We start from the raw sequence: 105,000 nt of genomic DNA, 5'->3' as shown, positions 1-105,000 counted from the left end.
AATGCGGGATTACAAGAAGGAGACCGCATCCTCGAAGTTGGCGGGGGTCCTTACAGAAGCGTGACGCAACGCATCACACTTCCGGCTAAGCTCCTGGTCGAGCATCAAAATGTACGAAAAGAAGTGCGTGTCGACATCCGGAATTTCTGAAAGTAGGCCTGAGTCAACCGTAGCCCGCGAGGGCATCCGGCTATTACACGATCATCGCGGATGTTGAGTCAGTCGGCTGAAAAGGCCTCCATTTCGATTCCAGTAGCGCTTATCTCTTTAAGCAAGGGTGCCCTAAGGCGCCGTGCCAATTGAAGAAACGAGCGAGTGGACTCTGATGGAGTGCTATCTCACGTCGGTGACAGAGTTCGCCGGAGGCTCCCCTTGAGGTTTATCGCGCATGGCTCGATATTGGGTTCGAAAGCTCTTGCAGCGATGAGAACAGTCTGGAACTTCCTTCAGGCTCAGCGAGCGCTTTGTCATCACTCCCCCCTCTTGTCACGAAGCAAGCGGACATTACTCCATAGACGGCACTAGACCTCGGCGTTGAAAGAGACCCCAGAGCAGTCAGCCCCCATCGCGAAGTCGAAGACTCCGACTTGTCTTGGCAAGGTCTGGCTGAAGTTCCCGCAGGATCGACGAAGCAGCCAAGGCATGACCATTGCGGTTCAAGTGAATATCGTTATCGATGAATAGACGGGCTTGTGACACGTTGGCGAGAAAGGCTGGCGTAAGATCGATTACCTTCACACCTCTGCCCACGGCCCACTCCTCCAAGAGCCGTTGGGGTTTGCCAAAATCATAGCGTTCAGGTGCGCCTCCGAGCATTTTCACATACAGTCGCTGCAGCTCCCGGTCGACTTGTTCTTCGGCCGGTAACAACACCAGGACCCATGGGACTCCCAGCCCATGCAGGAGCACATCGATCTTCTCCAAGATCGCCCGGGTCTCGTTCCACCGTCCGAGAAATGCCTCGGTATCGTACTTGAGATATTGATCTCCCATCCCTTGGATCATACGGAGATATCGCGGGCTCCAGCCGGAGAACGGCGTTGGAGGCTCGCGCGCACCAGTCTGGATTGCCGGTGCCGGAGTCATAAACCCAAGATCGGATTGTCCCCTTGCTTGCCGCATACGCGCCGTTCCCACGATCCACGCGTACTCGAGATCATGAGCAAGATACCAGTGGTCCCAAGACAGATGATCATGAAACCAGTTCCCATTGATATGCGCGCGCCGCCGTTGACCCGCCACGATTAGCTGTGAACCCTGTGCGGGCATGAGGTCGTTTCCGATATAGAAATTGATGAGCACGAGGTCAGGTTGATAGGCCAGGCCGTGCGATTCTAGCAAGGAGAGATAATCCTCGGGCTGGTAGCCGACTAACCCAAGATTAATTACCTCCGCACGCGGGTCAGCGGCTTGAAGCCCGCGTTCAACCAACGAAACAAAAGTTTCGTCATAAGTTACCCCCGATCCCCAGGTGAATGAATCACCAATTGCTACAATTCGCGCAGATTGCGACGTCCGCTCCAGAGTTCGCTCACGATCCCGGAACCCAAGGGAATTGGTCCGCATGGTCGTGGCATCCACTACCTGGTGGGGAATCCCTCCGCCGGGTGTATCGTATGAAACGCTGAATAGCCCGCTCCGGGCCAAGACGGGATCCGCCAGCCGCAGTATGATCTCGGCAAGCACAAAGAAGATCAGCCCATTGATCATTGCCACCCGGACCCAACTATACGCATGGCTCTCAAGGACCATTCCCAGGCTGGCCGGATGCAGACACAACCAGGCTCCCCAACCCACCACCAAACCGAGAATCAGGAAGAACTTATCGACATGGTGGTTGAAATACGGAATCGGATAGTTGACCAGGAGACCTAGGACCGCTGCCCCCCACCATAGCAGAATCGCGAGCGGAGACCATCGTTCGGCGATAGCACGCTGCGAGGATGATGGCAGGAATAGCCGCCACGCATTCATGCCGTGAAACAAAGAGGCGGCCGCACAGAGTGTGCCCATCCACGCGAGCTTAACTGGATCCCAAGTCCCAGGCATCCCGGTTCTGGGAGAAGACGGCATGAGGAACGTGAGGATATCCACGGCGGAAACTAGAAGAAACACCGCGCCGATTAAACAGGCGATCCCTGCGACCATACCCCACCTTCCTCCTTTGATCAGCGCATCGATCGTATCCAAGAGGAACGGTGGGATCAAGCAGCGGGGATTTCAGTGAATGACCGAGACAGGATCCGCCTCACTAACGAAAGCTCAGGCGAGCTAACGGTCGAGCCAGACACTCTCCTCAGCACTTGCCTAAAGCAAGCGTTTTACGTCAGAGCGCTCCTTCAATAAACAAGGCTCTTGATCAGGCGCTGAGGCTCTCGTGACCACAACTGCAGCCGGGACCCGCTCCCAGTGTCGCAGATCCGGGCGCAATGCTCCCTCCAGCACCTGAGGTGCCGTCCGCATCAGCGCTACCCCACCGACCACCGAAAGTTGACAGAGTGAGCCTTTGCCGTTCCCAGCAGCATCGAGCATACACCCTCCGACCATGATTCCTGCCCCGGCAGCGACGGGAATCAGGCTGTACGTCAAACCAACCGGAAGGCGAATCCACGTCTGAATGTTCAGCAACGGATGATAGGCATGGCTGTGACGGATCGCGATCTTGTTAAACCAGCTTTCCGTCGATACCAATACGCCTGTGCTTGACGCACAGGACGCCATGAACGGTTCTGTGGGAGTGATGGAAAAATACCCGCTCGTGGAGTTGCTGAATCGCAGATCCCAGTCGAGCCGGGGAAACCGCCCGACCAGGTACACATGCCATTCCGGAGCGATCTCTTCTCTGTTGTCGATTTGATTGACCCGCTCTTCGGCAAACAGGCGAAGCGGCGGATCCTCCCGCATCGTAAATATTCGAAAGTCTCTCAGGCGGAGCCAGTCCACGCGGGCTTCACCGACATCCCCGAGCTGTTCCCACAGGACCGCAGAAAGCAAAAGGTTGACCGGATCTTCTCCAAAGTTGTAGATCGGCGCGAATAGTTCATGATCCAAGTCTCGCAACTCGACTTTGGCGTCCTCGACTTTGTGCATTCGGACATAACTGCTCGCAAGAAGGATGCTGAGATAGCCCCGCTCATAACTCTCCATTATGTATTCGATAAATGTGCCGTCAGGCACGAATACATTTGCGGTTTCTCGAATGACCGAGAATGTTTTGTGCTGGAATTGTGATCGAGCTTGCGCTCCATACTTCACACGAGGTCGTCGCAGTGCGTCAAGGACGCCTCCGACAATAGGTTGAGCACGGCGATTCGATTCGCATCACCGATTTCCTTCTCGATGTCCGGAGACCGACGGCCGTTTTGCTTGCTCGGTTCGACAGATTGGCAGCCCGTGACAGCGATGATGAGGGACAGGAGGCCTGCAGTCGCGGTAGCGAACTTTCGATTCAAGGAAAGGACGGAATGAGGGATCATGTTTCTGGCCTTGTCGTCGGTCGTCACGCAAGTGACAGCGCAGTGTAGCCAAGCATGCGGAGAGTTTCCAGCAGGGTTTGGTTCGAAGCACTAGGGTATCGGCCTGGTTTGGTTTCGGTCCGCCAAGAGGAGCACCCAGGATTCACCGGGGAAGGGAATATGGCTGAGTCATCTGCCGTCTGAGAAAGTCTCCGGCCTTGCGGACATCCGTTCGAGAAGCTAATGAACTCTCATAGGTCCCGCTCGTCTCTGTGGTGAGAACGAGGCGCCACCGACCTTTGTAGGCCTGCTCCTCTTGCACGTTCATCACTTCGCTGAACGATAGAACCATGTCGCGTTCGGGCAGGATGTAGCGAACCGTCAGTTGGTCGTCTCGAAGGGCGAGCTGAGAAAACCCGCTCAGGGTGCTGAGGTACAGGGCGAAGAAAACTGCCAGGGCTACGAGCGCACCCAGTACGACGAGTGTCGTACTGCATTTCGCTTGCACGTTTAGCCGAATGCCTCGCCGGGGAAATGCTGTCTTGGGCCGATTCGGCCCCTACCGGATTTCCCCTTCGCCCCGCACATTCAAAAAGGTCGCTGCAAACTGCTCGACCATGGCCTTCAGACCGTTGTGGACTGCGTCGGGAATTTGATCCTTGGGCCCGTAGCCGAGAATCGCCCGATTCCACAGGCTTCCCGGCATTCTTGGCATGAGATAGGAGCCGGCATTGCAGTCCATGTGATAGGCGACCATGTATTCTTCGCCGACTGTCCAGACTTCGCACGTGAGAAAACCGAGTTGATTCAGCCGGTCAGTCCCGTCGGCAGGGGGACCACCGGACCCGACGAGTGGAACCCCCGGGAGTTTTTTGAGAAACGTCAATCGCGTCACGTCAGTCAGTTCTGCCTTCTTCAGTCCGATCTTTTCCGCGGTGCCTAGAGTCTGCACCTCGACCGACACAAATTTCTTGATCTGCTTGAATTCGGCATAGGGGACCGGTTCTGGAGTCGCGACCTGTACAGGCGCAGCGAATGCTGTATCGGCGAGTAGAGCCAGCAGCATGGCCGCCGCTCTATTCATCCCGGTCATGCGATGCCACATTGTGGACCTCTCTGAATGTTTGAGGAATGCGATGAATTTGGTGATTGCCTGGTGCAGGTTGCAATCATTTACTCCGTCTGCGTCATGAATCGCACTGCGGACCCCGCTGATAATTTAGTATACGACTCTTCCTGCCCAGGGCAATCCTTTCCGACGAAATGACCTTCAGGTTAGTGCTGAGACGTCGTTCGGGTGCCAGTCATGATAGGAGCGCCTGATTGATCGACCTTCGCTGAGGCATACGAACCGATCGGAATCCACCTGGGCACGATGGAGAGCAGCTGCGTGTTGAGGAAGATCGTGATCAGAGAGGCTGCGAGCGTAGCACTGTACACTTCGTTTCCGACCAGGCCGGCCGACCGGGAAACGCCGACCAAGACAAACGAGAATTCGCCGATCTGAGTGAGCCCTAGCGCGACGAGAAAAGCCGTCCCGATCGAATAGCCGAAGAGTCGGACGACTCCGGTCCAGATCATCAGCTTCCCGAACACGACGAGTCCGATCACCGTGGCCAGCAGCGGCCAATTCTGGAAAATGATCGTCGGGTCGATCAACGTCCCGATTGTCACGAAAAACATCGCCACGAACGCATCCCGAAGCGAGAGTAACCGGGCGAAGGACTGATAGGCATATTCCGATTCGCTAATCAACAGACCGGCTAAAAACGCTCCCAGCGCCACTGACAACCCGATCGCCTGAGTCAGGGCGGCAGTCCCGACCGCCAAGGACAGCACGACCAGCAGAAACAGCTCTTGATTTTGAGTTCGCGCCACGCGCGCCAAGATCGGCGGGACGACCTTGCTCGCAAAATACACCACAGGGGCGAGGAAAATTGCCGACTTTCCAAACGCCACGACGATCTGCAACCAGCCTCCCTGCCCGATCGAACCCAATGTCGGCAGCAGCACTGTCAAGGCCACGACAGCCAGGTCTTCCACCAGCGTAATGCCGACCATGACGGTTCCATGGCGTGACTGTAACTCGCCCCTGTCAAGCAGGAGACGCACGAGCACCATCGTGCTCGCGACCGAGGTCACCGCTCCGATCACGACGGACTCGACGACATTCCAGCCGAGCCATGACCCTACAGCCAAACTCAGGCCCATCGACAAGAGGATCCCCAAGAAGCCGCCTAAAAGTGCGACCCATTTCACACGAAGAAGGTTGCGCAAGGAGAACTCGATCCCGATGGAAAACATCAGGAGAACGACCCCCAGCTCGGCCACTGCTTCAAAACGGTGAAGATTGGAGACGGCCGGACCAGGCGTGAACGGGCTGATAAGGATGCCGCCAAGCACATACCCGACGATGAGCGGCTGTTTAAGCAACCAAGCCGCACTGCCTCCGAGAAGAGCAGCCAATAACACATACGCGAGATCGCGAAAGAATATTGGGTCAGCCGTCATTGTAGACGCGAGTGTCCTTGAGATGTTCGGAACGTTCTGGCCAGCGAGGTCTTAGCTATCAGGCTGGACGATACAGGTCAAGTGAGTCGACAGCGGCTTATCTGCCGACATCGCCCACGAGAAGAGAGGTACCGATTAATGGTGAATGAGGACTCACCGTAGCTAGACGATGATTACAACGCCAATCGTTCAGAGCCAGCTCGGCACGGCTCTGGCCTGAGTTCTCCACCATGAAAGAACGATCGATGGGTCCAGCGGCGGAGTACCCCGTCCGGGCCAAAAGTCAGTCGGTATTCATCACACCAGAATCCTGTCGGCGACCCTCGATGCGTGGGCTGCTCTTCCAGCACTTCGTAGTGCCAGAGTGATCCGCCTGTCGGAAGATATATTTTTTCTCGCGGCACTCCCAGATTGTGCTGCACCTCTTCGCCGGTCGCCCGTCCTTCGGCCACCTTCAAGTAACGGCACTCTTTCGGGATGAACACAGAACAGCCCGTGGCCACACAGAAACCGGCGAGCGCGATCAGGAGTGTGGATTTCACGGCCCATTGCCTCAGCGGGTGCCGCAGCTCTCGCTTCTTGGCGCCATATTACCGCTCTTTTATGGCTGATTCCAAATCAGATCGGGGGACAGGATCCAAAGGAAGGTCACGCGTTCATGGAGTTTGGGGAGAGGAAGCGCTGGACTGGATCTTTTGGACATAGTGAGCAAGTCGCGCACGGTCTTCTTCCCGAGTTTTCAGGAACTGCACGCCAAATTCGTGCTCCCACGACCAGCGGACAATGGAGGATTCGATGGTGACCGGGATTAGGTCGCCGGGTAAGCTCAGCTTGACCTCGAGATTGGTCTCACGAGGCACCTTGACCAACGTCGCAATGCGACAACCGGTGTCAGATAGATCCACGACCGTCCCGTCGCCCTCCACCACGTCCGGTGCGGAGAACGCACTTCGGAACTGAACCTTCAATCGGAGAGTCTGGCGTCGCTCCATAGAACAGGTCTCATATCGCGATCATGTACAGCCACGTTCAGTCGACACGCTGATCGGCTGGCTACCGGAACCCTTGCATCGCAACAGGCATTCCAGAACAACGGTGCAAAGCCGGGTATCGGTGTTGCCAGTATTTTCAAAGATATTTGCGGTGCGAAGGACTATGTCGCCGTACAGGAGTGACTATCGGAGAATCAAAATAGATTCTCATGGAATCCACAACGATACGGGGATTGTTCGTTGGTCGAAGGTTCAACGAAGTACCGGGAGAGGTCGATGGGTCACGGAGGCACGGATGTGTGGCTGAGGATGTATTCAGCTAGCGTAGGATGAGCGAGGCATGGTTGCGTCGCGTATCATCGACCCAACCGAGTCCCGATGATCGCATGGCGGACAGCTGATCCTCCAAGAACCTAACCCCAGGCCTTCCTCCCACGTTTCTTGACGCGTTTCCAGGCAGATCGAAATGTCTCTCGCACATGGTCCCGTCGCTGGTGCGCTCTGGCCATCAACAAACCGGCCACGAACGCGGCTCGCTCACCGGGAAGGCTCGCCACAAACTCCCTCACATATTGCTCGGCGAGCACGGCATCATGGTGGGTTCCCAGCAGATCCTGATACGCCTTCACCACTTTGATGAATCGGCTCGCCGACTTTCCACCGGACGACTCAGCCAATTCGGATACGTAGCGAGCGCGTTTTGCTTTGATCCGCAAGCGGTGGAGATCCGCATTCGAAGGTACGCTTGGCAACTCCCGCATTGCCACAGATAATTTTTTGAACGCACCAGCGGCAATGTCCTCAATCCTGCGATCCGATTCTACAACGACCGGTTCGGACACAGCCTGGTCCAATTTGCTGAGAAATCCAAGGTAGCGGGCGCTCTTCATTTCGCCGACCAGTGCCCGTTGCGCACCGGCCCGTTCCTCTTCGAGATGCGACACGAATCGTTCAAGTGGCTTACGGTCCCGTAGATTGAGGTGCGACGCTTCACTTCGGAAGTATTCCAGTTGGACGTCCAAGTCGCGTGCGAACCCGAACAACTGTCCCAGCCACGAGAGTCCGGACACCAGCGGAGCCTCCCATGTGGAATCCAACTCTCTCCGTACCGAACGAAACACGGCCCGCAACCGCCTTACCGCCACCCGCATTTGGTGCAGATCCTCTGGCTCCCCTCCGAGCCGAGTCCCAGGATCGAACCGTTTTAAGACCTGAACCTGGCGAGAGAGATACGCTCGAAGACATTCGCGAACTGAAGCACGTTCCGGAATTGCGACCGGCTCGCCGTATGAAGCTGAGAGGGCTCGAAACAGCTTTGGTCGCCCGTCGTGCGGTCGCGCCCCTGCTTTGTGAAGTTTCTCGACCAGTCCGTTCCCGATGTGACTGTTCCCCTTCAGCCATTCAATCTCGAGTTCCCGAAAACGTTGGACAATTTGGCCGCCCATCAGGACGGACACGGAGTCGAGAACGACGTCAGCCTCGCCTCCGCCCGCCACTTGCACACGTATCCCTGTTCTCCACGTACGCAATATCGAGATGGGAACCAGTTGCTTGCCTTCCAGGTGAACGACGAGCGCCTCAGAGAACACAAGCGGGACTTCGCGAGCCTCCCCTCGCAACTCAATTTCTCGTCGACGGCCATTGAGGGGTAATTTGAGCTGCCAGACTCCTAAATGACCCTCCAAACGATACCGTAGGGTAATACAGGCGCGGGCCAAGCAGTGATCCGGTGTGTCGTAGTATGTCGACGTGAAAACGCGGCGCGCGAGCGTCCGACCGAGCAAATGCGGCATGGAGAACTTCTCGTCCACCATGAGCTTGGTTTCCCATTCCACCGCCGAGGTGTAGGAAACATTCGCATCCTCCCTGATTTGTGCTGCCTTCATTGACACTCCGCCGGAAAGGACTGAAGCATAAATCGACTGGCTCGACAGATTCAAACGATTTGTGCGCTATTGGGCTGCTGACTAGATGAGGCGCGAGACAACGACCAATACCATCGTAGCCTCTGTTTCCGATGCAGGCTGAGAGACACCTGGATTCAACTGGAGGCGCGGAGCCAGAATCTTTGAGTCCAGACTGATCTTGTCATTCATTGATTCTGAGTAAGTTGCTTATCCAGTTGGCAACAATTTGCTTGAATCATCCCCTGTAGGGGACCTCCTACAGGCACTACTGCCGCTCTGTGTTACGTATTGCCCATGTTCTATCGACGACTTTGGGGATTTCTTCGTAACCCCAGCAATTGCAGTGTCTTTCGAAATAGGCGTTCATGACCTTGGTGCATTTCACCCACCTATGATACGAGGCATTTCGCTTGCTCTCAACAACGAGTGCCTCGCCCAATTAAATAGATGGTCACAGGCATTGCACACGGATCGTCCGCCATTGTGGCGGTCATCCAACTTATCAAGGAGGTTTTCCAATGACTCGCGTTGCAAGTTTGCTCGCCCTCACCGCATTTCTCACGTTTGGTATCGGCACCGCCGTCTCCTTCGCCGGGGACCCGGCTCCCGCGGAACAGAAGGACAAGAAGGACGTGACCGGCCCGAAAGCGGATGACGAGAAGAAGAGCGAGAAGAAGGACATGGGCGGCAAGTAATCGATTGAGGGGAGGCGCAGCCCTCGCTGCGCCTCCTCCACGCGGTGGGCTACGTAGCCGTGCCTTTCTTTTGTATCGGACCGATGCAAGAGGGACCCCTGTGTCCTGAATCCATTCCCCTGTCGAACTGTATGGCCTTTCCTACATCACTCGTTGAATAATGGGACAGGACGAATTGTTCCACTACCGCTGAGACACTAACCTCCTCTCCAACCCTTTGAGAAGAAATCGATTCCTATCATAGGTTCTATCCCGCCTATAGGCATCGAGATTGCTCGCGTCTCCAGAAGGTTCGCTATTCATTTTCTATTTAAGGAGGCTCCTATGCGACGAGGGTTCGAGCATTCAACCGTCCACCGCGCTCCTCTACTAATGGTCGCAATCTATGCGATGGTGACCGTCGGCTGTGTCAGTTCCGAAACTCATACGAAGACCCTGAACGAGTTGGAAGCGGCCAAGAAGCTGTCGGCCCAGCAAGCAGCTGAATTAGAGGCCTTGAAGAAAAAGTCTCAAGCTCAGCAATCTCAGAATGACCAGTTTCAGCAGCAGTTAGCCAGCCTGCAACAGAACTTCGACCAGGAATCGAGCCAACGCAAGGCTGCTGAACAACAGGCTGCTTCGTTGGAGAAGGAACGGGCGGCTCTTGAAGCACGTTCCGGAGATTTACAATCCAAACTTGATAGCCTCGAGCAGGAAAAGGGACGGCTAAACAACGAATTGGGTGCCGTGCAGGGGCAAATCAAGGATCTTGAAGAGAAAATGACCAGTGGAAATGCCTCTGCCCAGGACCAGATCATGAAGCTCCAGAAACATGCCACCGAGCTAGAAGCCAATGCCGCCAGGATCGCTCAAGAACGGGAACAACTCCGTCAGGAGCAATCAGGTCTCGCGGCCAGCCTGGAACAGGAGCGCCAGCGCCTAAAATCCGAAGAAGCTGAAAGGGCGCGCCTCGAGCAGGAACGAAAGGCCAAAGAGGAAGAAATTGCACGCCTGACCCGCACCCAGCAGGAACTGTCTAAATCACTGCAAGACGAAATCGCGAAGGGTAATATCACGATTCAACAGGTGCGGGACCGCCTCACGATCAACATGGTTGACCGCGTCCTCTTCGATTCAGGGAAGGCGGAAGTCAAACCGGCGGGAGTAAAAGTCTTGAAACAGGTCGGTGATGTCTTGAAAACTGTCACGGACAAACAGATTCGTATCGAAGGTCACACCGATAACGTGCCGATCAGCACAAAGTTGCAGGACCGTTTCAAAACAAATTGGGAACTCTCCACGGCTCGGGCCACGACTGTGGTGAGATTTCTCATCGATCAGGGCGGTGTGGATCGTCAATATTTATCGGCTGTTGGCTACGCGGAGACTCGCCCCATCGCCTCGAACGATTCCGAAGAAGGCCGGGCCTCCAACCGGCGGATCGAGATTATCTTATATCCCCGAGACTTAAAAGAGATAGCGGGGCAACTCAAGGCTCAATCGAACTAGGAGGGCGGGGATTGACGGGAAGTCTGGTCGAACCCAGGCTTCCCGTTCTGTAGCATGTCAACGCTTCGTTTGTGCTCCCGCCGTTCTTGTCCTGCGGAATCCGCTCTTCGACCGTTACCCGCAAACATCTCCCGTCAGTTCACCTTTCGTCCGGAGAGCAAATCAGGATGTTCGTCCAAAAGGTTCCTCATGGAGATCAAAATCTCCTCCGGGGTCGTCTTGGGAGACTCCACGGCTGCATAACGTGCCTGTGCAAGGAGCCCAAATTCATCAACTCGTGTCGGCAAAACACCAAGCAGCGTGGCCAGTGATGCGAGATGTTCGCCTTGGCCCCGCGCAATATCTCGCTTCACTGTTTCGTAGTTGTCCGTGGTAAATGCGATCGGCCGATGCTCTGGACGGAGCATGCCGTCTTCGTTATACCAAGACCTCCCCGTCGTGCTGGACGTGAAATCGAATATGTCCTTCGTCGTCCCAGTCGGGGTTGTCGTACAAGCGCTCACGAGGACCGCATAGCACCCGAGCGTGATACCAATTACACGGGTCATCATAGATGGCATAACTCCACCTCCTTGTCAGGCCGCCGTCAGTCTCCACTACAGTATAGCCCCTGGGTATTGTGACCTCAATACTTCAGCAATCGCCGCGAACTTCCAATGGACGCTCATCACACGAAACAACGCGCGTTGAATTCCGCGTAACAGAATAGCTGTTGATCCTTCGCTGCTTCATGTGCTTCCATGGACTCCATCATTGTCATCACATGGAGCTTCATGCGCTGGGAAGGCCAACGAGAAAGCGAGAACGTCGAAGATCGGCGTGGCATGGGCCGGGTTGGAGGCGCCGGTCTCGGCATCAGCGGCATCGTCCTCGTGCTCGCCATCAGTTATTTCACCGGAAACAACCCCCTGACCATCCTCAACATGATTAACGACATGCAGAGCATGAATCCTGCCCCTGAGGACACCCAGACTGCTTCAACCGGTTCACCCAACGACCGACTCGGCACATTCGCCTCTGTCGTCCTGGCAGATACGGAAGAGACCTGGCGCCGACTCCTTCCGACGATCGGACGTTCCTATGAAGATCCCCGGCTGGTGCTCTTCACCGGTGCGGTGCGCTCAGCATGCGGCACAACATCGTCGGCCGTTGGCCCCTTCTATTGTCCGGGAGACCGAAAGGTATATCTGGATCTCTCGTTTTTCGATGAGCTGTCTCATCGACTTGGCGCGCCGGGCGAGTTCGCCCAGGCTTACGTGATCGCTCACGAAGTGGGGCATCATGTGCAAAATCTGCTGGGAATCGCCGACAAGGTGACCCGCCTCCAGCATCAGACCTCCAACCGCGAAGCGAACGCCTTGTCGGTCCGGTTGGAACTCCAGGCCGATTGTTTTGCCGGTGTCTGGGGATACCATGCAAAGCGGGACCGCGATTTGATTGAGCCAGGAGATTTTGAAGCGGGGTTGCACGCCGCCTCGGCGATCGGCGACGACCGGCTTCAACGTCGATCGCAAGGTTACGTCCAGCCGGAGAGTTGGACCCATGGATCGTCCGAACAGCGGACGGCTTGGCTCAAACGAGGTCTCGAACGCGGCGATCCCTCCGCCTGCAACACATTCGAGGATTCGAGGTTATGAGCCAAGACCAGCATCACGCACGAGTCTCAACGACGCTGCTGGACGATGTGTTCGCCAATCCGCCTTGGCAGGCCAAGTCGTTTCTGGCAGCGGGAGCCGCCACGGTTGCCGGCCTTGCAGCCTGGATGAACGACCTCATGTCACCGACTTTGGCACGAGTCGGGGGGAGTTATCTCGGGGGGTTTTTAATCGGCTGGGCCTGTCGACGCGCACTCAAGATTACGGCGTTGATCGCAGCTGTACTCCTAGCCCTCATCGGGCTGTTGAAATCAACAGGATGGATCGATATTAATTGGCCTGTGATCGAACAGAACGTCTCGCAAAGCCTTGCGTGGGTGCATGGAGAAGCGGAAAGTCTTAAGCAACTACTGACCGGCTACCTGCCGTCGGCTGGATCAGGAGCCGCCGGGGTCTTTTTCGGATTTCGCAAGAAGCCGTAAAGAGATACTGCCAGGGTCACGGCTCCTTTGAGAACGCGTCCTCGATCTTTTTTCCGACACGTTCCAGCTCTTCACCGGTCTTCGTGCCAGCCTTCTTGATCGTCTCCACGAATCGTTCCCCCACTCGTTGTTCCTCGAATTGTTTCGCGACCCCGGTCACTGCCTGCTCGATCTTCTTCCCGACATTCTCAGCGGCTTCGCCGAGCCGTTCCGCGACACCATGATCCTCGCGCGCTGACGTCTTTGACGTCTCAGCTGCAGAAGCAGATTCGACACATACCATCATCGCGACGAATATACCGGCCAACATTTTCCATTTCTCGGCCACTGACAACCTCCTGAGTTTCAGTACTTTCACCATACCACGAGGCCCAGCCAGTTTCATCGCATGATGAAACTGACTATACTGTCATGCCAGTACCGCTGAATCGAAAGGACCTGCTCGTGGGATTTTTCGCTCCGTGCAAAGGAAGGCTTTCTCCTTTCCTTGCGATGGTTATGGCGGGGAGTACGATGTTCGCGTCACCGCTGATACAGCCAGCACTTGGTGGATCTTCTTCGCCAGACGTGACAGATATTTTTGAACGGACCAAACGGGCCACAGTCGGGATTTTGGAAGACACCCAGGACCCGAGAACGCCGGAGAAGCCTGGAAAAATTGCCGTCCGCGGAACTGGTGTTCACTTACGCGACGGATATGTGGTGACGGCGCGCCATGCGGTTGAACGGAACAGCCCGTCCGGTCCAACCCTCCCATCAGACGTCCGCCTGATCACCACAGACCTCCACGAATTACCGGCCCAGCTCGTGGGCGAAAGCGCGTATCTTGATGTCGTCGTCTACCGTATCACCGAAAAGACCCGTCCCTTGATGACAGCCACGGTACCCTTCGCAGCGGGCAGCGTCGGACCAGGTACGGAAGTGTTCACGATCGGTTACCCGATGGGCTGGGGCCCCACGATGGCCTTCGGCCGCATCGGCAACGCGAATACGTTCTTGCAAACCGTCGAGACCAGACTGCTACAGGTCGACCTCTCGGCCTGCAGCGGCAATTCAGGCGGTGGACTTTTCAACATGGCGGGCGAGATGGTCGGCGTGATGCATGCGATCATTCAGACCGACAAAGACGAGACGCAGGTCCATTGCAGCCAAATGGCCTTTGCCGTCCCAGGCATACTCGCCCAACGTATCGTCGCAGCTGCGATCGACGGGAAACCGCTCAGCTTTTCCAAACTTGGCGTCCATATGACAGCCGTCAAAGATGGTACCAGATGGCACATCGCCGTGAAGGACGTGGCGGACCCGGCCAAATCCGCCGGCATTCAAAAACACGACATCATCCTCGCCGTCGATGACACGGAGATTCTTGACGCCGCGCACCTGAAAAATTATCTCATCGAACGAACCACACCGGGTCAACGGGTCTCGGTGAAAGTGCGACGCATCGATACAGACTTGACATTCACCGTAGTGCTCGGGGGCGGATGACCTCCGTCCCCGTCTACGCCGGTGCGCCAGGTAGTGCTTGATACCAACCGTGCGCCTTGACGAGCATCATCGGATGACCAAACAGGTGAGATAGGTTGGCGTCCGTCAAGATATCCTGCTTCTTCCCATCGCGCAGAACGATCCCCGCTTGGAGCATCATCACCCGCTCGACCTCCGGCGGAATCTCGTGGATGTGGTGTGTCACCAGCAGGACGGTTTTGTCTTGCCCCATCGACTTTCTGACTAGATCGAGGTACTGAAAGCAGGCGCTGAGATCAAGCCCGCTCGTCGGCTCGTCGAGGACCAACACGGCCGGATCATGCACCAACGCCCGAGCGAGCAAACATCGGCGCTGTTCGCCGGTCGACATGTCGGCGAATCGCCGCTCTTTGAGGTGACCCACGCCGAGTTCGTCCATGATTTCACTGGCACGCGCCAGCTGCGCGTAACCGAATTCCTGATAGCCGTAGATCCCGATGCTGGCATAGTAACCGGAGAGGACCACCTTGAGCCCCAGCACATAGTCCATATAGTGATGCTGCAAATCGTGGGAGACGAATCCCAGCTGTTTTCGCACGTCCCACACATTCCACCGCTCGTTCCCGAACAGCCGGATACGGGTGTTGTCGTTCGGAACCGGATGGATTTCCCCGGCGAGCAATTTTAAAAAAGTCGATTTGCCGGAGCCGTTGGGGCCAAGAATGGCCAGGTGTTCGCCCGACTTGACGGTGAGAGAGAAATCCTGAAGCGCGCAGACATCGCCTCGAAACACCGTGGCGTGTTCAATCTCAATAAAAGGGCTAGGCTTCATCCGGCATGGGGTTAATCTTGGCCGGTCCGGCGACGCTCTTGGCGTGCGAGCTGTTCTGGGGACAGCCCGCAATCTTCGGGGTGGGCGTCTTTACGTCGGCATTTTGGGCACGATGCAGTAAGGCATGGTCCATGAGGACCAACGCCATCATCGCTTCGGCGATGGGAGTGGCTCGAATACCGACACAGGGATCGTGGCGGCCGTTCGTCTCGACGGTGACCGGATTACCTTGTTTATCGATCGATCGGCGTGGGAGACGGACACTCGAGGTCGGCTTGATGCCGATTGTGACGACGACGTTCTGGCCGGTCGAAATGCCACCGAGAATGCCGCCCGCATGGTTGGTGAGAAATCCCTCCGGTGTCAATTCGTCGCCATGTTCCGAGCCGCGTTGAGTCACCGAAGCAAAGCCTGACCCGATTTCCACACCTTTCACGGCGTTGATGCTCATCATCGCCGCCGCGAGGTCTGCATCCAATTTCGCATAGACCGGACCACCGAGGCCGACCGGCACATGTTCCGCGACAGTCGTGATCGCCGCACCGACAGAATCACCGGATTTGCGCAAATCATCCATGAAGGCTTCAAGCTTGGGAACGATATCGGGATCGGCCGCAAAAAAGGGATTTGTACTCACGGCACTCCAGGTCTTGAACGGAATCTCGATCGGCCCAAGCCGGCTCAGGTAGCCGTGTATGATGACGCCGTGCTTTTCCGTGAGCCACTTTCTCGCAATGGCCGCAGCCGCGACACGCACCGCCGTTTCACGGGCGGAGGCCCGTCCCCCACCTCGATGGTCACGGATGCCGTATTTCTGCCAATAGGTATAGTCCGCATGCCCCGGACGAAACGTGTCGACGAGATTACCGTAGTCGCGACCTCGCGCGTCCTCGTTTCGAATGAGCAGAGCAATGGGGGTCCCGGTCGTTTTCCCTTCGAACACACCCGAGAGAATCTCGACGATGTCGGATTCCTGCCGTTGCGTTACGTGTCGCGACGTCCCGGGCTTTCGTCGATCGAGATCCTTTTGAACGTCCTCCGCCGACAGAGCCATGCCGGGCGGGCACCCATCGACCACGCAACCGATCGCAGGCCCGTGGCTTTCACCGAAGGAAGTCACCGTGAAGAGTCGCCCGAAGGTATTGCCGGCCATGATGTGTCAGTTCCGTCCGTTTACTCCACCAAGTCGAGTTTGATGCGAAGTTCCTTGAGCTGATCCGGGCCCACTGAGGACGGCGCGTCGGTGAGCGGACATTGCGCTTTCTGAGTCTTTGGAAACGCGATCACGTCCCGGATGGAATCCGCCCCGCCGAGCAGCATGATGAGCCGGTCGAGGCCAAAGGCAATGCCCCCATGCGGCGGCGCGCCGTAATCCAGAGCTTCGAGTAGAAAACCGAATTTCGCCTGGGCCTGATCTTTCCTCATCCCCAGCAAGTCGAGAATCTTGAGCTGGATCTCGCTTCGGTGATTCCGGATGCTCCCTCCGCCAACTTCGTTACCGTTGAGAACCATGTCGTAGGCCTTGGCACGAGCCTTCAAGGGTTCCGCATCGAGCAACGAGAGGTCCTCATCCATCGGCGCGGCGAAGGGATTGTGCATGAACACGTAACGCTTCTCTTCCTCTGAATAGTCCAGCAGGGGAAATTCTGTCACCCAGACCGGCTTCCAGGCCGTCTTGTCGATCAGGTTCAGTTCCTCACCGAGCAACAATCTGACCCGTCCCATGACATCGTGCACGATCGACGGCTTGTCCGCACCGAACAGGACGAGATCTCCTGGCTTGGCCTCAGGCAGAGCAGCCGCAAAGGCCTTTGCATCGAGGAACTTGGCGATAACCGAGTCGAGCTGGCCGTCTGACGTGATTTTGAGCCACGCCAGCCCCTTGGCTCCGAAGCTCCTCGCAGTCTCCCCCAGTGCATCGATTCGACTCCTCGCGATAGTCCCGCCGCCTTTCACGATCATGGCCTTGACGATGTTGCCCTTCGTGGCGGCTTCCCGAAACACCTTGAACTCACTCGTGGCGCCAAAGGCCGTCACGTCGTAAAGCGGCATCTCAAACCGCAGATCCGGTTTGTCCGAGCCATATCGTCCCATCGCCTCGGCATAGGTCATGCGTGGAAACGGCGTCGGCAGCTGGATGCCGCCAGCCTCGCGGAAGACCGTGACAATCATCCGTTCCATGACACTCATGACCTGGTCACGATCGACAAACGACATCTCAACATCAATTTGCGTGAACTCCGGCTGGCGATCATTCCGTAGATCCTCGTCCCTGAAACAACGGGCGATCTGGTAGTACCGATCAACCCCGCTCACCATCAGAACTTGCTTGAAGAGCTGCGGCGACTGCGGGAGCGCGAAGAACATGCCGGGATAGACTCGGCTGGGCACCAGATAGTCCCGCGCACCCTCCGGTGTGCTTTTCGTCAGGATCGGCGTCTCGATTTCGAGAAACCCCTCATGATTCAAGAAACTCCGGACCGCCTGCGTGACTTCATGCCGCATCGCGAGCAGCCGCTGCATCTTGGGACGGCGCAAATCGAGGTAGCGATACTTGAGACGAACGGCTTCCGTGACGTCGGCATCATCCTCGATGACGAACGGAGGCGTCTTGGCTTCGTTCAAGATCTCAACCGCGTCCACAAAGACTTCGATGTCACCGGTCGGCAGGTTTGGATTCCTCGACTCTGCCGGCCGCGCCATAACTTGCCCGGTGATCGCCACGACACATTCGCTTCTCAGCGCATGGGCGGCGTGATGGACAGAGGCATTCCGTTCCGCGTTGAACACAATTTGCGTGATGCCCGTGCGATCGCGGAGGTCGATGAACATCACCATGCCATGGTCGCGGCGGCGCTGGACCCATCCGTTGAGAACCACGGTTTGGCCGACATGCGTTTTATTCAACTCTCCGCACCGATGTGTTCGGATCTTCATGCCGCTGTCACCTTCTTGGGACGTGTCCATCCTCTTCGCCGCGCAGGCTTCGTGGTCTCTGTCGGGACTCTTCCCTCTTGCACTGACTGTTGCCGCCGCTCGACCAATTCGCGCAACGCATTCGCTTCACGATCCTCTAAGAACCGGAATTCTCCCGGTTCCAAATTGCCCAACACCAGCGGCCCCATCTTCACCCGTATGAGCCGTAAGACCGGATGACCCACCGTATCCAACATGCGTTTGACTTGATGTTTGCGTCCTTCACGGATCGTCAATTCCAGCCAGGAGTTTTGCTCGACCTTCTTTACTTTTTTCACGTGAGCCGGGCTGGTCATGCCATCATCCAGTTGCACTCCTCGCTCCAACGATCGAATCTCATCATCAGTAAGCACGCCCCTGACCTTGATGAGATAGGTCTTCGGCACGTGATACCGGGGATGCAGGAGTGCCTGCGCCAAATCACCGTGGTTGGTCAGCAGCATGAGCCCTTCACTGTCAAAGTCCAACCGACCGACGGGAAATACCCGAACACTCACGCCCCGGAGGTAATCTTTCACCGTCGGTCGACCGCCGGGATCATCCAATGTCGACATGACGTGCTTCGGCTTGTTCAGCATCAGGTAGACGTAGGGCTGCGCCGAGCTCAGGTGTTTGCCGTCCACTTTCACGTGGTCGCGAGCCGGATCGACCTTCGTCCCGAGTTCGGTCACGACCTTGCCATTGACCGTCACTCGACCGGCCGCAATCAACGTCTCTGCTTTTCGTCGCGACGCGATCCCGGTCCCAGCGATCAATTTTTGCAGTCTGACGAACATCGCGTGATGCGTGACACGTGACGCGTGATGCGCAAAAGCGGAATCAACTCTCCGCCTCACACATTACGCATGACGACTCACGTCCTTATTCCCATTCAATGGTGGAAGGCGGCTTCGAACTGATATCGTACACGACCCGGTTCACACCCTTCACTTCATTGATGATTCGGTTCGACATCTTGCCCAGGACCTCGTTCGGAATCTTGGCCCAGTCTGCGGTCATGCCGTCGAGGCTGGTCACCGCGCGAATGGCAACCACGTTTTCATAGGTCCGCTGGTCCCCCATCACGCCGACCGTACGAATCGGCAATAACACGGCAAACGCCTGCCAGATGTCGCGATACAAGCCAGCCGAACGAATTTCTTGGTCCACGATTGTTTCCGCCTCGCGAAGAATCGTGAGCCGTTCCTTCGTAACGGACCCAAGAATACGAATGGCCAGGCCGGGACCGGGGAAGGGCTGACGCCAGATGACGTCGTCGGGAATCCCCAGTTCCTTTCCCAGGACCCGCACCTCGTCCTTGAACAGCTCCCGCAATGGCTCGATCAGCTTTAATTTCATCCGTGCCGGCAGGCCGCCGACGTTGTGATGCGTCTTGATCGTTGCGGACGGGCCTTTAAAACTTACGCTCTCGATTACATCCGGATAGAGTGTCCCTTGAACCAGATACTTGATCCCTTTCAACTTCTTCGATTCTGCGTCAAAGTTCTTGATGAAGAGCCGCCCGATGATCTTCCGCTTTCGCTCCGGATCGATCACATTCTTCAAACCGGCCAGGAACTCGTCCGTTCGGTCGAGCATACGAAGATTTAATTTGAAGTGCGTCGCGAAGGTCTTCTGGACTTGATCGCGCTCCCCTGCTCGCAGCACCCCGTTATCGACGAACACACAGGTCAGCTGGTTGCCGATCGCACGGTGTGTCAACACAGCCGCCACCGAGGAGTCCACGCCGCCGCTCAACGCGCAAATGACCTGGTCGTTCCCGACCTGTTTGCGGATCTCCTCCACGGCGGTCTCGACATAGGACTGCATCGTCCACGACGGCTGGCACCCGCAGATGCCGTACACGAAATTCCGCAGAATCGCGGCGCCTTCCGGCGTATGCGCCACTTCGGGATGAAACTGCAGGCAATAGATTCGGCCTTTCCCATCGTGCCGCCGCATAGCCGCGATCGGAGAATTTCCCGTGTGCGCGATCGAGCGAAACCCTGGCGGCATGCGTTCGATCCGGTCGCCGTGCGACATCCAGACAATGGTCGAGCCGCCCTCGCCGATGCCTTTGAAGAGGTCTGATCGATCATCGATCGTGAGTTCGGCGCGACCGTATTCGCGGTGGGACGCTTTGGCGACTTCCCCGCCGGAGAGGTGCGTCACCAATTGCATCCCGTAGCAGATCCCCAGAATCGGGATACCCTGCGTAAACAGCTCTTTGGTGACCGATGGGGCTTTTTTGTCGTAGACACTCGACGGCCCGCCGGACAGCACGATGCCCTTTGGACGGTAGGCCAGCACGGTCGCAAGCGGGACGGTGCACGGCATGATCTGGGAATAGACGTGCGCCTCGCGGATTCGACGCGCGATGAGCTGGGTGTATTGCGAACCGAAATCCAGGACCAGGATACGATCGTGCCAGAGTTCCATGAAAATAGCTCTCGGCTGTCAGCATTCAGCCATCAGCGAAGCACCAGATCGGGTAATTGCACACTTGCCTGTGACAAGATCTGAATCGAGGAGGGAATGATTTGTGTCTTGCTGAAAGCTGACGGCTGAGAGCTGATAGCTTTCGATCACTCCCAATCCATCCGATAGTTCGGGGCCTCTTTCGTAATGATCACGTCGTGGACGTGACTTTCGCGGAGGCCGGCCACCGTCTGACGGATAAACGTAGCCTTTTGCTGCAGTTCCGGAATTGTTTTGCACCCGCAGTACCCCATTCCGGATTTCACACCGCCGACAAGTTGATAAATCACGGCCGACACGGGTCCCTTGTATGGTACGCGCCCCTCGATCCCTTCCGGCACCAGCTTCTGGGCTTGACGCCCGGCCTGTCCGTAACGATCTCCACCCCCACGCTCCATCGCACCGATCGATCCCATACCGCGATAGACTTTATAGGTTCGGGCTTGATACAGCACGGTCTCGCCCGGTGACTCCTCCGTCCCGGCCAACAAACCACCGAGCATGACCGATGAGGCACCAGCCGCGAGAGCTTTCGTAATGTCCCCTGAAAACTTGATGCCGCCATCGGCGATGATCGGCACACCGCTGCCTTCCAATGCTTTGGCGCAATCCGCAATAGCGGTCAGCTGCGGCATACCAGCTCCCGACACAATGCGGGTTGTGCAGATCGAGCCAGGTCCGACACCGACTTTCACCGCATCGACTCCTGCCTTGAGCAGGTCTCTCGCCGCTTCGGCCGTCGCAATATTTCCAGCAACGAGTTCCAGCTCGGAATAATGCTTCTTGATCATCTTCACCGTGTCCAGCACTGCTTGAGCATGGCCGTGAGCCGTATCGACCACGATCACGTCCACACCAGCTTTCTTGAGTTGGGCCACGCGATCTTCCGTCTCTGGCCCGACCCCGATCGCCGCGCCGATGCGAAGCCGTCCGTGGCCGTCCTTACAGGCCGTGGGATACTTGATGCGCTTTTCGATATCCTTGATCGTGATCAAGCCTTTGAGCTCGAAGTGCTTGTTCACGACGGGCAGTTTCTCGATGCGATGCTCATGCAAAATTTCACGGGCCTTTTCCAAGCTGGTCCCCTCCGGCGCAGTCACGAGCTTGTCCCGCCTCATTACCTGAGACACCTTCAATTCCATACGACTTTCGAACCGCAGATCACGGTTGGTCAGAATGCCGACCAGTTTCTTGTTTTTCGTCACGGGAATGCCGGAGATGCGATACTTGGCCATCAACTGGTGCGCGTCCCGAATCGTTTGCTCAGGGGAAATCGTGACGGGATCCAGAATCATCCCGCTCTCGGACTTTTTCACCTTGTCCACTTCCGCGGCTTGATCGGCCGGTGACAAGACGCGATGGATGATCCCGATCCCGCCTTCGCGGGCCATCGCGATCGCCAGCCGCGAATCCGTGACGGTATCCATGGCGGAACTGACGATCGGAATGTTGATCTGGATATGACGACTGAGGCGTGTGTGCGTATTGACTTCGCTCGGAAGCACCTGCGACTTCGCAGGGACCAGAACGACGTCATCGTACGTTAATCCAGTCCGCGGTTCTTGCTCCAACATAGCGTCCCTTCATCGCCTCCGGATGAGTGACTTAGATCTTTGACGCTCCTTGCGCCTTTTCGATTTCCGCCGCCGCCTCTGCTTCTTCCTGGAGTCGTTCGCCGCCCTCTTCAGCCGGCATAAACTGCTGCACGCGGGTGTTGCCGCTGTCGATGACAAACACATTTCCCTTGGCATCGACGGCAATCCCGTAGGGGAAATTGAACTGCCCGTCGCCGTTCCCGAACCCACCCCACTGGGTGATGAAGTTTCCTTCCTTATCGAACTTTTCAATCCGGTGGTTCCCGGTATCGGTCACGTACACGTCCCCGGCTCCATCGACCGCGATACCCCAGGGAGACCGGAGTTGTCCCGCTTCCTGCGCCAGAACGCTGCTCGCATGGCCCGGCTCCGAGCTGCCGCCCCACTTTGTCAATAGCTGCGGCAAGACGTTCGTGCTGGTGTCAAACTTCTGGATGCGATGATTCCCCATATCCACCACGTAGACGGACCCATCCGATTGATCCACCGCGATCCCGCGTGGGAAGTAAAACTGGCCGTCACCGTTCCCGAAGCTCCCCCACGACATAATGAACTCGCCGGTCATATCGAACTTCTGGACACGGAAGTTGGCGCTATCGACGACGTAGACGTAGCCGCGCACCCGATCGATTGCGATGCCCCAGGGTGAATTGAACTGTCCTTCGCCGTTTCCTCGCGATCCGAATTTCATGAGGTAGCCGCCCAGTCTGCCGTCGAACTTCTGCACGCGGTGATTGTTCGTGTCCACGACCCACACGTCGCCCTTGCCGTCGCAGGCTACGCCGCTCGGATTGTGGAAGTTCGAATTCGCCGAACCGAAGTTGCCCCAGAGAATGATGAAGTTTCCGGCATTGTCGAACTTCTGCACACGATTGTTTCCGTTGTCCACGACGAAGAGAGAACCCTGCTGGTCCACGGAGAGGCCGTAGATGGGAGCCATGAACTCCCCCCCGTGCAGCAACGAAGCCCCACGGCCCGGACGCCCCCACTTGGCCACGCAGACATAACCCGAGGTATTGACCAAAATGGTCGCGCTGGCAGGCGTGGAAACGTTCCCACCAACGTCTTTGAACCAGACATAAATGACTTTCTGCCCGTCTCCCGGCGACAGAATGAAGGGGATGGTTGCTCCGAACTTGAGCGCCGGCGTCACGTCGACCCACCCCGGCGTCCCTGCCATGGGCGTCATCGGCGATTCGGAGATGAAATAGGCCCCAACCCCGGTATCGATGTCGTGGGCGGAAATCGTGACGACGACTTCGGGCGAATTCGTCATAAAGGCGCCGTGATTGATGACCGCATAGGGATTCTGAGGAGCGGTGATGTCGATCAGAACCGGTGTTGCCGTGACTTCCCTCGACAACGCGCTCTCGGTCTCATTCTGGAACACCGCCGACACCGCGTAGAAGTAGGCGGTATCGTTCGTAAGTCCCGTATGCGTATAGGGATTGGTCACTCCCTCGATCTTGGTTGCCGTCTGTTTCGTGATGCCCTGCGATGTGCCGAAGTACAGATTGTATGAAACAGCCCCGGGCACCTCCATCCAGCTCAGGAACGTTTCCGTATCCCCGGCTTTCCCTGCCACGCTGTGCGGCGGAGGAGTTGTACTCAACGCCTGTCCCTTCGGCGCCTCGTCTTTCCCGCGATTCAACTCTTCTTCCGTCGGCACATACTTCAGGACGCGGTTATTGCCACTGTCGACCACGTAGACACAGCCTTCTTTGTCCACGGCCACGCCGTAGGGGAAGTTCAATTGGCCTTCGGTTCTGCCGCGATTTCCCCATGAACAGAGAAATGTTCCATTGCCGTCGAATTTTTGAATGCGGTGGTTTCCGGTATCGACCACATACACATTCCCCAATGCATCGCAGGTCACTCCCCACGGCGACTTGAATTGTCCCGGACCGCTCCCTTCCCGTCCCCATTTCGTCAAGAAGCTGCCTCGGGTGTCGAATTTCTGAATGCGGTTGTTCCCTTCATCCGCCACATAGATATTGCCGACAAAATCGACGGCGATACCGCGGGGGAAAAAGAACGCGCCATCGAAGCTTCCGTCCCGTCCCCACTTCAATAACGGCGTCCCGTCTGCCTTGAACTTTTGGATACGGGCATTGCTCGTATCCGACACATAGAGGTTGCCTTCTTGGTCGGTCGTTAGCCCCCAGGGCACGTCGAATCGGCCCATATCGGCCCCGCGCCAGGCCATGCCGAATTTTCCCCAGGCCTGCAAGACGTTGCCATCGAGATCAAACCGCTGCACCCGATTGTTGCCGCTGTCGGCCACATACAGTACGTCTTCTGACCCGATCGCGAGACCCCGCGGGTAATAAAACGATCCTTCCTGAGACGACGGCTCCGCACCCCAGCGAGCGAGAAACTTCCCGGTCTTATCGAATTTCTGGATGGAATGGTTGTCCGTGTCGGCAACGTAAATGTTGCCGTCTTTGTCCAGGGTGATGCCCGTGGGCGAGCTGAATTCTCCGTCGTCGACTCCTTCCTGACCGATGCACATCGCGAGGAGATACGGTGAAGGAATCGCCATTGCTTCCTGCGATTCCGGACTTTCGCCCTTCGCCGTCACAACCGTCACGACATAGTGGTAGCAGGTCCCGTTGGCCAGATCGTCATGGATGAAGGGTGAACGGGGTCCTTCGATGCAGGTCGCTTTGTCTTTCTTCACGCCGATGGTGGCTTTGAAATCCTCTTCTCCGGCAATCGGGCGTGTGAGCTCGGAAAACTTAATCTGGACTCCTTTGGTCGTTTGGAAATAGACGTTGTAGTACATCGCGTCCGGGACATCGTCCCAGGTGAGTGTGATTCGACTGTTACCGGGTTTTGCCTTCAGGTTCTGCGGCGCCGGTGGGAGTTCTTCTGCCTCGGCAATTGAATCGCCGCCTCCCCATTCATCCTGTACCGCGTCAGCCCGCAAGATGGACCGTCCGAACCGAAACATTTCATCATAATATAGCCATGCTTTGACCATTGGTGGTGCCTCGTGTTGCTAAGACCGCCCAGTGCCAAGAACTGAGCGAGTTTCAACGACTTAGAATCGGATTGAGGAGTCTAACAAAGCACTGGAAAGAGAGTCAACGGGGCCTCACCCCCTCAGACGTATGATGATCGGAATGAAGGTGCCGGAGAGACTGAATCTTAGAACAGGGTGCCTGTGAAGACCGCCCCCACCGCTAGATTTTGTTGGGTCAAGCCTGTTCGACCGGCTCTGTCAGCAACGGGCTGGCCAAGGCAAGAGTCAGATCCGGGGATTCGGATGCCCCGCTCAACATGGAACCGCCCATGTGTCCCGTCTCGTCCTCCATCGGTAAGAATGCCTGCTCGGCGTCGCCGAGCTCCTTGAGTTCACGTAGGGGCGGCAATTGGGAGAGATCCTGCAAACCGAAATGCTCAAGGAAAAACTTCGTGGTGCCATACATGATCGGTCGACCAGGAATTTCCTTGCGGCCGACGATGCGGACCAATTTTCGCTCAAGGAGTGTCCGGAGAACACCGGACGTCTCCACGCCGCGAATCTGCTCGATCTCCGAACGGACGAGGGGCTGCTTGTAGGCAATGATCGCCAGGGATTCGAGAGCAGACCGAGACAACTTCTGCACCGTCTTGGCCTTCTCGAGCTTCTTGATCCACGGCGCATAGTCGGGTTTGGTCATCAAGCGGTAGCCGCCCGCCACTTGCACCAACTGCACCCCGCGGCCGTCCTGTTCAAGCTCCTGCTTCAACTGCGCGAGCGCCTGCTCCACGTCTGCCTTTTTGACCGCTCCCAAGACCGAGACCAAACGAGCCACCGGCACCGGCTCCGATGACACGAACAACACCGCTTCGAGAATAGCCCTGAGTTCTCGCCGGTCGACCTCCTCGCCATGTCCATTACCGTGGGGGACATCCTCGGCCGCAACCGCCTTACCGACGTACGAAATTTCATCCATCGCCTGGGTTACTGTCAGGCTCATGCTCCCCTCCATTCCGCATCATCGAGTTCGGCCGGATCGGGCACGAGCGAAAACGTGCGCGACACCAAAATTGGACCAAAGTTTTCCGCTTGGAATACCCGGGCTGTTCGCAGTCGGATCAGTTCGAGCAGCGCAAGGAACGTCACGATGATGACCATCCGATGACTCGATGATTCAAACAGCGAGCTGAACGTCACAGAGTCCCGCCCCTCCAATGCCTCAAGGATGACGTTCATTCGATCCCGCACGGTCAGGTTATCCGGGATGATCTCCAGCAATTGCGCTCCCGAATTGCGCTCGAAGACTCCCTTGAGCGCATCCATCAGATCGAACAGGCTGACGTCTTCGAGAGGGAGCTCATCCGATTCCGTTTCGACAGGCGGACTCTGTTCGCGGCTGTAGAGCTCTCGCCACAACCGCCCTTGGTCATCCAGCTGACGCGCTGCATCCTTGAATTGCTTGTATTCCAGCAACCGGCGGACCAACTCTTCCCGCGGGTCTGGACCATCCTCTTCATCTTCGGTCGTTTCATCGACCGGCAGCAGCATTTTGGATTTGATCTGCAGCAACGTCGCCGCCATCACCAGAAACTCTCCCGCCACGGTCAAGTTCAGATCCTTCATTGCTTCAAGATATTCCAGGTACTGTTTGGCGATGAGAGCGATCGGGATATCGTAGATATTGATTTCGCTTTTCTTGATGAGATGGAGCAACAGATCGAGCGGACCCTCGAAATTGTCGATCCGAACCTGATAGGGCAGCTCTGCCTGTTCCATTCCGTCGAACTCGTTATCCACAAGCCGCTTTATACCAGCTTTGGTGGGATCAGAGCAAGCCTGAACCTATTACTTGTGGAAGCTACCGACGGCGGCGCTATTTCGACTTGATCAAATATGCGATCAGCAGAGCACTGAAGATCAGGAGGGACAGCGTGATCAAATATTGAATCTTCGGACTCTCCAGCCCCAGCAGGTCTTTCCCCCTGCCGGTACGCTTCGCACCGGAAAATTCCGGACCTCCCTCGAAGAGCACTTTGGCGAAATCGTCTTGTCCGCGAAATTCCGCGTTGGAGAAATCGGCCGTCGATCGAAAGGTCGCCCGCCGAAAAAACGCATCGCCCTCAAAAACCGCAAATGGGAAAAAGGCCTCGCGATCGAAGAGCGACTCCGAAAAATTGGCCATCCCACGGAACCGGCTGCCGGAAAAGCCGGTACCGAGCTTGAAGTACGTCCGTGAAAAATTTGTGTCTCGTTCAAACTCGACCTCAAGGAATTCGGCGAGTCCGCTGAAGCCCGACTGCTGAAACGTGACAGGTTCATGGAACCGCGCCCGATGAAAGCGGGTATGCGGACCGAAGGCCGTCTTCTCTGCGACCACCTCGCTGAGAAAGCGCGCCTGCACAAAATAGCTTTCTCGTAAAAAAATTGCGCCGGACAGAACGACCGGATGCATAAAGACCGACCGCGAAAGGTCCACCGTCTGCTCAAAACGCGTTCCCGAGAAGGTCACCGGAGATCGAAAAACAAGCTGGTCTTGAGTGGATTGATGTCGAACCGCTCCGTGCACGATCGAATTGACGATGGACACGACGCCCTGAATCACGCGTATCTCTTTGCCCTCAATCGCCGCAACTGCCTTGAGATCCTGAGGCACAGGACCGGCTACAAGAGCATCAAGTAACAGGTCCCCGTGAATGACTGCACCGGAGAGATCGACATCTTTACCGCGCTTGAGCGCGTCAATCATCTGGACTGCCTCCACGGCGTGCTTTTCTCGCTCGGCATCCGTGCAATCCGCGCTCAATGAAAGCATTACCGCTGCATCGTTTTGAGTTGATCTGCCCTTGATTTCGCAGGACCCCGCGCGTTCTGCAAATACCCCTCCCCAAACGGCCGCAATCACCATAACAAGACCAATTCGTCGATGGATGAACATACCCCTCCTTCACACGGGATGCCCTAGCCCGCATTTTTCACGAGGGCTTCTACTCTAACCGCCGATACACCACTGCGACAAGCCAGCATGCGACTCTGAGGCATGTTGGTGGGCTCGCCACTCGGTCAGTCGACATACTGTTTCAAGGATGCCTTCCTCCCTCGTGGCTCTGCGCACCCGTCTCGCACCCCATCCCTTCCCCATGCCATGGGGGGGAGGGATGGGAGGGGCCCGTCACGAACCCTCGTGAGTCATGCGGGCTGTTGAAGGCGCGGCAGAAACCGTGGTCAGGCTGGACGTCACGATAAGCTTTGGTAGACTACGTACCTGAGATCAGAATCTTCTTCTGACTTTCCTTCATCTCATGCGAACGGTCGCTATGCGAACCAAGGTTTCGATCATCCTCGCCATGCTCTTAACTCTCGCGTGCAGTACTCCGGCATCACTCTTCGCAGACAATGTCGTCGAGTTGCCGGTCTTGGCCGCGGTCGGAGTCAACAATCTCGGCGCTTTTGAAGTGCTCTTGATGTGGTGGGACAAAAAGCCGGAACCTGACCCGGCCCAGTTGCAGTGGATAGCGGGTCGGATCCGACTCGGCAGTACTCACTTGGGTTCAATGTCCCAGGCTTTCTCCTATGCCATTGAAAGGACCCCGTCCATACAACACAGCGGAACCATCACCGTGGCCGGAGTCGCCTATGCCCCCACCGGCACCGACGGCCCGAGCGCCGGTGCTGCCATGGCCGTCGGCTTCATCGCTGTGTTCAAGGGAGACAAAGTTCAGCGCGGCATTGCTCTCACTGGCACGTTCGAGCCTGGGGGAAAGATTGGGTTCGTTGGAAGCATTCCGGATAAAATGCGTGCCGCCGCACGCGAAGGATATCGCACCATTCTGGTTCCACGCGGACAAATCTATAATGAACGGTGGAACCTGAACGAGTTGGCTCTTCAGTTGAACGTGACCGTGAAAGAAGTCGAGACGATCGACGAAGCCTATCAACTCATGACGGGCCAACGCATTTAGCCTGTGCTCGCCGGTTCCCCGATCCCTCGGACGATCGCGGCATACTCCTCCTCAGTCAGCCGATGCATGCCTAACGCAAGACGACGGGTCAGTTCCGCCTGATCGGGAATCTTCAGCACTGATTGCAGAATCGTCTGGCTCTCCTGCGGTGACGACATCCACCGACGCGTCACGTTCACGCGTACAAAACCGAATCGAGCCTCGGTTTTCAGGTCGTCTTTGAGAAGCTCGTCAAGATCACGGAAGGGCAGGACGGGAGAACGAATCTGAAACTCGGCGCAGAGACCGACCTTGAGCACATAGACGAGTCCGAAGGAATGGGGCTGAAGAAAGGTCTCAAGATTCTCCTTGATTAGTGACGTGCAAAGACCCCAGAGACCGTGAGCAAGTTGTACCTCTGCGCTTTCCTGCGAACTCCGCTCCCGCAAGGCTCCGGCGATGAACAGGAAATGACTCATGGTACTCGTGAAGGAAAGAAGCAACCGGTGGGACAGACGGACTTAATGCGTGCGGTAGTCGTCGGAATCGTCGAGCAGATCTTCGGACTTTTCAAGGTAATCCACATCCTCGTCTTCGTCGTCCAGTGAGAGATCTTCTTCCATCTCGTCGTCCATCTCACCCTCACCCGACATCTCCAATTCTTCCTCGCCCATTTCTTCGTCGAGCTCCTCGTCTTTGGGTTCCAGCGGGAGTGCCGGTTTCGCAATGACTTTCTGCCTGGGAGTTTCCTCCTCGGAAGACGGCACGAACTTTTTAACCGGTGCTCCTGCGGCTTTGGCTTGAAGAGACGGCTTCTTTGCCGCAACTTTCTTTTTCGAAACAGGTTTCCGCTTCGCTTTGGCGGCGGCTTTCTTTGTCCTCTTTTTCTTTACAGCCGCCTTCTTGCCCGCTCGTGCCGAGCGCGACTTCGCTGCCTTCTTTTTCTTTTTGGCCATCGATTGTCTCCCCTCCTGTCGTCCTCGCATACAAGAGGACTATCCGGGGCACCATCTAGCATGAAATTCTAGGTTCATGCAACCAGGGCAGAACCCCTGCGTTATTACTGCGTTTCGTGTACTAGGGTTCGACCCATACCGAAATCATCGCCGGTCGGCTGTCGGCTCCCTTTACGGTGTCCGGGCCTGCCATATCGGTCACTTGGAGTGAGAATTGAAATTGCCGCCGTTGCATCACGGGCGGCGCCATGAAAGTCGCCTTGGCTTCGTTGCTGTTTAACAGCGCGACCTTATTCCCGCGGAGTTGTTTCCATTCATAATGGAGCGGATCGCCGTCGGGATCCCGACTTTGAATCCCGTCAAGAACCACAAGGTGGCCCGACTTGACGGTCAGTTCTGCCGGCACACGCGCCACCGGTTCGTGGTTCGGGCTCGTTTCCGCTTCGACGAGCACCGTAAGCTTGCCTTCCTTCCCACGATTCTTCACCGTCACAACGGCCCTGCCGTTCCCCTTCACCTGGACCATCCCTTCCGGATCAACCGAGACCACCTGTTCATCAGAGGACCAAAACTCACTCTCTGTACCGGGCCCGCTCAGCGGCCTGACTCCGTCGTCCGCGAACTGTCCCACGGCCGGTATCGGAACTCGTTTGCCGATGGTATTCAACCGCCAGGGTTTTTCCACGGCGAATTCGATCACAGTCAAGGCAGCTTTGGGTCGAACGGTCACGAGTACCTCATCAAAATCCTCGTGCCCCCCGAACCGCCCCCTCGTTACTTCCCCGATAGCGAGCAGGCGCATAACCCCTATTCCGTCAGCCGGAACCGGAATCACTCCTGTATACGGTGCGGCGCCCACGGTCTGAGTAAATGCAACTGGAACGGCCTGATGAGAAGCAATTGGTTCTTGATCAGAGCGGTACCAATAGAATTTGACCCCCAGAAGATTGACATCATTCCTCGCCTCGATCGATACGGAAAGAGCCTGACCAGAAGACACGACTGCTCCTGGCTTGGGACTCGAGAGGGTAAAGGCGTTGGCTGGAAGCGCGCTAACGAGCAGGAAGACGCAGACGAGACCAAAAGGCCCCTTCCACCACGACACGCGCATGATGAAACCAAAGATTTTTGTGAGCCAGGCCATAGGGGGCGAGGATCGTATAATCCTCTCATGAGGTCAAGGGGATATCTCCCTCAAAACCTCTCACAAGCTGGCCAATTTTTACGGTTGACTCGCATGGTAGAATGATTACCAATAATGCAACGATTCTCAGAATTCTTGGTCGGGGTTGTGGCTCAAATAACTAAGGGAGTATTGACTAATCCATGAGACAGACCTTCTTCGTGGTAGCGACAATCAGCGCAATTTTAATGGGAGCATGGCCGACGGAGGCCACAGCGCCGTATACTCTCATTACCATTGAGAACGGATCGCCCTACTTCGTGCCGAAGGCCGTGACGGTCTCCAGCCACATGGCGATTCGGTGGGACAATCCCACCCCGACTGAACACACCATTACCCATCAAGGCTGCCTGGAAGACGGAGAGGCTTGCGCATTCGACTCCGGAGTGGTTCTCCCGAACGGCACCTTTACCATTCCCAGTCTCACACCTGGGCGGTATCCCTACATTTGCCGTATCCATCCCATCATGCACGGCGTGATCACTGTGACGGACTCCGCCAACCCCTCTCAGCTCTAGCTCTCGTTTCTCGGTTTGTCTCGTTTATTTCGTTTGCCTGGTTCATTTCGTTCATCGGACCAAAAGCACGACACGAACCAAATAGACCAAACAAACGACACCAGCCAAAATATACCAACACACACCTCCTTGCGGGGAAATGGATCACTCGTGTAGGCTTCGGCGCTCGATCATGTTGGTCCGCCATGAAACCAGCCGTTGCTGTCCATGAACCGCTCGAACTGACCAGAGAGACCCGCGCACTCCTGGCCTGGCACATTCCCGACCTCGTCGCCTTTCAGCACAGCGACGACGAATGGTGGTTTGCGCCTCTCGACGATAACTTGCCAGTGGTCCGACTCAATCGAACCGGCCTAGATATGCTGAAATCGATGAACGGCCACATCTCCGTTGGTGCATTGCTCGAGAAATATGGCGCCCGCATTTGCGGACCGGACGGGCAGACCGGCAAGTGGTACTTGGAACGCTGGGCCCTCCCCACCTATTCTCTCTGCTACTTCGGCGCGGAGCCGCCTGGCGGCCATCGGCACAAGGCCAAGTGGGACGTGCTGCTGCAACAAATCCGGGAAGGCTGGTCCGGCCAGGAAGGATTCGAAGGCGAGGAGCACCTCGAAGAGTTTCACCGCCATGAACTGAGCGACAGTGCACAGGACGACGGACACTTCGATTTGATTGAAACCACCGTCTCACACCTTTTCCGGGAACCAAACGACGCTCTCAACGGACTCACCTATGGTCGGCTTCTCATGCAGCAACTCCGCAAGCTCGGTTGGTTCAACCCCAAACCGAAAATCATACTCGAAGTGGGCGGGGGACTCGGCTATATAGCGCGAGAGATGGCAAAGGAACTATTGCCGTTTGAACGACAGGCCATGAAATATGTGTCGCTCGATATCACACACCCGTTCTTGAAGCTCCAGACCCAGCGGGCAAAAGAAGGCGGGTGGAGCGGGATCGGCACCAGGGCCAATGGAGAGCAGCTGCCGTTCGGCGACAATTCGGTCGATCTCGTGATCGACAACGAAAACATGGCCGATATGACGCCGGTGAAACTCAGCAAAAGTGAACTCCTCTCGGGAACCGGTGCGACCGCACAGCATCAAGAAGCGTTGGACTGGATCAGACGGCTGCGGTTGCCGCTCGAAGCCGATCTTCCAGACGACGTCATCTTCAACTTGGGACCGATTCGTTTCGTTGCAGAACTCTGGCGCGTCCTCAAACCGGGTGGACGGGCTTTCCTGACGGAGTTTGGCATTGAAGAAGGCTGGCCGGCGCCGGTGAAGCTCCCGGGCCATACCGAATACGAGGTGCAGTACAGCCATCTGCGCCAGGCTGTCCGCTGGCTCGGCTTTCAAGAGCGCTATCTCTCACTGCCCCAGTTCTTAGGCATGAAGCCCGACACGAAAGTGCTCTGCACCGGTGCGGCCTATACCATTCAACGATTTTGCCAAGCCATGAACAAGCCCTTCACCGTCCGTGCGTACACCGAAAACGAACTGAAACAAGCACTCGGTGACATGCTGCCCAAGCTGCAAGGCACGCACTACCACGACGTCGCAGACCCAGCCTGGTTCGGACTGATTGACTTCAAAGTGTTGTTACTGGAAAAGCCGGGCGGCCCCCCGAAGCCTACTTATACCGAGAGCAAAGGGTTTCGGTGGTATTCACAGCGGTGAGCGAGGAAGTTGCCAGACGTCAACGTTCAGCAATCAGTCTGTTCATGATTCTGAGATCCTTGCCGCCAGTTCTATCAAGACCCCTTCACGCAACCCCAGGTCGCTGACCAGGCATTCGCACAGTCCAAGCGTCTCCATCACTGTTTGGATAATGATCGCACCGGCAACGATAACCTCTTCGCGGCCTCTTTCGAGACCGGGTAAGCCGACACGGTCAGCTTTTTTCCTACTGAGCAGCGCCTGTTCTAATTCTCGAATGGTATCTAAGTCGAGTGTGTAGTTGTGAATCCTGGCCGGTTCGTAGGCAGGAAGTTTCTGTGCCATGGCCGCGAGGCTGGTGATCGTGCCGGCCGTCCCAACGAACGTCGCACCATGACAATTGCCCATATCGACAATTGCGGCTCTGGTTTCCCGCGCGACCCACTCGCGCGCCTGTCGCACTTCCTCGTCAGTCGGCGGGTCATGACGAATAATTCGATCGCATAGGCGGACGACTCCGATATTGATCGACCGCACGATCGGTTTATGCCCTGGACGATCCAGGATGAACTCTGTGCTGCCGCCGCCGATATCCAGCGCCAACACTTCGGTGACGCCATCGGGCAATCCGGAGCGAATCCCCAGCAATGTTCGTCTGGCTTCTTCTGCACCAGTAATGATCTCAACCTCGAAACCGGCCTCGCGTTTGATGCGATCGAGAAACTCGGCTCGATTGCCCGCATCCCGCACTGCGCTCGTCGCCACCGCGATGCAGCGGTTAACCTGGTAGGTCTCGATCACCTCCCGCCACTCGCGTAAACAAGCGATAACCCGACCCATGGCGGTTTCACTGAGTGTCTTGGCTTGATCAACCCCTTCGCCGAGGCGAAGAATGCGGCGATCTGAGTGCAGTTCCACCAGTCGTCCGCCAACGGGAAGATCGGCGATGAGCAACCGGCAGGTGAGTGTTCCTATGTCGACCCCGGCAAGCCTTATCGGTTTCGCCTCTCTCACTGTGGCATTACAATCCGGCCCGGATGTCGTCCATGTCGGCCTCTAGCTTCTTTCTAGTTTCTTTCAACTCCTGCACCTCTCTGACCAACCGTGCCAGCTCCGTATCTTGCAAAAGTCGCTCGGCCGGCTCCCCTCGTTCTCGCAAGTTTACCGCTCGCTCTCCGACGTCTCGATAGAGGTCTCCAAGCTGCTGATCAAGCTTGCGGACCTCGAGACGGAGTCGCAGTAATTCCGTTTCCTCTAAGGCCCGATTGGCCGCTTGGGCCGTCCCGAGACGGAGCGTCGCCAGTCCCGCTTTGAAATCGTGCTTTAACCGTTGCAGTAATCCCATGTCACCATCTGGCTGAGGGCGAGAGGCGAGGGGCTAGAGATAGGATTATACAGTCCCCCTCGCCCGATTAATTAACTCACCGATCCCAAATCCAACTTCTTTTCCCACTTCCGCACCATGGCCTCGCGCAATCCTTGATGCATGGGCGCCTTCAAGTGCGGATCCTGTCGCAAGAGCGCAAACGCTTCCTGGCGAACCTGTTGGAGCAGGTCGGCGTCGCGGATCAAGTTGGCGACACGAAACTCTGGCATACCCCATTGGCGAAACCCGAAGAATTCGCCGGGCCCGCGAATCCGTAAGTCCTCTTCCGCGATCACAAACCCATCGTTCGACCGGACAAGCGCCTCGAGTCGCTCTCGGGAGGCTGTGGCGGAGTCACCAGCCGATTTGGCCTTGAACGACCTCGATACAGCCCCTGTTGATGCCATGAGAAAACAATAGGATTGATGTCCGCTCCGTCCCACTCGTCCGCGCAATTGATGCAACTGAGCCAAACCGAACCGTTCGGCGTGTTCGATCATCATGACGGAGGCATTGGGCACGTCGACTCCGACTTCCACCACCGTTGTCGCGACTAAAACCTGAATGTCACCTCGCTTGTACGACAGCATCACCCGTTCCTTCTCGTCGGACTTGAGCCGCCCATGCAACAAACCGACGTGGAAGTCGGCAAACTCTTCCTCCTGGAGCCGCCCAGCACCTTGGATTGCTGCTTGGAGGTCTGTTTTTTCCGATTCCTCAACGAGGGGATAGACCACATAGACCTGCCGGCCGTTTCGCAACTCGTCGCGTGCGATCTGATACGCCCGTCGACGCTGCGCCTCGCCGAACAGCCAAGTGCGAACCGGTTTTCGACCAGGCGGCATCGCGTCGATCACCGACACATCGAGATCCCCGTAGACCGTCATGGCCAACGTTCGTGGAATCGGCGTAGCCGTCAGCACGAGCACGTCCGGCCGATATCCCTTGTCAATCAGGGTCTTCCGTTGCAACACCCCGAACCGATGTTGCTCATCAATAACCGCGAGCCCGAGCTTTGCAAATGCGATCCCCTCCTGAATGAGCGCATGAGTCCCGATAATCACATGGGCTTTTCCGGAGGCCACTTGTTCGCGCACGACTTTCCGGGTCGCCGCTCGTCCTCCGCCTGTCACCAGCACCGTGGTCAGGCCGAGCGACTCCAGAAGGCCTTTCATGTTTCGATAATGCTGCTCGGCCAAAATTTCCGTGGGCGCCATCAACGCCGCTTGATAACCGGACCCGCACGCGACCACCATCGCATGCAGAGCCACGACGGTTTTTCCTGATCCGACATCGCCCTGAATCAACCGGTTCATCGGGCGGGTGGACACCATATCCTGTCGAATCTCATCGATCACCCGTTCCTGTGGCGGGGTGAGACGGAATGGCAGTAATCGAACCAGCCTCGCCAAGAGCGACGTGTGAGCGCCGAATCGAACTGTTTTCACTTCTTCTTTCACGACCCGTTGCCGTGAGGCTAAGGCCAGCTGCAGCAGAAACAATTCTTCAACCGCGAGTCTCCGGTGCGCCAGCGTCAGGCCTCGATCCAATTGACCCCCATCCGTCCCGGCTTTCGGGAAATGCACGTCTTCAATCGCATGTTGGATAGGCGGAAGCCGATACCGGGCCCGCAGCGGGACCGGCAGGATTTCTTGAAGACTTCCTGCATGCAGGTCGAGCAACCCTCGGATCAGCACCCGCATCTGCCGCGAAGTCCAACCCTTTGTCTCATGGTAAATCGGTACGATGCAGCCCACATGTAACGGCGATTCGGTATCTTCGCCCAACACTTCGTACTGCGAGACTTCCATGCGGCGGTCGATCCATCCTCGCGCGCCGACGACCACTCGACCGGTCATCATCACACGGGTGCCCACGGGAAGCAGTTGCTCGAGGTACGGTTGATTGAAGAACAGGATCTGGATCGCCCCTGTTTCATCCTCCACCGTCACCTCAAGGATGGAAAGACGCCGATGCCGTGCGCGTTTCGCCTTGCTGTGAACGATTGTTCCACAGATCGACGCCTGCGCCCCGACCGCGAGACGTCCGATCGGCGTGATGACCGACCGATCTTCATATCGCCAGGGCACCGTCCATAGCGCATCCTCAACGGTCGCAATGCCCATGCGGTTTAAGAGCGCTGTTCGTTGCGGACCGACCCCCTTCGCGAATCGAATCGGGACCTTCCACAATTCGTTCGAGACATACCCGCGTCCCGCCGGCGAAGACGCAACCACATCCTGTGGCTCATTCCACGCGTGAGCAGGGTCCTGCGCAGCCGCCCGCAACGTACTCAGAATCGTCGCGGCTTCCCGCAGCCGTCGTTGTTGCTCGATCGGAGAAAGCCGTTGGCGGTCCTCGGCGAATAATTCGCGCAACCTGAGTAAGGCCGTTTCAATTGCCCGTGGGTAAACACGGTCAGAGAGCGCCTGGACCACTTGCGAGGAGACAAACCGATTGAGATTTTTTACGGTGGGGAGATGGGCAAACGCATCCCGGCTGGCAAAGTCGATCGGACGTGAAACACGGTCCAGCCATTGTTGAAAAGGACCGGTGGGTTTGGGCTCGGACGAGCGCCACATGTCGTGCTCGGATCGTATCACAGGCCTCTCCTCCGCTCAACGAGGCCGTCCGCTGAATCCGGTATGCCGGTTTCCTTAGAATTCTTTGTCGAGGATACCTACGGTGCTACACTCAACACGCGGAGGAATGGGCATGTACCGGCGCAATATCTCCCAGACACTGTTCTATGTGGCATGCGTGCTCGGACTCTTTATTGTGTACCATGCCTGGCTGAAGCCCACCTATCTCCCGGCACCGCCTCCCCCACAGCCCGAACAGCTCGCCCCTTCTCGGTCCGAGGCAGTTCCCGAACCACCTCGCGAAACCCCGGTACCCGAGCCCAAACAGACGCGAGTCATCGAACAAACATCGGTGCCCGACACCAAAGGCCATGAATTGCTGGAAGCCATTCGCGATGAGATCGAAAAGGGGAACCTCAAGGAAGCCGAGGGAAAACTCGATGATCTCCCCTCCTGGCTTGTGTCGAACGAAAAGTCTCGTCCCTACATCGCCGTACTCTGGAACAATCTGGGTATCGAGCAGGAAAAATTCGGCGGCACCGCTTCATCGGTGAAGATCTTCAAAAAGGCGGCTTCGCTGGACGCGACAAACCCGACGATCCAGCTCAACCTCGCCCACGCCTACTGGGAACTCCGCGACCCGACGATGACGCCTGAGTATCTGGAAAAACTGATTGCGCTGGCACCCAACGAACCATTCCCACATGTGGCACTCGCGGATGTGCTCCAGGAACAGAATCGGCTGGAGGAAGCCGCGCATCATCTCGATCTTGCCGCCGACAGAGCCGGCAAAGATCCCGGCGTTCAATCCTATCTCAGGACGGTCACGGCCAAAGTCCGTCAGACCGGAAAGCTCGAACAACGGTTGAGGAGCCGGGAGAGCACGCACTTCACCGTGAAATACGATGGAGATGCCGACCAGGATACGTGGACGGCGGTCCTCGAGATTTTGGAAGATGCATATCGCGAGATCGGGCAGAGGCTCAATCACTTCCCCTCGAAACCCATTGTCGTCGTCCTGCATGCAGCAGAGTCGTTCCAAACCGCGACGGGCAGCCCGGCTTGGGCCGACGGACTGTACGATCCGGTGCTCGGCCGCATCCAAGTACCGACCCAAGGAGCCTTGACGGACCAGGCCTGGTTACGGCGGGTCCTGCGACACGAGTTTGTGCACGCCTTGCTCCACGATCAATTCGGGCTCAATGCGACCGCGATACCGACGTGGCTTAACGAAGGACTAGCGATGACGCTTTCAGCAGATCGGTGGGAGGACATCGACCAACTGCGGCGACAAAACTTTACCGCGATTCCCTTAACGATGCTCGAGGGTACCTGGGGTGGACTTCCGCAAGACGCGGCGTCGGTTGCTTATCTCGAAGCGTACTCAGCCGTCCAGTACATGATTGATCGCTACGGCATGCACCGCGTGCACGAACTTCTGTCACACCTGAAAGCGAAACAAGCCCTGCCGGCCGCCATGCAGTCGCAACTGTCGTTGTCCTACGAACAGTTTCAAGCTCGGTGGATGGAGCACTTACACGAGCGGAGTAAGAAAGGTTAGAGTAGAGCGGTTCGCATCATCTCCGCAACCGAGCGCAGCAATCCGTCAAAACGAATTACGTCTTTCCTCGCGCTGTTCCGACCGTTGGCCCAGCCCGGCAGCATTTCGGTTTCGCTATCACGTCCCAGTGACAAATCTCCAGTCTCGTCGGTGGGGACAATAGCATCCTCCCATAACATCTGTCGATTGTGATCGTCGAACATTCGAATTCGGAAATCGAAATTCTTGAACCCTACCATGGGACCTTGCCAGTGATTGGCGGCCGCTTCGGAGACACGCTCGATCCTCGGGACTATTCCGCGTCCAGCCAAGAACTGATCCGCCCAGACGAGCTGTCCCGTTACGGGATCGATGGCCCGCAATAAGAACGACGGCTGGCCACTCGCACGTTCAACGTGGTGTATCCTGCTCATTGAAGTTTGTGGCTGCAGATGGGCCACGACACGATAGGTGGAACCGGATCCATCGTCGGTGACGGAGAGGTTCAATCGTCCCTCCCAGAGAAATTTCCCCGTCGCGGCATCATAGACTCGCAAGGTAAAATCCGAGAGCCCGTCTGTCCCCGAGCCGACTCCTCCGGCAAATATCCGCTCGCGCGGTTGCCCAGACGAGGTTGTCCCTTCTTCTTTGACGTGCAGGTCGTACGACTCGTTCGAGAGAACCTCCCCAGTCAGGGCATCGTACGTTTTTACGGTAATCGTCGAACTATCCGCGTTCTGAAACCCAAACCCGGCCGCGACGACAGGACGCACGGAGGCATGAAATTCAACTTGATCGGCTCCTGAAAGATCTCCACTCCAGGCCACCCCAGGGATGGCTAGCCCGCTCATGAGAAGCCCGCTGATGATCGAATAGTGTGAACGTCTATTTCGTTGATGTTTGGGCTGAGCCTGCGCGCTCCGAACTGGGGAAAGAATCGGCGCTCTCATGGCTTGGATCAGCCCGCAGATCCAACGAATAACTCGCATACAGAACCCTCCCTGTGTCGCCTCCATTCTGAAGTGGGCCAGCTATAAGGGTAAATTCCCCAGTGTAGGAAGATTCCCCCCAAAAGAGGGGGCATATTTGAACGGAATTGATCAAATGGAGCTAAACGCAGACAAGGGAAGGTTCAGCTCAACGTGCGGAATTACCCCGATCAGGGCGTCGTTTTTCAATAGGTTCGCTGGGATCGGTGTAAGGGACTTCGCCAAATAGAGAGTAGCGGTAGCGGGCAACCAGGCGGTAGATGAGATAGGCCACTGGCTTGACCAATGGGACGGAGAGAATGGTCGCAAGAAACCGTCCTCCCTTCAACCCGGGGAGGAGGGGGAGAAAGGCCTCGAGCCCTTCCTGAATAATCCCATCCGGTCGCACCAGAAACGCCACGTCTGGACGCCCTGGACGGTAGGCAGCCCCCAGCGCACGCTTCGCCTCCTCGCTTTGATAAGGAATCAGGCGAACCGCTTTTGCCTCATCCTGTATTCCCAATCGTGCAAGCCCTTCCTTCGCCGTCACACAGAGGCGGCACTGACCGTCGTAAACCAGGACACTATTAGCCGATGTTGAACGACGTTCTTCGGTCATCGCGTACCCTAGAGCCTACACACTCAACCAAGCGCTTGCTGAGGACGGGTGCTCTCAGTATAGTCCCACCATGCCTCACCGGCTCCAGCTTGTGATTGTGCTAGGAGGACTCGGTCTCATCGGACTAGCGATCTTGTTCTTGACGCATGGTCAGGCGGCGAGCAGTCCGACTAAGGTCATCTGGACAGTGTTTCTGATTCTGCTTCCTATCGGTTTAATCGGCCCGGTCTGGATGACCTGGCGCTGGTCGGCGATGGCCTGCGTGGTCTATGGCACGATCGGTTTGGCGCTCGATCTCGCCACGCTGGTGAGTATCGCGACGCATCCGGACGGAGAGATGTCCGCTGTGATACTGAGCAGCCTTAGCGGGCTCGCCAATTTTTTCTTGATCTTGATGGGCGGCCGTTCCTTCTTGCATGTTTCACAGGAACTCTCCCCTCCAGGATCCCGCCCTTCCAATCCTCGAGCCCCTTCTTGATCCGAAGCATCCGAATGGCGGTGAACCCGGCCTGCTTCAGCCAATCGCTGGTCTCCCTGACCGAGTACGTATTGCCTGTTTCGGTAAAAAGTAGCATGGTCACGGCGAAGAGGCTGGCCTCTTCCGGAAACAGCCCTTCGCGGTCGTGCAGAAAGGCATCCTGAATGATCAGCCTCCCGCCTGGATTTAGTGCCGCATGCACCCGTTTGAACAGACCCTGATTTTCTTCCGGTGAATAGATATGTAGGACGTTGGAATACCAGATGACGTCGAATGTCCCCGGGATCTCTTCTTTCATCAGATCGAGAGGAAGATAGGACAGCCGGCGGCCGGCTTTGTGCGTAGCGGCAATTTCCCGGGCGACCTCCAGCGCGTCAGGACGGTCGCAGACCGTGGCTTGGAGATGGGGATTCCTTGAAAGAAATGCCATCGCAAAGGTGCCCGGGCCGCCACCCAAATCCAACAAGGTTCTCACACCACGCAACGAAACCTGCGACGCAATATTGGGAGCTACGTCCAGAGTCCGGTCATGCATCGCCCACGTAAAACGGCGACGGTAGTCCGGCTCTTCCGGCACATCCTGATCCAACGGCGATCCCGTCCGTATGGATTCGACGAGCCTCGCCCAATCGGCCCAATGATTTTTCAAGAGGTCGAGATAGCTCCCGCGGTACGCGGGATGATTCGCGTTCAACACGGTGGCTGCCAACCGGCTATTTCGATACGTTGTCCGCTTCTTGATCAAGAGACCTGCCATCGCCAAATTGCGACAGAGGATGGACAGCCCCCGTTCACTCACTTGCAAACACTTCGCTAGGTCAGGAATCGTCCAGGTCTTGTCGCCGATCTTTGTGAACAACTCAAGTTCAAGTCCGGCAATGATCACCCGTGGCAATCGATAGGCCGCCAATGCGTCTCGGAACTCTTCAAAGTTGCGGATTGGTGTCGTAATGCCGGTCACGAGCCGGCTCCGATCGAGCGGCGGCACCACTGGACAAGCCCTTGCACGTTCGACAGGTTTTGAAAATCGACGGACCGCTGGAACGTCACGGCGACGTACTCGTCATTCATCTCCGTTTCTTCAGCGAACCCGGACTGCAACAGGAGTGGACGGAATTTCGCGACTGCCGGTTGAATAAAGTATTTGGCCTGCTTGGCGATTTCGTCAGTTCCCAGATCTTCCGGCGTTCCATCGGACATCAAGCTCTTCACGTCCTCCATCGAGACGCCGTACTGACAGAGCAGCTGCCCGTCCGGGCGGACTTCCAACAGCCATCCGTCATTCCCCAAATCAAGCGCCAGGGCTCCGCCTGGTTCCAACTCATAGAACTGCGGGACGCTCTTTTTCAGCGCGGCACGTACGTCGGCCCAATCGGTGGAACCAGACGAACTCACGTCGCACTCCGGCGCTGAGGCGCTCCGGATGGTTCACCTGCGAGACGGGCGCGCAAGTCTTCCAAGCGCTTCGTATTTTCTTCCAGTTTCGGCAACTGGTATTTCCGGTCCATCGCGACAACCTGCTCTAACAGATCGGCCGCTTCCCGGAGCCGCCCCATCTCCTCGTGACATTGCGCGAGCACATAGCGGGCACCGCCGACTCGAAGCTCGTCGCGAGTCCGCTCGGCAATGGATTGGCTGGTCTGACAACAGGCAATCGCATCCTCGTATCGTTGCTGCATCAGGAATGTTCGGCCCATCATACGCCAGGCATCGGCAACTCCGCCTTGATTGCCCAATCGCCGCATCAAAACCAACGACTGCTCGTAATACTTCAACGCCTCGTCAAACTGCTTCGTTTCGCGAGCGACCAGGCCCAGATCGGAAAATAGCACGGCCTTACCGGCTTCATCATGCGTCTTGGTCATCAGATCCAGCGCCTCAAGATAGTACGCTCGCGCCCGATCCCACTCGCCGGCATCCGCGCGCAGGTTGCCGAGATTCCCGAGCGTCGTACCGATCCCCTTTTCGTCGCCGAGGATTTTTTGCAACTCTAGCACTTCCTGATAGTAATTCTGAGCCGCTTCACGACGTCCGCTGACGGCGCAGATATTTCCCATATTGCCAAGCGTCGCCGCCAGCGCCCGTCGATCGCCGGTGATGCGATCGCACTCCAGCGCCTTGGCGTAGCATGCATAGGCGTCGGTGTAGTGCCCGCGCCCGAAATGTTCGTTGCCCTGACGATTCAGTTCTTCTGAAAGTCCGTTTCGCAGCGGCATCGCGCCAACCTATTGCAGCGCCCGTTCGACGACCGCTTTTGCATCGGTCATGATGGACGTCCCGTCGCCGACCAGCAAAGTGTCAAAGTTATACTTCAGCAGCCGTCTCAACCCCTCGCGAGCCTTGCCGGCATCGGCGTATTTTTCAGCTGTCAACATTGAGACCGATCCGGCCGGCTTTCCGATCAAGGCATCACCGACGATCAACACACCCTTCCCTTGGGGAATAAAGAGCGCCGATTCACCGGGGGACTTCTGATCTTTGAGATGAACCACCCAGAGACCGCCCGGCAGCAACTCCTGATCTTTATACGTCTTCGTCGGTTTGAGCTCCATTTGCGAGGCATCAGCCTCAGGAACTTGTAATTGGCAATTAAACGTCCCCTGGCACGAACCGGCTTCACGCGCATGGTCTCTGTTCGTCACGATAATATAGTCGACTGGGCCATTGCGACGAACGAACGCTTGATCCTCTCCCACCATGGGCGGAGGATCGATCAGAATCTTGTGTTCACCCACGACGAGAAACAGCCCGTTGAAGTCGAGTTGCTTCTCTTCGGAGAACCAGGACCATTGCCAGAAACCTGGGAGGAGCTGTTTCATATCGGGAGCTGATGGCTTATCGCTGATAGCTTATGGCACAGACAAATTCACAAAGCTGCGATGGCGTCTTTGACCATTTTCGTGACCTTCGTCAGGATGCTGGCTTCATTCGGGAGATCGATGATGTCGTCTTCCGGCACCGTGATGAACTTGCGATTTGGCCCTTTCGTCAGAGAAATCAGAAACATACTGTTCGACGGTGTCACAGGGATGACGACTTGCACCGTCGCATCGATCCCCTTCACCACCTGCAGAAACCTCTGCTTTCCCTCTTCCATCTCATCCATTAGCTTCTTTCCTTTCAATCCTCCAGACCTGCGGGACTCAACTCCTACTGGTGGCAGCCGGATAGTCCTAGCCTGCGCGCGTCGAACGAGCATAGTCTCACCGTGCGCGTTCCGCGAGCAGTGGGACCACCGGCTGACGCAAAAATTACATTTTGTTGCTCCCGCCCGCTAACAACTTCTCGACTTCCGCCACAATCACGTCGGCTCCCGCCAATTCCATGTCCCCCACCCGTTGCCACCGGATCACGCCGTTTTGGTCGATCACATAGACATTCGGAATAAACTTCCCACCGCCATAGAGCTTGTCCGTCGTTTTGCCCGGATCTAACAAATAGGGATAGGTCACTTTGACAGGAAAGGCGGAGAGAAACTCGCCCACGTCTTTTTTTGAATTTCCGTTGGAATTCACCCCGATCACCGTGACCTCTTTGCCCTTCGTCATCTCGAAGACTTTCTGTAAATTCGTGCCTTGCATCATGCAGGGATCGCAGATGTGAAACAAACCCAGCACCACGACCTTGCCTCTAAAGGCGTCGAGTGACACCGATTCACCGGTAATGGCAATCAGAGTAAAGGGGGGCGCCTTCTCGCCAACTTTGAAGAATCCGGCGGCAAACAGCAGATGAGCGGCAAAGATCGGAAACATGAGGACACTGAGGATGACGGTAATGCGTTTCATAGCTGCCTCCTTCATTGGAAAGCGAAAAGCGAATGCTTCATAGCCTATGGCACCAGCGGATTAGCGATCCGCGTTCGCTCAGGCTTCTGCTATAGGCTATACGCCATCAGCTCTTGCTCACTGGCGGTATCCTACCACGCTGATTTTTTCGTGGGCAACGGTAGGTGATCCGAAGACGCACGGTGCTTGACGAAGAACCGGCTCGGTCACTGCTTTTGGTGACGGACTTTCTGAGGGAGTGGAGGATCTAGAACAGAAACAGGGGCGTCGCGACGAGACCCATTGCGGGATGGATTGTGCGTTACGACGCAGACTCGAACAGGCCGAGCTGTAACTCTTCGGCTCGGGTAAAGGAGATGGGATACTTCTCGGTGAAGCAGGCATTGCAATACTGATGAGGCCGACCGGGAGCGGCCTTCAGCATACCGTCGAGGCTAAGGTAGGCGAGACTGTCGGCGGTGACGTATTTTTTAATCTCTTCGATGGAATGACTGGAAGCAATGAGCTCCTTCTTGGTCGGTGTATCGATGCCGTAGAAGCAGGGTGACACGATCGGTGGGGAGCTGATCCGCAGATGGACTTCTTTGGCGCCGGCATCGCGGATCATTTTGACGATCTTGCGGCTCGTCGTCCCTCGGACTAATGAATCGTCGACCACGACGACCCGTTTGCCGCACAGGACCTCCGCCACCGCGTTGAGCTTGACCTTCACACCGAAGTGACGGATCGATTGTTCCGGCTCGATGAACGTGCGCCCGACATAATGATTGCGGATCAAGCCGGTCTCGAACGGAATCCCCGCCCCCTCCGCGTAACCCAACGCTGCCGGAACGCCCGAATCCGGCACCGGAATCACCACATCGGCCGGCACCCAGGACTCCTGCGCCAGCTGCCGACCCAGGGCTTTCCTGGTGGCGTAAACCGCATTCGCTCCGAAGATCTTGCTATCGGGCCTGGCGAAGTAGACATACTCGAACACGCACATTGCCGGCTCAATCTGGGCAAACGGCCGGTAACTCGTCATGCCTTTGTCGTTCAACACCACCAGCTCGCCCGGTTCGATCTCCCGTTCGTAGGTCGCATCGAGCAGGTCGAAGGCACAGGTCTCCGATGCCACGAGCCAGCTGTCGCGGAATCGACCCAGACAAAGGGGACGGAACCCGTGAGGGTCACGCGCCGCAATCAAACCGTCGTCTGTCAATACGACCACAGAGAACGCCCCGCGCACCTGGCTCAATGCATCGATCACACGAGCCAAGAGTGTGTCGGCGCGCGAGTGGGCGATCAGGTGAATAATGACTTCACTGTCAGAGGTCGATTGAAAAATCGCGCCATAGGCTTCCAGCTCGTTGCGCAACACTTGGGCGTTGATCAAATTCCCGTTATGCGCAAGAGCAAGGTTGCCGAAGGCAAAATTGACGATCAGCGGCTGAACATTCTTGAGATCGTGCCCGCCGGCGGTCGAATAACGGTTGTGACCGATGGCCATCGTTCCGGGTAATTTGTCGAGCGAGGCCTTGTTGTAGATTTCGGCGACGAGGCCCATGCCCTTCTGCACATAGAAATGCTCGCCGTCGCCCGAGACGATCCCCGACGCTTCCTGTCCGCGATGTTGCAGCGCATAGAGACCGAGGTAGGTCAGATTCGAGGCTTCAGGATGACCATAGATCCCGAACACCGCACATTCATCGTGGAATTTATCGGGGGTGATCAGTTGCATAATTCTTTTGGCGCGAGGCAAGTGGCACGAGGCCAGGGGAAATCGAATGAAAAACCTTTCCCACCCTCTCGCCTCTAGCCCCTCGCCTCTCGCCTATCAAGAGATCGTTCGATCGAATTCGCCCAACGGTCTCGCAACGTCCGAATCTCAACGTCGATGCGACAGCCGGTCGAACGTTCGTCCCCCTGCACCTCGATCACCAAGCGGTCCCTGCCGACTGTCCCGATCTTGGCTGCCAGAATGCCCGCATCCCACGCCCGGTTGAGCACCTGCTCGGCAACGTCTGCCTTGACCGACAGGACCACGCGGGACTGGCTTTCACCGAACAAGAGCGCATCACGTCGCAAGCCGTCGAGAGATAATCTTATCACAGCCCCCAGTCCATCGCCCGGCTCCGACACGCAACATTCGGCGAGCGTCACGGCCAATCCTCCATCAGAGCAATCATGGGCAGATCGAACGAGTCCCTCACGAATCACTTTCAGTATAAATTGATGGAGCGCATGCTCTGTGTCGGGATTGAGCAACGGAGGAGAACCCTGTTCTCGATGGTGCAGCACTTTCAGGTATGCACTCCCCCCCAGATCTTCTCGTGTCTTGCCCACAAGCAGAATCACATCACCTGTTTGCTTGAACCATTGAGTCACCGTTTGATCAGCCTGCTCGATTAACCCCACCATCCCCAGCATCGGGGTCGGATAGATCGACAGCCCATTCGTTTCATTGTAGAAGCTGACGTTTCCGCTGACGATCGGCACACCGAAATGTTCACAGGCATCTTTCATCCCCTCGATCGCCAAGACAAACTGCCACATGATGTCCGGTCGTTCGGGATTGCCAAAGTTCAGACAATCCGTCAGCCCGATCGGCTCAGCGCCGGAACACACCAGATTCCTCGCCGCTTCAGCCACGGCAAGTCGAGCCCCTTCATAGGGATGCAGGAGGCAATAACGACTGTTGCAATCGACCGTTATCGCGACAGCCTTGTTCGTGCCTTTGATCCGCACGACTGCTGCGTCTGATCCTGGCCGGACCATCGTGTTCGTCCGCACCATGTGGTCGTACTGTTCATAGACCCAGTGCTTGCTCGCAATCGTTGGCGACGCCAGCAACGAGAGGAGGGCCGCAGTGGCATCCTTCACATCCGGAATGGCATCGTAGTTCAACCCTGTCAACATGTCTTGATACGCGGGTGGTGAGTAGGGCCGCTCGTAGCGAGGCCCATCATCGGCGAGCGACTTCGCGGGAATCTCCGCCACAACTTTGCCCTGATCCTTTACCCGGAGCATCCCATCACCGGTCACGCGACCCACCACTGCTACATCGAGATCCCACTTCTTGCAGATTCGGATGCACTCGTCTTCTTTGCCTGCTTTCGCCACCATGAGCATCCGCTCTTGCGACTCGGAGAGCATGAGTTCATAGGGTGTCATGCCAGGCTCGCGACGTGGTACGTGCGTCAGATCCAACTCAATCCCGTTGCCGGCGCGCGAGGCCATTTCGCAGGACGAACTGGTCAGCCCCGCGGCTCCCATGTCCTGAATGCCGACCAGGAGATCATTCGCCATCAGTTCAAGGCAGGCCTCCAACAAGAGCTTCTCCGTAAAGGGATCGCCGACCTGCACGGTCGGCCGTTTCTGTTCGGATTCGTCGTCGAACGAATCGGAGGCCATCGTCGCCCCGTGAATGCCGTCTCGTCCTGTCTTCGAACCGAAATAGATGACCGGATTGCCGACCCCTGCCGCAGTGCCACGGAAAATCTTGTTCTTCTCCGCAACACCGAGACAGAACACGTTCACCAGCGGGTTCAGCGAATAAATATCGTTAAACGCGATCTCGCCACCCACCGTCGGCACACCCATGCAATTGCCATAGCCTGCGATGCCGGCCACAACGCCCTTCATCAAGTGACGATTCTTCGCCGTCTCCAATTCCCCAAAGCGCAACGAATCAAGCAACGCAATCGGCCGCGCACCCATCGTGAAGATATCGCGCAGAATCCCTCCCACTCCCGTCGCGGCTCCCTGATACGGTTCGATGAACGAAGGATGGTTGTGTGATTCCATCTTAAAGACGACGCAGAGCCCGTCGCCGATATCCACTGCACCAGCGTTCTCCCCAGGCCCCTGCACCACCCGCGGTCCTGTCGTCGGCAGCTTTTTCAAATGCACGCGCGAACTTTTATAGGAACAGTGCTCCGACCACATGACGGAGAACATGCCGAGTTCGGTCAAATTGGGCTCGCGCCCCAAAATCTCGACGATCTTTTTGTACTCGTCGTCGGTCAGATTGTGCTGCGCGATGAGGTCTTTGGTAATCACTGGCAGCGTCACGCTCACAAGTCCTTCCTACACATCGCACTGGCAACGTTTGTTCCGAAGAATCACGATTTGCTTCCGGGGTTGATCCACATAAATAGTCTGCTTCGCACTTCCCGTCGCCTGTTTCTTTGCTAGTGGACTACGATACCGATAGCCACGATGACTCATCTCGATAACCAGCGCTTCATGCCGTCCATACAGGGCTTTCAATTTCCCCTTCCACCGCAACGTCTCCGGATGGCGGGCATAGCCCTTCTTGCCGTTCGTGAGCACCGACCAAATCGCGTGCAACTCCCGATGCTCCCCCAACAGATGATTTCGACAGAGCCTCTTCGGTGAGATATCCCAGATACGCATTGGTCGTACGTCAATCTACGCAGCCACTTGACTTTAACCTTCCTCGAAATAGTCCGAGTCAACCCTATGCACCCAATAATTTTCAACCTCCGTAACACCTATCTTGTGGTCAATCATGAGCTGTGCCAGTTGCTCACCATCAACAAGGACGATCTTTTTCTCGATACGCCCAACGTACTCTTTGGCATCTTGAGAAAATTTCGATGTTGTGATGAGGACACCCTTTCGTGCTCTGTGTCCTTCTAAGCTTCCGGCAAACTCTTGGACAGTTGGTCTCCCAACAGTAGCTTCCCATCTTTTGGCTTGAATATAGATAGCATCGAGACCAAGTTTGTCCTCTTTGATGATTCCATCAATCCCGCCGTCTCCAGACCGACCTACAGCCTGCCCAGCATCTTTTCTCGATCCTCCATAACCAATGGCAACCAGCAAGTCCACCACTAGTCGCTCGAAAAACTGAGGAGAGCATGCCCTAACACGGTCAAGAAGCTCTTGCGCCAACGTTCTGCGCAAGCTTTGATAGGCTTCTTCAAGAGTTTCGTATGGCGTGCCCAAAGTGTCTTCTTCCGTGTCTTCATCTCTTTTCGTTGATATTTTCGTTCCTCTTGCGAACTCAAGAAATTCTGGGAACTGTCGAAGGAATTTATTATCTAGTTCAACAGGCTTCTTCTTTAAAACTTCGGCGTCCCTTTCAGAAATTCGGAAAATGCCTCGACTTACCCTGTCAAGAAGTCTGGCCTTACTCAGATAGGTAATAGCCCATGCGACCCTATTTTCAAATTTTCGTGCTGTACCACTAGGGAGGAGTTCCGCACGGTCTTCTTCTGTTAGTTTAAACTCTGTGGCAACAGAGCTGTACATTTCTGCATATGAATGGTTTTTCCCATCACCAGCAATTTTCAGCACCGGCAAGAAGAACTTCTGATACTCAGGAATAGGCATTCACCGAACCTTGTTGTGGTGAGGGCGAGGCCAGAGCGACATTGCCGAGAGCGGTCGGGACCCATCGAGAGTGAGCCAGGAGGGAAAGCTGGAACTGACTGACGCGTCACAGTCTGAAAAGACTGTGGCGGAAGGAATTCCAGAAGGCTTCCACTTGGCGAACTCCCAAAGGGTGACCGTGGAGGCATAGGAGCGGTTGGCCATGCCTCACCCTGCTCCCACCATCTTTGGCTGCTTCGCTTTCTTCAACGCTTCCAACATCGACACAAATATCAATCGCCCATCTTCGTTGCCCAGCATCTCTTCCGCGCAACGTTCCGGGTGCGGCATCATGCCGAGGACGTTGCCCTCCGGATTAATGATCCCCGCGATATTGTCGAGCGAGCCGTTCGGATTCGATTCCGACATTACTTTGCCCTCCGGCGTGCAATAACGCAGCACGATCTGCGCGTTCGCCTGCATCGCTGCCAAGGTCACCGGATCGGTGTAATAATTGCCATCCGCGTGGGCGATCGGGAGCTTCAACACCTGACCGGACTCACAGCTTCCCGTGAACGCCGTGGCCGCATTCTCGACCTTCACATAGACGTCCTTGCAGATAAAGTTCAGCGACTCATTTCGTAACATCGCGCCCGGCAGCAACCCCGCTTCGAGCAGAATCTGAAACCCGTTGCAGATGCCGATCACCATGCCACCGCTTTTCGCAAATTCCTTCACCGCTCCCATCACCGGAGAAAACCGCGCGATCGCTCCGGTGCGGAGGTAGTCCCCATAAGAAAATCCGCCGGGGAGCACAACGGCATCGAGTCCTTTCAACAGGGTTTCTTTGTGCCAGATCATCTCCACGTACTGCCCAAGCACATTCTTGAAGACATGCTCGCAGTCGTGATCGCAATTACTCCCCGGAAAAACCACCACTCCGATATTCATTAAGCCACCCTAGTGACACGTGACGAGTGACGCGTGACAAACATCGGACATTCCGAGGTCGCAATCTTGACCAACCCGTCACCTGTCACCAATCACCTCTCACTGTAGTTCGTAGCGGTATTCTTCGATAATGGTATTCGCAAGCAACTTTTCGCACATCTGCTTCACCTCAACCTCGGCCTTGGCCTTATCCTTTTCGTCCAGATCCAACTCCATATACTTGCCAACCCGGACGTTCGCCGCGTTTTTGAACCCGAGCGAATCGAGCGCGTGCTCGATCGCCTTCCCTTGAGGATCGAGAATTCCTTGCTTCAGTGTCACATGAATCTTCGCCTTCACGATTTACTCCCCTGATCCGATGCCTTGTTCAATCCGTCGACATACTTCCTGATCCAGAAGATTCCCGCCACTGTGACGAGGCCACCGACCGATAGCGCAGCAAAGGCCCATCGCCAGGGCGACTCATCGAGATGATAGGCCATCATGGCCACGACCGCCGCCCATACCAACACCGCCGCCACCAGCCCATAATTCAAAAACGCCCGCAGCATCCTTATCCTTTCCCTCCCCCACCCCCAGTGAGGAAAGGTCGTTGGGTTCTAGATGAGGGATGCGGTGAACGGTTTCAACTGCGCGCGTCGAGCGACCACTGTTTCATCGTGGGGGCTCCGCGAGCACAGAAACCGGCACCGCGTCCCTCACCACTGTCTGTTCTTCATCCACACACTCTTTTTAGTACCTCTTGATATGCCTCCTCTATCTTCCCCAAATCCTTCCTGAACCGATCCTTGTCCATCGACTCCTTCGTCGTCATATCCCAAAACCGGCTGGTGTCCGGAGAAATCTCGTCGGCCAACATCAGCTTGCCGTTGTGCATTCCGAATTCCAACTTGAAATCAACGAGGATCATCTTCCGTTCGCGGAAGAAGGGCTGCAGGAGGCTGTTCACTTTCAACGCCAGGCGCTTGATCTCCGCCATCTGCTCCGGCGTCGCCAATTTCATCAGCCGGACATGATCATCCGCGATAAGCGGATCACCCAACGCATCGTTCTTGTAATACCATTCGACGATCGCCGGTTCGATCGGCTCGCCTTCTTTGAGACCAAGGCGCTTCGCCAAGCTTCCCGCCACGACGTTCCGCACCACGACCTCCACCGGCACGATCGTCACTTTCTTCGTCAGCATTTCCCGGTCGCTGAGCCGTTCAACGAAATGGGTCGGCACACCCGCCTGCTCCACCAGCCGGAACAGGCGTTCCGACACTTTATTATTGATAATGCCTTTCTCGAGGATCGTGCCACGCTTCTGGGCGTTGAAGGCCGTTGCGTCGTCCTTGAAATACTGCACAACTTGGTCAGGTTTGTCGGTGGCAAAGATTTTCTTCGCCTTGCCTTCGTAGAGCATTGTGCCTGCAGTCATCGCCTGTTCTTATCCCCCGTGCGTTACTGCGCCAATATTTCGATCACTTCGTCCAACGATCTCACCGTGCCGATCAACGTCGGATGGCCGAATCGGCGTGTATACTGAAACTCTTTAACTTTCTCCAGCGACAGAATGAGACTGTGAAAATCCTCGAGCTTGGACGTTTCGAAATAGGTGATGAAGTCCAGATCGTCCAGACCGCTTGAATGGTATAATTTTCGCTTCACCGTCTTATGATACGGCAGCGCCGCTTCAGTGTGTTCCTTCATCATCTCGGCCCGCTTGTCCTGATCAAGGCTCCACCATTCCGCACTCTTTCTGATGGGAATGACGATCGCATAGGGTTTGGCACCAGGCTCACTCGCAGCCTTGAGATCGGCTTTCATCTGTTCCGGAAACCCCGGCACGTAGTTGGCCTTCTTGGTCAGACCATTCAAAATCACGGCTGTCTTTAAATGTGATCCGAACAGGCTCGCTTGAAGATCTACGAGAAATTTCTGCGTATCGCGCAGTTCGGTCGCATGGATACGAAACAGTAGGTCGGCGTGATCGGAGAGCCCACGGAGAAGATACAGATCGATGGCCAGCTTCTCCTGATACTGTTCGACCACACCCTTCAGCACCATCAAGTGCGCGATGCGCGTCCGCTGGTCCTCCTTCGTCCAATCTTCATCAAAACTGAAGGCCGCAAAGGTCCCGTAGACTCCCGGTTCGCTCAGGAGCTTATCCCGATCCGCCGCACCGGACACCGTGGCCGGCATCGCCAGCCACACCGCAGCCATGCACAGTGCTGTGCCGTATGCGATCGCCTGCATCATCGTGTCTTCCCCCTTGGTCCGAACACCCGTCGATAAATCTGGTCGATGTGCCGCAGATAGTACTTGGGATTGAAGCAGGCCTTGATCTCGCTCGCCTTCAGATGCTTTGTGATGAACGGGTCCTTGCTCGCCAACGTCTGCAGATCCCCTTCACCGTTCCACGAGGCCATCGCGTTTCGCTGGACGGCTTCGTAGGATTCCGTGCGCTGCGCGCCCTTTTCGATGAGCGCAAGCAGAAGCCGTTGTGAGTAGACCAACCCGCCGGTCAACTCGAGGTTCCGCTTCATGTTCGCAGGATAGACCACGAGGTTCTTGATGACATCGGTAATTCGCGCCAGCATGTAATCCATGAGAATCGTGCTGTCCGGCATGATGACGCGTTCGACCGATGAATGGCTAATGTCGCGCTCATGCCACAACGCCACGTCCTCCATTGCGGCGAGGCTGTTGGCTCGCACGACTCGTGCGAGGCCGCAGAGATTCTCGGAGGCGATCGGATTGCGCTTGTGCGGCATCGCCGACGAACCCTTCTGCCCCTCCGAGAAATACTCCTCCGCTTCCAGAACTTCCGTCCGCTGAAGGTGGCGAATTTCGGTCGCAAACTTCTCGATACTCGCCGCGAGCAGGGCAAGCGCCGTGGCATAGGCGGCATGGCGATCCCGTTGGACCACCTGACTCGAGACGGGATCGGGTTTGAGGCCCAGCTTGGCACAGACATACTCTTCGATGTCTGGCCCCTGGTGCGCGAACGTTCCCATCGCGCCGGACAGCTTTCCCACGGCAATTTCGTCGCGCACGCGTCCCAGCCGTTCCCGATGCCGGCACACTTCCTCATACCAGATGGCCAGCTTGAAGCCGAACGAGATCGGCTCACCATGAATGCCGTGCGAGCGGCCGACCATCACCGTGTTCTTGTAGCGGAGCGCCTGCCGCTGAAGGACCGTCAACAAACCGTCGAGATCCTCCAAGATGATGTCGAGCGCCTCGGTCATTTGGATGGCCAGAGACGTATCCACGATGTCCGACGAGGTCAGCCCCATGTGAAGGAACCGATGCTCCGGTCCGACCGACTCCATGAGGGATTCGAGAAAAGCAATGACGTCGTGCTTCGTGACCTTCTCGATCTCAGCAATCAAATCGACGTCGATCCTGGCCTTTTTCCGAATCTTGGCGGACGTTCCACGCGGTACCTGACCTGCCCGTTCAAACGCGGCGCACGCCTGCAACTCGACCTCCAGCCAAATCTCGTATTTGTGCTTGAGCTCCCAGAGCGCCTTCATCTTGGGACGGGAGTATCGATCGATCATCGCATTCTCCGAATGGAGGCTAGAGGCGTGGGGCTAGTGGCTAGAGACACCCGCGCATAAGCTCTCCGACAGTGCCAAGGCCTATTTTGAAGGATGCAATTCATGGCCCCTTGCCTCTTGCCCCTTGCCTCACGCCTATAGCTTCGGCACGCTTCGCTTCCAGACGCGGATCAGACAACAAAATTTTGTCCAGAATGCCGTTCACAAATTTCGACGCCTCGTCATCACCGAAGCTTTTGGCCAGCTCAATCGCTTCATTCATCGTCACCTTCGCCGGTACCTCTCCCATCCAGAGCAACTCGTACAGGCCCGCTCGCAAGATGTTCCGGTCCACGATCGGCATGCGGCTGACTTTCCAATTCGTGGCATGTTTGCCGATTAACGCATCGAGTTCCTTCTTGTGCTCCAGCACACCCTGCACGATTTTCTGAGTGAACGCCTTGATCTCATCGGTCGTCTTGACGGTTTTCCAAAACTCGTCGAGCCAGACATCCGGCTTACCGTGGATATCGTACTGAAACAAGATTTGGAGTGCGTGTTCGCGGGCTTGATGGCGTGATCCCATAGTTACGTCGTCGATCGACGCCGACCCTGACGCCCTCTGCCATTCGAGGTCACCACCGCCTTCGTCGATCGTGGCTGATCGGCGGTCTTGAGCAGTCTCATGACCGAGGCCATTTCGATCGCCGACTTAGCCGCCTCGCCCCCGCGGTTGAACTTGGCCGGATCGGCCCGCTCGATCGCCTGTGCGACAGTATCCGTGGTGAGCACCCCGAAGATCACGGGCACATCGGCATCCAACGCCGCTTGGCCGATTCCCCGACTCGCTTCCGCGCTGATATAGTCGAAGTGCGGTGTATCACCGCGAATGACGGCGCCCAGACAGATCACCGCATCGAATTGCTGCGATCGCGCCATAGTGCGTGCCACGATTGGAATCTCGAAGGCACCGGGCACCCGGACCACTTCAATGTCCTCGGCCTTCACGCCGTGCTTCGTCAATGCCTCCGCGCAGGACGACAGCAACTTGCTCGTCACAAACTTATTGAACTTGCTTACCACGATGCCGAACCGCAACCCCGTCGCATCGTGACTTCCTTTCCGCAGCTTCATCCTTTTACGTCTTCTCCTTGGGCACGTTCACCACATTAGAAGGGAGCGGCTAGCTTGCCCTTCGATTGCGCGCGTTGAGCGACCACAGCTTCATTGTGGGGGCTCCGCGAGCACGGAAGGGCGGGCTAGCTGCTCCCCCTCCTCATACCTTCTTGAGAATGTGCCCCAGCTTCTTCTTCTTCGTCCGCAAGTACTTCACATTAGCATCCCGCGGCTGAATCTCGATCGGCACGCGCTCGACCACTTTCAAGCCGTACCCCTCGATGCCAACGATCTTGCGGGGGTTGTTCGTAATCAGTTTAATCTGGTGGAGGCCGAGGTTCGCCAGAATCTGCGCCCCCACGCCGTAATCACGTAAGTCGGCTTTGAACCCGAGCTTGATATTCGCTTCAACCGTATCGCTCCCCTGATCTTGCAGCGAGTAGGCCTTGATCTTGTTCAGCAGCCCGATACCGCGTCCTTCCTGGTTGAGGTAGAGCAGGATTCCCCGTCCTTCCTTTTGAATGATCTCCATGGCCGTATGAAGCTGATCGCGACAATCGCAACGCAGCGATCCCAACGCATCGGCCGTGAGGCACCCGGAATGGACGCGCACCAATGTCGGGGCTCCGCTATCGACCCGCCCTTTCACCAGCGCGATGTGCGTGACGTTGTCGATTTCGTTCTCAAAGGCCACCGCGTCGAACTCGCCGAACATGGTCGGCATCCGTGCGCTGGCGACCCGCTTGACGAAGGTCTCGCGGCGCATCCGGTATTCGATCAACGCCTTCACCGTCACCATCTTCAGCTTGTGGACTTTGGCGAATTTCGCCAGCTCCGGCACCCGGGCCATCGTGCCGTCTTCGTTCATAATCTCGCAAATGACCCCGGCAGGGTTGAGGCCGGCCATTCGCGCCAGATCGACCGAGCCTTCCGTTTGTCCCGCGCGTCGCAATACCCCGCCCTGCTGAGCTTTCAATGGGAAAATGTGTCCGGGTCGCGCGAGGTCCGTCGATTTGGATTTCGGATCGATGGCGACATGAATCGTCGTCGCGCGATCGGCCGCGGAAATGCCGGTGGTGATATCCTTTCGCGCATCAATCGAGACGGTGAACGCTGTACCGAACGTCGCGGTGTTCTCAACCGCTTGCTGAGGCAGATGGAGTTCGTCGACTCGCTCCGGCGTGAGCGCGAGGCAGATCAGCCCACGCGCGTACTTGGCCATGAAGTTGATCGAGGGGGGGGTGACCTTCTCGGCGGCAATGACGAGATCCCCTTCATTTTCCCGGTCTTCATCATCCACCAGGATGACGAATTTCCCCTTCTTAATGTCCCGGATCGCGTCTTCGATGCTGTTAAATGGTGCAGGCATAATTTCAATGGCGACTGTTCAAACAGACAATCAATTTATCATTTAATATCGACCATGTAACATTCTTTTTTTGGCCCTAGACTGACAACAGGGAACAGAACGGTCACGAGCCCTCGTCGTTTCTGTCCTCCGTTCGTCGAATGATCAAGGCCACGCTGACAGCGGCAGCCACCGATACAGCCGCAAATAGCCACAGCCCCGTGCGGTAGCTGCCGGACAGATCTTTCAGCACCCCCAGCCAGACAGGGAGGAGAAACCCGCCGAAACCACCGGCTGCGCCGATCACGCCGGAAGCCAGGCCGATTTGTTTCGGAAACCGCTCCGACACCACTTGAAAGACCACACCGTTGCCGAACCCCATCGTGGCAATGGCACCGATCAACAGTGACACTGCCCATCCGACGGAAGGCAGTTCTCCCAAGCTAGCGATGAGCCCGGCGATTGCTGCAAAGACCGGCCCCAGCACGACGATTCCCCCAAACCGGTCTGCAACAAACCCGCCGAACGGACGGATCAGGCTTCCGAGCAATCCGCACAGGGCCGTCACAGAACCGGCCTCCACGAGAGTCAATCCATACTGATCGTGAAGGAAAATGGGGAGCGTACTGCATAACCCGACAAACCCCCCAAACGTGACTGCATAGAGCAGACAGAGCCAATACACGGAAGGCTGCCGCAGCATGGCGGTGACCTCGTACCACCATTGCGGCTGGCGTTCTGTCCGAGCGAACCGCGCATCAGATCGGACAAGAAACCAGAAGAGCAGAAATGTCCCGACGAGCGGAACGATCATCAAGCCGAACACGCCGTGCCAACCGACCAGTTCGGACACGCGCGGCGCGAAGAACATGGCCAGGACGGTGCCACTGTTCGCCGATGCCGCGACTCCCAACGCAAATCCCTGGTGCGCCGGCGGATAAGCCCGGCTCGCGATGGGAAGGGCCACCGCAAAACTGGCTCCGGCCACGCCCAGCAGCAACCCCATCCCGAGGGCCTGCACGAAACTCGTCACGCCCAACCATCCCCACATCACCGCGATGATCACACCACCGAGCAGGCACAATCCCGTTCGCTTGGCCCCGAACCGGTCGCTCGCGAGACCGACACCCACTCTCAAAAAGGCGCCCCCGAGGAGCGGGCAGGCCACGAGCAAACCCTTTTCTGTGGAGTTCAAGCCCAGTTCCTCGGCGATCGAAATTCCCAGGGCTCCGATCAGGAGCCAGGCCATGAAGCTGACCTCGAAATGTAACCAGGCTCCGACCAATGACGGCCAGTGGCCGCTGCGTAACGCCGAGAGAATCGTCTTCATGAAATCATCCGGGATCCTTGATCGCGACCGTTCACGTCCTTCGTGCGAGCCGGCGGAAACTCCACTATAGGAGACAGGCTTTCGCTCCTGCAAGATTGCCTGTCCCGCTCTCCCTTTCAGGGATGGTTTGTCCTCGAACAAGGTTCTGTTATAGTCATCGCGTCATATGGCCAAATCTGACGACGAACTCGACGAAGAAGCGCTCGAGCCGGAGATCCTGGACCCGTCGGACGACGAGGTCGTGGAACTGGCTCCGCTGCCCGCAGGAGCTGAACCAGCCAGGTCCGACGGCCGTGAGAAGTCAGATTCGACCGCCGTGGTGCCGGTTACCGCGCTTCAACAGTACCTCGCCGAAGTCCGCCGGTATCCTTACCTCTCCAAAGAAGAAGAACTACAGCTCTTCCATGAATACCGTACCCACGGCAGCAGGGAAGCAGCCGTGAAATTGATTATGGCCAACTTGCGCGTCTCGGTCGCGATCGCCGCCGAATATCTTCACACCGGCGCCGATCACATGGACTTGATCCAAGAAGGCAACATCGGGCTGATGCAGGCGATCAAGAAGTTCGACTCGTCGAAAAACGTGCGCTTCTATGCCTATGCCGCCTGGTGGTCGCGGGCCTATATCCTGCGCTACCTGCTGAATAACTACCGTCTGGTCAAGATCGGAACGACCCAGGATCAGCGAAAGCTGTTCTACAACCTGAAAAAAGAGAAGGCGAAACTCGAACGGGAAGGATTCGCTCCCGATACGAAACTGCTCGCGGACCGTTTGAACGTACGCGAACGCGACGTCATCGAGATGGATCAGCGACTCGGCAATTGGGAACTGTCCCTGGACCAACCGATCGGCGAAGATCAGGAAGGCACTCTGCTCGACGTGCTCCCGGCTCAGCAAATCGGAGCAGACGAGCAGATCGCCGACCATCAGCTCAAATCGCTCTTTCGAGCCAAGTTGGCGGAATTTATCAAAACGCTCGAGGAACGGGATGAGGACATCCTCCGCAATCGAATCCTCTCGGACACCCCCTTAACCCTCGATGATCTGGGGGCCAAGTACGGCATTACGAAGGAACGCACCCGTCAGTTGGAAGCCAGGATCATCAAGCGGCTTCGTGACTATATCAAAAAGGACGTCAAGGATTTCGACCGCTTACGGATCTAATTCCTGGATATTCCGCCAGCCAGAAATAGGACTAGAATAATGAAATCTCAATGGGTTATGATACCAACTGTTAAGACGATATGGAGCTGGAAAGAAATTCCTGAGTTCCCCCCTTGACTTGGACTGACCTGAGGCTATCTCTATCCCCAAGTTTGCGGACAAGGGCTTCTGCTCGTTCGGGCGTGGGTTATACATGTACACGCCATCGAGTTTGAACCGGTACCAAATCGTCACGATATATATCATATATCTCTAACCCCGTTTATTAATCAGCACGAGGAGGGTGTTGCATATGACTACAGCAGCGAAGGAAAAGAAGAACGTCGCCAAGGGATTTCAGCCCCTGGGGGACCGGGTGTTCGTCACCTACACCGAGGAATTGGAGCGGACCGCGGGCGGCATCTACGTGCCGGATTCTGCGAAAGAGAAGCCGCAACGAGGCATTGTCCAGGCAATCGGCAAAAAGGTCGAGAACGTGAAGGTCGGCGACCAAGTTCTCTTCGACAAGTACTCAGGCAGCAAGCTCCGGATCGAGGATGAGGAATGCTTGATCCTCAAGGAAGAAGATATCCTCGGTGTCTTCACCAGCTAATTGATCACCAACACGACTACTGACTTATAAGGGAGGAATCACATGGCAAAGCAACTACTGTATAGCGAGGCAGCTCGGGCCTCCATTCTCAGGGGGGTCAACCAGCTCGCCGACGCCGTGAAGGCGACCCTCGGTCCCAAGGGCCGGAACGCCATTCTCGATAAGAAGTTCGGCGCCCCGACCATCACCAAGGACGGCGTCACGGTCGCGAAGGAAGTCGAACTCAAGAATCCCTACGAAAACATGGGTGCTCAGCTTGTCCGCGAAGTCGCAAGCAAGACCAGCGACACTGCGGGTGACGGCACCACGACTGCCACGGTGTTGGCTCAGGCCATCTATCGCGAAGGTGCGAAGAACATCACGGCTGGCGCCAATCCGATGGAAATCAAGCGCGGCGTCGATCAGGCGGTGGAAGCGGTTGTGGCCGAGCTGAAGAAGCTCAGCAAGCCCTGCCAGGACAAGAAAGAAATTTCCCAGGTCGGCACCATTTCCGCGAACAACGACAAGACCATCGGCGACCTGATCGCGGAAGCGATGGAGAAGGTCGGCAAGGACGGCGTGATTACGGTCGAAGAAGCCAAGTCGATGACCACGTCCTTGGACGTCGTCGAAGGCATGCAGTTCGATCGTGGGTACATCTCTCCCTATTTCGTCACCAACGCCGAGCGGATGGAATGTTCAGTCGAAGAGCCGCTCATCCTCATCAACGAAAAGAAAGTCAGCAGCATGAAGGATCTCCTCCCGATCCTCGAGCAGGTGGCCAAGATGGGCAAGCCGCTCGTGATCATCGCGGAAGAAGTTGAAGGCGAAGCGCTGGCGACCCTCGTGGTGAACAAGCTCCGCGGCACGCTGAACGTCGCGGCCGTGAAGGCTCCGGGCTTCGGCGATCGCCGGAAGGCCATGTTGGAGGACATCGCCATCCTCACGGGTGGCCAGGTGATTTCTGAAGATCTTGGCATTAAGCTGGAGAACGTGAAGCTCACCGACCTCGGCCGTGCCAAACGTGTGACGATCGATAAGGACAACACCACGATCGTCGAGGGCTACGGCGACCCGAAGAAGATCGAGGGCCGCGTGAAGCAGATCAAGGCCCAGATCGAAGAGACGACCTCGGACTACGATCGCGAGAAGCTGCAGGAGCGGCTTGCCAAGATCGTGGGCGGTGTGGCCGTCATCAACGTCGGCGCCGCGACCGAGACCGAAATGAAGGAAAAGAAAGCCCGTGTCGAAGACGCGCTGCACGCGACGAAAGCAGCTGTCGAAGAGGGCATCGTTCCTGGCGGCGGTGTCGCCTATCTCCGCTGCATCCCTGCGCTGGATTCGGTCAAACTGGTGCCGGAACAACAGGTGGGCGTCAACATCGTTCGACGCGCCTTGGAGGAACCGATTCGCCAGATTGCGGCCAATGCCGGAGCAGAAGGATCGGTGATCGTCGAAAAGGTTCGCGCCGACAAGAATGCCAACTCCGGCTTCAATGCGGCGACGGAAGAGTATGTCGACATGATCAAGGCCGGCATCATCGACCCGACCAAGGTGTCGCGCTGCGCGTTGCAGAACGCGGCCAGCGTCGCGGGCTTGATGCTCACGACCGAAGTCATGATCACTGAAATCCCTGAAGAGAAGAAAGAGCCGGTTGGTGGCCATGGCCACAGCCACGGCATGGAAGGGATGTACTAAGAAGAGAAGAGCTAATAGCGTATAGCTTATGGCTCGGAGCGAAGGGCTCGGTGGCAAACCACCGAGCCCTTCGTGTTTCTGGAGTGATTCGTGCGCTAGAATACATCTAGCTGGAACGCCTGAGGAAGGTTTCCGTGATCGTTGAGGTTGAATCGAACGAGAATTGCGAAATCAGCTTCTTCGCGCGATTCAAAGAAGCCGGCCCCGTCAGACCGGTCCTGCAAGTTCGACTCTATGATCGTAATCCGACCGGCGAGTGGTATTGGGTCACGGGCTGGAACGATAATCCTCAGGCACCTGTCTGTCCGGCGTACGCCCAGCTGGTTGAAGATTCTGGAGCAGGACTGACTCACTTGGTCTATGGAGGAATCTTCGGCCTCCGCTTCAAGCCCCTCGACATGGACGAACCCTGGAGTCTCGAAAGTCCTCGACAATGGGGAGAAGCCTACCTCTCGCTAGCCGACAATCGCGATCTACGCTACGCCGACTAGCTCTCTGCCTCGAATCGAATGACATTGAGTTGTCGCGAGAGGGGTTAAGCGATATCTCATTCTCTTCCGTATCCCATTACGACCACGGCCATCCTCGAACGGTCACAGACCTAGCTATGCAATGCTCGCATGGCTCCCATTTGGAGTGCTCTGCTCAGGAGCTGACGAGCATGCCCCAGATTCCTATCTAAAAATTCGAGAACTGTGTATAAGCAAATTGTGGACTGCACAGTTTAACTTAGAATTAACTAGGACAAATTTCATTAGGGCAGTACACTCGCCTTGGTTGGGTATCTGCTAGAGAGAGGCACCCATGTCGGCACCCTCGATACCCTTTGCCCCGACAGTCAATGTACGGACATTTCGTCCAGCCAGCGTCCGGCGCATTCTTTGTGTGTTTCCTGCCTACACGAAGGCGTTCGGCACCTTCGATCACGCCTTTCCTCTGATGGGTCCCGTCAAGGCCTTCATGCCGCCACAGGGGATCCTCCTTATCGCAGCGCTCATGCCCCGGGAATGGCAAGTCCGATTCGTTGATGAGAACATCCGCCCAGTGATGGAGAGCGAGCTAGACTGGGCCGACGCCGTCCTTGTGTCGGGCATGCACATCCAACGCAGGCAGATTCTTGATCTCGTGCGCCGCGCCCATCGCGAAGGGAAGGTGGTCGCCCTCGGCGGGCCATCAGTCTCCGCGGCGCCCGAGCACTACGCGGAGATCGATCTCCTCCATTGCGGCGAGGTGGGCGACGGGACACTCGAGTTGTTCTGCCGGCTCGACGAGACCGTGGCGCGCCCCGAGCGGCAGATCGTGTACCGTACGGTCGACCGTCTTCCGATGACCGACTTCCCGACACCTGCCTATCACCTGATCGACATCCGCCAGTATCTCCTCGGGTGCGTCCAATATTCCAGCGGCTGCCCCTTCACCTGCGAGTTCTGCGACATTCCCGCGCTCTACGGGAGAAACCCCAGGCTCAAGAGCCCGCACCAGATCTTGGCAGAGCTCGATCAGCTCGCCGATGGCGGGACGCCGTCGATCTACTTTGTAGACGATAACTTCATCGCGAATCCCCGAGCCGCACTGGACCTTCTACCGCACCTCGTCGAGTGGCAGCGGCGCCGCGATTGTTCCGTTCGGCTCTCCTGCGAGCTCACGCTGAACGTCGCCGAGTACCCCGAGATCCTGAAGCTCATGCGCGACGCCTTTATGACGAACGTCTTCTGCGGCATCGAAACGGTGGAGCCAGCCGCTTTGCGTGCCATGAAAAAGACCCAGAACCTCCGCACGCCGATGCTCCAGGCCGTGGACACGATCAATAGTTACGGAATCGAAGTCGCCGCCGGGATCATCCTTGGTCTGGACACCGACACCCCTGAGACACCGGATGCGATCCTGGAGTTTATCGAGGCCTCCCAAATCCCGATCGTGACGCCGAATCTGCTCGTCGCCCTCCCACATACGCCGCTCTACGAGCGGCTCCGCAAGGTGGGCCGCCTGAACTCGGGTGAAGGGCGTGACTCGAACATCGAATACCTGCAGCCTTACGAGGACGTGGCAGCGAGCTGGAAGCGGGTGATCCGCGAGGTGTACGAGCCGCGAAAGATCTATGAGCGATACGCGACCCAGGCGAGGAAGACGTATCCGTACCGTAAGCGGCCGACCCGTCCACTAGAGCAGCTTACCTGGGTCAATGTCCGGCGCGCGCTCGATATCTTCTCGCGCATCGCCCGGCAGGTCGGCATCTCTAGCGATTACCGGGCTGAGTTCTGGAAGATGGCCTGGAGGGAGCTGTGCCGAGGGAACATCGAGTCGGTGTTCCAGATCGCGATGGTCGCACATCACCTGATCACCTTCGGTCGCGAGTGCCTCACCCGCGACGTGCAGGTCTCTGCGTATTCCGCCCGTCGGCGCGAGGAACAGGATCCGGTACTGCTTTCACGTGATCTCCTTTCCCTGTCTCCAACCGGCAGTCGTCAAGCGGCCACGTAAGTCGAGTTACCCACAGAATTGTTCACCATCTCAGGGCAATCTCTACCTATTTTGAGCGGTTCGACAGGAACAGTGTTGAGATCCACCTAATGATTGGACAGGGAGCATTCCTCAGGCGGGCTGATTGACGCCGCTGCGACATATCATTTGGTAGAATAATCAGAAGAAGCGTCGGTCGCAATCTGTGCAAAAGCCTGGCTGGCGCAGATTGAATGCCCCTTGGAAGCGGAGTCACAAACGCGACCAGTTCCCTGCGAAACGGATGGCCAAGCACGAGTAAGACGCTGACCAATAATTAAGCAGGTTGGACCACCTATGACCTGTGCACCTCAGATCGACTCGGAGGGCATTGGGCTTCCGTCGCGCGAGAGGACAGGACTCACGATCCTCGGCCGCCTCTTCCTTTCACTCATATGCGCAACACCGATCCTCTGGGCAAGCAGGGCTATAGCTGAACCAGAACCATCGTCGGCTGTGCAGACCCCCACCGAGGCGATGAGGACTACCACCGGTCAAGCGCTCAAACTATTGCGGGATCGAGAGCTGAAGAAACCAGAGCGCATGGATGAGCTTGTCACGCGGCTCAAGAAGATCGCTGATGCCCGCTTCGACTACGGGGAAATGGCCAAACGGTCACTGGGGATCCAGTTGAACAGATTAGGAGAGAAGGAACAGCAAGAGTTTGTCGACCTGTTCACGGAGTTTTTGACAGCAACCTATGTAGAGAAGATACACACCTACTCTGGAGAAGAGGTGACGTTTCTCAACGAACGGCTCGAAGGAAACTATGCGGAGGTGAAGACCGTGATGATTGGGAAGAAAACGGACACTCCCATGGACTACAGGCTCATGATGAAAGGCGGCGACTGGAAAGCGTACGATGTGGTGGTGGACGGAATCAGCCTCGTCCAGAATTATCGAACGCAGTTCACAGCGATTCTTCGTTCATCATCATACGACCAGTTAGTCGTGACTCTGCGCAATAAGATTGCGCAACATAACGTGAAGACCAGCATTTCAGAAGCGAGCACGTCATCCCACTAGCCAGCTCTCGGATCGGCAAGGCTTGTTCTCCGACACTCTTCCGCCGTCCTGCCTTCGGCGTCACGAGTGAAACCGTCTTGCGCGAACCGATCTATCTACCAAGATGTACCTCACATTTGACTACCAACAGCTCTCGATCAGCACATTAAATCAAGCAATGACTTTTCTCTAGAAGCGTTCTCCCTCCGTAAGTCTCGCAAATGCGTGGTCGCGGAACTTGTCACCGCTTGACCGAGACAATCCGAGATTGTTCCGCATTCCCTCGATCTAGTATCCCCTCCGCCACATCCAGTAGAGCGTTCGCTTTTCCAGAAGAGGAGCGCTGACTGGTGGCCAGCGCGTATGCTCCCCGTAGATCTCCTGACTTAGCCTGAGCCCGCGCGATTGCATTGAGCGCCTGCCCCCTGTCTCCCTCCCCTTTGATACCGGAAAACGTCTGCATTGCCCCGTGGATGTCACCCACTGCGGCCTGAGCGGCCGCGATGTTCGCCAAAACCCTCTCCTTGCCTTTGAAGGACTCCCGGATGAGATCAACAGTTCGCAGGGCCTGCTCAATGGTCTTGGCGGCCCCAACGTAATCCACTACAGAACGCCCCGATTGATCCCGTGCAATGACTCCCAGCGCTGACGCCCTCTCAGGAATGTCAAGCCGGATAGTGGCGACAGCTTGGAAAGTCTGCTCAAGGGTCTTTGTGGCCCCGGTTCGGTCTCCCACCCTCGCCTGCGCTCCCCAGATTGGCGACGCGCCTGCAATTAAAAAGTTCGCCTTCTCAGAACCGGCCTGAATAGTAGCTGCGGTCTGAAGAACCATTTCGACCATCTTGGCAACTCCAGCGTGGTCGCCTGCCCTCGCCTGAGCTGCCCCGGTGGAACAAATGAAGCTGGCCTTCTGCATGTTCGATGGGAAGCTGGCAACCGTCTCTAGCGCCCCCTGCACATTGCCCGTCTTAAGCTGAGCCTGTGCAATAGCCCACAGTACGTTGGGTTTCACGAAATTACTTCGAGCACGGGCCGCCGTTCGCAGGGCCCTCTCGTTGTCGCCAGCCTTCACTTGGATCATCGCGATCGCGCTCAGGGCTCTATCCTTCGCTGGTTCATCCAGAATAGTGTCCGCGGTTTGCACTGCACCGCGATAGTCCCTCGTTTCCGCTTGGGCCTCAGCGATTTCACTCAAGGTATTCCATTTGTCGACAGGCTTCTGGATGTGAGTGGCAGTCCGAAGAACCTGCTCAAAGGTCTTGGTGGCACCTGCGTGGTCCCCTGCACTCCATTGAACCGCTCCGATCATTCTCAACGCGTTGGCCTTCTCGGTTTCACCGCGAATGTGGTCAGCGGTCTGCATCGCCTCGCGCATCTCACCTGCCTTCGCTTGTGCGGCTGCAATTTCCTGCCAAGCGGAATCTCTGACAGTGGCATTTCCAATCTCGGCGGCAATCTGCAGCGCTCCTTTCACATCACCTGCCTCAGCCAGCTGGGTCATCAAGTCGGAATGGAGTACGTAATGATACTTTTGCGCTTCAGGAACCTGCTGAACGGTCGTTAGAGCACCGAGGATGTCTCCTGCCTCTGCTTGTGCGCTTGCGATCTCCTCCAGCGCAGAGGCTCTTCTGGAATCCTTTCGAAGGTGGGTGGCAGCCTGGAGCGCCTGTTCAAGTGTCTGCAGGGCGCCTCTACGATCTCCTGCTTTTATCTGCGCTCGTGCGACAGTCGCCAGGACCGTCGCTTTCCAATCTGTCCCATCTGGGATTTCTACAGCGGCTTGTTCCGCGACATGCACGTGACCCGCCGCTGCTTGAGACTCTACGATTGCCCATAGAGCGTTCGTCTTCGCATGATCGTCTCCGATTCCTGCGGCAATCTGCAACGCTCTGTTCACGTCTCCGAGGACAGCATTAACCTCCTGAAAGGCGTAGCGACTGCACGAATCAGGGCTATCTGCGGCCGTCTGAACTGCCCCCTCCATATCACCTGCTTTCGCTTGTGTTCTTGCGATTCTCCTCAGCAGATTACAACCTTCTGGGGTGCCGGTGGCCGCTTTTCTTGCCTCTTGTAGAACTTTGTGAATCTCCAGATTTCCATCGACACTGCCTTGTAAGGTGCAGGCAAGCCCTGTTGCCACGAAGGTCATCAAGCAAAGAACACCCCACAGCAAATGCGATATCATCTGGTTCTGCAGCGCTTCCTTTTCTAATTTCATGGTGCACCTCTTAAGACATATACCAACGGTGAGCGTGCCGTTCCGTTGCGCACATACTATGACGGGGCATTTCTTATACCAGGCGGGGCGAAACTGAAACATTGAACAAGGCCGAATGGTTAGAGCAAAGTGAGGTGAGGATACACCTGAATCACTTCTGATAACACCAAGTACCTAAACTGATACGTCTCTGCGCTGCAAAGAGGGATTTGGCTGTGCAAAGTGTCTTATAGACGTGAAGCTTGCATCGCCCGCAACATTGCCTTCAGGAGCCTGGCCCGAGCAGGAGTGTGGAATAAGTCCCGAAATGCATCATGGACCAGCTTGGTGTGTCGGGCATGGTCGGCCTGGAATCGTTGAAGGGCTTCTGTGCGATCTTCTTCACCATACCCCATCCGGATCGCACACCGTTCAAGTTCGTCATGTTGATCCGGCAGCGCGTGCGTCTGGAGCTCGTGCACCATCTGAAGTCGATGCTCCACGTCCCGAAGAAAATTGTAGGCGCGCGTTAGTTGGCCCTGTTGCGTCACTGAAAGTATGCCCGCCTTCTGCAGTCGCACCAGCGATCCCAACGTGCTCCGATCCAACAAACCGGGCAAGCGCCGGCCGGCCAAGACCTGAATCGTCTGGACCAGAAACTCGATTTCTCGAATCCCTCCGACGCCCAGCTTGACGTTGCGATGTTCATGCCCGCGGTCCGCCATCTTGGCATCGATCCGTTCTTTAACAGAGCGAACATCCTGCACAATCGCAAGACACCGGTTGATATCGAGCTTGTCGCTCGAAGAAGTCAGCACAAAGGGCCTCACCATTCTGACAAACTGCGTGCCCACATCCAGGGAGCCGGCAACTGGCCAGGCCTTGAGCAACGCCAGCCGTTCCCACACCTGCCCCCGAGCCGAATAGTATTTTCGGTAGTCGTCCAGCGAACGGGTCAGCTGGCCGACTGAGCCTTCAGCGCGCAAGCGAAGATCGACTCGATAGACGTATCCCTCATGGGTTTGTTCAGTCAGTACCTTCGTCAATTGCCGGGCGAGAATCTCGAAATATTCCTCGTTCGATATCCCGGCCCTGGCCTTTGCGCGACCGCCTCCAAGGGAATGGGTTTCCCCCTCATGGGATTCACACACATAGAGTACGTCCACATCGGAACTGTAGTTGAGTTCATGCCCGCCCAGTTTCCCCATGCCGATGACCGCGAAGCCGGTTTCCACCCATCGTCCCTGCCGGTTCTTATGCATCGGAGCTCCGTACTGAGCTCGAAGATCTGCATTCACAACACGGTAGGCGGCATCGATGAGGACCGAGGCCAGATCTGAGAGGGAGGCGGTTGTTTCCGTCACATCGGCCAGACGAAGTAAATCTCGCACGCCGATGCGCAGCATCTCGCGTCGTCGAAACCGTCGCAGCGCGTCTAATTTCAGTTCACTCGCGGTCACATGGGCAAGAGTCTGGTGAATCGTCCGTTCCATCGCCGCTTTGGTCGACGGTTTGGACAACACGTTCTGCTCGGCCAGCCAATAGACGAGCATGGGGTCGCGGATGAGCGTAAAGGCCAGCGCGTCACTGTTGCCGAAAATCGCGCAGACCAGATCCAACATGCGAGGTGAGCTGCGCAAATATTCCAGCACCGCCGATCGACTCATTCCGCTGGCAAGCCATCGTTCCCAATGGTTCAACGCTTGATCCGGATCGGCGGTTCGCCCGATCGATTCGAGCAGCATCGGCAAGATGTCAGCCAGTTGACGCCGGGTAAGTGGGTCTCCGGCCATGGACTGCAGATTGCCATCAGCTTCCTTGGGCGCTCGAATGCCGTAGGGTTTCAGGAGAGCCGCCACTTGGGCGGTCTCCGGTCCCGAGGCCATCAGGAGCGGCGTGGGGTCCGGGAGGATGCGTGGAGGGACAGGAGGAGGCTGCGAACGGCTCCTCTTCGGTTCGGTAATCCGGCGCGCCATGAGCCGTCATTATACTGGCGCATGGATCACCGCACAATGAAGGGACTTCGGGTATACTGCCGTCACTATGACCCGCGAACCCCTCGCCTCCCACGACCTGATCTCACAACTTGGTCCTCTCTGCCAGGACATCGACAACGAGGTCCTGCGTGACTTCGTGTCGCGGATGGACCCCGAGTATTTCACGCAGATGGACCTTAAGACCATCGCGCAACATCTCCACCTCGTCGCCGCGCTGACGCTCGAGCACCCCTGCGAACTGTCGATCAGACCCAGCGAAGGCGGCCGTTTCGAGATCACTGTGGTGGCCTACGACTACTTCTCGGAGTTCGCGACGATCTGCGGACTCCTGTCCACATTCGGTTTGAATATCGAAGAAGGCCGCATCTACACCTTTGCCGAGGCCATCCCCTCAGCCCAGAAGCCGGTATGCACATCCTGGCCGACCAGACGACCACAGGTCAGGCCAGGGCTGCGCCGGAAGAAAATCGTCGACATGTTCGTGGTACGTCCCGCATCGGACCACCCGTTCACGGCATCCGACCAAACCCACTTGCGCAAGGAATTGACCGGCATGATCCGGCTCCTGGACGCCGGCAAGTTCGAAGAGGCCCGCCAGCAAGTGAACCGACGTTTGGTCGAACAACTCGGCAAGCGACGTGCTGCCTTTACCGGCTTGCTCCACACCATCCACATCACCTTTGACAACAGCCACTCGGCAACCGACACCATCATGGACATTCGATCAGACGACACCCCGGCATTCCTCTACGCCTTCGCGAATGCGCTCGCGATGCGCAATATCTACATCACGAAGGCACGATTCGAGATCGACGGCAGCAAGTTGCATGATCGATTCCACGTGCGCAACCGCTACGGCCAGAAGCTGACCGAACAGGCGGAGCAGCAACAGCTCCGTCTGACGGCAGTCCTGATCAAACAATTCACACACGCCCTGACGTGGGCTCCCGACCCGGCAAAGGCGCTCGAATCGTTCGACCAATTCCTCGATGTGCTCGTGGAAAACAATAAAGGGAAGGGGAAGAAAGAGGGTCTGGATGTTCTCAGCGATAAGACGACGTTTCCGTTGCTTGCTCGACTCCTGGGCGCCAGCGATTTTCTGTGGGAGGAATTTTTACGCCGGCAACACGGAAACCTGCTGCCCCTGTTGCAAGGCTACCGCAACGCCCCGCTCATCAAGCCAAAGGCGGCTCTTCGCAAGGAACTCGATCGGCTGGTAGGTTGTGCCAAGACCGACATCGCGCGGAAAGAGACGCTCAATCGGTTTAAGGACCAGGAACTCTTCCGCATCGACATGAAACACATCGTCGAGCCCGCTACCAGCCTGGCCGACTTCTCGCTCGCGCTGACCGAGCTCGCCGAAGTGATCCTGGACCGGAGTTTGAAAGACTGCCAGGCCAAGCTGAACAAGCAGTATGGTGCGCCCCGCCTCATCACCAAGAAGCCCTGTCCCTTTGCGATCCTCGGCATGGGGAAATTTGGCGGCCGGGAACTCGGCTACGCGTCTGATATCGAAGTCCTATTCGTATACGGAGGCGCGGGACGGACAAGCGGCCAACACGGTATCGACAACAGCGAGTACTTTGAACGGCTCATGCAGGAATTGTTGCAGTGGATCGAGGCGAAGCAGGAAGGTATTTTTCACCTCGACGTGCGCTTGAGACCCCACGGCGGTAAAGGGTCTCTCACCAATCCACTCGACGAAATCACCAGCTACTACAGCGACAAGGGATTGGCCGCCCCGTTCGAACGGCAAGCCTTGATCAAGCTTCGTCACGTCGCGGGCGATGTATCACTCGGCAAACAGGTCGAAGCCCATCGCGATCGCTATGTCTATAGCGGAAAGCCTTGGGATCTCCCCATCGCCCTCGATCTTCGCCGGCAGCAGATCAAGCAGCTGGTTGAACCGGGCACCGTCAACGTGAAACAGAGCCCGGGAGGCGTCATCGACATCGAATATGCCGTGCAATACCTCCAAGTGTTGCATGGTCATGAGCATCCGGCGTTGCGCACGCCCAACACCATGCAGGCCCTGGCAGGACTGGTGGACTGTGGGATCGTGAGCCGACAGGATGGAGAGAATCTTCGAAAAGCCTATCTCTTTACTCGCATGCTGATCGACGGCTTGCGGATGGTTCGAGGCAACGCTAAGGATTTGGTTTTACCGCCGGCCGATTCGGATGAGTTCATCTTCCTGGCCCGACGCGTGGGCTACGCCACCGACGATTGGAAAGCCGGAGCAGGGCATCTTCAGACCGACATCGAGCAGCACATGACTGCAACAAAGACTTACTTTAAACGGACTTTCGGATCGTTGTAATGAAGCCACCGTATCTGCTGTTAGGTCGCAGGACCTAACACAAATTCAATTTGCACTTGCCACTTCCCTCTTGAAGGCTTCCTCAATTCAAAAGCAACTCCTAGCCCAATGGTGCTGCCAGCCTTAAGTACCGTCTCCATATAACTTTGCAACTCACTCGGAAAAACGACAAGATCTGTGCCCAATGAGAGCTTTTCTCCTGTAGCCGCAAGATACCTGCGATCAACGATACCACGTCGGTGAACAATCAAGTGACGCCGCTGGAATAACAACCACAGATTTTTCTCGCTCAGAGCGGCGGCTACCTCTTTGTGATTGGGCAAAATCCCCCCGAAGACAGCTTTCATAGACGGAATAGTATCAATCGGGCTGTGTTCCAATAGCAAGCTCCCCATTTTCGATGAGAGATTAAACTGATATTCAGTAAGTATCTCGAAAGGTATGCCGCGAAGCTGAAAAAGCTTCTTAATACTTTCGTTCTGCATCAAGCGACGCACCAGATCCGGCTTTGCATTAAGGAACGATTCAAAAATATCGGAAGCGAAAACTTCAAAAGCGCTCCAAATTTGTACACTGCATTGACGAATTAGCTCACGCGCCGCAAATCTTGCCTCCTCCCTTTCTAGGTCTTGACTCAAGATATGCAGAATGTAATCAACGTTTCGCTTCCGTCCTCTCTTAGAACTCATCTCCCGCTTGAGCTTCTCATTAGCTCTCACATGGGCATTACGGCTACTCTCCATTTGTTCTATGAGCAAATTAAGTTCGAAAGTGCGCCTCCAGAGACTTGCGAAAGCCATTTGACATGGGATTGTTGCAGTAAGAGCAGTTGCCCTAAGGTTCCTCTTGAACGCCTGAACAGGGGTACGGATTTGTTCGGGCAACGACTCGATCAATGCATCTAACGCGGGATAAGAATTCTCTCCGGAGCTAAGAAAACAAAAGTAGTCCTTGGGTTTATGCGTGGTGCTCTTTATTCGTTCAGCCATTCCCCATGACAACGATTAAGATTGTTAAGCTCAACGAATACACATTATAGCCCACTTGAAGAAAGACCTCATCAGGGGCGAACTGTGCTAAGAAACCGTTTAACGGCGTGCAGCGTTGCTTCCTTCGTGTCACGCATCACGCCTCACGGATTACAGGTTTCACGGCGCGCGGGGTCCCGCCGCTAAACAAACTTGCGCTTAAAACCAATCAGAGCATGCCGAGGAATTTACTGATGCTCGCCATTGAGTAACCGCTTCTCAACTCGCGCAATCCCTTCGAATCGAGCTCGCAATCTTCCGAGCATCTCCTCTCCTTCATCCGAAGTACTCACTCCAATTTTGAACGGTCCTTTAGGCAGAGGGTCAGGAAGATGGATAGTTAATATCCCCATGTACGATGCTTCACCTTCCTTGATAACAAACTGCGCTAAATGCGGTGTGAAAGCCGCACCAACCTTTTCACTTGGGATGACCACTCCTCCCAAAGGAAGGGTTAGTACATTTGTCAACCACGGTGCCACCCTTTCACTCGTGGTCCTATCGACTCGAACAGCTAACTGCGAACCACTTATTTTCTCGAATACATAGGTCCCTCTCGGAAGAGCTAGGCAGAGGTCGGATGTCTTGAGCCAAAGGCGAACAACTTCATTGGTCGCCATATTTCTAATTTGAATACCAGTATCAGGAACCTCGTGATAATCCCCTACATCCGTAGCCACTTCTTTTTCTCCCTGCTGCCATCTGATGGCTCCAACCAGAAGTCCATCCTGAACCCCGAGTTTCTCACCTTCTTTGAAACCACTGATGTCCGTGATAGGTGGGTTAGCACAGGCTGTAATTAAGAGCGCCCACAAAACCACCAATCCTGTCATGCTCAATCTCATGGCGTTCCTCCCGTGAGATCCATTCATGCATCACACTCCCAGCGAAGACTGTGCCAGTGACGCTGGTGGTTGTTTACCTATGATTTATTGAGTGAACAATAGATGGCGCGTTAGGGCAAGATCGAAATATGTATCAGAATGGATTCTGTTGACTGGAGAGATTGATTCACCAGCGATTGTTAGTTGACGATCAGGTCTTGCAATCCAACATCAAGAGGTTTCACGGCGCGCGGGGGCTTGAGACTTTCGCACGCTCTTTCCGTTTTGGTGATCGCAGACCGACTTTGCTGACTATCGACTATCTCCGAGCCCCCGCCGGCAGGACTTTTTCAGCGCGTGGTACATCGCCTGGTGAACAGTGAGCATATTCCACTCTCCGGGGTTCGCGTCAATTTCCGCTTTGAGCATGGTGCGGACTTGATCCGAAGACATGCCGGTCACGCAGGCATTGATCCAGCCAAGGTCGATCCCTTGCTTTCCGTAGGCGAAGGCAAGGTCGAGTCCGTCAACGACTCCAACGGCATAGGCCTGTTGTTCCCCTTTGCTTAATCCTCGCCAATCTTTTCCGCTCAAGAAGCTTTTTGGTACCAATATCGGGGCCATCTCTTTCTGAGCATTCCCCTGAGCGGTGCTTAGTAGGATTCCCAGCACCAAAAACCCAAGCCCAATAATATTTCTAAACATACGGCATCCTCCTCTTACATTCATCACGTCTTGTTCGAGGGATGTATCAGAATATCTCGACACAGTTAGGAAGAAAAGGCCGAACGATCCGTATTGTTGCAAATGAGAATTTCGGAAGGTTTATGGAGCAAATCGTGACGGTGGGAATTCCAGCAGACCTGAAGAGACGAGATAGAGGATTCGACACGTGGGAGCCAGAGGCCTCTGAGACCCCCGGCTCCTCGTGTTGATGATACAGCCGTGCCTACTTTGCCTGTACTTCAAGTTTAAATTGCGATGTACCAGCCTCGGTGGAGACCGTGACTGGAACAGAGCCAGGCAGGAGATTCGGTACGGTTGCTTCTAGCATCGTTGGGCTCACGTATGTGAACTCATTTGTGCTCTTGGAGCCAAACGACACGCTATGTAAGCACTTCTTGGTTCCAAAATTCTTACCGCTAATGGTGATCTTCTGACCCGGCTTGGCCTGATTCGGCGTCACCATGGTAATGGTCGGGTGAGAGCGATAATCGCACGTTTCCGCTTTAGCAGCCGTACTGGGGGGGGCCGAGGAGGATTTCGCATCAGCCTTTGACGCCCAGAGAAGGACCCCGATCAGACCAGCTATGACACAAAAGTACGTCACGCTGCGCTGACTATTCATAGGTTCTGTCATCATTTGTCTCCTTCCTATGCAGGGTTGAAACAGCGACAAAAACCACCTTTTTCTACGGGTGGCTTTCCTGCTTAAAGTGTAGCAGAAGTTTCTTAACCCCTAGGAGTGAGAACTTATGAGCAGAACCCAGCGTTTATGCAAACTCATTTTGCGGCGCGCGGCGTTCCAGCACTTGAGATACCAGCGAATCCTTGCCCGTCCCGTTGACACCACTCTCCTCCATCAGTAGCCTGTCCCCAATTTGCGTTCCGACTACACGCAACTTCACGCGCTGATGCAAGAAGGAGTGGCCTAATATGCAGAGACGACCGCGTAAGCCGTCATTGCTGGAACACGTCGCCGGCGTGGAAAAACAGTTTCTGTCCGGAAAGCGAGAGCGCACGGCTGATCTCGAAAGCGCCGTTCGGATCTTCCTCGAGTTTCTGCGAGGCTTCGAGTCTCTAGAAATCGGCCAGCCGTCCGTCACGGTCTTCGGGTCGGCGCGGTTCAAGCCTACCCATCCCTACTATAAAATGGCCCGTGAACTTGGCCGCACCCTAGCGAGAGCCGGCTTTGCGGTCATGACCGGCGGTGGTCCTGGTGTCATGGAGGCGGCGAACCGCGGGGCAAAGGAGGCCGGTGGTCTCAGCATCGGATGCAACATCAAACTTCCTTTCGAACAGAAGCCGAACCCGTATATAGATCGATTTGTGGAATTTGATCATTTCTTTGTCCGCAAGGTCATGCTGGTGAAGTATTCATCCGCTTTCGTCCTGATGCCGGGCGGCTTCGGCACACTGGACGAGATCTTCGAGGCTATGACACTGATGCAGACCGGGAAAATCGAGAAGTTTCCGATTGTTGTGATGGGTTCACGCTTCTGGAAAAACATGCAGGAGTTTGTCAGGAACTCGCTTGTCCAGGAGAAAACCATCAACCTCGATGATCTGGCTTTGTGGTATGCCACCGATTCGCCTAAGGAGGCCGTAACAGTCATTCAAGGAGGCCTGAAAAGACCGATCGCATTCCAGAAGCGGCGGGTGCAGCAACTCGCCAACATGGGACTGACACTGAAGCGGTGACCATCTTGGAATCTGACAAGACGGCCGTTGGCGCCGTTAGCTCGGAGAGCGGAGACATTTTCCGATTCACGACGCGCAGAGGCCCACGGGCTCGAGGAGGATATGGCCATGCTCTCTAGGATAAAACGCGAAGCCTGGCACACCGGCAGCGTCGCTCTCTATTTGTTCGTGTGCTTCGGCATCTTTACAACGCTGAAAAAGCTGTTCCTCGCCACCTATCAGATCGAATACTCCGCCCTCTTGCCGACAGTGATCGGCACTCTTGCCCTCGCGAAGGTCGTTGTACTGCTCGACATGACACCCGTCGCCGCCCGTCTCGACACCAGACATTCGATCTGGGTGGCCACGCTGTATAAGACGCTGTTCTATTGCGTCGTCAGCACCCCCGTGCTGTTCGCGGAAAGGGTGTGGCACTATTACCGAGAGAGCGGCGCGCTCGGTGAAGCTGTCCTCGAGGCGTGGACGCATATGGATCGAAACGTCGTGGCGGCCAAAGTCATCATTGTCGGCCTCGTCTTCGGCTGTTACCACCTCTACCGTGGAATCGACCGGCGTCTCGGAGAAGATACGCTCCGCCGCATGATCCTCAGCCGAGGATGAGACAGGCAATGGCGCTTCAGTTCGAGGCGGACCAGACGGGGAAAAACTCGTTGCCAAGAACCGCTTCGCGACGTGCGGAGATCAGCTGATCGGTTTGTTGCTTGCAATGACGTAGAAGCCGACGGTTATCTCTAGACCGAACGCTGCGACCCGTCCAATACTTCGACTCCGAGCGGTGTCCGTGTTCTGCATAGCTGTGCGATCTGCCGCTGCACGCCGGGGCGGACGTTCGTGAAGGCCAATCCGAATTCTTGAGGACGGCTCCAGCGAACCATCGCACCTTCGATGGTGAACGGGTTGATGGCATCCTCCGGAAAGATGCAACACTCCAACTCGGCTCCCACGGGAACGGCCACAGAACTTTTGACGCGACAGCCTCCAGGTGAAAGGTCTCGCAGCTCTCCGTCACCGGCGACCGTTCGACTCTTCGAGGAAAAATGGCTGCGCAAGCGGACGGCCACGCGGACATGCTTACGTGTTTCTTTCCTGCGAACCCGTGAGGCGGACGGAGCGCAGCGCGCCGGTGTGAGCTCCCGATGGCCATTCTGATAGCCCCCGTCTCGGAAGCTGGGACCCTGTCCTTGGCCCCCTCGAGTGCCTCCCAGCTTGTCCGCATACTGGCTGATCGAGTTCCAGGCCTGACCCAGCAGACCCAGCACATGGGGCGTCACTTGCTGCCCCAGTCTGATCAGGCCCCTGACCGCGGACTGGGACGCTAGCCGATGCTGAGGGAGCGGGCCGCGCCCACCTGAGACCAGATGTTTTATCCGCTGCTCCACGTCCTGCAATCCGGGATCCTCTTTTCTGGTCCAGCCATAGGCTTCCAGTGCTTCCGCATACCGGCCGAGTGACTCCAACGTTTGCCCCAGGAGATACAAAATGTGGGCCTTTTCTTGGGATGAGAACGTGGCCAACGTCAGAGCGCGCCGGAATGCCACGACTGCTGCTTCGCCACGGTCGGCTGACCTCAAGCACAGGGCAATCTGCACATGAGCTTTCCCTATATATCGGGGATCATCAGCCGCCAGTTTGAACTCGTCGATCGCCTCCTTGAACATTTGATTCTGCTTGAGCACGCGACCGCGCTCATAGTGCTCGAATGCGGACTTCGCCTCTGCCATGCGTGTTTCCCCCCTTCGTCACAAACCGGTATTAATGACAAATTTTGACTGATGAGGAGGGAGCAAGAACAACGCCCCGCCATAGATCCATGCTTGATTGACAAATCAATCATTTAGCCGGTTCAGTCGTGGTTCGACCGGATGAAACCGTGCACAAGACTGGTCGGAATGGTACGCGACACCGGAGGTAGCCTGATTGCAGTAAGAGGGCTTCGGCTCAAGTGAAGAAAACGGAGTACCGAATCGTTTTACCGCGTTCGGCGCTGTTATCGTTTCTCTGGCGGGATGACGGTCAGGCGTTCCGCGAATTGGGCGTGATCCTTCGGATTGATCGGCCTGTGTTTCACCGTCGTTCTGGCTGGATAGGCGACCAGAAAGTTGTCACCCTTCCAGTTCTGCGATGGTCTGATGGGCCTTGGAGCGAACCCGCCACCGCAGTTGGGACAGACGTTTCCTAAAATCTTCTCTACACAGGCCGCGCAGAACGTGCATTCGAACGAGCAGATGCGCGCGTCGAGCGAATCGGGCGGCAATGGCACATTGCAATGCTCACAGGTCGGTCTGAGCTCCAGCATGGTAGACCCTCGGTCCGTTCACTTGTTAAGTGAGCACTGATCCGTCGCAGTGTAACACGTGTCGAACGGCGGCGAGTGGCGGCGCAACGCTCTCACGAAGATACATTTCCAGAGCTATTGGAGGAAGATCTCGTAGCATGCGGCAGTGACTCCAGCAGGCGATCGACCCACTTCGACGGCAGCTTTTCCACGGAGTCGTAAATTCTGGATTGCCACCAGGACGAGATCTCGGCGAGGTCCTCTTTCTCGAACCGATGCTCGACGATGTCGAAGGTATCATGACGATACAGCACGATATCGATGGGATATTCGACGCTGGTTGAGCTGGTGCGCGTAGCATCGAAGGCGAGGAAGCCCACCTTCACAGCAAGGTCCATGCTAGAGTGGTACCGCAACACACGATCGAGGAGCGGTTTTCCATAACCGGATTCCCCGATGATGCAGTAGGGTGTGCCCTCACTTACCTCGACCCAGTTCCCTTGCGGGTAAATGAGATAGAGTTTGTGCTCCTGGTCGTTCTCTAACTGTCCGCCGACCAGAGCGTGGAGGTTGAAGGTCAGACTTGCCTTGTCGAGCGCTTCTTTATCCTCTTGCGCGACTCGACGGATCTGTGCGGCGAACACGTTGACCGCCTTAAACAGTTTGTCGAACGTCTGATCGCTTTCGCTAATGGCTTCGTCGAAGTAGGTCACGGCTTTGTCGCGCACGGAGCGTAGGCCCGATGTCATGAGAAACATCGAATGCCGTCCATGCTGATGGATGGAGACCTTCCGTGCCGTGATGCACTCCACCCCGGTCGTGACCCGAGTATCGGCAATGCCGATCAAGCCATCCTCGACTTTCATGCCCAAGCAAAACGTCATTGTGCCTCCCCTGGTAAGATTGTACTGTGAATCGGGCGCGGCGCAAAGAAGGTTTCGAAGATAGCCTCCCCGACACCGTTTAGCTGCTTTTGGAATTGATCCAGAAATTCGTGCAGACCGTCAGCAACGTATTCCTCAACATCGCCGAAGTCCAGCTGTGCGCGCAAACGACCCAGCCGTTTTTCGGCTTGGTTCTGATAGGACCCATGCTCGGAGCCGGAAATGGCATGTAACGAATCCTCGCTCTTGATGAGGCAGTACCGAATGGCTCGCGGAAACGTGGAGTCGAGGATCAAGAACGCGCTCACGTCGTTGGGCGAAATGCGGCCAAAGCGTTTGTAGTACATTTCGAGCGCGCTCGCCGACTTCAAGAGGGCGGACCACTGAATAATGTCGAACGGCGTGCCGACCTCGGCCACGGTCGGGAGCAGCATGAAGTACTTCACGTCAAGAATCCGCGAGGTCTTGTCCGCTCGTTCTAGGAGGCGGCCGAGTCTGGCAAAATGCCAGCCTTCCCCGTGCGACATGGTCGCATCGGTAATTCCCAGAAATAGATGGCTAGCAGCTTTGACCTCCATCAAAAATGTATGGAGATTGTGACTGGCCAGCCCGTGAGAGACGGCGTTTCTGACCATCAAGTGGAAACGGTTCACCTGCTCCCACATGTCGGTGGAAATTATTTCCCGGACCGATCGAGCGTTCTCTCGCGCGGCAATAAGGCAGGACAAGATCGAATTGGGATTGGCGGCATCGGAGGAGAGGAATTGAATCACGTTGTCCTTTGTTGCCTTACCAAACCGGACGCCAAAATTCTCATGATCGCCTGTGGTCGCCACCAACGGTTCCCATTGCTCGGTCGTTCCTCTTGGCAAATCAAGCGTGAGATTGAGATTGACCTCGATGAACCGGGCATAGTTCTCCGCGCGTTCGATATAGCGGTTCAACCAATAGATGGAACTCGCCACGCGGCTCAGCATCGGTGACCAGACCTTGCTCGCTTCACCATCCTGAACTCGGTACCCGTGAGAGCCCTGAGTCTGATGACGTGTTCATGAGAGGACCCACGTATCTTTGTTTCCCCCGCCTTGGGACGAATTCACCACCAGGGAACCTTTCCTCAACGCAACCCGTGTCATGCCTCCCGGTAAGACATACACATCGCGACCATACAGCACATACGGGCGCAGGTCGACATGACGCCCTTCCAAATGATCGTCCACGAGAGTTGGCACTCGCGAAAGCGCAAGGGTGGGTTGGGCGATATAGTTGCGCGGGTCGGCCTCAATGCGCCGGGCATAATCCGCTTGCTCTTGCTTCGAAGCCTGCGGCCCGATCATCATTCCATACCCTCCAGCTTCGTTGGTGGCCTTCACCACCAGTTGGTCCAAATGTTCCAAGACGTAGGTCCGGTCTTGTCTTACTGAACAGAGATAGGTTGGCACATTTTTAAGTATCGCTTCCTCCGCCAGATAGTAATTGATGATCTTTGGAACATAGGCGTAGATCGCCTTGTCGTCCGACACTCCTGTGCCGGGCGCATTGACAAGCGCCACCCGGCCTTTTTGGTAGGCCTCCATAAGACCGGGGACGCCGAGCACGGAATCTCGACGAAACACAAGGGGGTCTAAGTAGTCGTCGTTGATTCGCCTGTAGATGACGTCCACTCGCTGGGATCCTTTCGTGGTTCGCATGTGGACGTACCCATCCATCACCACGAGATCATTGGCTTCAACCAGTTCCACTCCCATCTTTTGCGCGAGCAAAGAATGTTCATAGTACGCCGAGTTGAAGATTCCTGGGGTGAGAATCACAATGGTTGGATCGGGAAGATCTGAAAGATACCGAAGTGTATCGAGGAGATGGTTCGGATAATCATCAACTGGCCGCACGCGGTACGCATGGAAGAGCTCCGGAAACGTCCGCTTCATGACCTGCCGAGCTTCTAACACATAGGCCACACCAGACGGGCACCGCAGGTTGTCCTCAAGAACGTAATACTGGCCATCCTTGATGCGGACGAGATCGATTCCAGCGATGTGACACCAGATGCCTCGCGGGGGTCTGAGGCCCCAGCACGCTTTAAGAAACCCTCTGCTGGAATAGATAAGGTCGCTGGGGATGACTCCATCTTTGACGATCTTTTGTTCTTGGTATACATCGTCAATAAATAAATTTAACGCGCGGAGGCGCTGGCAAAGCCCCGATTCGATGTGCTCCCAATCCGCCGGTTCGACGATCCGAGGCACAATGTCGAAGGGGAAGATCTGCTCATGACCGGCTTCGCTGCCATAGACGCCGAACGTCATCCCTAGGTTGAGGATCACTCGCTCTGCCGCTTGCTGGCGCTTTTTAAGTTCTCCTTCCGGCAGGGATGCAAACTTTCTCAGTAAGAGGGCGCTACCGGGTCGTGGCTGACCGATCCCCTCGTACAGCTCGTCGTAGAAATCTCCCGGGTCATACTGTGAGAATTTCATGGTAGACCACTTGTGACCGGGGCTGTCGATCTCGCCACACATCAATGACGCGCGGGTAAGGACGCGTTTCGGCGCGCCGGGGTTGGGCGGGCGAGAAGAGTGGCTTTTCAATAGCCTGGTAAGGACTACGAGCCCGAACGAGGAGCGGTCACATCTTCATACGCCCGCAACACATCCGAAATGGACAGCACGCCGATGATCGTGCGATCGGCCGTGACGGCAAGGTGGCGGATTCCTTCCTTTTTCATGACCGCGATGGCCTCGGCCAATGGTTCAGTTTCTTCAATTGTGACGACCGGCTTGCTCATGCAGGACACGACGGTCGTCGTGTTGGGATCGAGCCCCTTGGCCACGGCTTTGCGACTGAGGTCGGAATCCGTGACGATCCCGATGTAGCGCGAGCCGTCGTCCACGATCAGCGAACCGACTCGATACTTCTGCAACAACCGCCCGGCTTCTTTGATCGTGGCCGCATAATGGATGCTCCGCACATCGTGGCACATGTAGTCTTCCACAGTCCGTCGCCGTAGGGCTTGGCCGTCCAGCTCAGGTTGTCTACCCGCATGGAGACTGTAGCGCATCTCCAAGTCTGCTACGCACCCCTCGAGAATTTGGCGGCGCTGATGCAGACTTTCCCGCTCGATGTCGTGAGTTCCGCTTTCCTGCGCCTCCTCCGGCACAATCGCGGATTCGCCGGTCTTGGCATAGTAGTAGGCTTCCAATTCATCCGATGCCTGGCCGTAGACCTGGCTAATGAGTTCTTCAGCGGCCTCGTCAAACTCCTCCAGAGTGGTAGCGGGACGTTTTCGTGAGAGGAAGGGTTGAAAGAGGGTCAAATGTTTCCGAAACCGTGCAAGATTCCGTTGCAGGATATCTCGCCGTTGCAGACCGGTCCTGGTACGTCGTGGCATACAGGTCTTCTCTCCTTGGTAAGGAGGGGAGAATAGCGCATCGACCCTCACCCGCTCAAGAGGAGACTACGCTCTCTCGGCAGAGTAGCTTATCTCGCCCTGTCCCGCACGCACCTTCTCAGCGCGCCCACCCTGGGCGCGCCGAAACTCACCTTGCTTAGGTGAGTCCCCTTTCCTGCCGCGATCGACAACGGAACAACTGGGGAGTGTCCTCAACTGCGCGCATCCATCGAGCACCGCCCACTTCCATGGAAAGTCTGACTGTTCATGTGTGCGCGGTGGGCGAGCAAAGAAGGCACTCCCCAGTTGTTCCGTCTTTCTTCTTCAGCCGCCTCCGCGTTTCCCCTGCATCTCCTTCTCATAGAACTGGACCATGTCGGCGATCTCCTCTTTGGTCAGGCCCTTCTCGACCCACCTGTGGCCCTCAGTGCGAAGCATCTCTTCGGCCACCTGCGGTGACAGCTCTCGTACCAACGGCAGGAACTTGGTGTAGAAACTCTTGGCCACCTCGTAGAAGCCCTGCCAGTGCACATAGTCCGGCGCCACCTTGGAAAGTCCGTGTCTGGCCCGCCGCCCCTCGTGGTGCCAGAGTTCATAGAACACCCATTCGATCTTTTCATCGTACGGCGTCGGCGTGATCTTCTTCAGAGCCAGCAGTTTGTCCATCGCCGCTTTCGCCGGCTTGCCGAATTTGTCGTTGTACAAATTAATGCCCTCGTCCATCGAGGTGAAGAACCGGTCCACGATCTGCTCGCTGTGACAGGAAGAGCAGACTTGTCTCATCGCTTTCCGCCGGTCCTCGTAATTCTCCAGCCTGGTTGAGATCACCGGGCGGAGAGTCCAACTGATGCGATCCCCGACGTCGTGGGTGACTTCCTGAGTCGTGGTGGCGCTCATATGGCACGTGGCGCAGGTCGGATAGAGATAATCTTTTCCCGGATGCCATTTCTCCGACGGATCCGCGAGCTTCAATTTTTCCTTATTCGCTTCGTACATCACGCCGTGCTTGCTCTCGTAGTAGGCCTCGATCTGCGGATGATCCGGTCCCATATGACAGCGGCCACAGCTCTCCGGCTGCCGCGCCTGAGCGATCGAAAAACTGTGTCGCGCGTGACACGCCGAACAGGTGCCTTTGGATCCGTCGGGGTTGACCCGGCCAATGCCCGAATTCGGCCATGTGGCAGGGTGCAGCTTGCCGTTTTCCATCATTTTGATGATGCTTCCATGACAGCCCGCGCACCCAGTCGTCACGATTTCCGGCCCTTCCACGACATTGCCGAGGAAATTGTCGAGTGAACCGGTAAACTGGGCCGCCTTCGCGTGATGGGATTTGCCAAACTCCTTGGCCTCTCTGTCATGGCAACGCATGCAATCTTTCGGCGTCACCAGTGTGGAGATCAAGAACCCCTCATGATCATAGGCATCGGCGTCGCCTTTCTCGGCGCGATGGCACTCCACGCACCCGATTCCCTTCGGCGCATGGCGACTGACTTTCCAATCGTTGATGCCACCGACCGCCACATCCTTGGTCGTATGGCAATCGATACACTTCTTGTTCTCAGCCGAAACGAACGGTCTGAGGCCGCCGCCACGGCGCTCTTCGACCTGGACGTAGCCGACTCCGGTCAGAGCCAGAAACAAGATCAAGCACAGGCCACCGATCATGTAGCGGGTGAAGTTTTTCTTCCCGTTACTCGAACGGCTATCGTCGTTGTTGCTGTGCTCTGTAGTGAACTCACCCATCTGGGCCTCCTTACCAAACGGCGAGAGGCGCGAGGCAAGGGGCTAGGGGTTCGGAAACAGCTCTCTTCCCTCTCGCCCCTCGCCCCTAGCCTCTTGTTACATCTTCATATCCAAGTACATAAGGACCACCATCGCCGCGACAGCCACGGCGGCAACGACTGCATTCACCAACTCCATCGGCCATCCTCGTTCAACCAGAGCCCGGTCAACGAACGGGTACACAACGAACAGACCGGCTCCTGCCATCAGACTCCACAGGGCCATCGGTCCAGGCAACAATGAAATCCACATGTATGGAGCGGAGAAATACCAGGGAGGTGAAACATCCGACGCCACCTCCTGCGGATTGGCCGGAGGTCCGAGCACCGGCGGGAAGATCATGACGATGTCGACGATCAGCACCAGCAGCCCGACGGCGATGGCCCCCATCTTCAAGGTGTGCTCGGGATAAAATGGATGGAAGTGGCGGCTTCCTTTTACGTCCGCAAACCCCATCAAGCGCACAACCACGATATGGCCGATGACCAGGCCTCCTAGTAGCACGGGCAAGAGTTTCGTATGGAGATCGTAGAGCCTCAGCAGCGTGACGCCGGACACTTCTTCACCACCCCGTAACAGATACAACAAGGGAGTCCCGACCACGGGAAGCGTACCGATCATGTTGGTGACGACCGTCATGCCCCAATACGAGACGTTATCGAACACGAGCGAATAACCGGTAAACCCCATCGCAAACGTCACGAACAACACGATCGACCCGCTGACCCACTTCAATTCCCCCGGCGCTCGATAGGCGCGCGTGAGAAACACTCTGATCACATGGAAGAGCAAGAACAGAATCATGAGGTCCACGGAGGTCTTGTGCAGCCCCCGCACAAACCATCCGAGATAGACCTCGTTCGTGATCTGATCGACGCTTTCGTACGCCTTCTCCGGCGAGGGCACATAGTAGAACGTCAACAGCAGGCCGGTCGCGACGAGAATCCCGAAGAGCGTGAGCGGAATCGCGCCCAACGTGTAGGGCCACCATTCCAGATGCTCGGGCAGATCCTTCTGGATGTAGTCAATCCAGCTCTTCTCTCCGACGGGCTTTTCGGTCTGTGCTGCTTGAGTTGTCATTTATGCCTTCCTGCCATGCCATGCATTTAGCCTTCAGCTATCGGCCATCAGCACTTTGAGAGAAGCTGACAGCTGAACGCTGACCGCTATGCGCTCTGGATGTTCACGTACAACTGTTCTCCTCGCTTGATAATGTTGAACCGGTCGAGCGGCCGCGGAGGAGGTCCGGAGATGTTCCGGCCTGTCTTGTCAAAGACTCCCTGGTGACAAGGACAGACGAATTGCTCCCGCTCTTTGCTCCAGGAGACGAGACACCCAAGGTCCGTGCAACGCCGGGAGAACGCCACGGTTCCTTCATTCGTTCTCAGCACCAACATCTTGTGGCCTCCGAGATCCACCGGAACGGCTTCACCCATTGGAATCTTGGATTCGGCGCCGATCAACACCGTCTCCGCCTGCCGCTCCCGGCGATTCGGCATCAGAAACTGAAGGAACCGAAATCCGAGCGTCCCCACGCCGAACAGGAGTCCAAACCCCATCACCGCCTGACTGAGAAATTGGCGTCGACCGGCATCATCGTGAACAACGGCCATGGCTTACCCTGTGTATCCTTTCTCTCCGTGTTGATGGAGGTCCAGCCCCATGATCTCGGCCTCTTCATCCACGCGCGGCGACAGGATCAACATGAGCGCTCTGACCAACACCCAGCTCATTATCCCGGCCACCGTCCATGCGACGAGTGCGGCGACCATTTGAATAAAGAATTGATAGGGATAGCCGTAGAATAGTCCGTCGCTTCCACTCGGGTTGACTTGGGTCGACGCAAACAGACCAGTGGCGATCACGCCCCACGTTCCTCCGACGCCGTGCATACCGAAGACATCCAACGAATCGTCGTAGCTCAGAATCAATTTGACGTAATTGACGACCATGTAGCAGAACCCCCCCGCCCCTATCCCGATCACGATCGCTGAAAGGGGGCTCACGTAACCAGCGCCAGGAGAGATCGCCACGAGTCCTGCGACCGCTCCGCTCACCGTTCCTAACGCCGTCGGCTTGTCCCGCTGCAGCCACTCCACCGCCATCCAGGTCAGCGAAGCCGCGACCGCCGACATCTGAATTGCCACAAACGCGCCGGTGGCCGTCGCCATCGACGTCGCGGCATGGGCACCCGTGAACCCGAACCAGCCCACCCACATCAAGGCCGCTCCGCAGAATGAGAAGGGCAGATGGTTTGGCATCATTTCGATTCGTCCATACCCTTTGCGGGGACCGATCACCATCGCCGCCACTAACGCGCTGACGCCGGCACTGATGTGAATCACGGCACCGCCGGCGAAATCGAGTCCTCCCGAATTGGCCAGCCACCCGTTTCCCCAGAACCAATGCGCCAACGGAATGAACACAGCAACGACCCACAGCAGCCCGAAGAGAAGAAAAAATGAAAATCGAACTCGTTCCACGATTCCCCCGGCCACTAATGCCAACGCAATCGCTGCCATCATCCCGTGATACACCAGCCGCAACGGCTCCATACCTGCCTCGCGACCAATCGGGCTGCCTGTCTCTCGGCCGAACGCCAGCGCATCGCCGAAGAGTCCCCATTCAATGGAGACAAGCGCCAGCGCGACGAACGGCAGCGCGATGGTGTTCATGACGTTCTTCTTCCGCACCATGCCGCCGTAGAAAAGGGCAACGCCCGGCACGGTCAGCACCAGCAATGTCGTGGAAATCAATAGCCACAACGTCTGATCGGAGAACTGCGTCATGCGTTCGCCACACTCAGAGACACTTGGTACTCGCTGGGTGCGATCAGCTCAATGGCCACCTCGCGAGACCGGCTGAGATGATCCACCGCCATCAGTACCTGCGCCCAACTCATATCGGGAAGCGTGCACAGGCTTTCGAGCGTCTGTGGCCCATTTTCGCGCAGCACTTCCAGGAGTCGTTGCTCACTCGCGGATCTGTCAGTCCTCTCCAGTGACATTATGTTCATACCTCCTCCTTCTATGAGTAAGCCCGTTCGTTGTGTTGGCTGATATCGAGGCCCATTCGTTCTTCTTCCGGCTGAACGCGCAGCCCGACCGCCCGATCGACAAGCTTGAGAATGACGAACGTCCCGAGAGCGGAGAACACGACGACAACCATGGCCGTCAGAACCTGCGCGCCGAAGAACGCCGCGTTCCCAAACATCAATCCATCCGCACCTCCTGGATTTACCGCTTTGGAGGCCAGGACACCGGTCATGAGAATACCCACCACGCCGGAGACACCGTGAATCCCGACCACATCCAGAGAGTCGTCATAGCCAAACCGCCCCTTCTTCATGATGGCAAGGTAGGAGAGCCCGCCGGCAACCAGCCCGATCAGGAGCGCGGAAAACGGGCTGACATATCCAGCCCCCGGCGTGACCATGGCTAATCCAGCGATGGCACCGCTGGCGATGCCGAGGACGGTAGGCGCGCCACGATGCCACCATTCGACTGCCATCCAGCCCAGCGCCGCCGTGACTGCAGCGGTATGCGTCGCCACAAATGCAACGACGGCGGTCTCATTGGCACCTAGTGCGCTGCCCGCGTTAAATCCGAACCATCCGAACCACAGGAGTCCTGTTCCCAACAGCACCATCGGCAGGTTGTGCGGCGCCATGTAATCCACTCCGTACCCCTGGCGAGATCCCAGGACCAACGCACAGACCAAGGCGCTGATTCCCGAACTGATGTGCACGACCGCACCGCCGGCAAAGTCCAGCGCTCCCAATCCCGCCAGCCAGCCGCCTCCCCACAGCCAATGGGCGATGGGGCAATAGATGAGAAGAGACCAGAGTGCGGAAAAGATCAGTAGCGCGCTGAACTTCATCCGTTCGGCAAAGGCTCCGGTAATCAGGGCAGGAGTGATCGCCGCAAACATCAGTTGAAAGACCATGAAGGCCTGATGCGGGATCGTCGGCCCATAGGTCGCATGGGGAGTCAGCCCGACTCCGCTCAAGCCGACCCAGTCGAGGTTACCGATCAGCCCCCTCACGTCCGGACCGAAGGCCAGACTATAGCCCCCCAATACCCACAGCAGACTGACGAGGCACAAGATCACAAAACTGTGCATGATCGTGCCAAGAACGTTCTTGCTCCGTACCAGCCCACCGTAGAACAACGCTAAACCGGGGACGATCATCGCCAACACCAGTGCGGAAGAAATCAACACCCATGCGGTATCCGCTCCACTCATCGTTAACACCCCCGCTCCCAGCGTGCCCGTCTCCGCCCGGCTCAATTCCGGCGCGATGACTCCCAGACCTGCGGCGAACATCGCCGTTCGTACCCACGTTCCCATCCATGTCCACATGAGCCGCTCCGTTCTCTTGACCGTCATCGCATCAACTCCACAAACAGAAAGGGGCCCACCACTCAAAACGAATGACGGACGCCCTTGTCCGATTTGCATGGTACGGAGGGTACGAGCCGAGGACTTCATCGTCCCAGCTCTTGCCGCCAGCGTGCGTTCAGTGTTGCTCTCTTGTATCGCTTCGGTTTTCGGTCCTCCGAATTAGAACGTTTTGTACTCCAGCCACTTGCCGTTCAGCGTGATCTTGCACCGGGCTTCTCCTTGACTGCCCGTCACTTTTTCCATGTCCAGCGTGAAGTCGATCGCGCTCATGATGCCGTCGCCGAACATTTCGTTTGCCTGCTCGCGCATCGAATCTCCATAGACCCCGATGATTTCCATCAAGCGATACTTGAAGGGATCAGTCGTATTCGGGAAATCGGTGCGGACTGGGAACTTGCTCAACGAGGTGGTCAATTCAGCATCCAGGCCCAACAGATCGCCGACCTTTTTCGCTTCCTCTGCCGGCAGTTTGTGATTCCCCTGCAACACCGCTGCCACGAACGTTGGATTCCTCCCGACAGCTTTAGCGACGTCCGCAATCGTGACTTTTTTGGCGAGTCGCTTCGCCTTGATCGCCTTTCTCACCGCATCCTTCTCCATGATCCTCCTCCTGGTGTCTGTAATGCGCTACAGCACCGTGAGCTGCGCACGAGGTGATTCTTTCTCGAAATTCACTTCCACTGGAGCCACGCTGACAGAGGCCTCTGCCGGCGTGGCCTCATCGCTCGGTTCATGCTTTGCGTGTCGAACCAGGAAATGAATGATGTGATTTCTGATTCGATAGTAATGCGGGTGCTCGATGATGGTCGCACGCGAACGAGGCCGTGGAACCGTCACGTCGACAATTTCCGCGATGCGCGCCTCCGGACCGTTGGTCATGAGCATGATACGGTCGGACAGCAAGATAGCCTCATCCACGTCGTGGGTGACCATGAAGACGGTGTTTCGGGAGGTGTTCCACATTTGGATCAGTTCCTCCTGAATCACCCCTCTGGTCAACGCATCGATTTGGGCGAACGGCTCATCCAACAACAACACTTTCGGCTCGATCGAGAAGGCTCGCGCCAACCCGACCCGTTGCTTCATGCCACCCGAGAGGGCCGTCGGTCGTTTGTTCTCAGCCCCTGTGAGTCCCACCAAGGCAATATATTTATGAACATGCGCAGTCACTTGCTCGCGGTTCCAATCCGGATAGGCCGACCGGACCGCCAATGCGATGTTTTCAAACACCGTCATCCACGGCATGAGCGCGAAGTTCTGAAAGACGACCATGCGGTCCAACCCCGGACCCGATGCTTCCCGTCCGTTGAGTATGACGCCGCCTTCGGACATCGTCTCCAAACCGGCGATGATGTTCAGCAACGTGCTCTTGCCGCAACCGGAATGGCCGATGGTTGTGACGAATTCACCCTTCTCGATCTTGATCGTCACGTCCCTGAAAATGCAGACCTCCCCCTCTCCCGACGGGTTCGGGAAATATTTGGTCGCATGATCGACTTGAAGAAAGGCCATGGATTAATCCTTGGACACAGCTGTCAGCCTTCGGCGCTCAGCTATCAGCTGAAGAGATCCGCGCTGACTGCTGATTGCTGATGGCTTCACCGCTCACTCCTGGTACGTAACCAGACCCGCCAGCTTGTTAAACCCTGAATCCAGGATCACTCCGACGAACCCGACCACCAGGATCGCAAAAATCACCCCCGCGATGTCGAGGTTATTCCATTCGATCCAGCTCAAGTAGCCGACGCCCAGTTCTCCCAGCAGCATCTCGGCCGGCACAACCGCTACGAGTGCGCTTCCGAATGAAATCCGCAGGCCGTTAACGATGGTCGGTGCCGCTCCCGGCAGGATGACTTTGAAAAGCCGCTTAATCCAGGAGAGTTGCAGAATGGCAGCGACATGCAAGTAGTCCTTCCGCAACGAATTGACCCCAAACGCCGTCGTGGCCAGGGTGGGCCAGAGCGCCGCCATGAAGACCACGAGCACCGCCGTCCATTTCGGGTCCTTCACCGTATACAGCAACAAGGGCATCCATGCTAACGGAGAGATCGGCTTGAGAATCTGAATGTACGGATTGACCGCGCGAAACAGGACTTTGTTCAGCCCGAGCAGAATGCCCAGCATGATGGCGACGATCGAGGCCGCGAGAAATCCCGCGGCGAACCGCGAGACCGTATACCCCACCAAATACGCGATCCCATGGTCGTTCGTTCCTTTTTTCTCGAACGCCTCGGCCAGCTCGGTCCTGGCCTTTTCCAGTACCGCCAAGGGACCGGGCACTCCCTTCACTTTTTCCTTTTCCGGATTCCACGTATATCCACCGTCAGACGTTCTGACGATGTCGCCATTGAATTCCATCAGTTGGAGTTGTTCCTCAGACATACCCCGCGCATCAAACGTCGGCCTCATCGTAAAAAAATGCCACCCCAGGACAAACACCGTGAGGAGAAATCCTGAGATCAACCACGGATTGTTTTGTGTTCCGCTCGGCATCAAATGTCCTCTCGTGGGCTGGGCCCGTTACGCCATGCTATGGATGGCAAAACTCTTCACGTAGGCGTCGGCTTGGTCCGGGTCGAACACCTTGCCCATGATCGTGTGTTTCATACTCGTCGATTGATGCGTCGGGTAGCCGAGTTCCTTCGCGATGCGATCGCAATCGGCAGCACGATAGACCTGTTCCGCAACCGCTTTATAGTTCACGTCTCCTTTGAGATGGCCCCAGCGCTTCATTTGGGTCATGATCCAAATCGCCATGGAATGCCAGGGATACGGATCGAAATCGATCCGGTTCGGTTCTTTCTTGATCGCGCCGAGTCCGTCGGCATAGGTACCGGTCAACACCTGTTCCAAAACCGTCACGGGCTGGTTGAGATAATTGGTCGGGGCGATTGCTGCCGCGATTTCCTTCCGGTGCGACGGGTCGGACGCGTAATGAGTCGCGTCCACGATTGCCCGCCACATAGCAAGAAACGTGTTTGGGTATGTCGTCGCGAATTCTTTGGTCACGGTAAAGGCGCAACAGGGATGCCGGTCCCAGATCTCCTTGGACAGTTTGTAGATGAACCCGACGTTTTCGTAGACGGCGCGCTGATTGAACGGATCCGGTCCCAGATACCCGTCCACGTTTCCGGCTTTAAGGTTTGCCACCATTTCGGGCGGCGGCACAACACGAATCTGCACATCCTTGTCAGGATGGACCCCGCCTTCAGCCAGGAAATACCGAAGCAGGTAATTGTGCATGGAGAAATCGAACGGCACGCAAAACCGGAAGCCCTTCATATCCGCCGCCGTCTTGACACCTTTGTGCTTGATGTGCAGCGTAATCGCCTGTCCGTTGATGTTCTCGACCGCGGGCATGTAGATGGGTGTCGGTACTGATCCGGCCCCCAACGTGATCGCCAGCGGCATGGGCGTCAGCATGTGGGCCGCGTCAACTTCCTTGTTCACGGCCCAGTCTCGGATCATTGCCCAGCCCGCGGCCCGTTTCACCGACGCGTTGAGTCCGTGTTTCTTGTAGAACCCCAAAGGCTCCGCCATGATGATGGGAGTCCCGCAGGTGATCGGGATGAAGCCGACCACGACGTCCTTCTTTTCCGGCTTTCCGACCGGATCGGCCGCGAAGGCATTGAGCTTGTCGAGCGGAAGTACCTCTCCGATCAGGGTGACCAACGCAGCTCCGCCAAGCCCTGCCAGCAATTGCCGACGCGTCGGCCCCGCAGCTTGCAACACCGCTGCAACGACGGATTGTTCCATCGTTCGGTCAAAGTACTCCTCGGAGGACGGTATTACAGACTCGTGCGGGTTTACGTTGTCCGTGCTGTTACTGCGCCTATTCGACATGACCGGACTCCCTTCTGTCTCGACGCCTTATCCGACACTGGAACGAATGCGACTAAGCCGCTTCCACGTTCTCGCAAAAAAGAAAACGCCCTCTCCCGCTCAAGCGGGAAAGGACGTCATTGTCCGACACGATGGGATAGCATCTACCCCATCCCTGGAGACATCGCCGTCTCCAGCCTTAGATATGGCGTAATAAAAAAGCGTCCGTCACTCTTTTCAGAATGACGGACGCCATTGTCCGTGCTCGATTTTCACGAGCCTCTCTCGAAGCGTCATTGCCCCGAGTCAGCTCCTGGACGGAACTTGTACCATGGTTCTCCTTGACCCGTCAACCCATCTTTTACAAGAGGACGAGACCTCCTTACACGTCGTAATACAGGAAGAACTCGTATGGATGCGGCCGTAGTCGCATGGTATCAACTTCCTTGCTGCGCTTGTAGCCGATCCAAGCATCGATCAGATCCTCCGAGAAAACCCCGCCCTTCAGGAGGAATTGATGATCCCGCTCTAGATTAGTCAACGCTTCGTCCAAACTGCCCGGCATCGTCCGGATCTTCGCTGCTTCCTTGGGCTCGAGATCGTAGAGATCCTTTTCAGCCGGTTCTCCCGGATTGATCTTGTTCTCAATCCCGTCCAATCCCGCCATCAGCATGGCGGCAAACGAGAGATAAGGGTTGCAGGCAGGATCAGGGAACCGCACTTCGATCCGCTTCGCCTTGGGACTGGGGGAATACATCGGGATCCTGATGCCGGCAGAACGGTTGCGGCTCGAATAGGCCAATAACACCGGCGCTTCGAAGCCAGGTGTCAGGCGTTTATAAGAATTCGTCGATGGATTCGTAAAGGCCGCCAGAGCCGGCGCATGTTTTAAGATTCCGCCGATGTAATGGAGGCAGATCTGCGACACACCCGCATATTCCTTGCCGGCGAACAGCGGTTTGCCTTCCTTCCAAATGCTCTGGTGGGTGTGCATGCCGGACCCGTTGTCCCCGAAGATTGGTTTCGGCATGAACGTCGCGGTTTTCCCGTGACGGCGCGCGACGTTTTTGACGACGTACTTGTACATCATCATCTTGTCGGCCGTCCTGACCAGCGAATCGAACCGAATGTCAATTTCAGCCTGCCCGGCCGTTGCGACCTCGTGGTGATGTTTCTCGATCTCGATTCCGGCCTTCTCCATCTCGAGGATCATCTCGCTCCGGATGTCCTGCTGGGTATCGGTCGGGGGCACGGGGAAGTAGCCCTCCTTGTGGCGGATTTTTCCACCCAGGTTGAACCCTTCCTGCCCTGAGTTCCAGACGCCTTCCTCCGAATCGATGAAGTAATAGCCGCTGTGACTGGTCTGGTCGTAGCGGGCCTGGTCGAAGATGAAGAATTCGGCCTCTGGTCCCCAATAGGAGATGTCCCCGATCTTGGTGCTTTGCAGATGTTTCTCCGCCTTTTGGGCGATGAATCGCGGATCGCGGTCGTAGGTTTCCCTGGAAATGGGGTCGACGACATTGCCGACCAGACTCAACGTCGGCACGGAACAAAAAGGATCGAGGAAGGCTGTGGCGGGGTCCGGCACGACCAGCATGTCGCTGTTGTTGATGGCCTTCCACCCTCGGATGGATGACCCGTCCATTCCCGACCCGTCCTTGAACAGCCCCTCCGTCAATTCATTGACGGGGATGCTGAAATGCTGCCAAGTCCCGATGAGATCGACAAACTTGAGGTCCACAATCTGGACCTTGTTCTTCTTTGCAAACTCCAACACCTCACGAACGTTCATCCCCCTCCTCCTTTCAACCCCTGCCGAGTGAATCCCTTACAGCCCTGATTAGGCCGCCTTGGCCTCAAGAAAATTCTCGATGGCCTTTTCGACACCCGCCCGAATCCGTTCGAGTTGGGCGTGGTCCTCGATCTTTTTCCCCCGCTGATCGGTGACATAGAACACGTCGGCAACCTGATCCAATCTGGTCGAAATGCGCGCCGCATGCACCGACAAGCCCAGTTGGAAGATCGTATTCGTCATAACATATAAGAGCCCTTGGCGATCGTCCGCAAACACGTCAATGATCGTGAACCCGTCGGACGTTTCGTTGTCGATCCGAACCTCCGTGGCTTCGCGCGCTTTCGGCAAGGGGCGCGTCAGCTTCAATCGGGCGCCGCGCCGGATGACGTCGTCGACATGTTCCCAGCCTTTCAACACCGCCGCCACACGTTCACCGACAAGCCGGCGCCGTTCAGCCGGCGGGGGACCGTTGTAATCCGGGTCCGTCACCTGAAACGTATCGATAACGATTCCATCGGCCCTGGTCAGAATCTGCGCGTCGAGAATCTGGAGCCCGTTACCCGCCATCACGCCCGCGATTTTGGAAAAAATCCCCGGCGTCAAATCGTCGTGTGCGATCACGGTATATTCACAGGTGCCGAGCTCTTGATTGAACTCCGACTCGACCACGACTTCGCCCGCATGGAGACGCCGGACGGCCGCCAGGTGCAGTGCGATACGTGCAGCGGACGTGCCGTAGAGGTACCGCTGTGGGAACTGGTGCAATTGCCCTTCGATCCACGCCTGGTCGACACCAGACAGAGCAGCCAGCGCCGGCTGGCGAAGAACGTCAGCGGCAATCTCGGTGAGGCCGGCGGCGATGTCCGCGGCTTCGCGTTCTCCCGACACCTCCGGGATGGTGCGGAGATACAGCTCGATCAGCAGGGATTCCTTCCATTTCGTCAAGACGCCGGGACCCACCGCCGCGATGTCTGCTGCTGTGAGCGCGAGGAGTTTTTTGAGCACTTCCGGTGTCCCCACTTCGCGGGCAAACGGCAGGACAACCTTGACGTCATTCGGGTCTCGTCGAAACGCGGTATGCGCCATCAGCAAGTGCCGATGGACCAAAAAGACCAACGAGCGTGTTTCCTGTTCATCGAACCCGAACCGAGCAGCGGCTTCTTCCGCCAGCCGCTTCCCCACTTCGCTATGGTCTTCCTCCTTCCCCTTCCCCAGGTCATGAAGCAGTACGGCCAGATGCAGAATGTCTTTTCGCTTAATTTCCCGATACACACCGCCTAAGACCGCTTGATCCTGTACCAGCGCTTCGGCTTTTCCGACGGCGAGGAGGCTATGCTCATCGACGGTATACTTGTGATACTGATTGAATTGCATCAGTCCACGAACGGTCCCCATCGCTGGAATAAGTTTCTCGAGCAAGTAGGCCCTGTGCATGGCTTCTAAAGTCTTGGCGGTTCCAGGGCCGGCCAAGATTCTCAGAAACGTCCGGCTGATCTCAGGTGTGCGATAAGCAGTTTCGGACGTCGCTTCGACATGCCGATGAATATCCTCCAACAGAGGCGGATCGATGGTCAGTCGTCGGCACCGGGCGACATCAAAGAGTTTCAATAAGAGGGCCGGACTGTCGAGGACACGCGTTCGTTTCTCATCGATTACCGTCAGCATCCCGCCGCGGACGACGAAATGTTCCTCCACTTTCGGAGCGGGGAGGAAGCGGGCTAACCGTTGACCGAGCGGGACACGTCTGCAACGCTCCAGAAATCGCATGCAGCGCTCGTGCAACCCCATCGTGTGCTGGTAGTACCGCTGCATGAACTGCTCAACCGCCAACAGATGCGGCTGATCGGTGAAACCGAATCGTTCGGCCAACCAGATCTGCTCATCAAAGGACAGAATTTCCTGGGCCATTCCCCCGTGCACGTGGAGCAGCGAGCGAACACGCCAGAGGAATTCCCTCGCCTCGACCAGTGCGAGGTAGTCGGCGCGAGAGAGAATGCCTCGATCCGAGAGCTCCCGAATCGTCGGTGCGTGATAGCGCGCCATCCCCACCCATTGGAGCACGTGGAGATCGCGAAGCCCGCCCTTGCTTTTCTTCACGTTCGGCTCGAGGAGATAGACCGTCTCGCCGAACTTTTCGTACTCGCGTCGACGCTCTTCAAGCTTGAGGTCCAGATAGGTATCCGTTGCCTGCGTCACGACCTTCCGCAGGTAGCGACCGTGAAATTCCTGGAAGAGGTCCGCGCTCCCCGCCAGGAATCGGGCCTCCATCATCGACGTTTTCACCGTCGAGTCCGTACTCGCCAGCTCAATACAATCGCCGATCGTCCGAACGCTGTGGCCCACCTGGCAACCGCCATCCCAAAGTGGACGCAGAACGGCCTGGACGAGCGGTTGGACCCGCAGGCCGACTTCCGGCCGAAACAGGACCATCACATCGATGTCGGAGTACGGCGCCAATTCTCGACGGCCATACCCGCCCAGGGCGACTACACAACACTGTCGTAGCCCGATCGACGCCAGTTCCTCTCCACCCTGGCGAACGGCGGTCCGGTAACAGCCGGTAATGAGATCGTCCATGAGATCGGTCATGGCCGCCATTGTCTCCGCTCCCGAAGCGCCTTCGATCAAGCGAAGACTGATGGCACGGCGTTGTTCCGCCAGGATCGCCGCAAGGCTCCTAGTGTCCCGGTCGAGAGCAGCTGTGGTAGACATGCGGTCGTTCGGCGACATGATCACAACGCAGTTTCTCCCGTCTCTCCAGTTCTAATACGGACAGCTGCATGTAAATCGCGGACGAAGATTTTTCCATCTCCAATACTGCCGGTCTTTGCGGCACGAGTAATGGTTTCCAGGACCCGCGGGACTTGATTATCCTGCACCGCCACCTCGACCTTGACCTTAGGAACGAATTCGATGGTGTATTCCTGCCCGCGATAGGTCTCTTTATGACCTTTTTGCCGGCCGAATCCTTTGACCTCGGTGACCGTCATGCCTTGCACGCCGATTTCGAGCAAGGCGTCCTTCACCTCATCGAGTTTGAACGGCTTAATAATGGCTTCCACTAGTTTCATGTCGTCTCCTCATAGGCTAGAGGCGAGTGGCACGAGGCGAGAGGCAAAGAGACGACACGATCTTTCCGACCCTCTAGCCCCAAGCCTCTCGCCTCACGTCCATCCATTATGAATACGCACGCTCATTATGCTGTGTGAGATCCAGACCTGTGGCTTCTTCTTCCGGCGAGACGCGCAATCCCATCCCACCCTCGACCAGCTTTAGAATCAAGTATGTCCCGACAAAGGCAAAAATAACAGCGGCTGCCACCGCCACGGTCTGAATTCCGAACTGACCGGAATTTCCGAAGAACAGTCCGTCTGATGCGGAAGGATTCACGGCTTTCGAAGCAAAGAGCCCGACCGCCAGGGTCCCGAGAATTCCGCCGACGCCATGGGTTCCCATGACGTCAAGGCTGTCATCATAGCCGATCTTTCCCTTCCAAACAATTGCGGCGTAAGAGCACAGACCGGCTGCAATACCCACAAGCATGGCCGATCCCGGACCGAGATAACCGGCTCCGGCCGTGGAGGTGGCCAGTCCGGCCACCGCTCCACTGGCAATCCCAAGCACCGTCGGCTTTCCCCGGTGTTGCCACTCGACGATCATCCACGCCAGCGCTGCCGACGCCGCTGTCACATGGGTTACCGTCACGGCGCCGATCGCCACGGCATTCGCCCCTCGGGCACTGCCGCCGTTAAACCCGAACCACCCCAACCAAAGCAATCCGGCACCGAGGAGAACGAACGGAAGATTATGCGGCGCCATGTAATCGGTCCGCCACCCGCGACGCTTACCCAGCACCATCGCGCAGGCCAGCGCACTCACACCGGAACTGATGTGCACAACCGTCCCTCCGGCAAAATCGAGCACACCCAACTTACTGAGCCACCCTCCGCCCCACACCCAGTGCGCTAGGGGCACGTAGACGAACAGGGACCACAGGGCGGCAAACAACACAGTCGCTCCGAATTTCATCCGCTCGGCGAATGCTCCGGCGATCAGTACCGGCGTAAAGGCGGCAAAGAGCATTTGAAACAGCATGAAGGCTTCGTGCGGGACTGTCGGTGCGTAAACCGGGTGGGGCATTGCACCGACGCCGGATAGTCCCACCCAATCGAGCCCGCCGATGACGCCGCCACGATCCGGCCCGAACGCCAGACTGTAGCCACAGACCACCCAGAGCACACTGACCACGCAGAGAATGGCGAACGCCTGGACCATCGTCCCGATCACGTTCTTGCTGCGAACCAATCCGCCATAGAAGAACACCATGCCGGGAATAATCATGCCCAGCACCAAAGCCGAGGCCGCCAACATCCAGGCCGTATCGCCGCTGTCGATTCCGCCCGGAGGCAAACGAGGGCTCATTTCTTCGGCAGTGACGATCGGTGCCCAAAGGATCAGATTCATGAGCATTGTGCTGACCCACAGCCAAGATCGATGCAGGCTTGTCATCAGAGCCTCCTCATGATCCGCTCGATTCGATGCCTCGATACGCGTTCGTGATCGGCATGCGTCGATCTTTGCCCAAGCCGCGATGCGTGATCTTGATGCCGACCGGCGCCTGCCTTCGCTTATATTCGCTGCGATCCACCAGCGCGACGACGCGCAGAACCGTGGCTCGCTCGTATCCCATCGCGATGATTTCGTCGACCGACCGATCTTCCTCCACGTATGATTTGAGGATCGGATCGAGCACCGCGTAGGGCGGCAGACTGTCTTCATCTTTCTGATTGAGTCGCAGTTCCGCCGTCGGCGGTCGATCGAGAATGCGCTTGGGAATCACGGCTGTTCTGTCCCGGCGATTGCGGAGTGTGGCCAGTTCATAGACCATCGTCTTGGGCACATCCTTGATGACGGCAAACCCGCCCGCCATATCGCCGTACAGTGTGGCGTACCCGACACTCATCTCGCTCTTGTTGCCGGTGGTCAAGACAAGGTGCCCAAACTTGTTCGAGAGCGCCATCAACAGATTTCCGCGGATGCGCGCTTGGATATTCTCTTCGGTCGTGTCGACTGGTTTTCCGGAAAAGAGGGGAGACAAAGACTGCAGATAGGCCTCGAACGTCGAGGTGATCGGAACAGTCCGGCACTCGATCTTCAATCGACGAACCAGCTCCGCCACATCCTCGCCACTTTCCTGGGACGTATAGGGCGATGGCATGAACAGGCCGACCACGTTCTCCGCCCCGATCGCATCGACCGCAATGACGGATGTAAGCGCGGAGTCGATCCCCCCACTCAATCCGATGACCACGCGTTTGAACCCGTTTTTCCGCACATAATCCCTGACCCCCAGCACGAGCGCCAGATAGACCTCTTCAAGCTCACCCAGGGGCGTCGCGAAAGACGACACTAGACGAGCCGGCTTCGTCTTTGTCGCGGGAAGCTTCACCGTGAGCCGATCGACGACCGCCGCCATTTTTCCGCTGAGGGGTTTTTTGCGTTCGCGCGCCATGAGAGCACGCACCATCGCATCCACATTGAGGTCGGCGACCACCAAATCCTCCTGGAACGCTCTTCCTCTTGCCACCACCTCACCAGCCGGGTCCACGATCACACTGTTCCCGTCGAACACCAGTTCATCTTGTCCACCCACGGTATTGGTGTAGGTCACGATGACCCCGTTCTCCCGGGCCCTGGTGACCAGCATCTGCTCGCGGAATCGGCTCTTCCCGATATGGAACGGCGACGCATTAATGTTGACGATGACGTCGGCTCCCGCCGCGGCCTGTGCACGCGTCGGCCCGTCGGGAAACCAGATGTCTTCACAAATGTTGACGGCGATCGTGACGCCACGAAGACCGACCAGTGAAAGCCTTCGGCCAGGGTGGAAGTAACGGCCTTCGTCGAACACCCCATAGTTCGGCAGGAGCCACTTGCTGTAGGTGGCTACCAGACGCCGTTCGGCTATGATGGCCGCCGCATTGTACAATTCGTGCCGATCGGCTGAAACGACCGACGGTGGTCCAGATTTCTCCCGGGCCATCGCCCCCTGTCCGACATAACCGATGACCGCGACGATTCCGCTACAGTCATGGGCAATCTCATCAAGTGCGCGCCGGTTGTCATCCACGAAACCAGGCTTCAAGAGAAGATCCTCGGGGGGATACCCCGTCACGGCCAGTTCAGGAAACGCCACCAGATCAGCCTTGGCTTTGCGTGCTTCTTTGATCCAGGCCCTGATCAGACGGGAATTCCCGGCGATATCGCCGACCGTCGGATTGATCTGAGCCATGGCGATACGAAACGTGCGCATTTTCGGTCACTCAATTAAGGGTGTTCAAAATGGCTTTCCAACAAGGCCGCAGGAAGCGAAGACCGCGAGGCGTACTTCCTCGGAGTACGTTGAGTGGTCTGAGCCACCGAGAACGCTGTTGGAGGCCATTTTCAACAGCCTGTCAAAAAAAAACGCCCTCAATCCCAAGAGAGGACCGAGGACGCCATTGTCCGTGATAAGTGCTGGTTTAATATGGAGACTCCGTTGTCTCCGGACGCGTGCCAAGAATACCATCGGGGCTCGCGGGGTGTCAAACCTCTTTCCCGAGCCGATTAGTACACCGGTCCCGGTAATCAATACTTCCGCAAGGTCGCAGGAGGTAAGTTCCAGAGAGCCTTGCGCACCGCTCCCCATAGAGCAGTCAACGTCGACGTCAGGTCCGGGGCAGACCTGGAGACCAATTTCACCACCAGACCGGGAACCGCCGGTTGAGATACGCCGCCAAGCACATGATCGGGATATTCCTCAAGAATTGCTGCGAGGGCTGCTTCGAGCGAAGTCCAGACGCTCGACTCGACTTGATCTCCGATTACAAATAGCGATCCAACATAGTCCCACTCCTCTGCTAACCCATGACCGATTAGCTTATCGGCCGGCGCGAGCACATAACGTTCCCTCACCGATGCGCCAGCTGCCGTTCTGATTCGGATATCGTTCTCGAGGCTCTTGAATTTCCATCGTTCTCCGCGGGCGATCCGGCCTGAAGCGATCGCGTCCCACAACAACACAGACGCACCGGCAGCCAACTTCACTTCGATGGTTTGGCGAAAGCGCGAGCCGGCAAAAGGGATAGTATGGTCCGGGAGCCACTCGAGAATGGCACCAGGCCCAAGACGAAGATCAATCTCCTGAACCGACACCTCACCCAACGATCGGTAGATGCGGTTCGCAGAGGGAGCAGAAATGAGGACGTGCGCATCCTCGTCCAGTTCCATGTTGATGGACAGGTGATCACCGCCGACCAGTCCGCCGGAAGGATTGAGCAACAGTGTATACGCTGCCCCCGATTCGTCCAGATAAATCGGTGGGAGGAGATGCCAGGGACTGGTGCAGTGGGAGCGGGCAATGATCGTCTTGTGATTACGCCTGGCGTAGCTAAGCCGCAGCTCTCCGGTGCGTCCGACGGAAGAGATGTGGGCGGCTTCGCCCCCCTTTCTTGTCCGTACCACTGGAAGCGATGAAACAATCAGGACCGTCGCACGCGCTGGGGAATTCGCTGCTCCACCCAGTCCACCACTCGATCCAGCCCCTCCCCGGTCAGCAGATTGGTAAACACGAACGGCAGGTTGCCACGCATGCGCCGGCTGTCCCGTTCCATGACGGACAAGTCGGCCCGCACGTAGGGTGCAAGATCCATTTTGTTGATCACCAGGAGGTCCGATCGCGTGATGCCAGGACCACCCTTGCGGGGAATCTTATCGCCCTCGGCGACGTCGATCACGTAAATCACGTGGTCCACGAGTTCGGGACTGAACGTCGCCGCCAAATTGTCTCCTCCACTTTCAACGAAGATCAACTCTAGATCCGGATGTCTGCGCACTAATTCATCGATGGCTTCCTGGTTGTGCGAGGCGTCCTCTCGGATCGCTGTATGGGGACAGCCGCCTGTCTCCACGCCGAGGATCCGGTCAGGAGGCAAGGCCCCGTGGGTGGTCAAAATCTCAGCATCGATTTTCGTGAAGATGTCATTGGTGACGGCGGCCATGCTGAAGCGATCGCGGAGTTTCCGACATAAGGCTTCTACCAGCGCCGTTTTGCCCGATCCGACCGGGCCTCCGACCCCGATGACCGGGACATGCTTGGCGCGAGCCATGGTCGCGCGGCCGCCACCACTATGATGTTCATCGGCTCGATGCATGAGTCCTCGAAGAGCTTATGGCACAAGTGAAGAGCTGATAGCTTATAGCGTATGGCATATAGCAGAAACAAAACCTAACATCTAATCAGGATTTCGTTCGTGCTATACGCCATCAGCCATCTGCTCCCCTTATGACCGAAACAACCTCCACTCCAATTGGCCATGGCGCATCCCATAGATATCCTGGACCGGCGACCAGGAACTCAATCCAGCCCCGGTTCTGGCTTGTCGGCTGATTCGGCCGATCAGTGGGAGCCAGCCATCAAGCACGCGTTGGCCTTCACGCTGCCCGATCGGAAGCAGTCGCATCGCAGCCGACACGAATCCCACCGCTGTTTGGTACAAGAAGACTGCGACGGTCTCCTCGCTCTTCCAACCAGCGGCGCCGAGTGTCAGCCCTAAGCTCACTGCTAAGTGACCGGGGGTTTGGCCTGCCACCACTTTGGCGAGATACTTCTTCAAGATTGCCTTCCCTTCCGCCTGCTCAGCCGCAATCTTGATGACCTGCCGTCCCATCTGGCGGCTGGCCAAGCGCGTTTCGCGGCCGGTCTTCATGGATTCTAGCTCGAGATCGACCTTCAGTGCCTTCTCAAGATGTCCCGCTAACCCAGCCTCGTTTGCTATTTTCGCCGCGAGAGCCTCGCGCCGGCTCATTCCGCTGTGCAATAGGTCTTCGACATACCGGGATAGCCCAACACTGTCTTTCACCGCGCCAGCTTGTATCGCCGCCTCGAGTCCCGATGAGTAGGCATAGCCGCCGGAGGGGAAGAAACTGTCGATGAAACGAAGGCCCTGTATGAGCGAAATGGTGTTCATATCGTATTCCGGCGAGAGGCAAGGGGTTCAGACAGTATGTCCTCTCGCCCCTAGCCCCATGCCCCCAGCCTAAAATAAAAAATACCGCTGCGCCATCGGGAGCACCGCCGCCGGCTCGCAGGTCAGCCGCACACCGTCCGCCGTGACGACATAGGTTTCGGGATCGACCTCTATCTTGGGCAGATAGTCGTTCAGCTTCAAATCGCGCTTCTTCACACTCCGACAATTCTTCACCGCGGCCACGCGTTTCTGAAGACCGAGCTTCTTGGGAATTTCCCGATCCAATCCGGCCTGCGACAGGAAGGTCATGCTGGTGCTGGACAGAGCCCGCCCGAACGACCCAAACATCGGCCGGCTGATGATCGGTTCCGGCGTCGGGATCGAGGCGTTCGGGTCCCCCATCTGGGCCTGCGCAATGAACCCGCTCTTGAGGACCATTTCAGGTTTGACGCCGAAGAAGGCTGGTTTCCAGATCACAAGATCCGCAATCTTTCCGGTTTCCACGGATCCGACCTCATGGGCAATCCCGTGCGTGATTGCCGGATTGATGGTGTACTTGGCTACGTAGCGTTTGGCCCGAAAATTGTCGTTCTGTGACGAGTCCTTCCCTCCACCAGCCGACAGATGTCCCCGCTGCACTTTCATCTTATGGGCCGTCTGCCAGGTTCGGATGATCACTTCTCCTAGCCGCCCCATCGCCTGTGAGTCGGACGACATCATGCTGATGGCCCCCAAATCATGCAGCACGTCTTCTGCCGCAATGGTTTCGCGCCGGATGCGCGATTCGGCAAACGCCACGTCTTCCGGCACACGCTTGTTCAGATGGTGGCACACGATCAGCATGTCGAGATGCTCGTCCATGGTATTCACGGTGAACGGCATCGTCGGGTTGGTCGAGGACGGCAGCACATTGGGCTGACCGCAGACCTTAATGATATCGGGCGCGTGCCCACCACCGGCACCTTCCGTGTGGAAGGAGTGGATCGTCCGACCCTTGAACGCTTTGATCGTGTCCTCCACGAAACCGGCTTCATTCAAGGTGTCGGTGTGGATGGCAATCTGCACGTCGTAACGTTCCGCGACGCTCAAACAGGTGTCGATCGCAGCCGGTGTCGTGCCCCAGTCTTCGTGAAGCTTCAATCCGATCGCGCCAGCCTCAATCTGCTCGTTCAATCCTTCGGGCTGCGACGAGTTGCCTTTTCCGAGAAAGCCCAGATTGATGGGGATCCCGTCCGATGCTTCCAGCATCCGATAAATGTTCCAGGGCCCCGGCGTGCAGGTCGTGGCATTGGTGCCGGTAGCAGGACCAGTGCCGCCGCCGATC

Annotated in this window: 99 protein-coding genes (1 of these 99 only partly in view); 19 read left to right on the top strand and 80 right to left on the bottom strand. The window is 56.7% G+C overall.

What is annotated here, in order from left to right:
* Positions 1 to 150, top strand: the 3' portion of a protein-coding gene (locus tag VEI50_03235) for a PDZ domain-containing protein (protein HXX74123.1). Its footprint begins 1,086 nt before the window's first position; 150 of the gene's 1,236 nt are visible here — the last part of the coding sequence; its start codon lies off the left edge, out of view; it ends in the stop codon at positions 148 to 150.
* Positions 151 to 555: 405 nt separating this feature from the next.
* Here the strand turns inward: VEI50_03235 and VEI50_03230 are convergent, their stop codons facing one another.
* From VEI50_03230 to VEI50_03190, 9 genes are all read right to left on the bottom strand, one after another.
* Positions 556 to 2,148: an SGNH/GDSL hydrolase family protein gene (locus tag VEI50_03230; protein ID HXX74122.1), complete on the bottom strand. Its 1,593-nt coding sequence runs from the start codon at positions 2,146 to 2,148 to the stop codon at positions 556 to 558.
* Positions 2,149 to 2,307: 159 nt separating this feature from the next.
* On the bottom strand, positions 2,308 to 3,177 hold the full coding sequence (locus VEI50_03225; GenBank protein HXX74121.1) for a hypothetical protein: 870 nt from the start codon (positions 3,175 to 3,177) through the stop codon (positions 2,308 to 2,310).
* 74 nt (positions 3,178 to 3,251) lie between these two features.
* A complete protein-coding gene (locus VEI50_03220) occupies positions 3,252 to 3,503 on the bottom strand; it encodes a hypothetical protein (GenBank protein HXX74120.1) in 252 nt (83 codons plus the stop codon).
* Positions 3,504 to 3,618: 115 nt separating this feature from the next.
* The gene (locus tag VEI50_03215; GenBank protein ID HXX74119.1) at positions 3,619 to 3,963 is read right to left on the bottom strand and encodes a hypothetical protein; all 345 of its coding nucleotides are present in this window, start codon (positions 3,961 to 3,963) and stop codon (positions 3,619 to 3,621) included.
* Positions 3,964 to 4,014: 51 nt separating this feature from the next.
* Entirely contained in the window at positions 4,015 to 4,548 is a 534-nt protein-coding gene (locus tag VEI50_03210; protein ID HXX74118.1) for a hypothetical protein, read from the bottom strand.
* Positions 4,549 to 4,730: 182 nt separating this feature from the next.
* On the bottom strand, positions 4,731 to 5,966 hold the full coding sequence (locus tag VEI50_03205) for a cation:proton antiporter (protein ID HXX74117.1): 1,236 nt from the start codon (positions 5,964 to 5,966) through the stop codon (positions 4,731 to 4,733).
* A 173-nt stretch (positions 5,967 to 6,139) separates the two neighbouring features.
* The gene (locus VEI50_03200; GenBank protein ID HXX74116.1) at positions 6,140 to 6,508 is read right to left on the bottom strand and encodes a hypothetical protein; all 369 of its coding nucleotides are present in this window, start codon (positions 6,506 to 6,508) and stop codon (positions 6,140 to 6,142) included.
* Positions 6,509 to 6,622: 114 nt separating this feature from the next.
* Positions 6,623 to 6,958 (bottom strand): PilZ domain-containing protein, encoded by a 336-nt coding sequence (locus VEI50_03195; protein HXX74115.1) that lies wholly within the window; start codon positions 6,956 to 6,958, stop codon positions 6,623 to 6,625.
* 413 nt (positions 6,959 to 7,371) lie between these two features.
* Positions 7,372 to 8,844, bottom strand: a complete 1,473-nt coding sequence (locus VEI50_03190; protein HXX74114.1) for a CYTH and CHAD domain-containing protein — start codon at positions 8,842 to 8,844, stop codon at positions 7,372 to 7,374.
* Between the two features lie 539 nt (positions 8,845 to 9,383).
* Between VEI50_03190 and VEI50_03185 the strand changes: the two genes are divergently transcribed.
* On the top strand, positions 9,384 to 9,560 hold the full coding sequence (locus VEI50_03185) for a hypothetical protein (protein ID HXX74113.1): 177 nt from the start codon (positions 9,384 to 9,386) through the stop codon (positions 9,558 to 9,560).
* Between the two features lie 324 nt (positions 9,561 to 9,884).
* Complete coding sequence (locus tag VEI50_03180) at positions 9,885 to 11,048, top strand: OmpA family protein (GenBank protein ID HXX74112.1); 1,164 nt, start codon at positions 9,885 to 9,887, stop codon at positions 11,046 to 11,048.
* 134 nt (positions 11,049 to 11,182) lie between these two features.
* On the opposite strand, the gene VEI50_03175 is transcribed toward VEI50_03180, so the two are convergent.
* Positions 11,183 to 11,608 carry a DUF3015 family protein gene (locus tag VEI50_03175; protein HXX74111.1) on the bottom strand — a complete coding sequence of 142 codons (426 nt, stop codon included), beginning with the start codon at positions 11,606 to 11,608 and terminating at the stop codon, positions 11,183 to 11,185.
* Between the two features lie 180 nt (positions 11,609 to 11,788).
* Here VEI50_03175 and VEI50_03170 point away from each other — a divergent pair, with 180 nt between their 5' ends.
* The gene (locus tag VEI50_03170; protein HXX74110.1) at positions 11,789 to 12,685 is read left to right on the top strand and encodes a neutral zinc metallopeptidase; all 897 of its coding nucleotides are present in this window, start codon (positions 11,789 to 11,791) and stop codon (positions 12,683 to 12,685) included.
* Entirely contained in the window at positions 12,682 to 13,125 is a 444-nt protein-coding gene (locus VEI50_03165) for an FUN14 domain-containing protein (protein HXX74109.1), read from the top strand. The genes VEI50_03170 and VEI50_03165 overlap by 4 nt, the downstream gene beginning before the upstream one ends.
* Before the next feature lie 16 nt (positions 13,126 to 13,141).
* Here the strand turns inward: VEI50_03165 and VEI50_03160 are convergent, their stop codons facing one another.
* A complete protein-coding gene (locus VEI50_03160; GenBank protein HXX74108.1) occupies positions 13,142 to 13,453 on the bottom strand; it encodes a hypothetical protein in 312 nt (103 codons plus the stop codon).
* 83 nt (positions 13,454 to 13,536) lie between these two features.
* Here VEI50_03160 and VEI50_03155 point away from each other — a divergent pair, with 83 nt between their 5' ends.
* Positions 13,537 to 14,613 carry a S1C family serine protease gene (locus tag VEI50_03155; GenBank protein ID HXX74107.1) on the top strand — a complete coding sequence of 359 codons (1,077 nt, stop codon included), beginning with the start codon at positions 13,537 to 13,539 and terminating at the stop codon, positions 14,611 to 14,613.
* Positions 14,614 to 14,626: 13 nt separating this feature from the next.
* Here the strand turns inward: VEI50_03155 and VEI50_03150 are convergent, their stop codons facing one another.
* From VEI50_03150 to VEI50_03105, 10 genes are all read right to left on the bottom strand, one after another.
* On the bottom strand, positions 14,627 to 15,424 hold the full coding sequence (locus VEI50_03150) for an ATP-binding cassette domain-containing protein (protein ID HXX74106.1): 798 nt from the start codon (positions 15,422 to 15,424) through the stop codon (positions 14,627 to 14,629).
* Positions 15,414 to 16,577, bottom strand: a complete 1,164-nt coding sequence (gene aroC / locus VEI50_03145) for a chorismate synthase (protein HXX74105.1) — start codon at positions 16,575 to 16,577, stop codon at positions 15,414 to 15,416. Before aroC ends, VEI50_03150 begins: the two co-directional genes overlap by 11 nt.
* A gap of 20 nt (positions 16,578 to 16,597) precedes the next feature.
* The gene (aspS, locus tag VEI50_03140; protein ID HXX74104.1) at positions 16,598 to 18,361 is read right to left on the bottom strand and encodes an aspartate--tRNA ligase; all 1,764 of its coding nucleotides are present in this window, start codon (positions 18,359 to 18,361) and stop codon (positions 16,598 to 16,600) included.
* Positions 18,358 to 19,176 carry a pseudouridine synthase gene (locus tag VEI50_03135; GenBank protein HXX74103.1) on the bottom strand — a complete coding sequence of 273 codons (819 nt, stop codon included), beginning with the start codon at positions 19,174 to 19,176 and terminating at the stop codon, positions 18,358 to 18,360. The genes aspS and VEI50_03135 overlap by 4 nt, the downstream gene beginning before the upstream one ends.
* Before the next feature lie 85 nt (positions 19,177 to 19,261).
* Positions 19,262 to 20,818 (bottom strand): glutamine-hydrolyzing GMP synthase, encoded by a 1,557-nt coding sequence (guaA, locus tag VEI50_03130; protein HXX74102.1) that lies wholly within the window; start codon positions 20,816 to 20,818, stop codon positions 19,262 to 19,264.
* A gap of 146 nt (positions 20,819 to 20,964) precedes the next feature.
* Positions 20,965 to 22,431 carry an IMP dehydrogenase gene (gene guaB, locus VEI50_03125; protein ID HXX74101.1) on the bottom strand — a complete coding sequence of 489 codons (1,467 nt, stop codon included), beginning with the start codon at positions 22,429 to 22,431 and terminating at the stop codon, positions 20,965 to 20,967.
* Between the two features lie 31 nt (positions 22,432 to 22,462).
* Positions 22,463 to 25,435: a 6-bladed beta-propeller gene (locus VEI50_03120; protein ID HXX74100.1), complete on the bottom strand. Its 2,973-nt coding sequence runs from the start codon at positions 25,433 to 25,435 to the stop codon at positions 22,463 to 22,465.
* A 217-nt stretch (positions 25,436 to 25,652) separates the two neighbouring features.
* Positions 25,653 to 26,417, bottom strand: a complete 765-nt coding sequence (gene scpB, locus VEI50_03115; GenBank protein ID HXX74099.1) for an SMC-Scp complex subunit ScpB — start codon at positions 26,415 to 26,417, stop codon at positions 25,653 to 25,655.
* On the bottom strand, positions 26,414 to 27,193 hold the full coding sequence (locus tag VEI50_03110; protein HXX74098.1) for a segregation/condensation protein A: 780 nt from the start codon (positions 27,191 to 27,193) through the stop codon (positions 26,414 to 26,416). The genes scpB and VEI50_03110 overlap by 4 nt, the downstream gene beginning before the upstream one ends.
* Positions 27,194 to 27,290: 97 nt before the next feature.
* Positions 27,291 to 28,352, bottom strand: coding sequence for a pentapeptide repeat-containing protein (locus VEI50_03105; protein ID HXX74097.1), 1,062 nt, complete (start codon positions 28,350 to 28,352; stop codon positions 27,291 to 27,293).
* A gap of 379 nt (positions 28,353 to 28,731) precedes the next feature.
* On the opposite strand from VEI50_03105, the gene VEI50_03100 reads away from it, so the two are divergent.
* Complete coding sequence (locus tag VEI50_03100) at positions 28,732 to 29,376, top strand: S16 family serine protease (GenBank protein HXX74096.1); 645 nt, start codon at positions 28,732 to 28,734, stop codon at positions 29,374 to 29,376.
* Here VEI50_03100 and VEI50_03095 read toward each other — a convergent pair.
* From VEI50_03095 to VEI50_03085, 3 genes are all read right to left on the bottom strand, one after another.
* Positions 29,373 to 29,834: a hypothetical protein gene (locus tag VEI50_03095; GenBank protein ID HXX74095.1), complete on the bottom strand. Its 462-nt coding sequence runs from the start codon at positions 29,832 to 29,834 to the stop codon at positions 29,373 to 29,375. The genes VEI50_03100 and VEI50_03095 overlap by 4 nt on opposite strands.
* A gap of 42 nt (positions 29,835 to 29,876) precedes the next feature.
* Positions 29,877 to 30,311, bottom strand: a complete 435-nt coding sequence (locus VEI50_03090; protein ID HXX74094.1) for a hypothetical protein — start codon at positions 30,309 to 30,311, stop codon at positions 29,877 to 29,879.
* Positions 30,312 to 30,432: 121 nt separating this feature from the next.
* Complete coding sequence (locus VEI50_03085) at positions 30,433 to 31,455, bottom strand: hypothetical protein (protein HXX74093.1); 1,023 nt, start codon at positions 31,453 to 31,455, stop codon at positions 30,433 to 30,435.
* Positions 31,456 to 31,637: 182 nt separating this feature from the next.
* On the opposite strand from VEI50_03085, the gene VEI50_03080 reads away from it, so the two are divergent.
* Positions 31,638 to 32,012, top strand: coding sequence for a cupredoxin domain-containing protein (locus VEI50_03080; GenBank protein HXX74092.1), 375 nt, complete (start codon positions 31,638 to 31,640; stop codon positions 32,010 to 32,012).
* A 185-nt stretch (positions 32,013 to 32,197) separates the two neighbouring features.
* A complete protein-coding gene (locus VEI50_03075) occupies positions 32,198 to 33,688 on the top strand; it encodes a class I SAM-dependent methyltransferase (GenBank protein ID HXX74091.1) in 1,491 nt (496 codons plus the stop codon).
* A 42-nt stretch (positions 33,689 to 33,730) separates the two neighbouring features.
* Here the strand turns inward: VEI50_03075 and VEI50_03070 are convergent, their stop codons facing one another.
* From VEI50_03070 to recG, 3 genes are all read right to left on the bottom strand, one after another.
* Positions 33,731 to 34,681: a Ppx/GppA phosphatase family protein gene (locus VEI50_03070; GenBank protein HXX74090.1), complete on the bottom strand. Its 951-nt coding sequence runs from the start codon at positions 34,679 to 34,681 to the stop codon at positions 33,731 to 33,733.
* Between the two features lie 7 nt (positions 34,682 to 34,688).
* Positions 34,689 to 35,012: a hypothetical protein gene (locus tag VEI50_03065; GenBank protein ID HXX74089.1), complete on the bottom strand. Its 324-nt coding sequence runs from the start codon at positions 35,010 to 35,012 to the stop codon at positions 34,689 to 34,691.
* A 71-nt stretch (positions 35,013 to 35,083) separates the two neighbouring features.
* Complete coding sequence (recG, locus tag VEI50_03060; GenBank protein ID HXX74088.1) at positions 35,084 to 37,636, bottom strand: ATP-dependent DNA helicase RecG; 2,553 nt, start codon at positions 37,634 to 37,636, stop codon at positions 35,084 to 35,086.
* 112 nt (positions 37,637 to 37,748) lie between these two features.
* Between recG and VEI50_03055 the strand changes: the two genes are divergently transcribed.
* Positions 37,749 to 39,176 carry a hypothetical protein gene (locus VEI50_03055; protein ID HXX74087.1) on the top strand — a complete coding sequence of 476 codons (1,428 nt, stop codon included), beginning with the start codon at positions 37,749 to 37,751 and terminating at the stop codon, positions 39,174 to 39,176.
* Here VEI50_03055 and VEI50_03050 read toward each other — a convergent pair.
* The 22 genes from VEI50_03050 to VEI50_02945 form a co-directional block, all read right to left on the bottom strand.
* Complete coding sequence (locus tag VEI50_03050; protein ID HXX74086.1) at positions 39,173 to 40,144, bottom strand: hypothetical protein; 972 nt, start codon at positions 40,142 to 40,144, stop codon at positions 39,173 to 39,175. The two genes, VEI50_03055 and VEI50_03050, sit on opposite strands and share 4 nt — an antisense overlap.
* A 148-nt stretch (positions 40,145 to 40,292) precedes the next feature.
* Positions 40,293 to 40,742 (bottom strand): DUF393 domain-containing protein, encoded by a 450-nt coding sequence (locus VEI50_03045; protein ID HXX74085.1) that lies wholly within the window; start codon positions 40,740 to 40,742, stop codon positions 40,293 to 40,295.
* A gap of 362 nt (positions 40,743 to 41,104) precedes the next feature.
* Positions 41,105 to 42,181 (bottom strand): methyltransferase, encoded by a 1,077-nt coding sequence (locus VEI50_03040; GenBank protein ID HXX74084.1) that lies wholly within the window; start codon positions 42,179 to 42,181, stop codon positions 41,105 to 41,107.
* Entirely contained in the window at positions 42,178 to 42,615 is a 438-nt protein-coding gene (locus VEI50_03035; protein HXX74083.1) for a hypothetical protein, read from the bottom strand. Before VEI50_03035 ends, VEI50_03040 begins: the two co-directional genes overlap by 4 nt.
* A complete protein-coding gene (locus VEI50_03030; GenBank protein HXX74082.1) occupies positions 42,612 to 43,436 on the bottom strand; it encodes a tetratricopeptide repeat protein in 825 nt (274 codons plus the stop codon). Before VEI50_03030 ends, VEI50_03035 begins: the two co-directional genes overlap by 4 nt.
* Before the next feature lie 9 nt (positions 43,437 to 43,445).
* Entirely contained in the window at positions 43,446 to 44,039 is a 594-nt protein-coding gene (locus tag VEI50_03025) for a hypothetical protein (GenBank protein HXX74081.1), read from the bottom strand.
* Positions 44,040 to 44,086: 47 nt separating this feature from the next.
* Positions 44,087 to 44,326, bottom strand: a complete 240-nt coding sequence (locus VEI50_03020) for a hypothetical protein (GenBank protein ID HXX74080.1) — start codon at positions 44,324 to 44,326, stop codon at positions 44,087 to 44,089.
* A gap of 145 nt (positions 44,327 to 44,471) precedes the next feature.
* Positions 44,472 to 45,005 (bottom strand): TlpA disulfide reductase family protein, encoded by a 534-nt coding sequence (locus tag VEI50_03015; GenBank protein ID HXX74079.1) that lies wholly within the window; start codon positions 45,003 to 45,005, stop codon positions 44,472 to 44,474.
* 301 nt (positions 45,006 to 45,306) lie between these two features.
* A complete protein-coding gene (gene purF, locus VEI50_03010) occupies positions 45,307 to 46,725 on the bottom strand; it encodes an amidophosphoribosyltransferase (protein HXX74078.1) in 1,419 nt (472 codons plus the stop codon).
* Between the two features lie 74 nt (positions 46,726 to 46,799).
* Positions 46,800 to 49,064 carry a phosphoribosylformylglycinamidine synthase subunit PurL gene (gene purL, locus VEI50_03005; GenBank protein HXX74077.1) on the bottom strand — a complete coding sequence of 755 codons (2,265 nt, stop codon included), beginning with the start codon at positions 49,062 to 49,064 and terminating at the stop codon, positions 46,800 to 46,802.
* 9 nt (positions 49,065 to 49,073) lie between these two features.
* Positions 49,074 to 49,403, bottom strand: coding sequence for a pyrimidine dimer DNA glycosylase/endonuclease V (locus tag VEI50_03000; GenBank protein ID HXX74076.1), 330 nt, complete (start codon positions 49,401 to 49,403; stop codon positions 49,074 to 49,076).
* Positions 49,404 to 49,436: 33 nt separating this feature from the next.
* The gene (locus VEI50_02995; GenBank protein HXX74075.1) at positions 49,437 to 50,345 is read right to left on the bottom strand and encodes a restriction endonuclease; all 909 of its coding nucleotides are present in this window, start codon (positions 50,343 to 50,345) and stop codon (positions 49,437 to 49,439) included.
* A gap of 207 nt (positions 50,346 to 50,552) precedes the next feature.
* On the bottom strand, positions 50,553 to 51,275 hold the full coding sequence (purQ, locus tag VEI50_02990) for a phosphoribosylformylglycinamidine synthase subunit PurQ (protein HXX74074.1): 723 nt from the start codon (positions 51,273 to 51,275) through the stop codon (positions 50,553 to 50,555).
* Positions 51,276 to 51,374: 99 nt separating this feature from the next.
* Positions 51,375 to 51,614, bottom strand: coding sequence for a phosphoribosylformylglycinamidine synthase subunit PurS (gene purS, locus VEI50_02985; protein HXX74073.1), 240 nt, complete (start codon positions 51,612 to 51,614; stop codon positions 51,375 to 51,377).
* Complete coding sequence (locus tag VEI50_02980) at positions 51,611 to 51,826, bottom strand: hypothetical protein (GenBank protein HXX74072.1); 216 nt, start codon at positions 51,824 to 51,826, stop codon at positions 51,611 to 51,613. The genes purS and VEI50_02980 overlap by 4 nt, the downstream gene beginning before the upstream one ends.
* A 164-nt stretch (positions 51,827 to 51,990) precedes the next feature.
* Complete coding sequence (gene purC, locus VEI50_02975; protein ID HXX74071.1) at positions 51,991 to 52,695, bottom strand: phosphoribosylaminoimidazolesuccinocarboxamide synthase; 705 nt, start codon at positions 52,693 to 52,695, stop codon at positions 51,991 to 51,993.
* 23 nt (positions 52,696 to 52,718) lie between these two features.
* On the bottom strand, positions 52,719 to 53,516 hold the full coding sequence (locus VEI50_02970; GenBank protein HXX74070.1) for a chlorite dismutase family protein: 798 nt from the start codon (positions 53,514 to 53,516) through the stop codon (positions 52,719 to 52,721).
* Positions 53,513 to 54,823 (bottom strand): adenylosuccinate lyase, encoded by a 1,311-nt coding sequence (purB, locus tag VEI50_02965; protein ID HXX74069.1) that lies wholly within the window; start codon positions 54,821 to 54,823, stop codon positions 53,513 to 53,515. Before purB ends, VEI50_02970 begins: the two co-directional genes overlap by 4 nt.
* A 100-nt stretch (positions 54,824 to 54,923) precedes the next feature.
* Complete coding sequence (gene nusB, locus VEI50_02960; protein HXX74068.1) at positions 54,924 to 55,388, bottom strand: transcription antitermination factor NusB; 465 nt, start codon at positions 55,386 to 55,388, stop codon at positions 54,924 to 54,926.
* A gap of 2 nt (positions 55,389 to 55,390) precedes the next feature.
* Positions 55,391 to 55,936 (bottom strand): 6,7-dimethyl-8-ribityllumazine synthase, encoded by a 546-nt coding sequence (ribH, locus tag VEI50_02955; GenBank protein ID HXX74067.1) that lies wholly within the window; start codon positions 55,934 to 55,936, stop codon positions 55,391 to 55,393.
* 142 nt (positions 55,937 to 56,078) lie between these two features.
* Positions 56,079 to 57,287 carry a bifunctional 3,4-dihydroxy-2-butanone-4-phosphate synthase/GTP cyclohydrolase II gene (locus tag VEI50_02950; GenBank protein HXX74066.1) on the bottom strand — a complete coding sequence of 403 codons (1,209 nt, stop codon included), beginning with the start codon at positions 57,285 to 57,287 and terminating at the stop codon, positions 56,079 to 56,081.
* Between the two features lie 103 nt (positions 57,288 to 57,390).
* Positions 57,391 to 58,596, bottom strand: a complete 1,206-nt coding sequence (locus VEI50_02945; GenBank protein HXX74065.1) for an MFS transporter — start codon at positions 58,594 to 58,596, stop codon at positions 57,391 to 57,393.
* A 166-nt stretch (positions 58,597 to 58,762) separates the two neighbouring features.
* Between VEI50_02945 and VEI50_02940 the strand changes: the two genes are divergently transcribed.
* The 6 genes from VEI50_02940 to VEI50_02915 all read left to right on the top strand — a co-directional run bounded on the left by VEI50_02940 (position 58,763) and on the right by VEI50_02915 (position 65,555).
* Complete coding sequence (locus tag VEI50_02940; protein ID HXX74064.1) at positions 58,763 to 59,761, top strand: RNA polymerase factor sigma-32; 999 nt, start codon at positions 58,763 to 58,765, stop codon at positions 59,759 to 59,761.
* Between the two features lie 292 nt (positions 59,762 to 60,053).
* Positions 60,054 to 60,353 (top strand): co-chaperone GroES, encoded by a 300-nt coding sequence (locus tag VEI50_02935; protein HXX74063.1) that lies wholly within the window; start codon positions 60,054 to 60,056, stop codon positions 60,351 to 60,353.
* A 42-nt stretch (positions 60,354 to 60,395) separates the two neighbouring features.
* Entirely contained in the window at positions 60,396 to 62,030 is a 1,635-nt protein-coding gene (gene groL / locus VEI50_02930; GenBank protein HXX74062.1) for a chaperonin GroEL, read from the top strand.
* A 134-nt stretch (positions 62,031 to 62,164) separates the two neighbouring features.
* The gene (locus tag VEI50_02925) at positions 62,165 to 62,521 is read left to right on the top strand and encodes a hypothetical protein (protein ID HXX74061.1); all 357 of its coding nucleotides are present in this window, start codon (positions 62,165 to 62,167) and stop codon (positions 62,519 to 62,521) included.
* A gap of 394 nt (positions 62,522 to 62,915) precedes the next feature.
* Positions 62,916 to 64,511, top strand: a complete 1,596-nt coding sequence (locus VEI50_02920) for a radical SAM protein (GenBank protein HXX74060.1) — start codon at positions 62,916 to 62,918, stop codon at positions 64,509 to 64,511.
* A 495-nt stretch (positions 64,512 to 65,006) separates the two neighbouring features.
* Entirely contained in the window at positions 65,007 to 65,555 is a 549-nt protein-coding gene (locus VEI50_02915; protein ID HXX74059.1) for an ABC transporter substrate-binding protein, read from the top strand.
* A gap of 220 nt (positions 65,556 to 65,775) precedes the next feature.
* Here the strand turns inward: VEI50_02915 and VEI50_02910 are convergent, their stop codons facing one another.
* Complete coding sequence (locus VEI50_02910) at positions 65,776 to 67,752, bottom strand: hypothetical protein (GenBank protein ID HXX74058.1); 1,977 nt, start codon at positions 67,750 to 67,752, stop codon at positions 65,776 to 65,778.
* Between the two features lie 227 nt (positions 67,753 to 67,979).
* Positions 67,980 to 69,707 (bottom strand): hypothetical protein, encoded by a 1,728-nt coding sequence (locus tag VEI50_02905; GenBank protein HXX74057.1) that lies wholly within the window; start codon positions 69,705 to 69,707, stop codon positions 67,980 to 67,982.
* A 67-nt stretch (positions 69,708 to 69,774) separates the two neighbouring features.
* Here VEI50_02905 and VEI50_02900 point away from each other — a divergent pair, with 67 nt between their 5' ends.
* Complete coding sequence (locus tag VEI50_02900) at positions 69,775 to 72,048, top strand: hypothetical protein (protein HXX74056.1); 2,274 nt, start codon at positions 69,775 to 69,777, stop codon at positions 72,046 to 72,048.
* A 20-nt stretch (positions 72,049 to 72,068) separates the two neighbouring features.
* Here VEI50_02900 and VEI50_02895 read toward each other — a convergent pair whose 3' ends face one another.
* The 4 genes from VEI50_02895 to VEI50_02880 all read right to left on the bottom strand — a co-directional run bounded on the left by VEI50_02895 (position 72,069) and on the right by VEI50_02880 (position 75,263).
* Positions 72,069 to 73,037, bottom strand: a complete 969-nt coding sequence (locus VEI50_02895; protein ID HXX74055.1) for a hypothetical protein — start codon at positions 73,035 to 73,037, stop codon at positions 72,069 to 72,071.
* A gap of 227 nt (positions 73,038 to 73,264) precedes the next feature.
* On the bottom strand, positions 73,265 to 73,921 hold the full coding sequence (locus VEI50_02890; protein HXX74054.1) for a hypothetical protein: 657 nt from the start codon (positions 73,919 to 73,921) through the stop codon (positions 73,265 to 73,267).
* Between the two features lie 291 nt (positions 73,922 to 74,212).
* The gene (locus VEI50_02885) at positions 74,213 to 74,605 is read right to left on the bottom strand and encodes a hypothetical protein (GenBank protein ID HXX74053.1); all 393 of its coding nucleotides are present in this window, start codon (positions 74,603 to 74,605) and stop codon (positions 74,213 to 74,215) included.
* Positions 74,606 to 74,849: 244 nt separating this feature from the next.
* Positions 74,850 to 75,263, bottom strand: coding sequence for an IPT/TIG domain-containing protein (locus tag VEI50_02880; protein ID HXX74052.1), 414 nt, complete (start codon positions 75,261 to 75,263; stop codon positions 74,850 to 74,852).
* A 293-nt stretch (positions 75,264 to 75,556) separates the two neighbouring features.
* Here VEI50_02880 and VEI50_02875 point away from each other — a divergent pair, with 293 nt between their 5' ends.
* Positions 75,557 to 76,321, top strand: a complete 765-nt coding sequence (locus tag VEI50_02875) for a TIGR00730 family Rossman fold protein (GenBank protein HXX74051.1) — start codon at positions 75,557 to 75,559, stop codon at positions 76,319 to 76,321.
* A 108-nt stretch (positions 76,322 to 76,429) separates the two neighbouring features.
* Positions 76,430 to 76,921, top strand: a complete 492-nt coding sequence (locus VEI50_02870) for a hypothetical protein (protein ID HXX74050.1) — start codon at positions 76,430 to 76,432, stop codon at positions 76,919 to 76,921.
* A 131-nt stretch (positions 76,922 to 77,052) separates the two neighbouring features.
* Here the strand turns inward: VEI50_02870 and VEI50_02865 are convergent, their stop codons facing one another.
* The 25 genes from VEI50_02865 to ureC all read right to left on the bottom strand — a co-directional run.
* Entirely contained in the window at positions 77,053 to 78,042 is a 990-nt protein-coding gene (locus VEI50_02865; GenBank protein HXX74049.1) for a PilZ domain-containing protein, read from the bottom strand.
* Between the two features lie 266 nt (positions 78,043 to 78,308).
* Positions 78,309 to 78,617, bottom strand: a complete 309-nt coding sequence (locus VEI50_02860) for a DUF1272 domain-containing protein (GenBank protein HXX74048.1) — start codon at positions 78,615 to 78,617, stop codon at positions 78,309 to 78,311.
* Positions 78,618 to 78,709: 92 nt separating this feature from the next.
* Entirely contained in the window at positions 78,710 to 79,480 is a 771-nt protein-coding gene (locus VEI50_02855; GenBank protein HXX74047.1) for a hypothetical protein, read from the bottom strand.
* Entirely contained in the window at positions 79,477 to 80,457 is a 981-nt protein-coding gene (locus tag VEI50_02850) for an alpha-E domain-containing protein (protein HXX74046.1), read from the bottom strand. Before VEI50_02850 ends, VEI50_02855 begins: the two co-directional genes overlap by 4 nt.
* A 72-nt stretch (positions 80,458 to 80,529) precedes the next feature.
* Positions 80,530 to 81,954, bottom strand: coding sequence for a circularly permuted type 2 ATP-grasp protein (locus tag VEI50_02845; protein ID HXX74045.1), 1,425 nt, complete (start codon positions 81,952 to 81,954; stop codon positions 80,530 to 80,532).
* A gap of 125 nt (positions 81,955 to 82,079) precedes the next feature.
* Positions 82,080 to 82,865 carry a CBS domain-containing protein gene (locus VEI50_02840; GenBank protein HXX74044.1) on the bottom strand — a complete coding sequence of 262 codons (786 nt, stop codon included), beginning with the start codon at positions 82,863 to 82,865 and terminating at the stop codon, positions 82,080 to 82,082.
* 324 nt (positions 82,866 to 83,189) lie between these two features.
* Positions 83,190 to 84,608 (bottom strand): multiheme c-type cytochrome, encoded by a 1,419-nt coding sequence (locus tag VEI50_02835; GenBank protein HXX74043.1) that lies wholly within the window; start codon positions 84,606 to 84,608, stop codon positions 83,190 to 83,192.
* A 96-nt stretch (positions 84,609 to 84,704) separates the two neighbouring features.
* Complete coding sequence (locus VEI50_02830; GenBank protein ID HXX74042.1) at positions 84,705 to 85,727, bottom strand: cytochrome b N-terminal domain-containing protein; 1,023 nt, start codon at positions 85,725 to 85,727, stop codon at positions 84,705 to 84,707.
* 86 nt (positions 85,728 to 85,813) lie between these two features.
* Entirely contained in the window at positions 85,814 to 86,260 is a 447-nt protein-coding gene (locus VEI50_02825) for a Rieske (2Fe-2S) protein (protein ID HXX74041.1), read from the bottom strand.
* Positions 86,261 to 86,263: 3 nt separating this feature from the next.
* Positions 86,264 to 87,436: an ammonium transporter gene (locus tag VEI50_02820; GenBank protein ID HXX74040.1), complete on the bottom strand. Its 1,173-nt coding sequence runs from the start codon at positions 87,434 to 87,436 to the stop codon at positions 86,264 to 86,266.
* Positions 87,433 to 87,663 (bottom strand): hypothetical protein, encoded by a 231-nt coding sequence (locus VEI50_02815; GenBank protein HXX74039.1) that lies wholly within the window; start codon positions 87,661 to 87,663, stop codon positions 87,433 to 87,435. Before VEI50_02815 ends, VEI50_02820 begins: the two co-directional genes overlap by 4 nt.
* Before the next feature lie 11 nt (positions 87,664 to 87,674).
* Complete coding sequence (locus VEI50_02810; GenBank protein ID HXX74038.1) at positions 87,675 to 89,036, bottom strand: ammonium transporter; 1,362 nt, start codon at positions 89,034 to 89,036, stop codon at positions 87,675 to 87,677.
* A gap of 174 nt (positions 89,037 to 89,210) precedes the next feature.
* Positions 89,211 to 89,651 (bottom strand): cyanase, encoded by a 441-nt coding sequence (cynS, locus tag VEI50_02805; GenBank protein ID HXX74037.1) that lies wholly within the window; start codon positions 89,649 to 89,651, stop codon positions 89,211 to 89,213.
* A gap of 27 nt (positions 89,652 to 89,678) precedes the next feature.
* Complete coding sequence (locus VEI50_02800; GenBank protein ID HXX74036.1) at positions 89,679 to 90,563, bottom strand: nitrate ABC transporter ATP-binding protein; 885 nt, start codon at positions 90,561 to 90,563, stop codon at positions 89,679 to 89,681.
* 93 nt (positions 90,564 to 90,656) lie between these two features.
* Entirely contained in the window at positions 90,657 to 91,544 is an 888-nt protein-coding gene (locus tag VEI50_02795; protein ID HXX74035.1) for an ABC transporter permease, read from the bottom strand.
* Between the two features lie 27 nt (positions 91,545 to 91,571).
* The gene (locus tag VEI50_02790) at positions 91,572 to 92,807 is read right to left on the bottom strand and encodes a CmpA/NrtA family ABC transporter substrate-binding protein (protein ID HXX74034.1); all 1,236 of its coding nucleotides are present in this window, start codon (positions 92,805 to 92,807) and stop codon (positions 91,572 to 91,574) included.
* A gap of 448 nt (positions 92,808 to 93,255) precedes the next feature.
* Positions 93,256 to 94,665 (bottom strand): type I glutamate--ammonia ligase, encoded by a 1,410-nt coding sequence (gene glnA, locus VEI50_02785; GenBank protein HXX74033.1) that lies wholly within the window; start codon positions 94,663 to 94,665, stop codon positions 93,256 to 93,258.
* A gap of 48 nt (positions 94,666 to 94,713) precedes the next feature.
* Positions 94,714 to 97,380, bottom strand: coding sequence for a [protein-PII] uridylyltransferase (gene glnD / locus VEI50_02780; protein HXX74032.1), 2,667 nt, complete (start codon positions 97,378 to 97,380; stop codon positions 94,714 to 94,716).
* Between the two features lie 20 nt (positions 97,381 to 97,400).
* Complete coding sequence (locus tag VEI50_02775) at positions 97,401 to 97,739, bottom strand: P-II family nitrogen regulator (GenBank protein HXX74031.1); 339 nt, start codon at positions 97,737 to 97,739, stop codon at positions 97,401 to 97,403.
* Between the two features lie 106 nt (positions 97,740 to 97,845).
* Positions 97,846 to 99,177 (bottom strand): ammonium transporter, encoded by a 1,332-nt coding sequence (locus VEI50_02770; GenBank protein ID HXX74030.1) that lies wholly within the window; start codon positions 99,175 to 99,177, stop codon positions 97,846 to 97,848.
* A gap of 10 nt (positions 99,178 to 99,187) precedes the next feature.
* Entirely contained in the window at positions 99,188 to 100,981 is a 1,794-nt protein-coding gene (locus tag VEI50_02765; GenBank protein HXX74029.1) for an NAD+ synthase, read from the bottom strand.
* A 314-nt stretch (positions 100,982 to 101,295) separates the two neighbouring features.
* The gene (locus tag VEI50_02760; GenBank protein ID HXX74028.1) at positions 101,296 to 102,171 is read right to left on the bottom strand and encodes an urease accessory protein UreD; all 876 of its coding nucleotides are present in this window, start codon (positions 102,169 to 102,171) and stop codon (positions 101,296 to 101,298) included.
* A 17-nt stretch (positions 102,172 to 102,188) separates the two neighbouring features.
* On the bottom strand, positions 102,189 to 102,860 hold the full coding sequence (ureG, locus tag VEI50_02755) for an urease accessory protein UreG (protein ID HXX74027.1): 672 nt from the start codon (positions 102,858 to 102,860) through the stop codon (positions 102,189 to 102,191).
* Positions 102,861 to 102,989: 129 nt separating this feature from the next.
* Positions 102,990 to 103,676, bottom strand: a complete 687-nt coding sequence (locus tag VEI50_02750; GenBank protein HXX74026.1) for an urease accessory UreF family protein — start codon at positions 103,674 to 103,676, stop codon at positions 102,990 to 102,992.
* 69 nt (positions 103,677 to 103,745) lie between these two features.
* The coding region (gene ureC, locus VEI50_02745; protein ID HXX74025.1) for an urease subunit alpha at positions 103,746 to 105,000 on the bottom strand (1,255 nt) is incomplete at its 5' end.

Source organism: Nitrospiraceae bacterium (assembly GCA_035623075.1).
GTDB lineage: Bacteria > Nitrospirota > Nitrospiria > Nitrospirales > Nitrospiraceae > DASPUC01.
Note: the sequence above shows the minus strand (reverse complement) of the source record. Positions and strands in the feature narration are given on the sequence as shown.

Bases quoted from the DNA above. Each gene is read 5' to 3' on its own strand.
- VEI50_03230 (HXX74122.1), bottom strand. From the start codon at position 2,148: ATGGTCGCAGGGATCGCCTGTTTAATCGGCGCGGTGTTTCTTCTAGTT.
- VEI50_03210 (HXX74118.1), bottom strand. From the start codon at position 4,548: ATGACCGGGATGAATAGAGCGGCGGCCATGCTGCTGGCTCTACTCGCC.
- VEI50_03205 (HXX74117.1), bottom strand. From the start codon at position 5,966: ATGACGGCTGACCCAATATTCTTTCGCGATCTCGCGTATGTGTTATTG.
- VEI50_03195 (HXX74115.1), bottom strand. From the start codon at position 6,958: ATGGAGCGACGCCAGACTCTCCGATTGAAGGTTCAGTTCCGAAGTGCG.
- VEI50_03190 (HXX74114.1), bottom strand. From the start codon at position 8,844: ATGAAGGCAGCACAAATCAGGGAGGATGCGAATGTTTCCTACACCTCG.
- VEI50_03185 (HXX74113.1), top strand. From the start codon at position 9,384: ATGACTCGCGTTGCAAGTTTGCTCGCCCTCACCGCATTTCTCACGTTT.
- VEI50_03180 (HXX74112.1), top strand. From the start codon at position 9,885: ATGCGACGAGGGTTCGAGCATTCAACCGTCCACCGCGCTCCTCTACTA.
- VEI50_03175 (HXX74111.1), bottom strand. From the start codon at position 11,608: ATGCCATCTATGATGACCCGTGTAATTGGTATCACGCTCGGGTGCTAT.
- VEI50_03170 (HXX74110.1), top strand. From the start codon at position 11,789: ATGGACTCCATCATTGTCATCACATGGAGCTTCATGCGCTGGGAAGGC.
- VEI50_03165 (HXX74109.1), top strand. From the start codon at position 12,682: ATGAGCCAAGACCAGCATCACGCACGAGTCTCAACGACGCTGCTGGAC.
- VEI50_03155 (HXX74107.1), top strand. From the start codon at position 13,537: ATGCCAGTACCGCTGAATCGAAAGGACCTGCTCGTGGGATTTTTCGCT.
- VEI50_03150 (HXX74106.1), bottom strand. From the start codon at position 15,424: ATGAAGCCTAGCCCTTTTATTGAGATTGAACACGCCACGGTGTTTCGA.
- aroC (HXX74105.1), bottom strand. From the start codon at position 16,577: ATGGCCGGCAATACCTTCGGGCGACTCTTCACGGTGACTTCCTTCGGT.
- aspS (HXX74104.1), bottom strand. From the start codon at position 18,361: ATGAAGATCCGAACACATCGGTGCGGAGAGTTGAATAAAACGCATGTC.
- VEI50_03135 (HXX74103.1), bottom strand. From the start codon at position 19,176: ATGTTCGTCAGACTGCAAAAATTGATCGCTGGGACCGGGATCGCGTCG.
- guaA (HXX74102.1), bottom strand. From the start codon at position 20,818: ATGGAACTCTGGCACGATCGTATCCTGGTCCTGGATTTCGGTTCGCAA.
- guaB (HXX74101.1), bottom strand. From the start codon at position 22,431: ATGTTGGAGCAAGAACCGCGGACTGGATTAACGTACGATGACGTCGTT.
- VEI50_03120 (HXX74100.1), bottom strand. From the start codon at position 25,435: ATGGTCAAAGCATGGCTATATTATGATGAAATGTTTCGGTTCGGACGG.
- scpB (HXX74099.1), bottom strand. From the start codon at position 26,417: ATGAGCCTGACAGTAACCCAGGCGATGGATGAAATTTCGTACGTCGGT.
- VEI50_03110 (HXX74098.1), bottom strand. From the start codon at position 27,193: ATGGAACAGGCAGAGCTGCCCTATCAGGTTCGGATCGACAATTTCGAG.
- VEI50_03105 (HXX74097.1), bottom strand. From the start codon at position 28,352: ATGTTCATCCATCGACGAATTGGTCTTGTTATGGTGATTGCGGCCGTT.
- VEI50_03100 (HXX74096.1), top strand. From the start codon at position 28,732: ATGCGAACCAAGGTTTCGATCATCCTCGCCATGCTCTTAACTCTCGCG.
- VEI50_03095 (HXX74095.1), bottom strand. From the start codon at position 29,834: ATGAGTCATTTCCTGTTCATCGCCGGAGCCTTGCGGGAGCGGAGTTCG.
- VEI50_03090 (HXX74094.1), bottom strand. From the start codon at position 30,311: ATGGCCAAAAAGAAAAAGAAGGCAGCGAAGTCGCGCTCGGCACGAGCG.
- VEI50_03085 (HXX74093.1), bottom strand. From the start codon at position 31,455: ATGGCCTGGCTCACAAAAATCTTTGGTTTCATCATGCGCGTGTCGTGG.
- VEI50_03080 (HXX74092.1), top strand. From the start codon at position 31,638: ATGAGACAGACCTTCTTCGTGGTAGCGACAATCAGCGCAATTTTAATG.
- VEI50_03075 (HXX74091.1), top strand. From the start codon at position 32,198: ATGAAACCAGCCGTTGCTGTCCATGAACCGCTCGAACTGACCAGAGAG.
- VEI50_03065 (HXX74089.1), bottom strand. From the start codon at position 35,012: ATGGGATTACTGCAACGGTTAAAGCACGATTTCAAAGCGGGACTGGCG.
- VEI50_03055 (HXX74087.1), top strand. From the start codon at position 37,749: ATGTACCGGCGCAATATCTCCCAGACACTGTTCTATGTGGCATGCGTG.
- VEI50_03050 (HXX74086.1), bottom strand. From the start codon at position 40,144: ATGCGAGTTATTCGTTGGATCTGCGGGCTGATCCAAGCCATGAGAGCG.
- VEI50_03045 (HXX74085.1), bottom strand. From the start codon at position 40,742: ATGACCGAAGAACGTCGTTCAACATCGGCTAATAGTGTCCTGGTTTAC.
- VEI50_03030 (HXX74082.1), bottom strand. From the start codon at position 43,436: ATGCCGCTGCGAAACGGACTTTCAGAAGAACTGAATCGTCAGGGCAAC.
- VEI50_03025 (HXX74081.1), bottom strand. From the start codon at position 44,039: ATGAAACAGCTCCTCCCAGGTTTCTGGCAATGGTCCTGGTTCTCCGAA.
- VEI50_03020 (HXX74080.1), bottom strand. From the start codon at position 44,326: ATGGATGAGATGGAAGAGGGAAAGCAGAGGTTTCTGCAGGTGGTGAAG.
- VEI50_03015 (HXX74079.1), bottom strand. From the start codon at position 45,005: ATGAAACGCATTACCGTCATCCTCAGTGTCCTCATGTTTCCGATCTTT.
- purF (HXX74078.1), bottom strand. From the start codon at position 46,725: ATGCAACTGATCACCCCCGATAAATTCCACGATGAATGTGCGGTGTTC.
- VEI50_03000 (HXX74076.1), bottom strand. From the start codon at position 49,403: ATGCGTATCTGGGATATCTCACCGAAGAGGCTCTGTCGAAATCATCTG.
- VEI50_02995 (HXX74075.1), bottom strand. From the start codon at position 50,345: ATGCCTATTCCTGAGTATCAGAAGTTCTTCTTGCCGGTGCTGAAAATT.
- purQ (HXX74074.1), bottom strand. From the start codon at position 51,275: ATGAATATCGGAGTGGTGGTTTTTCCGGGGAGTAATTGCGATCACGAC.
- VEI50_02980 (HXX74072.1), bottom strand. From the start codon at position 51,826: ATGCTGCGGGCGTTTTTGAATTATGGGCTGGTGGCGGCGGTGTTGGTA.
- purC (HXX74071.1), bottom strand. From the start codon at position 52,695: ATGACTGCAGGCACAATGCTCTACGAAGGCAAGGCGAAGAAAATCTTT.
- VEI50_02970 (HXX74070.1), bottom strand. From the start codon at position 53,516: ATGATGCAGGCGATCGCATACGGCACAGCACTGTGCATGGCTGCGGTG.
- purB (HXX74069.1), bottom strand. From the start codon at position 54,823: ATGATCGATCGATACTCCCGTCCCAAGATGAAGGCGCTCTGGGAGCTC.
- nusB (HXX74068.1), bottom strand. From the start codon at position 55,388: ATGGGATCACGCCATCAAGCCCGCGAACACGCACTCCAAATCTTGTTT.
- ribH (HXX74067.1), bottom strand. From the start codon at position 55,936: ATGAAGCTGCGGAAAGGAAGTCACGATGCGACGGGGTTGCGGTTCGGC.
- VEI50_02950 (HXX74066.1), bottom strand. From the start codon at position 57,287: ATGCCTGCACCATTTAACAGCATCGAAGACGCGATCCGGGACATTAAG.
- VEI50_02945 (HXX74065.1), bottom strand. From the start codon at position 58,596: ATGAAGACGATTCTCTCGGCGTTACGCAGCGGCCACTGGCCGTCATTG.
- VEI50_02940 (HXX74064.1), top strand. From the start codon at position 58,763: ATGGCCAAATCTGACGACGAACTCGACGAAGAAGCGCTCGAGCCGGAG.
- VEI50_02935 (HXX74063.1), top strand. From the start codon at position 60,054: ATGACTACAGCAGCGAAGGAAAAGAAGAACGTCGCCAAGGGATTTCAG.
- groL (HXX74062.1), top strand. From the start codon at position 60,396: ATGGCAAAGCAACTACTGTATAGCGAGGCAGCTCGGGCCTCCATTCTC.
- VEI50_02915 (HXX74059.1), top strand. From the start codon at position 65,007: ATGAGGACTACCACCGGTCAAGCGCTCAAACTATTGCGGGATCGAGAG.
- VEI50_02910 (HXX74058.1), bottom strand. From the start codon at position 67,752: ATGAAATTAGAAAAGGAAGCGCTGCAGAACCAGATGATATCGCATTTG.
- VEI50_02905 (HXX74057.1), bottom strand. From the start codon at position 69,707: ATGGCGCGCCGGATTACCGAACCGAAGAGGAGCCGTTCGCAGCCTCCT.
- VEI50_02900 (HXX74056.1), top strand. From the start codon at position 69,775: ATGACCCGCGAACCCCTCGCCTCCCACGACCTGATCTCACAACTTGGT.
- VEI50_02895 (HXX74055.1), bottom strand. From the start codon at position 73,037: ATGGCTGAACGAATAAAGAGCACCACGCATAAACCCAAGGACTACTTT.
- VEI50_02890 (HXX74054.1), bottom strand. From the start codon at position 73,921: ATGAGATTGAGCATGACAGGATTGGTGGTTTTGTGGGCGCTCTTAATT.
- VEI50_02885 (HXX74053.1), bottom strand. From the start codon at position 74,605: ATGTTTAGAAATATTATTGGGCTTGGGTTTTTGGTGCTGGGAATCCTA.
- VEI50_02880 (HXX74052.1), bottom strand. From the start codon at position 75,263: ATGATGACAGAACCTATGAATAGTCAGCGCAGCGTGACGTACTTTTGT.
- VEI50_02875 (HXX74051.1), top strand. From the start codon at position 75,557: ATGCAGAGACGACCGCGTAAGCCGTCATTGCTGGAACACGTCGCCGGC.
- VEI50_02870 (HXX74050.1), top strand. From the start codon at position 76,430: ATGCTCTCTAGGATAAAACGCGAAGCCTGGCACACCGGCAGCGTCGCT.
- VEI50_02865 (HXX74049.1), bottom strand. From the start codon at position 78,042: ATGGCAGAGGCGAAGTCCGCATTCGAGCACTATGAGCGCGGTCGCGTG.
- VEI50_02860 (HXX74048.1), bottom strand. From the start codon at position 78,617: ATGCTGGAGCTCAGACCGACCTGTGAGCATTGCAATGTGCCATTGCCG.
- VEI50_02855 (HXX74047.1), bottom strand. From the start codon at position 79,480: ATGACGTTTTGCTTGGGCATGAAAGTCGAGGATGGCTTGATCGGCATT.
- VEI50_02850 (HXX74046.1), bottom strand. From the start codon at position 80,457: ATGCTGAGCCGCGTGGCGAGTTCCATCTATTGGTTGAACCGCTATATC.
- VEI50_02845 (HXX74045.1), bottom strand. From the start codon at position 81,954: ATGAAATTCTCACAGTATGACCCGGGAGATTTCTACGACGAGCTGTAC.
- VEI50_02840 (HXX74044.1), bottom strand. From the start codon at position 82,865: ATGCCACGACGTACCAGGACCGGTCTGCAACGGCGAGATATCCTGCAA.
- VEI50_02835 (HXX74043.1), bottom strand. From the start codon at position 84,608: ATGGGTGAGTTCACTACAGAGCACAGCAACAACGACGATAGCCGTTCG.
- VEI50_02830 (HXX74042.1), bottom strand. From the start codon at position 85,727: ATGACAACTCAAGCAGCACAGACCGAAAAGCCCGTCGGAGAGAAGAGC.
- VEI50_02825 (HXX74041.1), bottom strand. From the start codon at position 86,260: ATGGCCGTTGTTCACGATGATGCCGGTCGACGCCAATTTCTCAGTCAG.
- VEI50_02820 (HXX74040.1), bottom strand. From the start codon at position 87,436: ATGACGCAGTTCTCCGATCAGACGTTGTGGCTATTGATTTCCACGACA.
- VEI50_02815 (HXX74039.1), bottom strand. From the start codon at position 87,663: ATGAACATAATGTCACTGGAGAGGACTGACAGATCCGCGAGTGAGCAA.
- VEI50_02810 (HXX74038.1), bottom strand. From the start codon at position 89,036: ATGACGGTCAAGAGAACGGAGCGGCTCATGTGGACATGGATGGGAACG.
- cynS (HXX74037.1), bottom strand. From the start codon at position 89,651: ATGGAGAAGGATGCGGTGAGAAAGGCGATCAAGGCGAAGCGACTCGCC.
- VEI50_02800 (HXX74036.1), bottom strand. From the start codon at position 90,563: ATGGCCTTTCTTCAAGTCGATCATGCGACCAAATATTTCCCGAACCCG.
- VEI50_02795 (HXX74035.1), bottom strand. From the start codon at position 91,544: ATGCCGAGCGGAACACAAAACAATCCGTGGTTGATCTCAGGATTTCTC.
- VEI50_02790 (HXX74034.1), bottom strand. From the start codon at position 92,807: ATGGAACAATCCGTCGTTGCAGCGGTGTTGCAAGCTGCGGGGCCGACG.
- glnA (HXX74033.1), bottom strand. From the start codon at position 94,665: ATGAACGTTCGTGAGGTGTTGGAGTTTGCAAAGAAGAACAAGGTCCAG.
- glnD (HXX74032.1), bottom strand. From the start codon at position 97,380: ATGTCTACCACAGCTGCTCTCGACCGGGACACTAGGAGCCTTGCGGCG.
- VEI50_02775 (HXX74031.1), bottom strand. From the start codon at position 97,739: ATGAAACTAGTGGAAGCCATTATTAAGCCGTTCAAACTCGATGAGGTG.
- VEI50_02770 (HXX74030.1), bottom strand. From the start codon at position 99,177: ATGACAAGCCTGCATCGATCTTGGCTGTGGGTCAGCACAATGCTCATG.
- VEI50_02765 (HXX74029.1), bottom strand. From the start codon at position 100,981: ATGCGCACGTTTCGTATCGCCATGGCTCAGATCAATCCGACGGTCGGC.
- ureG (HXX74027.1), bottom strand. From the start codon at position 102,860: ATGCATCGAGCCGATGAACATCATAGTGGTGGCGGCCGCGCGACCATG.
- VEI50_02750 (HXX74026.1), bottom strand. From the start codon at position 103,676: ATGAACACCATTTCGCTCATACAGGGCCTTCGTTTCATCGACAGTTTC.